General features: G+C 68.1%; 116 protein-coding genes (2 of these 116 running past the window's edge). 53 read left to right on the forward strand and 63 right to left on the reverse strand.

Annotated elements, in window-relative coordinates; all coding sequences use genetic code 11:
* The 3 genes from V9K99_RS21030 to V9K99_RS21040 all read right to left on the reverse strand — a co-directional run.
* A protein-coding gene (locus V9K99_RS21030) for an alpha/beta hydrolase-fold protein (protein ID WP_337007259.1) crosses the window boundary here: on the reverse strand, positions 1–729 show its 5' end (the start). 1386 nt of this gene lie to the left of the window's left edge; only the first 729 of its 2115 coding nucleotides appear in the window; the start codon lies at positions 727–729; the stop codon falls past the left edge of the window.
* 151 nt (positions 730–880) lie between these two features.
* Positions 881–1672 (reverse strand): enoyl-CoA hydratase/isomerase family protein, encoded by a 792-nt coding sequence (locus V9K99_RS21035; protein ID WP_337007257.1) that lies wholly within the window; start codon positions 1670–1672, stop codon positions 881–883.
* 33 nt (positions 1673–1705) lie between these two features.
* Positions 1706–2524 (reverse strand): PaaX family transcriptional regulator, encoded by an 819-nt coding sequence (locus tag V9K99_RS21040; RefSeq protein WP_337007255.1) that lies wholly within the window; start codon positions 2522–2524, stop codon positions 1706–1708.
* 164 nt (positions 2525–2688) lie between these two features.
* Between V9K99_RS21040 and V9K99_RS21045 the strand changes: the two genes are divergently transcribed.
* The 6 genes from V9K99_RS21045 (at position 2689) to V9K99_RS21070 (ending at position 7559) form a co-directional block, all read left to right on the forward strand.
* Entirely contained in the window at positions 2689–2856 is a 168-nt protein-coding gene (locus V9K99_RS21045) for a DUF3117 domain-containing protein (RefSeq protein WP_012923066.1), read from the forward strand.
* Between the two features lie 129 nt (positions 2857–2985).
* The gene (locus V9K99_RS21050) at positions 2986–4503 is read left to right on the forward strand and encodes a leucyl aminopeptidase family protein (RefSeq protein WP_337007236.1); all 1518 of its coding nucleotides are present in this window, start codon (positions 2986–2988) and stop codon (positions 4501–4503) included.
* A gap of 175 nt (positions 4504–4678) precedes the next feature.
* Positions 4679–5632 carry a type IV toxin-antitoxin system AbiEi family antitoxin domain-containing protein gene (locus tag V9K99_RS21055; RefSeq protein ID WP_337007234.1) on the forward strand — a complete coding sequence of 318 codons (954 nt, stop codon included), beginning with the start codon at positions 4679–4681 and terminating at the stop codon, positions 5630–5632.
* Between the two features lie 154 nt (positions 5633–5786).
* The gene (locus V9K99_RS21060) at positions 5787–6095 is read left to right on the forward strand and encodes a hypothetical protein (RefSeq protein ID WP_337007232.1); all 309 of its coding nucleotides are present in this window, start codon (positions 5787–5789) and stop codon (positions 6093–6095) included.
* 27 nt (positions 6096–6122) lie between these two features.
* Positions 6123–7073, forward strand: a complete 951-nt coding sequence (locus V9K99_RS21065) for an aminoglycoside phosphotransferase family protein (RefSeq protein WP_337007230.1) — start codon at positions 6123–6125, stop codon at positions 7071–7073.
* A 33-nt stretch (positions 7074–7106) separates the two neighbouring features.
* On the forward strand, positions 7107–7559 hold the full coding sequence (locus V9K99_RS21070; RefSeq protein ID WP_337007228.1) for a group II truncated hemoglobin: 453 nt from the start codon (positions 7107–7109) through the stop codon (positions 7557–7559).
* A 91-nt stretch (positions 7560–7650) separates the two neighbouring features.
* On the opposite strand, the gene V9K99_RS21075 is transcribed toward V9K99_RS21070, so the two are convergent.
* Positions 7651–8505 carry an oxidoreductase gene (locus tag V9K99_RS21075; protein WP_337007226.1) on the reverse strand — a complete coding sequence of 285 codons (855 nt, stop codon included), beginning with the start codon at positions 8503–8505 and terminating at the stop codon, positions 7651–7653.
* A 101-nt stretch (positions 8506–8606) separates the two neighbouring features.
* Here V9K99_RS21075 and V9K99_RS21080 point away from each other — a divergent pair, with 101 nt between their 5' ends.
* Positions 8607–9503, forward strand: a complete 897-nt coding sequence (locus V9K99_RS21080) for a helix-turn-helix domain-containing protein (protein ID WP_337007224.1) — start codon at positions 8607–8609, stop codon at positions 9501–9503.
* A gap of 220 nt (positions 9504–9723) precedes the next feature.
* On the opposite strand, the gene glgA is transcribed toward V9K99_RS21080, so the two are convergent.
* Both glgA and V9K99_RS21090 read right to left on the reverse strand, forming a co-directional pair.
* Positions 9724–10881, reverse strand: a complete 1158-nt coding sequence (gene glgA / locus V9K99_RS21085; protein WP_337007223.1) for a glycogen synthase — start codon at positions 10879–10881, stop codon at positions 9724–9726.
* An 18-nt stretch (positions 10882–10899) separates the two neighbouring features.
* Complete coding sequence (locus V9K99_RS21090) at positions 10900–11445, reverse strand: GNAT family N-acetyltransferase (RefSeq protein ID WP_337007222.1); 546 nt, start codon at positions 11443–11445, stop codon at positions 10900–10902.
* A 229-nt stretch (positions 11446–11674) separates the two neighbouring features.
* Between V9K99_RS21090 and glgC the strand changes: the two genes are divergently transcribed.
* Genes glgC through V9K99_RS21130 form a run of 8 tightly spaced genes read left to right on the forward strand, consistent with a single transcriptional unit; the run spans position 11675 to position 19637 of the window.
* The gene (glgC, locus tag V9K99_RS21095; protein ID WP_337007221.1) at positions 11675–12931 is read left to right on the forward strand and encodes a glucose-1-phosphate adenylyltransferase; all 1257 of its coding nucleotides are present in this window, start codon (positions 11675–11677) and stop codon (positions 12929–12931) included.
* Positions 12928–14190: a kynureninase gene (gene kynU / locus V9K99_RS21100; protein ID WP_337007219.1), complete on the forward strand. Its 1263-nt coding sequence runs from the start codon at positions 12928–12930 to the stop codon at positions 14188–14190. The genes glgC and kynU overlap by 4 nt, the downstream gene beginning before the upstream one ends.
* Positions 14187–15482 (forward strand): FAD-dependent oxidoreductase, encoded by a 1296-nt coding sequence (locus V9K99_RS21105; protein ID WP_337007217.1) that lies wholly within the window; start codon positions 14187–14189, stop codon positions 15480–15482. The genes kynU and V9K99_RS21105 overlap by 4 nt, the downstream gene beginning before the upstream one ends.
* Positions 15479–16981 carry a 2-hydroxymuconic semialdehyde dehydrogenase gene (locus V9K99_RS21110; RefSeq protein ID WP_337007215.1) on the forward strand — a complete coding sequence of 501 codons (1503 nt, stop codon included), beginning with the start codon at positions 15479–15481 and terminating at the stop codon, positions 16979–16981. The genes V9K99_RS21105 and V9K99_RS21110 overlap by 4 nt, the downstream gene beginning before the upstream one ends.
* Positions 16978–17406 carry a RidA family protein gene (locus V9K99_RS21115; RefSeq protein WP_337007214.1) on the forward strand — a complete coding sequence of 143 codons (429 nt, stop codon included), beginning with the start codon at positions 16978–16980 and terminating at the stop codon, positions 17404–17406. Before V9K99_RS21110 ends, V9K99_RS21115 begins: the two co-directional genes overlap by 4 nt.
* Positions 17406–17924, forward strand: a complete 519-nt coding sequence (locus tag V9K99_RS21120; RefSeq protein WP_337007212.1) for a 3-hydroxyanthranilate 3,4-dioxygenase — start codon at positions 17406–17408, stop codon at positions 17922–17924. The genes V9K99_RS21115 and V9K99_RS21120 overlap by 1 nt, the downstream gene beginning before the upstream one ends.
* The gene (locus V9K99_RS21125; RefSeq protein WP_337007210.1) at positions 17924–18922 is read left to right on the forward strand and encodes an amidohydrolase family protein; all 999 of its coding nucleotides are present in this window, start codon (positions 17924–17926) and stop codon (positions 18920–18922) included. The genes V9K99_RS21120 and V9K99_RS21125 overlap by 1 nt, the downstream gene beginning before the upstream one ends.
* The gene (locus V9K99_RS21130; protein WP_337007209.1) at positions 18915–19637 is read left to right on the forward strand and encodes an alpha/beta hydrolase family protein; all 723 of its coding nucleotides are present in this window, start codon (positions 18915–18917) and stop codon (positions 19635–19637) included. Before V9K99_RS21125 ends, V9K99_RS21130 begins: the two co-directional genes overlap by 8 nt.
* On the opposite strand, the gene V9K99_RS21135 is transcribed toward V9K99_RS21130, so the two are convergent.
* The 4 genes from V9K99_RS21135 to V9K99_RS21150 form a co-directional block, all read right to left on the reverse strand.
* A complete protein-coding gene (locus V9K99_RS21135; RefSeq protein WP_337007207.1) occupies positions 19627–20295 on the reverse strand; it encodes a class I SAM-dependent methyltransferase in 669 nt (222 codons plus the stop codon). The two genes, V9K99_RS21130 and V9K99_RS21135, sit on opposite strands and share 11 nt — an antisense overlap.
* A 54-nt stretch (positions 20296–20349) precedes the next feature.
* Entirely contained in the window at positions 20350–21372 is a 1023-nt protein-coding gene (locus tag V9K99_RS21140; RefSeq protein ID WP_337007205.1) for an alpha/beta fold hydrolase, read from the reverse strand.
* 21 nt (positions 21373–21393) lie between these two features.
* The gene (locus V9K99_RS21145) at positions 21394–22086 is read right to left on the reverse strand and encodes an O-methyltransferase (protein WP_337007204.1); all 693 of its coding nucleotides are present in this window, start codon (positions 22084–22086) and stop codon (positions 21394–21396) included.
* 170 nt (positions 22087–22256) lie between these two features.
* Positions 22257–23039, reverse strand: a complete 783-nt coding sequence (locus tag V9K99_RS21150) for a DeoR/GlpR family DNA-binding transcription regulator (RefSeq protein ID WP_112244167.1) — start codon at positions 23037–23039, stop codon at positions 22257–22259.
* A 119-nt stretch (positions 23040–23158) separates the two neighbouring features.
* On the opposite strand from V9K99_RS21150, the gene V9K99_RS21155 reads away from it, so the two are divergent.
* A complete protein-coding gene (locus V9K99_RS21155; protein WP_337007192.1) occupies positions 23159–24022 on the forward strand; it encodes an SIS domain-containing protein in 864 nt (287 codons plus the stop codon).
* On the opposite strand, the gene V9K99_RS21160 is transcribed toward V9K99_RS21155, so the two are convergent.
* Together V9K99_RS21160 and V9K99_RS21165 are read right to left on the reverse strand one after the other, a co-directional pair.
* Positions 24009–24596: a GNAT family N-acetyltransferase gene (locus tag V9K99_RS21160; RefSeq protein WP_337007191.1), complete on the reverse strand. Its 588-nt coding sequence runs from the start codon at positions 24594–24596 to the stop codon at positions 24009–24011. The genes V9K99_RS21155 and V9K99_RS21160 overlap by 14 nt on opposite strands.
* Entirely contained in the window at positions 24589–25749 is a 1161-nt protein-coding gene (locus V9K99_RS21165) for an MFS transporter (protein ID WP_337007189.1), read from the reverse strand. Before V9K99_RS21165 ends, V9K99_RS21160 begins: the two co-directional genes overlap by 8 nt.
* Before the next feature lie 69 nt (positions 25750–25818).
* Between V9K99_RS21165 and V9K99_RS21170 the strand changes: the two genes are divergently transcribed.
* The gene (locus V9K99_RS21170) at positions 25819–26352 is read left to right on the forward strand and encodes a CGNR zinc finger domain-containing protein (RefSeq protein ID WP_337007187.1); all 534 of its coding nucleotides are present in this window, start codon (positions 25819–25821) and stop codon (positions 26350–26352) included.
* 145 nt (positions 26353–26497) lie between these two features.
* Here the strand turns inward: V9K99_RS21170 and V9K99_RS21175 are convergent, their stop codons facing one another.
* On the reverse strand, positions 26498–27499 hold the full coding sequence (locus tag V9K99_RS21175; RefSeq protein ID WP_337007185.1) for a LacI family DNA-binding transcriptional regulator: 1002 nt from the start codon (positions 27497–27499) through the stop codon (positions 26498–26500).
* 164 nt (positions 27500–27663) lie between these two features.
* On the opposite strand from V9K99_RS21175, the gene V9K99_RS21180 reads away from it, so the two are divergent.
* The 6 genes from V9K99_RS21180 (at position 27664) to V9K99_RS21205 (ending at position 32402) form a co-directional block, all read left to right on the forward strand.
* On the forward strand, positions 27664–27885 hold the full coding sequence (locus V9K99_RS21180; RefSeq protein ID WP_337007183.1) for a biotin/lipoyl-binding carrier protein: 222 nt from the start codon (positions 27664–27666) through the stop codon (positions 27883–27885).
* Between the two features lie 152 nt (positions 27886–28037).
* Positions 28038–28700: an RNA polymerase sigma factor SigE gene (gene sigE / locus V9K99_RS21185; RefSeq protein WP_337007181.1), complete on the forward strand. Its 663-nt coding sequence runs from the start codon at positions 28038–28040 to the stop codon at positions 28698–28700.
* Positions 28697–29308 (forward strand): anti-sigma factor family protein, encoded by a 612-nt coding sequence (locus V9K99_RS21190; RefSeq protein ID WP_337007179.1) that lies wholly within the window; start codon positions 28697–28699, stop codon positions 29306–29308. The genes sigE and V9K99_RS21190 overlap by 4 nt, the downstream gene beginning before the upstream one ends.
* Before the next feature lie 3 nt (positions 29309–29311).
* Entirely contained in the window at positions 29312–30370 is a 1059-nt protein-coding gene (locus tag V9K99_RS21195) for a sigma-E factor regulatory protein RseB domain-containing protein (RefSeq protein WP_337007177.1), read from the forward strand.
* A 237-nt stretch (positions 30371–30607) separates the two neighbouring features.
* Positions 30608–31939, forward strand: a complete 1332-nt coding sequence (locus V9K99_RS21200; RefSeq protein ID WP_337007483.1) for a S1C family serine protease — start codon at positions 30608–30610, stop codon at positions 31937–31939.
* A 118-nt stretch (positions 31940–32057) separates the two neighbouring features.
* Positions 32058–32402 carry a sec-independent translocase gene (locus V9K99_RS21205; RefSeq protein ID WP_337007175.1) on the forward strand — a complete coding sequence of 115 codons (345 nt, stop codon included), beginning with the start codon at positions 32058–32060 and terminating at the stop codon, positions 32400–32402.
* 115 nt (positions 32403–32517) lie between these two features.
* Here V9K99_RS21205 and V9K99_RS21210 read toward each other — a convergent pair whose 3' ends face one another.
* The 10 genes from V9K99_RS21210 to V9K99_RS21255 form a co-directional block, all read right to left on the reverse strand.
* A complete protein-coding gene (locus V9K99_RS21210; protein ID WP_337007173.1) occupies positions 32518–33348 on the reverse strand; it encodes a DUF427 domain-containing protein in 831 nt (276 codons plus the stop codon).
* 45 nt (positions 33349–33393) lie between these two features.
* A complete protein-coding gene (locus tag V9K99_RS21215; RefSeq protein WP_337007171.1) occupies positions 33394–34494 on the reverse strand; it encodes a GNAT family N-acetyltransferase in 1101 nt (366 codons plus the stop codon).
* A gap of 41 nt (positions 34495–34535) precedes the next feature.
* Complete coding sequence (locus V9K99_RS21220; protein WP_337007169.1) at positions 34536–35681, reverse strand: Mrp/NBP35 family ATP-binding protein; 1146 nt, start codon at positions 35679–35681, stop codon at positions 34536–34538.
* 78 nt (positions 35682–35759) lie between these two features.
* A complete protein-coding gene (pspAB, locus tag V9K99_RS21225; protein WP_337007167.1) occupies positions 35760–36323 on the reverse strand; it encodes a PspA-associated protein PspAB in 564 nt (187 codons plus the stop codon).
* Positions 36324–36326: 3 nt separating this feature from the next.
* Positions 36327–37223, reverse strand: a complete 897-nt coding sequence (gene htpX / locus V9K99_RS21230) for a zinc metalloprotease HtpX (RefSeq protein WP_337007165.1) — start codon at positions 37221–37223, stop codon at positions 36327–36329.
* A 51-nt stretch (positions 37224–37274) separates the two neighbouring features.
* A complete protein-coding gene (locus V9K99_RS21235) occupies positions 37275–37808 on the reverse strand; it encodes a DUF1003 domain-containing protein (protein WP_337007163.1) in 534 nt (177 codons plus the stop codon).
* Positions 37798–39060: a magnesium transporter MgtE N-terminal domain-containing protein gene (locus V9K99_RS21240; RefSeq protein WP_337007161.1), complete on the reverse strand. Its 1263-nt coding sequence runs from the start codon at positions 39058–39060 to the stop codon at positions 37798–37800. The genes V9K99_RS21235 and V9K99_RS21240 overlap by 11 nt, the downstream gene beginning before the upstream one ends.
* Positions 39061–39090: 30 nt before the next feature.
* Entirely contained in the window at positions 39091–39618 is a 528-nt protein-coding gene (locus V9K99_RS21245) for a hypothetical protein (protein WP_337007159.1), read from the reverse strand.
* A complete protein-coding gene (locus V9K99_RS21250) occupies positions 39615–40442 on the reverse strand; it encodes a LuxR C-terminal-related transcriptional regulator (protein ID WP_337007156.1) in 828 nt (275 codons plus the stop codon). The genes V9K99_RS21245 and V9K99_RS21250 overlap by 4 nt, the downstream gene beginning before the upstream one ends.
* Positions 40435–41415 carry a LuxR C-terminal-related transcriptional regulator gene (locus V9K99_RS21255; protein WP_337336402.1) on the reverse strand — a complete coding sequence of 327 codons (981 nt, stop codon included), beginning with the start codon at positions 41413–41415 and terminating at the stop codon, positions 40435–40437. Before V9K99_RS21255 ends, V9K99_RS21250 begins: the two co-directional genes overlap by 8 nt.
* A 92-nt stretch (positions 41416–41507) precedes the next feature.
* Here V9K99_RS21255 and V9K99_RS21260 point away from each other — a divergent pair, with 92 nt between their 5' ends.
* Both V9K99_RS21260 and V9K99_RS21265 read left to right on the forward strand, forming a co-directional pair.
* A complete protein-coding gene (locus tag V9K99_RS21260) occupies positions 41508–45410 on the forward strand; it encodes a S8 family peptidase (protein ID WP_337007152.1) in 3903 nt (1300 codons plus the stop codon).
* A gap of 176 nt (positions 45411–45586) precedes the next feature.
* Entirely contained in the window at positions 45587–46546 is a 960-nt protein-coding gene (locus V9K99_RS21265) for an HpcH/HpaI aldolase/citrate lyase family protein (RefSeq protein ID WP_337007150.1), read from the forward strand.
* Between the two features lie 11 nt (positions 46547–46557).
* Here the strand turns inward: V9K99_RS21265 and V9K99_RS21270 are convergent, their stop codons facing one another.
* Complete coding sequence (locus tag V9K99_RS21270) at positions 46558–47145, reverse strand: VOC family protein (protein WP_337007148.1); 588 nt, start codon at positions 47143–47145, stop codon at positions 46558–46560.
* A gap of 39 nt (positions 47146–47184) precedes the next feature.
* A complete protein-coding gene (locus tag V9K99_RS21275) occupies positions 47185–47859 on the reverse strand; it encodes a TetR/AcrR family transcriptional regulator (RefSeq protein WP_337007147.1) in 675 nt (224 codons plus the stop codon).
* A 151-nt stretch (positions 47860–48010) separates the two neighbouring features.
* On the opposite strand from V9K99_RS21275, the gene V9K99_RS21280 reads away from it, so the two are divergent.
* Positions 48011–48406: a hypothetical protein gene (locus V9K99_RS21280; RefSeq protein WP_337007145.1), complete on the forward strand. Its 396-nt coding sequence runs from the start codon at positions 48011–48013 to the stop codon at positions 48404–48406.
* A gap of 4 nt (positions 48407–48410) precedes the next feature.
* Here the strand turns inward: V9K99_RS21280 and V9K99_RS21285 are convergent, their stop codons facing one another.
* Positions 48411–49073, reverse strand: a complete 663-nt coding sequence (locus tag V9K99_RS21285) for a peptidylprolyl isomerase (protein WP_337007141.1) — start codon at positions 49071–49073, stop codon at positions 48411–48413.
* Positions 49074–49193: 120 nt separating this feature from the next.
* Here V9K99_RS21285 and V9K99_RS21290 point away from each other — a divergent pair, with 120 nt between their 5' ends.
* Both V9K99_RS21290 and V9K99_RS21295 read left to right on the forward strand, forming a co-directional pair.
* The gene (locus tag V9K99_RS21290; RefSeq protein ID WP_337007139.1) at positions 49194–50648 is read left to right on the forward strand and encodes a serine/threonine-protein kinase; all 1455 of its coding nucleotides are present in this window, start codon (positions 49194–49196) and stop codon (positions 50646–50648) included.
* 137 nt (positions 50649–50785) lie between these two features.
* Positions 50786–51976: an acyl-CoA dehydrogenase family protein gene (locus tag V9K99_RS21295; RefSeq protein ID WP_337007137.1), complete on the forward strand. Its 1191-nt coding sequence runs from the start codon at positions 50786–50788 to the stop codon at positions 51974–51976.
* Positions 51977–52045: 69 nt separating this feature from the next.
* Here the strand turns inward: V9K99_RS21295 and V9K99_RS21300 are convergent, their stop codons facing one another.
* Both V9K99_RS21300 and V9K99_RS21305 read right to left on the reverse strand, forming a co-directional pair.
* Positions 52046–53074, reverse strand: coding sequence for an ArsR/SmtB family transcription factor (locus V9K99_RS21300; protein ID WP_337007135.1), 1029 nt, complete (start codon positions 53072–53074; stop codon positions 52046–52048).
* Positions 53075–53261: 187 nt separating this feature from the next.
* Positions 53262–54368, reverse strand: coding sequence for a magnesium and cobalt transport protein CorA (locus V9K99_RS21305; protein ID WP_337007133.1), 1107 nt, complete (start codon positions 54366–54368; stop codon positions 53262–53264).
* Positions 54369–54443: 75 nt separating this feature from the next.
* Here V9K99_RS21305 and V9K99_RS21310 point away from each other — a divergent pair, with 75 nt between their 5' ends.
* Positions 54444–55001, forward strand: coding sequence for a general stress protein (locus V9K99_RS21310; protein ID WP_337007131.1), 558 nt, complete (start codon positions 54444–54446; stop codon positions 54999–55001).
* A 142-nt stretch (positions 55002–55143) separates the two neighbouring features.
* Entirely contained in the window at positions 55144–55653 is a 510-nt protein-coding gene (locus V9K99_RS21315) for a MaoC family dehydratase (protein ID WP_337007129.1), read from the forward strand.
* A gap of 119 nt (positions 55654–55772) precedes the next feature.
* Here the strand turns inward: V9K99_RS21315 and V9K99_RS21320 are convergent, their stop codons facing one another.
* From V9K99_RS21320 to V9K99_RS21335, 4 genes are read right to left on the reverse strand one after another with little or no spacing between them, the layout of a single operon-like run.
* Positions 55773–57071 carry an alpha-L-fucosidase gene (locus V9K99_RS21320; RefSeq protein ID WP_337007127.1) on the reverse strand — a complete coding sequence of 433 codons (1299 nt, stop codon included), beginning with the start codon at positions 57069–57071 and terminating at the stop codon, positions 55773–55775.
* A 25-nt stretch (positions 57072–57096) separates the two neighbouring features.
* Entirely contained in the window at positions 57097–57945 is an 849-nt protein-coding gene (locus V9K99_RS21325; RefSeq protein ID WP_337007125.1) for a carbohydrate ABC transporter permease, read from the reverse strand.
* The gene (locus V9K99_RS21330; RefSeq protein ID WP_337007123.1) at positions 57935–58882 is read right to left on the reverse strand and encodes a carbohydrate ABC transporter permease; all 948 of its coding nucleotides are present in this window, start codon (positions 58880–58882) and stop codon (positions 57935–57937) included. Before V9K99_RS21330 ends, V9K99_RS21325 begins: the two co-directional genes overlap by 11 nt.
* A complete protein-coding gene (locus tag V9K99_RS21335; protein WP_337007121.1) occupies positions 58882–60159 on the reverse strand; it encodes an ABC transporter substrate-binding protein in 1278 nt (425 codons plus the stop codon). The genes V9K99_RS21330 and V9K99_RS21335 overlap by 1 nt, the downstream gene beginning before the upstream one ends.
* A gap of 199 nt (positions 60160–60358) precedes the next feature.
* Between V9K99_RS21335 and V9K99_RS21340 the strand changes: the two genes are divergently transcribed.
* Positions 60359–61120: a FadR/GntR family transcriptional regulator gene (locus tag V9K99_RS21340; protein ID WP_337007119.1), complete on the forward strand. Its 762-nt coding sequence runs from the start codon at positions 60359–60361 to the stop codon at positions 61118–61120.
* Here the strand turns inward: V9K99_RS21340 and V9K99_RS21345 are convergent.
* From V9K99_RS21345 to V9K99_RS21370, 6 genes are all read right to left on the reverse strand, one after another.
* Positions 61026–62846 carry a GH39 family glycosyl hydrolase gene (locus V9K99_RS21345; RefSeq protein ID WP_337007117.1) on the reverse strand — a complete coding sequence of 607 codons (1821 nt, stop codon included), beginning with the start codon at positions 62844–62846 and terminating at the stop codon, positions 61026–61028. The two genes, V9K99_RS21340 and V9K99_RS21345, sit on opposite strands and share 95 nt — an antisense overlap.
* Positions 62847–62859: 13 nt before the next feature.
* The gene (locus V9K99_RS21350; RefSeq protein WP_337007115.1) at positions 62860–64437 is read right to left on the reverse strand and encodes a glucoamylase family protein; all 1578 of its coding nucleotides are present in this window, start codon (positions 64435–64437) and stop codon (positions 62860–62862) included.
* Between the two features lie 17 nt (positions 64438–64454).
* Positions 64455–65270, reverse strand: coding sequence for a carbohydrate ABC transporter permease (locus V9K99_RS21355; RefSeq protein WP_337007114.1), 816 nt, complete (start codon positions 65268–65270; stop codon positions 64455–64457).
* Positions 65267–66103 carry a carbohydrate ABC transporter permease gene (locus V9K99_RS21360; protein ID WP_337007111.1) on the reverse strand — a complete coding sequence of 279 codons (837 nt, stop codon included), beginning with the start codon at positions 66101–66103 and terminating at the stop codon, positions 65267–65269. Before V9K99_RS21360 ends, V9K99_RS21355 begins: the two co-directional genes overlap by 4 nt.
* Positions 66104–66247: 144 nt before the next feature.
* Positions 66248–67540, reverse strand: coding sequence for a sugar ABC transporter substrate-binding protein (locus V9K99_RS21365; RefSeq protein WP_337007109.1), 1293 nt, complete (start codon positions 67538–67540; stop codon positions 66248–66250).
* Between the two features lie 10 nt (positions 67541–67550).
* On the reverse strand, positions 67551–68582 hold the full coding sequence (locus V9K99_RS21370) for a LacI family DNA-binding transcriptional regulator (RefSeq protein ID WP_337007107.1): 1032 nt from the start codon (positions 68580–68582) through the stop codon (positions 67551–67553).
* 105 nt (positions 68583–68687) lie between these two features.
* Here V9K99_RS21370 and V9K99_RS21375 point away from each other — a divergent pair, with 105 nt between their 5' ends.
* Positions 68688–69263 carry a histidine phosphatase family protein gene (locus tag V9K99_RS21375; RefSeq protein WP_337007105.1) on the forward strand — a complete coding sequence of 192 codons (576 nt, stop codon included), beginning with the start codon at positions 68688–68690 and terminating at the stop codon, positions 69261–69263.
* On the opposite strand, the gene V9K99_RS21380 is transcribed toward V9K99_RS21375, so the two are convergent.
* Positions 69245–70009, reverse strand: coding sequence for a GNAT family N-acetyltransferase (locus V9K99_RS21380; RefSeq protein WP_337007103.1), 765 nt, complete (start codon positions 70007–70009; stop codon positions 69245–69247). The two genes, V9K99_RS21375 and V9K99_RS21380, sit on opposite strands and share 19 nt — an antisense overlap.
* The gene (locus V9K99_RS21385; protein ID WP_337007101.1) at positions 69988–70392 is read right to left on the reverse strand and encodes an NUDIX hydrolase; all 405 of its coding nucleotides are present in this window, start codon (positions 70390–70392) and stop codon (positions 69988–69990) included. Before V9K99_RS21385 ends, V9K99_RS21380 begins: the two co-directional genes overlap by 22 nt.
* A gap of 105 nt (positions 70393–70497) precedes the next feature.
* On the opposite strand from V9K99_RS21385, the gene V9K99_RS21390 reads away from it, so the two are divergent.
* From V9K99_RS21390 to V9K99_RS21420, 7 genes are all read left to right on the forward strand, one after another.
* A complete protein-coding gene (locus tag V9K99_RS21390) occupies positions 70498–71379 on the forward strand; it encodes a PHP domain-containing protein (protein ID WP_337007099.1) in 882 nt (293 codons plus the stop codon).
* Entirely contained in the window at positions 71376–71993 is a 618-nt protein-coding gene (locus V9K99_RS21395; RefSeq protein WP_337007097.1) for a MarC family protein, read from the forward strand. The genes V9K99_RS21390 and V9K99_RS21395 overlap by 4 nt, the downstream gene beginning before the upstream one ends.
* Positions 71993–72883 carry a RecB family exonuclease gene (locus V9K99_RS21400; protein ID WP_337007095.1) on the forward strand — a complete coding sequence of 297 codons (891 nt, stop codon included), beginning with the start codon at positions 71993–71995 and terminating at the stop codon, positions 72881–72883. Before V9K99_RS21395 ends, V9K99_RS21400 begins: the two co-directional genes overlap by 1 nt.
* Before the next feature lie 76 nt (positions 72884–72959).
* On the forward strand, positions 72960–73799 hold the full coding sequence (locus V9K99_RS21405; protein ID WP_337007094.1) for an alpha/beta hydrolase: 840 nt from the start codon (positions 72960–72962) through the stop codon (positions 73797–73799).
* A gap of 230 nt (positions 73800–74029) precedes the next feature.
* Positions 74030–74827 carry an ABC transporter permease gene (locus V9K99_RS21410; RefSeq protein WP_337007092.1) on the forward strand — a complete coding sequence of 266 codons (798 nt, stop codon included), beginning with the start codon at positions 74030–74032 and terminating at the stop codon, positions 74825–74827.
* Positions 74820–75635: an ABC transporter permease gene (locus V9K99_RS21415; protein ID WP_337007090.1), complete on the forward strand. Its 816-nt coding sequence runs from the start codon at positions 74820–74822 to the stop codon at positions 75633–75635. The genes V9K99_RS21410 and V9K99_RS21415 overlap by 8 nt, the downstream gene beginning before the upstream one ends.
* Positions 75636–75639: 4 nt before the next feature.
* On the forward strand, positions 75640–76593 hold the full coding sequence (locus tag V9K99_RS21420; RefSeq protein WP_337007088.1) for an ABC transporter ATP-binding protein: 954 nt from the start codon (positions 75640–75642) through the stop codon (positions 76591–76593).
* Here the strand turns inward: V9K99_RS21420 and V9K99_RS21425 are convergent.
* The 6 genes from V9K99_RS21425 to V9K99_RS21450 form a co-directional block, all read right to left on the reverse strand.
* Positions 76590–76904, reverse strand: coding sequence for a hypothetical protein (locus V9K99_RS21425; protein ID WP_337007086.1), 315 nt, complete (start codon positions 76902–76904; stop codon positions 76590–76592). The two genes, V9K99_RS21420 and V9K99_RS21425, sit on opposite strands and share 4 nt — an antisense overlap.
* Entirely contained in the window at positions 76904–77056 is a 153-nt protein-coding gene (locus V9K99_RS21430) for a hypothetical protein (protein WP_337007084.1), read from the reverse strand. The genes V9K99_RS21425 and V9K99_RS21430 overlap by 1 nt, the downstream gene beginning before the upstream one ends.
* A 54-nt stretch (positions 77057–77110) precedes the next feature.
* Positions 77111–77917 carry a hypothetical protein gene (locus V9K99_RS21435; protein WP_337007082.1) on the reverse strand — a complete coding sequence of 269 codons (807 nt, stop codon included), beginning with the start codon at positions 77915–77917 and terminating at the stop codon, positions 77111–77113.
* Between the two features lie 343 nt (positions 77918–78260).
* Complete coding sequence (locus tag V9K99_RS21440) at positions 78261–78440, reverse strand: hypothetical protein (protein WP_337007080.1); 180 nt, start codon at positions 78438–78440, stop codon at positions 78261–78263.
* 141 nt (positions 78441–78581) lie between these two features.
* Positions 78582–78887 carry a hypothetical protein gene (locus V9K99_RS21445; protein ID WP_337007078.1) on the reverse strand — a complete coding sequence of 102 codons (306 nt, stop codon included), beginning with the start codon at positions 78885–78887 and terminating at the stop codon, positions 78582–78584.
* On the reverse strand, positions 78884–79519 hold the full coding sequence (locus tag V9K99_RS21450) for a hypothetical protein (protein ID WP_337007076.1): 636 nt from the start codon (positions 79517–79519) through the stop codon (positions 78884–78886). The genes V9K99_RS21445 and V9K99_RS21450 overlap by 4 nt, the downstream gene beginning before the upstream one ends.
* Positions 79520–79896: 377 nt before the next feature.
* Between V9K99_RS21450 and V9K99_RS21455 the strand changes: the two genes are divergently transcribed.
* Together V9K99_RS21455 and V9K99_RS21460 are read left to right on the forward strand one after the other, a co-directional pair.
* A complete protein-coding gene (locus tag V9K99_RS21455) occupies positions 79897–80406 on the forward strand; it encodes an RNA polymerase sigma factor (RefSeq protein WP_337007074.1) in 510 nt (169 codons plus the stop codon).
* Entirely contained in the window at positions 80403–81473 is a 1071-nt protein-coding gene (locus V9K99_RS21460) for a hypothetical protein (protein WP_337007072.1), read from the forward strand. Before V9K99_RS21455 ends, V9K99_RS21460 begins: the two co-directional genes overlap by 4 nt.
* 1 nt (position 81474) lies before the next feature.
* Here V9K99_RS21460 and V9K99_RS21465 read toward each other — a convergent pair whose 3' ends face one another.
* The gene (locus V9K99_RS21465) at positions 81475–82332 is read right to left on the reverse strand and encodes an alpha/beta fold hydrolase (RefSeq protein WP_337007070.1); all 858 of its coding nucleotides are present in this window, start codon (positions 82330–82332) and stop codon (positions 81475–81477) included.
* Positions 82333–82351: 19 nt separating this feature from the next.
* Positions 82352–83899 (reverse strand): MFS transporter, encoded by a 1548-nt coding sequence (locus V9K99_RS21470; RefSeq protein WP_337007068.1) that lies wholly within the window; start codon positions 83897–83899, stop codon positions 82352–82354.
* Positions 83900–83984: 85 nt separating this feature from the next.
* Between V9K99_RS21470 and V9K99_RS21475 the strand changes: the two genes are divergently transcribed.
* Positions 83985–84734, forward strand: a complete 750-nt coding sequence (locus tag V9K99_RS21475) for a ParA family protein (protein WP_337007066.1) — start codon at positions 83985–83987, stop codon at positions 84732–84734.
* 1 nt (position 84735) lies between these two features.
* Here V9K99_RS21475 and V9K99_RS21480 read toward each other — a convergent pair whose 3' ends face one another.
* Both V9K99_RS21480 and V9K99_RS21485 read right to left on the reverse strand, forming a co-directional pair.
* Entirely contained in the window at positions 84736–85665 is a 930-nt protein-coding gene (locus V9K99_RS21480; RefSeq protein WP_337007064.1) for a DUF4349 domain-containing protein, read from the reverse strand.
* 101 nt (positions 85666–85766) lie between these two features.
* Complete coding sequence (locus tag V9K99_RS21485; RefSeq protein ID WP_337007063.1) at positions 85767–87584, reverse strand: DEAD/DEAH box helicase; 1818 nt, start codon at positions 87582–87584, stop codon at positions 85767–85769.
* Positions 87585–87965: 381 nt separating this feature from the next.
* On the opposite strand from V9K99_RS21485, the gene V9K99_RS21490 reads away from it, so the two are divergent.
* Positions 87966–88646, forward strand: a complete 681-nt coding sequence (locus V9K99_RS21490) for a ferritin-like fold-containing protein (RefSeq protein WP_337007061.1) — start codon at positions 87966–87968, stop codon at positions 88644–88646.
* 71 nt (positions 88647–88717) lie between these two features.
* On the opposite strand, the gene V9K99_RS21495 is transcribed toward V9K99_RS21490, so the two are convergent.
* The 5 genes from V9K99_RS21495 to ligD all read right to left on the reverse strand — a co-directional run bounded on the left by V9K99_RS21495 (position 88718) and on the right by ligD (position 91448).
* Positions 88718–88996: a GlsB/YeaQ/YmgE family stress response membrane protein gene (locus V9K99_RS21495; RefSeq protein ID WP_337007059.1), complete on the reverse strand. Its 279-nt coding sequence runs from the start codon at positions 88994–88996 to the stop codon at positions 88718–88720.
* A gap of 146 nt (positions 88997–89142) precedes the next feature.
* Positions 89143–89370, reverse strand: coding sequence for a DUF3107 domain-containing protein (locus V9K99_RS21500; RefSeq protein ID WP_337007058.1), 228 nt, complete (start codon positions 89368–89370; stop codon positions 89143–89145).
* A 136-nt stretch (positions 89371–89506) separates the two neighbouring features.
* Positions 89507–90136, reverse strand: coding sequence for a TetR/AcrR family transcriptional regulator (locus V9K99_RS21505; RefSeq protein ID WP_337007056.1), 630 nt, complete (start codon positions 90134–90136; stop codon positions 89507–89509).
* Positions 90137–90284: 148 nt separating this feature from the next.
* The gene (locus V9K99_RS21510; RefSeq protein WP_337007054.1) at positions 90285–90491 is read right to left on the reverse strand and encodes a hypothetical protein; all 207 of its coding nucleotides are present in this window, start codon (positions 90489–90491) and stop codon (positions 90285–90287) included.
* Between the two features lie 30 nt (positions 90492–90521).
* A complete protein-coding gene (gene ligD, locus V9K99_RS21515; RefSeq protein WP_337007052.1) occupies positions 90522–91448 on the reverse strand; it encodes a non-homologous end-joining DNA ligase in 927 nt (308 codons plus the stop codon).
* A gap of 80 nt (positions 91449–91528) precedes the next feature.
* On the opposite strand from ligD, the gene V9K99_RS21520 reads away from it, so the two are divergent.
* The 3 genes from V9K99_RS21520 to moeZ all read left to right on the forward strand — a co-directional run bounded on the left by V9K99_RS21520 (position 91529) and on the right by moeZ (position 96751).
* Positions 91529–92452, forward strand: coding sequence for an alpha/beta fold hydrolase (locus V9K99_RS21520; protein WP_337336403.1), 924 nt, complete (start codon positions 91529–91531; stop codon positions 92450–92452).
* A 244-nt stretch (positions 92453–92696) separates the two neighbouring features.
* Positions 92697–95327 (forward strand): Calx-beta domain-containing protein, encoded by a 2631-nt coding sequence (locus V9K99_RS21525; RefSeq protein ID WP_337007048.1) that lies wholly within the window; start codon positions 92697–92699, stop codon positions 95325–95327.
* Positions 95328–95560: 233 nt separating this feature from the next.
* The gene (gene moeZ, locus V9K99_RS21530) at positions 95561–96751 is read left to right on the forward strand and encodes an adenylyltransferase/sulfurtransferase MoeZ (protein WP_337007046.1); all 1191 of its coding nucleotides are present in this window, start codon (positions 95561–95563) and stop codon (positions 96749–96751) included.
* Positions 96752–96788: 37 nt separating this feature from the next.
* Here moeZ and V9K99_RS21535 read toward each other — a convergent pair whose 3' ends face one another.
* Together V9K99_RS21535 and V9K99_RS21540 are read right to left on the reverse strand one after the other, a co-directional pair.
* Entirely contained in the window at positions 96789–97568 is a 780-nt protein-coding gene (locus V9K99_RS21535) for a maleylpyruvate isomerase family mycothiol-dependent enzyme (RefSeq protein ID WP_337007043.1), read from the reverse strand.
* A gap of 2 nt (positions 97569–97570) precedes the next feature.
* Entirely contained in the window at positions 97571–98200 is a 630-nt protein-coding gene (locus tag V9K99_RS21540; RefSeq protein WP_337007041.1) for a TetR/AcrR family transcriptional regulator, read from the reverse strand.
* An 87-nt stretch (positions 98201–98287) separates the two neighbouring features.
* Between V9K99_RS21540 and V9K99_RS21545 the strand changes: the two genes are divergently transcribed.
* Positions 98288–98554, forward strand: a complete 267-nt coding sequence (locus tag V9K99_RS21545; RefSeq protein WP_132208069.1) for a DUF2277 domain-containing protein — start codon at positions 98288–98290, stop codon at positions 98552–98554.
* A 9-nt stretch (positions 98555–98563) separates the two neighbouring features.
* Entirely contained in the window at positions 98564–98908 is a 345-nt protein-coding gene (locus V9K99_RS21550; protein ID WP_337007037.1) for a hypothetical protein, read from the forward strand.
* Here the strand turns inward: V9K99_RS21550 and V9K99_RS21555 are convergent.
* On the reverse strand, positions 98905–99924 hold the full coding sequence (locus V9K99_RS21555) for a hypothetical protein (protein ID WP_337007035.1): 1020 nt from the start codon (positions 99922–99924) through the stop codon (positions 98905–98907). The two genes, V9K99_RS21550 and V9K99_RS21555, sit on opposite strands and share 4 nt — an antisense overlap.
* 163 nt (positions 99925–100087) lie before the next feature.
* Here V9K99_RS21555 and V9K99_RS21560 point away from each other — a divergent pair, with 163 nt between their 5' ends.
* From V9K99_RS21560 to V9K99_RS21575, 4 genes are all read left to right on the forward strand, one after another.
* Positions 100088–100927 (forward strand): TIGR03560 family F420-dependent LLM class oxidoreductase, encoded by an 840-nt coding sequence (locus tag V9K99_RS21560; protein WP_337007033.1) that lies wholly within the window; start codon positions 100088–100090, stop codon positions 100925–100927.
* Positions 100928–100958: 31 nt separating this feature from the next.
* Positions 100959–101255 carry an MGMT family protein gene (locus V9K99_RS21565; RefSeq protein WP_337007031.1) on the forward strand — a complete coding sequence of 99 codons (297 nt, stop codon included), beginning with the start codon at positions 100959–100961 and terminating at the stop codon, positions 101253–101255.
* Positions 101256–101440: 185 nt separating this feature from the next.
* Entirely contained in the window at positions 101441–104656 is a 3216-nt protein-coding gene (locus V9K99_RS21570) for an ATP-dependent helicase (protein ID WP_337336404.1), read from the forward strand.
* Complete coding sequence (locus V9K99_RS21575; protein ID WP_337007027.1) at positions 104656–107886, forward strand: ATP-dependent DNA helicase; 3231 nt, start codon at positions 104656–104658, stop codon at positions 107884–107886. The genes V9K99_RS21570 and V9K99_RS21575 overlap by 1 nt, the downstream gene beginning before the upstream one ends.
* Here the strand turns inward: V9K99_RS21575 and V9K99_RS21580 are convergent.
* From V9K99_RS21580 to V9K99_RS21595, 4 genes are all read right to left on the reverse strand, one after another.
* On the reverse strand, positions 107876–108409 hold the full coding sequence (locus V9K99_RS21580; RefSeq protein ID WP_337007025.1) for a Uma2 family endonuclease: 534 nt from the start codon (positions 108407–108409) through the stop codon (positions 107876–107878). The two genes, V9K99_RS21575 and V9K99_RS21580, sit on opposite strands and share 11 nt — an antisense overlap.
* Positions 108410–108478: 69 nt before the next feature.
* Positions 108479–109042: a Uma2 family endonuclease gene (locus V9K99_RS21585; RefSeq protein WP_337007023.1), complete on the reverse strand. Its 564-nt coding sequence runs from the start codon at positions 109040–109042 to the stop codon at positions 108479–108481.
* A 109-nt stretch (positions 109043–109151) separates the two neighbouring features.
* Positions 109152–109685, reverse strand: a complete 534-nt coding sequence (locus V9K99_RS21590; protein WP_337007021.1) for a Uma2 family endonuclease — start codon at positions 109683–109685, stop codon at positions 109152–109154.
* Positions 109682–110359 (reverse strand): DsbA family protein, encoded by a 678-nt coding sequence (locus tag V9K99_RS21595; RefSeq protein WP_337007019.1) that lies wholly within the window; start codon positions 110357–110359, stop codon positions 109682–109684. Before V9K99_RS21595 ends, V9K99_RS21590 begins: the two co-directional genes overlap by 4 nt.
* A gap of 60 nt (positions 110360–110419) precedes the next feature.
* Between V9K99_RS21595 and V9K99_RS21600 the strand changes: the two genes are divergently transcribed.
* Positions 110420–111001: a TetR/AcrR family transcriptional regulator gene (locus V9K99_RS21600; RefSeq protein WP_337007017.1), complete on the forward strand. Its 582-nt coding sequence runs from the start codon at positions 110420–110422 to the stop codon at positions 110999–111001.
* Here the strand turns inward: V9K99_RS21600 and V9K99_RS21605 are convergent.
* Positions 110982–112523: the 3' portion of an IucA/IucC family protein gene (locus V9K99_RS21605; RefSeq protein WP_337007015.1), read on the reverse strand. The gene runs 198 nt beyond the window's last position; 1542 of the gene's 1740 nt are visible here — the last part of the coding sequence; its start codon lies off the right edge, out of view; the stop codon is at positions 110982–110984. The genes V9K99_RS21600 and V9K99_RS21605 overlap by 20 nt on opposite strands.

Genomic DNA, 112523 nt, shown 5'->3' on the forward strand with positions numbered 1-112523 from the left:
GTCGCCGACCGCGATGTAGAGATGCGACGGCAGGCCCCTCGCCGCGAACGACTTGAACGCGGCCGGATAGTTCAGCCGGAGGTAGACGGCCTCCGAGAACGGGTCCTTGCCTTTGCCGAAGGCACCGAACTCACGCGTGCTCGAGTCGGCCGGCGGCAGCGGGAAGTACACCGCCGGGCTGAGCGCGATCGACGCCCCGAACACCTCCGGATGCGCCATCGCGTATCGCAGCGCACCCGCACCGCCCATCGAGTACCCGGCCACAGCGCGCCCGTTCCGGTCCGCGATCGTCCGGTACGACGCGTCGACATGCGGCACCAGGTCACGGAAGAACGCCGTCTCGACCGGGCGGCCCGGATCCGTGCCGGTGTACGCCGAGTCGACGTAGTAGCTCGCCCGGTTGCTCCACGGCGCGTCTGGCATCACCGCGATCGTCGGCGGGATCTCGCCCGCGCCGATCAGCTCGTCGAGCCGGCTCTTCACCTGCGTCCAGGCCGCCATCGAGTCGCCCCGGCCGTGCAGGAGATAGAGGACCGGGTAGCGCCGGGTGGAGTCGGCGTACCCGGCCGGCAGATAGACGTTGTATTTGATGTCCTCGCCCAGCGTCGTCGACCGGACGCTCGCGGAGGAGATCACCCCAGGTTCGACCTGCGATTGAGCAGCCGAACCAGGTACGACGAGGCTCCCGACCAGGGCGGCGGTCAGGGCAGGCAGCAGCAGTTTCCTCACAAGGCTGTTTGTAATCGCTTACGTAAACGATTACAAGAGTGGCCGTGTGCCGAAGAACGGGTAGTAGTGACGGTCAGGGTGGTCGGTGGAGCGTGGCGGGCGCGGTGAAGGCCGGGTGGAAGCGACCACTACCCGTTCGTCGGTACGCGGATCACCGCCCGTTGAACGTCGGCTTCTGCTTGGCGACGAAGGAGGCGACGGCGTTGCGGTGGTCCTCGGTGTCGCCGGTGAACTGCATCTTCCCGGCCTCGAACACCAGCGCCTCGGCCAGCGTGTGGGTCGCCGAATACCCGAGCGACTGCCGCACCGCGCCGTACGCGACCGTCGGTCCGGCCGCCAGCTTCGCCGCCAGCTCGTCGACCGCCGCCGTGAATTCCGCCGCCGGTACGACGCTCGTCGCCAGGCCGAGCGTCAACGCCTCGTCGGCGGGAACCGTCCGCGGGAAGTACAGCAGTTCGAGCGCCTTCGCCTGCCCGATCAACCGGGGGAGGGTCCAGGAGATCCCGGTGTCGCAGGACAGTGCGATCCCGGTGAAGGCCAGGTTGAACCCGGCCGTGTCGGCCACCACCCGGAAGTCGCACGCGAACGCGATCGACGCGCCGGCTCCGGCCGCGACTCCGTTCACCGCGGCGATCACCGGCTTCGGCATCTCGGCCAGCGCCAGCGCGATCGGCGCGAAGTGGTCCGGCACCGTGCTCCACAGCGCGGCCGTGTCGTTCGCCTCGAGCAGGCCGATGTGCTCCTTCAGGTCCTGCCCGACGCAGAACGCCCGCCCGGTCCCGGTCAGCACGACGACCCGGACCGAGTTGTCCTCGGCGGCGGCCAGGATGGTGTCGCGGAGCAGAACCTTGGTCGGTGTGTCGAGCGCGTTCATCGCGTCCGGCCGGTTCAGCGTGATGGTGGCTACGCCATCGGTCAGGGCGTAGGTGACGGAGTCACTCATCGTGGTCAGCTCCTCGACAATCGGTGAAGAATTTCAGTGATAGGTCAGGCAGTTGTCGACGAAACGCCCGGCCGCGGGGCTCAGACGTTCGGCGTGGAAATCGAAGAACGCGGCGGCCCTGGTGCCGGCCCAGTTCTCCGGCAGCAGCTCGGCCGGCAGCCCCGGATCCAGGAACAGGAACTTGCGCCACTCGTGCACCAGTTCCGACCGGACGGCGAACGCCTGCTCGTCGGACGTGTCGTCGCCGGCCGTCTCGACCAGCGCCTTGGCCTCGATCAGCCAACTGTCGTACGACGCGCCGAGCTCGTCCAGTTTCCACACCCGGCGGGCGAACTCGACCGCGCCGTCGTCGACCGGCGCCCGGAACCGATCGGCCGCGATGCCTTCCATGCCGAGGATCTGGTCGACCTCGGCGTCGTTGCGCAGGCCGACCCAGGCGCCGTCGGACAGCGGAGCCCAACCCAGAAAGGCGAGTTGGCTCGCCAGTTGCTCACGGCGACGAGCGTTCGGGACCTCGCGAAGGATGCCCAGGTGCCAGTGCCGGTCCCAGTCGCCGGAGGTATTGCCGCCGGTGCTGGGGCCGTCGCCCTCCGGCGCGGTGCGGTAGATCCGCGCGGCGGCGTCGTCCAGCCGGCGACGCGCCCGGGACGTCAGCGCGTAACCGGGCTGCCCTTCGATCCGGACCGGTTCCAGCCAGCCCTGGCGGACCATCCGCGAGACCGCGGTGCGGACCGCCGGAGGGTGGACGCCGAGCGGCGCGAGCAGCCGGACCAGGGCCGCGACCGGGGCTCGCGCACCACGCGCGCGCAGGTGGTCGCCGTACAGGTCGAAGAGGGCTGAACGGGCGTGCACGTGCCTGAGTCTGCCGTATGGTGCGCGGCTCTGGCCTGTGATCGGGAATAATGGGTCCTGATACACACTGCGATACGCGCCGACGGCGCATCACCGCACGGCGCCGGAGACGGTACCCAGTGCGGTGTCGTCGCTCAACACCGACACTGGGAAGGGGTGCGCGCATGGCGGCGATGAAGCCGCGGACGGGCGATGGTCCGCTCGAGGTCACCAAGGAGGGGCGGGGGATCGTGATGCGGGTTCCGCTCGAGGGCGGCGGTCGACTCGTCGTCGAGTTGAACGCCGACGAAGCGACCGAGCTCGGCAACGCGCTCAAGGCCGTCGTCGGCTGAGCGAATACTCCCCGGGGTGCACCTCGCACTCCTACATATCTACGCGACCCCGGTGGGTGCCTTTTGCGGCACCGGCCGGGGTCGTTACGGTTGCCCAGGCATCTTTGATCAAACAGTGAGGTCCTTCTCGTGGCTCGCCGCAGTAGCAAGTTCGCGTTCCCGACTCTTCCGGCCGTGGCCTGGCAGCCCGGTCTGCCGGTGCACGGTGCCCCGACCTGGGTGATCGTGGTCGGCGAGAGCGGCCTGCCCGCTGCCGCGAAGGACGCCGGGGAGCGGCTCGGGGTCGACCTCGGCCGGCTGCTGGAGGCACAGCGGGCGACCGGCTTCACCCCGACCGCCGGTGCGACCGTGGCGTACCCGCTGCTGACCGGTGAGGTGACCGAGATCCTGCTGGTCGGGGCCGGCGACGGGACCGCCAAGGACCTGCGACACGCCGGAGCCGCGATCGCGAGATTCGGCCGCGGCAAGGACGAGCTCACCACAGTAGTTGCCGACGGCATCGATGACGCGACACTGCAGGCCTTCGCGGAGGGCGTCGTACTGGGCTCCTTCACCTACACGCTGAAGACGGTCGACCCGGGCAAGCCAGTGGTCGCGCGCGTGACGGTGACCGACGGGTCCGACGACGACCGGCAGGTCGAGCTCGATCGCGGCGTGGTGATCGGGCGGACCGGCTGGCTGGCGCGGCAGTTCGCCACCACACCGTCGAATGAGAAGGATCCGGCCTGGCTGGCCGCCCGCGCAACGGAGCTGGCTGCCGAGTCCGGTCTCGAGGTCACGGTCTGGGACGAGAAGAAGCTGGCCGCGGACGGGTTCGGCGGCATCCTCGCGGTCGGCAAGGGTTCGACCAGGCCGCCGCGGTTCATCCGGCTCGACTACGTCCCGGCCGGTGCGGACGACGACACGCCGTACGTCGTACTGGTCGGCAAGGGCATCACCTACGACACCGGCGGTCTGTCGCTGAAGCCGCGCGAGGGCATGGTGTCGATGAAGCGCGACATGACCGGTGGCGGATCGGTGATGGCGACCCTGGCCGCGCTACGCGAGCTCGGTGCGCAGGTTCGCGTGACCGGCCTGATCTGCGCGGCGGAGAACATGCCGTCCGGTACGGCGTACCGCCCGGACGACGTGATCCGGCACTACGGCGGCCGCACCACCGAGGTGAAGAACACCGACGCCGAGGGCCGCCTCGTCCTCGCCGACGGAATCGCCTACGCAGTCAAGGACCTCGAACCCGACGTCATCGTCGACGTCGCCACCCTGACCGGCGCGATCAAGGTCTCCCTCGGCGCGATGCTGTACGGCGGCCTGTTCGCCACCGACGACGCGCTCGCGGACAACCTGGCCGACGCAGGCCGCGTGTCGGGTGAGGAACTGTGGCGGATGCCGCTGCCCGCCGAGTACCAGGAACTGATCGCGACCCCGATCGCCGACTCGGTCAACAGCTCGAAGGGCCCCGGCTCGATCACCGCCGCCTTGTTCCTGAAGGCCTTCGCCGGCGACATCCCCTGGGCCCACCTCGACCTCTCCTCGATCGCCGAGTCCCCGGCCGACCGCTTCGAATACTCCATCGGCGCCACCGGCGCCGGCGCCCGCCTCCTCACCACCTGGCTGACCTCCAAAACCCCCACAGCCGGCATCGGCTAACCACCTCCGCCGGCTCACCTGACCCCCCTTTGGTGGGCTGACCCACCAGAGTGTGGGTTCGCACCCCGGAATTTGGTTGGCCAACCCACGCTCGGGTGGGTAGGCCCACCAGCGGTTATCCACAGGGCTGGTGATGGGGGCGGCGCACGAGGGCGGGAAGACCGATGCTGGCTGGGTGAACCCAGAGCTGAAGCGGATTGCGAGCGGACAGGGCGGCGTGGTCAGCACCGGCCAGGCGACGACGGCCGGATACACCAAGGAGCAGATTCGCGAGCGTCTGGCCGATGGCCGGTGGGAGCGAGTGCGGTACGGCCAGTACGCCGAAAGGATCGATCTCAGCGGTTTGGCGCCGTGGGATCGACGGGTGGTGCGTCATCGACGGCTCGTTCACGCCGCGGTGAACTCGATGCTGCCGAACTCGGCGGTGGTGAGCCATCATTCGGCCCTGGTCATGCATGGCATACCGGTGTGGCTCGCTGATCTCGCCGAAGTTCAGCTGACCCGGATGAGCGGGCGCAGCGGGTTGAAGGCCGGAGTCAGACACCATCGCGGAGAGCTCGATCACCCGGACATCACGTGGGTGGATGGGCTGAGCGTGACCTCGATTGCGCGTGCCCTGGTCGAAACAGCCGATCGGACGTCGTTCGAGGCAGCCGTGGTCAGCGCGGACGCTGCCTTGCGTCGTCCAGAGGTGAGCGACGATGATCTCCGCCGCCTGCTCGAGGCGACCGAGTACTGGCCGGGAGGTCCGACGATCCGATCCGCGTTGGCCTTCGCCGATCCCCTCGCTGAATCCGTGGGTGAGTCCCGGCTGCGAGTCCTGATGCGCAACGAAGGGCTGCCTGCACCGGTTCTCCAAGCAGTGTTCGAAGACGGCGATGGCTTCATCGGTCGAGTCGACTTCTACTTTCCTGATCAGAACACAGTCGTCGAGTTCGACGGATTGGTGAAGTATCCCGACGGTTCGCGGGAGGCACTGATCCGGGAGAAGGTCCGGGAGGATCGCCTTCGCGCCTTGGGATTGGAGATCGTACGGATCACCTGGGACGATCTCGCCCACCCGGCCCGTACGGCGATGCGCATCCGCCAGGCGTTCGACCGTTGCCGCCGTCTCCATCTCGCTGGCTGAGCTACCGGACTGTGGGTTGGCCAACCAGAATCCGGGGTGCGAACCCGCGCACTGGTGGGTCAGCCCACCAGAGGGAGCGGCCGGGTTCGGGCGTTTCGGGTGTTGCGCGAGTACTGCGCTGACGGTACTGCCGGGGCCGTGGCAGGGAGGTGGGGTGGAGGTTGGGGAGGTTCGTGGGATCGCGCTTGCGCTTGAGGGGGTGAAGGAGTCGCGGGCGGGGGGATTGCTGCGGTGGACGCTGGATGGGCGGCTTGTGGCGCGTCAGTACGACGAGGCGTCGGTCGTGATCCGGATCGGGTTTGACGAGCGGGAACGGCTGCTGCGTTTGTATCCGGAGCTGTTCTTCGTGCCTCCGCGGTTCGACGCGCACATGAAGGTTGTGCTTCGGCTCGCGGACGCTGAGCGGGGCGTTGTGGAGTCCGCGTTGCGCACGGCTTGGAACTTTCAGCGTGACGCCGATTGAGCGTGCAGCGGAGTAGCCTCATTGGCGATGAGGTGGTTGGAGGACGGGTCGGCCGCAGCGGTTGGTGAGGCGTTGCGGGTTGTGGCGCCTGAGTTGGGTGACTGCTCGATCGTCGTACGGGAGTCACTGGGTGAGGACGATCCTCAGTGGTGGTCCGGGAGCGCAGTTGTCGGTGGGCGGTTTGTCGTCAAGTTCGCGTGGTCGCGGCCCGCTGGGCTCCGGCTGGCGCATGAGATCGCTGTGCTGGCGGCATTGGGGCAGGAGCCGGCGGTTCCGTTTCTGCCCGAGGTTGCTGCGAGCAGCACCGATCCGTTGCTCCTGGTGACCAGGCTCGTGCAGGGGACAGCGCTGTTCGATGTCGTGGATTCGATCGACCGCGAGCAGGCGGGTCGGCAGCTCGCGATGTTTCTCGGGGAGTTGCAGCAGGAGGCGACGCGGGAGCGGGTTGAGGCCGCCGTTGGTGAACTTGCTCCGGCGCCACTGCAACCGCCCACCACAGACGTCCTGCGCGATCGGTTCCCGAGGTGGGCTCGGCCGGATCAGCGCCGTACCGTCGAGCTTTGGTGTGACTGGGCTGGTGAGGTCCTGGCAACGTCGCGGCCGAGTGTGGTGGTGCATGGCGATCTGCACGGCGGCAATCAGGTATGGGATCGCGGGAACCTCCACGTGGTGGTCGACTTCGAGACTGTCGGGCTTGCCGAGCCCGAGTACGACCTGCGTGCGTTTCCCGGAACGGGTCCGGGTGTCGAGTTGCTGACTGCGACCCTGCGTCACTTCCGGCGCCTCACCGGGCGCGAGTTGGCAGTTGATCGGGTGATGGCCTGGCACCTGCGTACTGCCCTCGGCGATGCGCTGTGGCGGAGCGAAGCGGGGGTGCCGTTGCCGGATCACCGAACACCGGAAGCATGGGTCGACGACCTGGCCGCGCGATTCACCGCACTCGGTGTGGGCCCCTCGGGTGCGAAGCCAAGCTGTTGACGGAGCGTGGGGGTGCAGTGCCAGGGTGGGCGGATGGTGACGGTGTTCGAGGCGGCGGGTGGGGCTGACGGAATGCTGCGGCTGGCGCATGCGTGGCACGAGCGGGTCTTGGCGGACGAGGTAGTGAGTCACGCGTTCAGCCATGGGTTTCGACCGGACCACACGGAGCGGCTGGCGGCGTACTGGGGCGAGGCGCTCGGCGGCCCGTCGGCGTACACGGATTCCTATGGGACCGAGTCGTACGTCGTCCGGATCCACAGCGGGAACGGTCCGCACGAGGAGATGGATCGCCGCGCCATCGCCTGCTTCGACCAGGCTCTGACCGACACAGGCCTGGCCGCTGACGATCGCCTGTGCACAGTCCTGCACGACTACTTCAGCTGGTCGACGACCGTCGCCATGACGAAGTACACCGGCTCCGCCGCCGACGTACCTCCCGACCTTTCAATCCCCCGCTGGTCCTGGGACGGCCTGGTCACCGACTGACGCGTCATCCACGGTCGCCAGCGCCGAGGCAGTCTGCGGTAAGGGCGCAGAGGTGCAGGAACTCTCGTGCGTGCTCTGAGCGTCCTGGCGGTCAGCCTCCGATGGTGTTTAGTTCGGTGATTGCGTCTTGGGGGAGGACCAGGTCGGCGGCGGCTGTGTTTTCTCGGAGGTGGGCTACTGAGGAGGTGCCTGGGATGACGATGCTGGTGGCGGAGCGTTGGAGGAGCCAGGCAAGGGCGACTTGTTGAGGGGTGGCGTTGAGGCGGGTGGCTACCTTTGCCAGGGTCTCGGACTGGAGAGGGGTGAAGCCGCCGAGGGGGAAGAACGAGGCGAAAGCGATGTTCTCGTCGGCGCAGAAGTCGACTACGTCGTCGTCTTGGCGGTTCACCAGGTTGTAGAGGTTCTGGACGGTGACGACCGGGGCGATGGCCTGGGCCTCGCGGATCTGTGCGATGGTGACGCCGCTGAGGCCGAGGTGGCGGATCAGGCCTTCCTGTTGCAGCTCGGCCAGGGCGGTGAACGCCTCGGCGATCGAGCCCTCGCTGCCGCCGTCGTGCGCCATGCTCCGCAGGTTGACGACGTCGAGCACGTCGAGACCGAGGTGCTCGAGGTTCTCGTGGACTGCGGCCTTGAGGTCGTCCGGGTCGAGCGCTGGGTTCCAGCTGGTGTCGTCGCCGCGGCGGGCGCCGACCTTGGTGACCAGGTGCAGGTCCGCCGGGTAGGGGTGCAGGGCTTCCTTGATGAGTTCGTTGACGACCGTGGGGCCGTAGAAGTCGCTGGTGTCGATATGGGTGATGCCCAGGTCCACCGCTTCCCGCAGTACGGCGATCGCCTGGTCGCGGTCCTTGGGTGGTCCGAAGACGCCAGGGCCGGCGAGCTGCATGGTGCCGTACCCCATCCGGGTGATGGTGAGGTCGGGGGCGAGAGTGATGGTTGTGCCTGTCATGCCTCCACTGTTCAGCAAGCTCGGGCAAGGTGGGAGGTTCCCTTGATCCTGGGACTGACAGACCCAGGAACAAGCCGGTGCGCGCGGCTACGGTGGACGGCATGGACAGCACGAACGCACTCGGCGAATTCCTCCGGGCCCGACGCGAGCAGGTTCAGCCTGAGCAGGTCGGGATCCGGCGCGTCGGGCTGCGGCGGGTGCCGGGCCTGCGCCGCGAGGAGGTCGCGATGCTTGCCGGGATCAGCTCGGATTACTACCTGCGACTGGAGCAGGGGCGCGACCGGAACCCGTCCGTGCAGGTGCTCGGCGCGTTGGCCGACGTACTGCGGCTCGACGCAGACGCGACGGCGTACCTGATCGGCCTCGCCCAGGAGCGTCCTCGTGCCGTCCCGAAGTCGCGGCAGCGGCCGAGACCCGAGCCGGTGCCACCAAGCATCCTCGAACTGATCGAAGGCTGGCCGAACAACCCGGCCTACGTGCAGAACAAGTACACCGACATCCTGGCTGTCAACGCTTTGGCGGCCGCGTTGTCGCCCAGCTACACCGTCGGCGTCAATCTGCTGACCAAGGTCTTCCTCGACCCCGCAGAGCAGGCCCTCCGCGCGGATTGGGAGAACCTGACCGAGGAGGGCGTCGCCATACTGCGGTCCGAGCTCGGCGCGAATGTCGACGATCCGCGACTCGTCGAACTGGTCGGGGACCTGTCCGTCCGCAGCGAACGCTTCCGGCAGCTGTGGGCCCGGCATGACGTGAAGCCGAGGCGCGGGCGGACGAGCGTGCTGACCCATCCGGAGGTCGGGGAGATCGAGTTGAAGAAGGACAAACTCACGATCGGCGGCACCGACACGATGACGCTGGTCGTCTACCACGCCACCCCCGGCAGTCGCGACGCCGAGCTGCTCGCCCTGCTGGGCAGCCTCACCGCCTCCAGCGAGGAGGTGCCCAAGCGAAGCAACCAGCCAACGGATCAAGAACGAAGCAACCAGCCGACGGACTAGAGCGGAGCACACAGCCAACGGACTAACAGGTGCACGCCACCGACGGGCTACGGGGTGAAGGCGCGGACGGCTCGCGCGAGGCTGGGGGTGGACGACAGCGGCTTCCGCGGGGCTGGTTGACGAGGGCTTGCGCGGGGCTGGGCTGGGGTCATGCCTCAGCTCAGCGGTCGGATGCCGGGCCAACGAGGGTGTTTGATCCCGCCTCGGGGTGGGGGTTCTGCTACGCGAGCAGGTTGTTGTAGAGCTGGACGGTGCGGTCGGCGACGGCGTCCCAGCCGAATTGGGTGACGGCGCGGTCGCGGCCGGCCTTGCCCATCGCTTCGGCCTTGGCTGGGTTGGCGATCAGGTCGTTGACGGCCGCGGCCAGGTCGCGTTCGAACGTGTCGGTGTCGTCCTCGTCGTACCGGACCAAGGTGCCGGTGACGCCGTCGTCAACAACCTCGGGGATGCCGCCGACCGCGCTCGCGACGACGGCCGTCTCGCACGCCATCGCCTCCAGGTTGACGATGCCGAGCGGCTCGTAGATCGACGGGCAGCAGAACGCCAGCGCGTGGGTCAGCACCTGCCGGACGTCCTCGCGCGGCAGCATCTCGGAGACCACGAACACGCCGTCCCGGGCCGCCTTCAGGCCGTCGATCAGCGCGTCCGTCTCCGCCTTCAGCTCGACCGTGTCGGCCGCGCCGGCGAGCAGCACCAGCTGGACCGACGGGTCCAGTTGCAGGCCGGCCCGGAGGAGGTGCGGGACGCCCTTCTGCCGGGTGATCCGGCCGACGAACGTCACGTATGGCCGGTTCAGGTCGACGCCGAGCCGCTCGAGCACGTGGGTCGCCGGGTCCGGGCGGTAGAAGTCGGCGTCGATCCCGTTCGAGATCACGTGCACCTTGGCCGGGTCGATGTCCGGGTAGCAGTCCAGTACGTCGTCCCGCATGCCGCGACTCACCGCGACCACGGCGTCGGCAGCCTCGTACGCCGTACGCTCGGCCCAACTGGACAGGCGGTAGCCGCCGCCCAGCTGCTCGGCCTTCCACGGGCGGCGCGGCTCCAGCGAGTGCGCGGTCACCACGTGCGGTACGCCGTACAGGAGCTTGGCCAGGTGACCGGCCATGTTGGCGTACCAGGTGTGGGAGTGCACGAGCTGTGCGTCGCTGACCGCGGCGGTCATGGTCAGGTCGGTGGAGAGGATGCGCAGCGCCGCGTTCGCCTTCGGGATGCGCGGGTCGTCCTCGGAGTGCGCGACCGCACCGTGGCGTGGTTCGCCCATGCAATGCACGTCCACCTCGAGCAGGCGACGGAGCTCGCGGACCAGGAAGTCCACGTGCACCCCCGCCCCGCCGTACACGTCCGGAGGAAACTCACGCGTCAGGATGGCGACCTTCATGCAGCCGACCCTAGGACATCAGGCCGTTCGTGTCGGTACCCAGAAGCGCAGCTTTCCGTGTCGCTCGTCTTCCAGTTCGCCGCCGGCCGCCTCGATCACGCGGCGGGACGGCGTGTTGTCGGTGTCGCAGGTGAGCAGGGCCGGGTCGATGCCGAGGCCGGCCGCGACCGGGAGTGACTGGACCAGCATCTGGGTCGCGTACCCCTTGCGCCGGGCCGACGGGCGGACGTAGTACCCGATGTGGCCGCCGAGCTCGATCAGGGCCGGGGTCAGGTCGTGCCGGATCGAGAGCCGGCCGAGCCACTCGGCGCCGTCGACGAACCAGAGCACGGTCTGGTGCACGAAGTCCGGCGGCAGCTCGGTCTCCGGGTCCGCCTCGGTCTTGATGCCCTCGACCAGGCGGGCGAACTCGGCCGGATCCGCCGCCTGCTCCCGGCTCCACTCCTCCTCGTCGCCGACGATCACCCGGGCACCCATCCACCGCTCCTGGTCCGGCCCCGCCTCGTCCCACGCGGCGAGGAACGAACGGTGAACGGCAACAGTGGGTTCGGTGAGGATCGGCATGTACTCAGTGTGGCGACACTCGCAAGCGTCTTATGTCACCGGTCATCCCGGACTTAGCCTCAGTCCGTGGATCCTGCCGCGCTGCGCGGCACTCGGCGGGCACATCGCGGCGTTGGAGGACGAGGCACGGAGAACCCCACTCCGAGCCTCGTCCTCCGCCTTGCGCTGCACTCCGCCGAGCACCTGCTCGCGGCTGCCAGGATCCACGGATTGAGGCTAAGGTGCGGACATGGCAAAGGCGCCCAAAGTTCTCGGAATCGTCCTGGCGGGTGGCGAAGGGAAGCGGCTGATGCCGCTGACGGCAGACCGGGCCAAACCGGCCGTGCCGTTCGGCGGCAGTTATCGCCTGATCGACTTCGTCCTGTCCAACCTGGTCAACGCCGGGTATCGCAACCTGTGCGTGCTGACGCAGTACAAGTCGCACTCGCTGGACCGGCACGTCACGCTGACCTGGCGAATGTCGACCCTGCTCGGCAACTTCGTCACCTGCGTCCCGGCCCAGCAGCGGCTCGGCCCGCAGTGGTACCAGGGCAGCGCGGACGCGATCTACCAGTCGATGAACCTGATCAACGACCACAAACCCGACATCATCGTGGTGTTCGGCGCCGACCACGTGTACCGGATGGACGCCTCCCAGATGGTGGCGGCGCATATCGAGCGCGGGAACGGCGTCACCGTGGCCGGCATCCGGGTGCCGCGGGTGGAGGCGACCGAGTTCGGCGTGATCAAGACCGCCGCGGACGGTCATGTGATCGAGGAGTTCCTGGAGAAACCGGCCGACCCGCCCGGGCTGCCGGACTCGCCGGACGAGACGTTCGCGTCGATGGGCAACTACGTGTTCAGCGCCGACGTCCTGGTCGACGCGCTGCGCAAGGACGCGGCCAACCCGGCGTCCCGGCACGACATGGGCGGCGACATCGTCCCCCTGCTGGTTGCCGAGGGCAAGGCCGGTGTCTACGACTTCAAGGAGAACGACGTCCCCGGCGCGCTGGAGCGGGACCGTTCGTACTGGCGTGACGTGGGATCGCTGGACTCCTACCACGAGGCGCACATGGACCTGGTCTCGATCCAGCCGGTGTTCAACCTGTACAACTCCGACTGGCCGATCTTCACCTCGCACCCGCAGTTGCCGGGCGCGAAGTTCACCGACGACGCGACCGTCGGCGAGTCGATCGTCTGCCAGGGCTCGATCGTGTCCGGCGCGACCGTGGAGCACTCGGTGATCGGCGCGAACGTGATCGTCAGTTCGGGTGCGACGATCGACCGCTCGGTGATCATGGACAACTGCAAGATCGGCGCGAACGTCGTTCTCAAGAACGTCATCCTGGACAAGAACGTGGTCATCCCGGACGGAGTCGAGATCGGTGTCGATCCGGACTACGACCGGGAGCGCGGCTTCACCGTGTCCAAGGGCGGCGTCACCGTCCTCGGCAAGGGGCAGGTGATCCCGGCCACCGAGACGAAGGACGAGGTCGCCGAGGCGTGAACCCGGAGGAGGCTGAGGCACTCGAGCTCGATGCCCAGGACCCCGGGCACCGGCAGCTGTTCGACGTACCCCCGGCCCAAGGTGGCGACTACCCGGACGTCGCCTACTTCGCCGGCAACTCGCTCGGCCTGCGCCCGAAGGCGACCAGGACCGAGCTGCTCGAGGACCTGGACGCGTGGGCCGCGCTCGGTGTCGAGGGACACCTTGACGCGGACCGGCCCTGGCTGCCGTACCACGAGCTGTTGACCGGTCCGGCCGCCCGCCTGATCGGTGCGTTGCCGAGCGAGACCGTGGTGATGAACTCGCTGACGGTCAACCTGCACCTGCTGATGGTCTCGTTCTACCGTCCGACCCGCTCGCGGCACCGGATCGTGGTCGAGGACTCGGCCTTCCCGTCCGACAGCTACGCGGTCCGTTCCCAGGCCCGCTTCCACGGGTACGACGCCGACGACGCGATCATCCGCCTCCGGCCCCGCCCCGGCGAGGATTGCCTGCGTACGACGGACGTCGTCGAGCAACTGGGCAGCGACGTGGCGCTGGTGCTGCTCGGCGGGGTGAACTACCTGACCGGTGAGCTGATGGACATCCCGACGATCACCAAGGCCGGTCACGCGGCCGGTGCGGTCGTCGGCTGGGATCTCGCCCACGCGGCCGGGAACGTCCCGTTGTCGTTGCACGATTGGGGTGTGGACTTCGCCGCCTGGTGCTCGTACAAGTACCTGAACTCCGGGCCCGGTGCGCTCGCCGGTGCCTTCGTGCACGAGCGTCATCTCGGTGGCGAGCTGCCCCGCTTCGAGGGGTGGTGGAGCACCGAGGCGTCGACGCGGTTCGAGATGGCGCCGGAATCGCGCCCGCCCGCGTCCGCGGATGCCTGGCAGGTGTCGAATCCGCCGATCTTCTCGATGAGCCCGGTCCGGACCTCGCTGACGATCTTCGACCAGATCGGCATGGAGGTGTTGCGCGAGCGCAGTCTGCGGCTCACGTCGTACCTGGAGAAGTTGCTGGCCGGGGTCACGCCGGGGCGGCCGTTGCGGGTGATCACGCCCTCGAACCCGCATCAGCGCGGCGCGCAGTTGTCGCTGCGGATCAGCGGTTCGCTCCGGGCGGGGGAGCTGGCGAAGCGGCTTCGATTCGAGCACGGCGTGATTGCGGACTCTCGGGAGCCCGACGTACTGCGTCTTGCTCCGGTGCCGCTGTATTCGACGTACCACGACTGCTGGCGTGCGGCGTCAGCACTGACCGAGGCGGTGCCGGCGTGACGGTCGCGATCGTTGGGGCAGGGCTGACCGGGAGCCTGCTCGCCTGTTTCCTGGCCCGGCGAGGGCTGGCGGTGACGCTGTACGAGCGGCGGCCGGATCCGCGGGTCGGGCCGACCGAGCGGGGCCGGTCGATCAACCTGGCAATCTCCGAGCGCGGCCTGGACGCGCTGCGGCGGATCGATCTGGTCGACCAGGTGATGGCCGACGCGCTGCCGATGAAGGGCCGGATGATCCATCCGGTCGAGGGGCCGCTGGACTTCCAGCAGTACTCGGCCGCCGGGGACCGGGCGATCAACTCGATCAGCCGGGGTGCGCTCAACAACGCGCTGCTGTCCGCCGCTGCGGATGCTCCCGGGGTGACGGTCGTGTTCGAGCATCGGCTGGTCGAGCTGGACTCGCAGGCCGGGCGGATGGTGTTCGCGACTCCGTCCGGGAAGGTCTCGGCCGAGGCGGACGTCGTCCTCGGAGCCGACGGCGCCGGGTCCGCGGTCCGTGAGCAGTTGCTGGCGGAGGGCATCGTCGCCGAGGATGTCGACTTCCTCGACTACGGCTACAAGGAGCTGTCGATCCCGGCCGCGGACGGCGAATTCGCGCTGGATCCGGGCGCGTTGCACATCTGGCCGCGCGGTACGTCGATGATGATCGCCCTCCCGAACCCGGACCGCTCCTTCACCTGCACACTGTTCTGGCCGTCCGGATCCTTCGACGCGCTCACGTCAGCCGCCGAGATCTGGCAGCACTTTGCCGAGCACTACCCGGACTTGTTGCCACTGGCACCGGATCTGGTGGACGACTACCTGAACAACCGGGTCGGCGTACTCGGCACCGTGCACACCCTGCCCTGGCAGGCCCACGGCCGGACGGCGCTGCTCGGCGACGCGGCCCACGCGATCGTGCCGTTCTACGGTCAGGGCGCGAACTGTGCCTTCGAGGACGTGGTCGAGCTGGATCGCTGCCTCGACGACACCGGCGGTTCGTGGGCCCGGGCGCTGCCGTTGTTCGAGGCGCGCCGGCGGGAGAACACCGAGGCGATCGCGGAGATGGCGCTGGCGAACTTCGTCGAGATGCGCGACAAGGTGGCGTCACCGGTGTTCCGGCTGACCAAGCGGATCGAGCACGCGTTGGAGCGGGCCTTGCCGGGCCGATACGTCTCCCGCTACGAGCTGGTGTCCTTCTCGACGACGCCGTACGCGGAAGTCCGGCAGCGGGTACGGCGTCAGCACCAGATCCTCGGCGTGGTGATCGCCGGGATCGGTGCCGTCGCGATCGGGTTGCTGCGGAGGCGGCGATGAGTTTGTGGAGTCCTGATCTGCTGGCCGGGCGGGTGTCGCGCCCCGGGCTGTTGCGCAACTTCGTCGACGGTGAGTTCGTCGAGGGCGGGTCGACGTTCGCGAAGCTGAGTCCGGTGACGGGTGAGCAGATCTTCGATGTCTGCGAGGCCTCGGCGGACACTGTGGATGCGGCTGTGCAGTCCGCTCGGGCCGCGCTGCGGGGTCCGTGGGGGCGGATGAGTGAGCAGGAGCGGGCCGTCGTACTGCGGCGGGTCGCGGACGTCCTCGAGCGTCGCTTCGACGATCTGGTCGCGGCCGAGGTCGGCGACACCGGCAAGTCGATCAGCCAGGCGCGCACGCTGGACATCCCTCGGGGTGCGGCGAATTTCCGTGCCTTCGCGGACTTCGCGACGACCGCCTCGACCGAGTCGTACACGACCGTGCTGCCGGATGGCCGGCGGGCGCTGAACTACGCCGTACGCAAGCCTGTCGGCGTGGTCGCGATCATCGTGCCCTGGAACCTGCCGTTGCTGCTGCTCACCTGGAAGGTCGCGCCGGCGCTTGCCTGCGGCAACGCGGTCGTGGTCAAGCCGTCCGAGGAGACGCCCGCGTCGGCGACCGTGCTGGCCGAGGTGATGGCGGAGGCCGGCGTACCGGCTGGCGTCTTCAACCTGGTGCACGGGTTCGGGCCGTCGTCGGCGGGGGAGTACCTGACCCGGCATCCCGGGGTGGACGCGATCACGTTCACCGGCGAGTCGGCGACCGGTACGGCGATCGCGAAGGTCGCCGCGGACCGGGTGAAGTCGGTGTCGTTCGAGCTCGGCGGGAAGAACGCGGGGCTGATCTTCGCCGACTGCGATCTCGATGCCGCGGTCGAAGGATCGGTGCGATCGGTGTTCACCAACGGTGGCCAGGTCTGCCTGTGCACGGAGCGGTTGTACGTCGAGCGGCCGATCTTTGATCAATTCGCCGAGCGGCTGGCCGCGCGGGCCTCGGAGTTGACCTTCGGCTGGCCCGCCGACGAGGCGACGATGAACATGCCGCTGATCTCGAAACAGCACCGCGACAAGGTTCTCGCGTACTACGACCTGGCCCGAACCGACGGTGGTCAGGTCCTGGCCGGTGGCGGCGTACCGTCGTTCGGCGACGCCCGGGATGGTGGTTGCTACGTGCAACCGACCGTGGTCACCGGGCTACCGCCGGAGGCCCGGACGAACACCGAGGAGATTTTCGGCCCGATCTGCCACATCGCCCCCTTCGACACCGAGGAGGAGGCGTACGCGCTGGCCAACGACTCCGACTACGGGCTCGCGGCCACCGTCTGGACCCGCGACGTCGGCCGCGCGCACCGCTCCGGCACCGCCCTGGACGTCGGCATCGTCTGGGTCAACACCTGGTTCCTCCGCGACCTCCGCACCCCGTTCGGCGGCATGAAACTCTCCGGCGTAGGCCGCGAAGGCGGAAGGCATTCCCTGGACTTCTACTCAGAACCCACCAACGTCTGCGTGGAGCTCACATGACCGTCGTACCCGGGAAGGCGGTGCCGCGGGGGCGGTTTCCGCATGTGAAGGTGGCGAACGGGTTCGCGTTCGTGTCGGGGACGTCGAGTCGGCGGCCGGACAACTCGATTGCCGGGGCGTCGGTGGACGAGTTCGGGACGGTGTCGTTGGACATCCGGGAGCAGACGCGGGCGGTGTTGGAGAACATCCGGGACATCCTGGCGGCGGTCGGGTCCGGGCTCGAGGATCTCGTCAGTGTGACGACGTACCTGGTGTCGATGAACGACTTCGGGGGCTATAACGAGGTGTATGGCGAATTCTTCGACGAGTCCGGGCCGGCCCGGACGACTGTCGCAGTCCATCAGCTGCCGCATCCCCAGCTGCTGATCGAGATATCTGCCGTAGCGGCCGGCCCACAAAGACACAGCCCGCAAAGGAGCGAGTGATGGTCAACTTGGAGTCGACGAACTTTCCGCAGTGGATCGAGGAGAACAAGCACCTGCTGAAGCCGCCGGTCGGCAACAAGCAGATGTTCCCGACCGGTGACGATTTCATCACCATGGTGGTCGGCGGACCGAACCAGCGCACCGACTTCCACGTCGATCCGTACGAAGAGTTCTTCTACCAGATCCGTGGACATCTGCACGTCGACGTGATGACCGAGGACGGGCCGGCCAGGGTCGACATCAACGAGGGCGAGATGTGGGTCCTGCCGCGGAACATGCCGCACTCGCCGCAGCGCGGTCCGGACTCGATCGGTCTGGTGATCGAGCGAGTCCGTGAACCCGGGGTGCTGGAGAAGTTCCGCTGGTACTGCGAGAACTGCAACGCCATCGTGCACGAGGTCGAACTCCAGGTGACCGACATCGTCGCCGACCTGCCGCCGGTCTTCAAAGCCTTCTACGAGAGTGAGGACGCCCGCACCTGCCCGGAGTGCGGCACACTCCACCGCGGTAAAGGCTGATGAATGTTGACGTCCACACACATCTGGTGCCGAAGGGCTGGCCGGATCTCTCGGTAGCGTGTGGGGGTGCCGGCTGGCCGTGGCTGCGGATCGACTCCGAACGCGCCGCGATGATCATGGTCGGCGAGTCGGAGTTCCGCCCGATCGGCCCGCAGACCTGGGATCCGGCCGTCCGCCGTGCCGACATGGATGCCGATGGCATCGATCTCCAGGTGGTCTCGCCGACCCCGGTGTTCTTCGCCTACGACCGGCCGGCCGACCAGGCGGTGAAGGTGGCCCGGATCTTCAACGACCTGACCTTGGAGACGCTTGCCGGGGACAACCGGTTCGTCCCGTTCTGCCAGGTGCCGTTGCAGGACCCGGACGCGGCCTGTGCCGAGCTGGACCGGTGCCGGGCGGCCGGTCATGTGGGTGTCGAGATCGGCAACCACGTCGGCGACAAGGACCTCGACGACGCCGGAATCGTTGCCTTTCTCAACCACTGTGCCGAGACCGGTACGCCGGTATTGGTGCACCCGTGGGACATGCCGGGCGGGCCGCGACTGGATCGCTGGATGGCTCGCTGGCTGACCGGGATGCCGGCCGAGACCCACCTGTCGCTGCTGGCGATGATCCTCGGCGGTGCGTTCGACGCGCTTCCGCCGTACCTGCGGATCTGTTTCGCCCACGGGGGCGGGAGTTTCGCGTTCTGGCTGGGCCGGGTGGAGAACGCCTGGAACCGGCGCGGTGACATCGTGCGTGGTTGCTCAGAGCATCCACCGTCGCACTACCTGGATCGATTCTTCGTCGACACAGTCGTGTTCGAATCAGCGCCATTACGGCTACTTGTGGATACCGTGGGGGAAGACCGCGTTCTGGTCGGCAGTGACTATCCCTATCCACTGGGTGAGCGGCCGGTCGGGGAGGTGGTACGGAAGTCCGGTTTCCTGACCGCGGATCAGCAGCACAAGCTGTTGTCCGGGAACGCCCTGCGTTATCTCGGGAGGTCTGATGAGTGAAGACCGATCGGTTCTGACCCGCGCGGCCCGTGAGCCCGATGAGGAGCTTCGGTACGGCGACCACGCGGACCAGGTGATCGACTACTGGCACGCCAAGGAGTATCGCCCGCTGGTCGTCTTCGTCCACGGTGGCTTCTGGCGGCCGGAGTACGACCGGGTGCACGCCCGGCCCCTCGGTGAAGCGCTCTCCGACCTCGGCTGGCCGGTGCTGTCCCTGGAGTACCGCCGGGAGCCGGGTAATCCCGATGCCACCACCTCAGACGTCCGTACGGCGCTGGACAGCCTGCCGGACCTGGTCGACGTCCACGCGGGGTACGTGCTGATGGGTCACTCCGCGGGCGGCCAACTCGCGCTGTGGGCGGCCGCGACGCTCAACCCGGTCCGGCTCCGCGGTGTGATCGCGCTGGCTCCGGTCGCCGATCTGTTGATGGCCGACCGCCTGGGGCTGGACGGGGGCGCCGTACAGGACTTCATCGGCAGCGGCGTCCGCAACGACCTGGACCCGGTCCACCTGCCCGCCTCGATCGCCCCGGTCAGCCTCATCCACGGCTCCGTCGACACCCGGGTCCCCATCACCGTCACCGAGTCCTACTTCACCGCTCACCCGACCGCCCACTTCCACCGCGTCGAAGGCGCCGGCCACTTCGACGTCATCGACCCCCTGTCCGACGCCTGGCACGACGTCACCGCCGAACTGACCCGCCTCACCGGCTGATGGCGGTGCCGGCGATGTGGGTGTTGAAGGGCAGGAAGGGCGAATGGATCCGGTATCGCTGAAGGTCCACGCTGGCGAAGCCCGCTGACTCGATCGCCCTCGCCAGGTCACGCTCACACGAGCAGCCCTCGAACACCCATGCCCAGGGCCGGCGCAGTGCACGCTGCACCCATCGGGTCGGCGTGTGCTCCCTCGCCACGACGTGTTCGGCGAAGCTGAACCGTCCACCCGGCCGCAGCACGCGCCGCACCTCGGTGAGGACAGCGTCCGGGTCCGCCACGCTGCACAGGACAAGGCTGGAGATGACGGCGTCAGCACTCGCGTCCGGCAGGTCGATGCGCTCAGCGACGACATCGCGGATCTCGAGGTCGACTCCTCGCCTGGCCGCCGCACGCCGGAGCCGGGCGTGCATGAACGGGTTCGGCTCGATCGCGATGAGCCGCGCCCCCGGCGGCAGGTAGCGCAGGTTTGCGCCCACGCCCGATCCGAGCTCGACCACGGTCTGCGGCAGCCCGGTGAATACCGCCCGTTTGCGCTTGCGCAGGTGCAGGTCGATATAGCCGCCCATCCATGCGAAGAACGCTGAATTGAACCGGCCGCGCAGTGGATGCGGGTCGAAGCCGTCGATCGGGGTGTGGTGGACCGTGGAACTCGTCATGGCTCGATCCTGGCGTCACGACTGCCGCCGGGTCAGCCGTGGAAATACCGCACTTCACCCCGTCGGGTGCGCGGCGGCGTACCAGGCCGCGATCTGCGCCCGGGAGCGGAAACCCATCCGCAACCGGATCCGCTCGACGTGTGATTCGGCCGAGCGTTCGGTGATGACCAGCTGTTCCGCGATCTGACGATTCGACAGACCTTGGGCTACCAGCGCCGCGACCTGTCCCTGCCGCGGTGTCAACGTGGGCCGCGCCGTCCGCTGCAACCGCGGCAGCCCGAGACCGGAGCGGATTTCGTTGACGAGAGCTTCCACATCGCCGACGAACGGCAGGTGGGTACGGCCCGGCAAGACTTTCAAGGTCGCGCCGGCGATCCCATCCGCCAGCCGCTTGCCCTCGGCAAGCGGCGCCGCGCGATCGTCAGCACGGTGGATCACCGTGGTCTGCGCACGGATGTCGCCGAGATCCTCGCTCACGTCGATCTCGTAACAGGTGGCGAGGAGTCGCCGTGCGGTCGCGGCGGAGGCTGACTCACGTTGATAGGTGGAGAAGACGGCGCGGAAACCGGCGTCGGCGTCCGGCGCGAAGATTTCGGTGAGGACATCCGAGCCGAATCCCCAGTGCTGCTCGACGAGCCCGAGCACGTGCTCGCGAACAGCCGGCGCCGCCACCGCGTTCCCCTGCACCCAGCCGCCGTACAGCACCAGCCGGTTGACCGACTCAGGGTGGCGAGCCGCGAACTTCACCGCCAGCGGCGCTCCGAACGAAACACCGATCAGATCGAGCGCGTCGATGCCGACCGCCCTGGCGACCGCGCGGATCACCTGCACTTCGAGCTCGATGACGTCCGCACGGCCCGTGGTCTCCGAGAGCCCGACTCCAGGACGGTCGTACCGGACGAGGGTGCGCCCACTGGCCAGGCCCTCGTAGAACTGGCGTTCTGCGGGGATCGCCCAACCGAGCTCGAGATGTGAAACCCACCCAGGCACGCAGAGCGCGAACGGACCCGAACCGACCACCGCGAATCGGATCGCAGTCCCGTCGTCCAGCGTCGCCGTGCCGAGCCGTTGCTCCACGGTGAGATTGTGGCAGTGCCGTCAGGTGGTGAGGCGCTTCGCGGCGGTCAGGAGGCCCTCGGAGGTGGGGAGGAGGGCGGAGACCAGGTCGTCGTCGTCGCGGACGGCGCGAATGAGGTCGCGCAGGGCGTTGGTGTCCGGGTCCCGGTGGGCCGGGTCCGCCACGCGGCCGCCGGTGAGGATGCCGGCGAAGGCGACGACGCCGCCGGGGCGGAGCAGACGGAGGGCTTCGTGCAGGTACGCCGTGTTCTGGCGCCGGTCGGCGTCGCAGAAGACCAGGTCGTAGTGGCCGTCGGTGAGCCGGGTGACCACGTCCAGTCCGGCACCGGCGATCAGGCGGAACCGGTTCGACGGGACGCCGGCGTCGAGGAACGTCTTGCGGGCCAGCCGCTGGTTCTCCGCGTCGATGTCGACCGTGGTGAGGGTGCCGTCGGTGCGCATACCGCGCAACAGCGCCAGCCCGGAGACGCCGGTGCCGGTGCCGATCTCGACGACCGCCTTGGCGCCCACGCTGGCGGCCAGCATGCTCAGCGCGGCGGCCGTGCCCGGGCCGATCGCGGCGATACCGCTGTCCTCGGCGCTCGCCCGTGCACCGGTGACGACTTCGTCCTCACCGGTGTAGTCCTCGGCGTACGCCCAGGACGTCGGGTCGATGCCGGTGGCGATGATGCCCTCCCAGTGTTCTGCCCAAGGTTGCGGCGCTGCGCTACTCATCCTGATCCGAAGCCTAGCGTCACGAGGTCCGCTTTCCGTGCCTCCCACGCTGAGACTGCGCAGTCCTGCTCATAACTATGTAGCTTGAGTCAGATATGATCGACCTCAGCAGGCAAGACTCGTCCCAGGAAGGGAGGCTCGGGGTGAATCCAGGTGTACGGCGTACCGGCTCAGGACCGGATGACGTCGATCCCGGCTTCCTTGAAGACGGCCAGCTGGGACTCGTCGGCCTGGGCGTCGGTGACGAGCGTGTCGATCTCGCTCAGCTCGCAGATCCGGGCGAACGCGCGCTGACCCAGCTTGGAGGAGTCGGCGACCACGACGACCTTGGCGGCCCGGCTGACGATCAGCTGGTTGATGTTCGCCTCACCCTCGTGGTGGGCGGTGGCGCCGGTCTCGTCGATCCCGTCGACGCCGATGAACGCGATGTCCAGCGACAGGTCGGCCAGGATCCGGTGCGACAGCGGCCCGATCATCTCGTAGGACTGCGGCCGGGCGACGCCGCCGGTGAGCACCATCTTGACGTGCGGCCGGACGATCAGCTCGTTGGCGATGTTCAGCGCGTTGGTGACCAGGGTGAAGGCCGGCTCGCCGTGCTCGGCGGACAGTTCCGGCCGGGTCGCCAGCGTGCGCGCCACCTCGGAGATGGTGGTGCCGCCGTTCATGCCGATCACCATGCCGCGCCGGACCAGGGTGGCCGCGGCCTGTGCGATCCGCTGCTTCTCCGACGCGAAACGCGCAGTCTTGTAGCGCAGCGGCAGGTCGTACGACACCGCGTTGGCGACCGCGCCGCCCCGGGTCCGGGTGAGGAGCTGCTGTTTGCCCAGGTGGTCCAGGTCGCGCCTGATCGTCGCCGCGGACACGTGCAACTGCTCGGCGAGCTCGTCGACGTCGATGGCGCCCTTTTCGGCGAGCGACTCGAGCAAGGTGTTCAGGCGTTCATAACGCTTCACCCGGGGCTCCTCCTTCACACAATCGGTCAGCCGGATGGCGGCCGGTTGGCACCATTCGATCACGTTCGAGCAGTTTCGACCACGACAAGCGCGGAGACAAGATGACGCAGACGCCATTTGTGAGCACTGAGATCGCCACTCAGCCGGACCTCTGGCGGCAGGTCTCGGACGGTTTCGCGCAGTACGGTGGCGCATTGCCGAAGCCCGGTCAACGGGTCGCCGCGGTGGGTTGCGGCACGTCGTGGTTCATGGCGATGGCGTACGCCGCCCTGCGCGAGGACAACGGTCAGGGCGAGACGGACGCATTCGCGGGCTCGGAGTTCCCGGCCGGACGCGCGTACGACGTGGTGGTCGTGATCAGCCGCTCCGGTACGACGACCGAGGTGCTGGACCTGATCCGGGCGACCGACGTACCGACTGTGGCGATCACTGCGACCGTCGGCTCGCCAATCACTGAGCTGGCCGACCACACCATCCTCCTGGACTTCGCCGACGAGCAGTCCGTCGTCCAGACGCGCTTCGCGACGACCACACTGGCGCTGCTGCGGGCATCGCTGGGGGAGGACCTCCGGCAGGCCGCTGCGGACGCGGTGACCGCGCTGACCGTGGACGTGGACGAGCTGGCGAAGCTGGAGCAGGTCACGTACGTCGGCACCCGGTGGACCGTCGGTCTGGCCCACGAGGCGGCACTGAAGCAGCGTGAGGCCGCGTCGGCGTGGACCGAGGCCTACCCGGCGATGGACTACCGCCACGGCCCGATCGCGATCGCCCAGCCCGGCCGCGGCGTCTGGGTCTTCGGTGAGCCGCCGACCGGCCTGCTCGACGACGTCACCGCCACCGGCGCCACGATCGTCCACCACCCCGACCTCGACCCGATGGCGTCCCTGGTGGTCGCCCAGCGCGTCGCCGTCGCCAAGGCCCTCGCCCTCGGCCTCGACCCCGACCAGCCCCGCAGCCTGACCCGCTCCGTCATCCTCGACTGACCGCAGCGGTCATCGGAGAGTGGAGCGTCCAGCCCAGCGCGGTGTAGAGCGCCCGCCCGTCCTCAGTCGCAACCAGTACGCCGGTCGTCGCACCGGCGTCCTGGGCTGAGGTCGACAGAGCGCTCATCACTGTCCGCCCGAGCCCGCGTCGGCGGTGCTGCGGGTCCGTCTCGATCTGGTCGAAGACGGCTGCTTCACCCGTGAGTGCTGCCTTCCCCCGAGCAGCAACCGACCCGTCGGCTGCCGTCACGATGACCTCGACGATGCTGTTCCGTCGTGTGCTCTGCAGTTCGTAGGACGCAGCCACGGTCACTGGTGCGGCGGTCAACTGACTAGTCATCAGGTACTCCAGCGGCTGGACCTGCCAAGGCGAACCCAGCGCCACGTGCCCGCAGATCTTGAGCCAGGTGTCCGCCTCCCCGAGTCCGTCGACCAGACCGGCGTCGTACGTCGGAAGCACGTAGCGGACCCGATGACCGGGCAGACCGACGTCGATGCGGTAGCCACCGGGGATCTGCACCGGTGCGGCGGTACTGCGGGAGATGGCCCAACCGTGGACCCAGGCATCAAGCATGGACAGCAACCTTCGTGGGGAGGGCACCCAGGGCTGCTCCGGCGATCACTGTAAGAGCTACCGCGAGAAGCGCCTCGTGGGTGCCGATGGTGGGAATGAGCAGGCCGGCGGTGGCTTGGCCCAGGGCTGACGCGCCGACCCGGAGGCTGGCAGCCGTGGTGCTGACTCGGCCCTGCAGGGACTCGGGGCTGTACTGCTGCCGGGCCGCGAACATCGCCGGCAGCATCGGCCCCTCGAACAGTCCGGTAGCGGCCGCAAGCAGCAGGAGTACGACGAAACTCGTGGCCAGCGGCCAGGTCGTCATGACGAGGCCAGCGGCGGCTGCGGCGACGATGACGACGTACTCAGGTCGCCAGCGGGTCTGAAGCCGTCCGAGCAGCAGAGCCGTGGCAACACTGCCGATCTCCAGTGCGGTCCAGAGGTAACCGGCCGCGGATCTCGGCATGTCCAAAGACACCATGTGCAGGGGCAGGGTGATCAGCAGTACGCCGGACGCGCCCATAACCAGCGTGGTCGTCACAGTGGTGGCCCTGAGCCGCGGCGTGCGGATCAGATGAGTCAGACCGCCAACGACAGAGACCATGAAGGGCTCGTGCTGGGTCAGTGCGGGCGGGAGAGCCGGCAGGCGGGTGATGGCGATGATGCTGAGGCCCGCCGCGACCACGATGACCAGAGCAGTAGCTTCGACGGACACTGTGGCCGCGATCGTGGCTGCTGTCGCCGGGCCGGTGATGGTCGCGGCACCGAAGCTGGCCGCTTCCAGCGAGTTCGCCCGAGCCAGCCGCTGTGAAGGGACCAGACTGGGCAGCATGCTGGTGAAGCCGCCGCTCACCATCGGCAGCGTCGCTCCGGCGACGGCTGCGAGCGCGGGGGTGATCCAGTGCGCGGAGTGGCCGACCACCGCTAGCAGGCTGAGCATGACCACGCCCAGCACCGCCTGGTTCAGTGCAAGCGCGGCACGGCGATACGGCGTTCTGTCGAGCCAGGTACCGAGTAGTGGCCCGGTGACGACGGCCGGCAGTGCGTAGGCGGCCCCCGTGACCCCGGCCAGTGTGGGACTGTCAGTGCGCTCCAGCACGAGCAGGATGAGCGTGAACGCCACCATCTCGTCAGCAAGCCTGGCGAGCGTCGCAGCGAGGTAGTAGCTGGGCACGCCGACCTCCTGTAACGCGAAGTTGGATGTTACGCGTTACGCTATCAAATACGTTACGGAAGGGGAGTTGTGGAGCTTCAGACGCCGGACCGGCAGGTGCGGCTCGCGGTGGATCTGGTCAACACCCGGACCCTCGAACCCGAGCAACTCAACGAGCCCGCCGATGTCCGGACCTTCCTGCTCGAGCACGGCGAGTCCGAGCCGATCACGCTGGACGAGGACGACCTGGCCGAGGTGCGGGTCGTTCGGGAGCGGATCCGACCGGTCTTCCACGCCAACCCCGCCGAGGCGGCCCGGATTCTCAACGAGTTGCTCGAGGAGTACGCCGTACGCCCGTATCTGTCCGATCACGACGGATCGCCGTGGCATCTGCATGTGGCCAAGCCGGGGGCGACCTGGGGGCAGTGGCTGGCGGCGACCACGGCGCTCGGGCTGGCCGGGTTCGCGGCCGGCCATGGATTCGAGGCGATCGGGACGTGTGCGGCCGTCGACTGTGAGCGGGTTTTCGTCAATGCGGCGGAGCGCAGGCCGCGCAGATTCTGCTCGCCTACCTGCTCCAGCCGCACCCGGGTGGCGTCGTACCGGGCTCGCCGGCGCAATTGACGGCTGCTGAGCTCTGGTCTTTGCGCAAGCGCTTGCGCCACTCTGCGGAACGGAACGCGTTCGTGTCAGGGCGCGGTTCGCTGGTCGACACCACGCGGGCGCGCGAGCTCGGATTCACCCCGCGGCACTCGATCCACGGCGACGATCAGGCGGTGTCGGCGATGACCAGCTGAGGAGCGACGTACTGAAGGCCGGGCTGGAGCTCGGGGTCGGGATCGAGGAGCTGGGTCGCGACCCGGCGGCCGATCTCCTCGAGGCCGACATCGATCGTGGTGAGGTGCAGGGAGCCGCGCTGGTCGTGCATGAGTTGCTCCCAGTTGTCGACGCCGATCAGGGCCACGTCACCGGGGACGTCGCGGCCGGCCTGCCGCAGGCTGCGCTCGGCGCCCCGGGCGATCGCGTCGCTGCCGCAGAAGATCGCGTCGATGTCCGGTGCATCCGTCAGCACCTCGCGTACGGCTTCCTCGCCCCAGTTCTCCCGCCAGCGGCCGTAGCGAACCGGCGTGGCCCACTCGAGTCCGGCCTCGGCCAGCACCTCGCCGGCACCGGCTGCTCGCCGTACCGCGGCCGCATCGTTCGGCTCGGCGGTGATGTGGGCGATCCGCCGCCGGCCGCTCGACAGCAGGTGGGTCATCGCCAGCCGTCCGATCGCGGTGTCGTCCGCGGTGATGGTGATGTCGTCCGGCACCTCGGTGAACGTGAACGCGTACGTCACCGGTACGTCGAACCGATCGGTGAGCGACGGAGCCGGGAACCCGGTCCCGTTGCCGATCACGATCACGCCGTCGATCCGGCGCGCCCTGAGCTGCAGGATGCTCTCGTTGATGTCGTGCTCGCCGAGGCGGGCGTCGTACAGCAGGATGGCCTGTTCCTTGGCGCCGAGCTCGGTGGCCGCACTGGCCAGGACGACCCGGGTGAACGGGTTTGCCGCGCGGTAGGTGAGGACGCCGATCGTCTGGCTGCGGCCGCGGGCGAACGACCGGGCCAGCGCGTTGTGCCGGAAGCCGAGCCGGTCGGCGGTGACGCGGACGTGTTCGCGGGTGGCCGCGGAGATCCGGTCGGTGCCGTTCAGTGCCTTCGAGGCGGTCGACAGCGACACCCCCGCGGCAGCGGCCACGTCGGACAAGGTGATCAGCTGGTCGGCCATGCCTCATCGTAGTCAGCCACGAGCCGTTGACACCGGCTCGGAGGGGCTCCATCGTGTGCTCGCGAAAGCGCTTTCGCAACCGTGTCACTCCGCGCTGGGAGGAGAACCCATCCGGACCGGGGCCTAGGATCGAGGCGAGACGTCCGGGACCTGAGGAGTGCGAGTTGAGTCACACCGTCGTGGCAGAGCTGGTGGCCAATGTGCTGAAGGTCACCGCCAGGGCCGGGGACACGGTGGGTCCGGATGACACCCTGGTCATCCTGGAGTCGATGAAGATGGAGATCCCGGTGCTGGCCGAGGTGGCCGGCACCATCGTCGAGCTGAAGGTCGTCGAGGGTGAGGTCGTCCGGGACGGCGACCCCATCGCGGTGATCGAGGAGAAGTAGAGCGCAACAAAAGTGGATGTCAACGCGTCTGGTCCTTGGGAGGCCTTGGCCGGGAACTTCCGGTCCGGGCGCCGCGTTGAGCCGTCGTACGAGCAACTCAGGGTAGAACCCGGGTGTTCCCGACGTGCGCAGAGGACGGTGACCGCGGCACCATGGCCTTCACGCTCATTGCCGAGAGGACCCAGGGAGGCGTTGCGGTGAAGCCGGCCGACACCTCCGTGGCGCCTGCGCCCCAGCCGGTTCCGGACGCGTTGCCGTCCTGGGACGAGATCGTCCGGACCCACTCCGCACGCGTCTACCGGCTCGCGTACCGGCTGACCGGGAACAAGCACGACGCCGAGGACCTGACCCAGGAGGTCTTCGTCCGGGTCTTCCGCTCGCTGTCGTCGTACACCCCGGGCACCTTCGAGGGCTGGCTCTACCGGATCACCACGAACCTGTTCCTGGACGGCGCCCGGCGCAAGCAGCGGATCCGGTTCGACGGCCTGCCCGAGGACGCCCACGACCGGCTGCCCGCCAAGGGCGTCGGCCCGGCCGAGAAGCTGGACTCGGACCAGTTCGACCACGACGTGCAGTACGCGCTGGACACGCTGCCGGAGGACTTCCGCGCCGCCGTGGTGCTCTGCGACATCGAGGGAATGACGTACGACGAGATCGCCGACGTCCTGGACGTGAAACTCGGCACCGTGCGCAGCCGGATCCACCGGGGTCGCTCGATGCTGCGCAAGCACCTCGAGCACCGGGCTCCGCGGACCGGCCAGACCCGGGTCGGCGGCCCACCCGCCGACGGACTCGGTGGAGGTGAGCACCGGTGACGCTGCAACACCCCCTGGACAAGCTCAGCGCCGTCGTCGACGGTGCGCTGGACCACGACTCGCGGGACAAGGTCCTGAGCCACCTGGTCGGCTGTGACAGCTGCCGGTCCGAGGTGGACGCTCAGCGCCGGCTCAAGGCCCGGATGGCTGCTCTCGAGTCGCCGGACCCGTCAACCGACCTGATGCAGCGCCTGATGGGTGTCTCGTCGTTCTCGCCGGAGCCGCGTGAGGAGATCCGTCCGGTGCTCACACCGGCCGTCTCGCTCTTCCCGCAGCGGTCCGCGTTCCCGGCCGCTCGCACGGGTGCCACCCGGCCCGGTGCTCCACGGTCCACGCGGAGCCGGCGTCGTACCGGCGTACTCGGCGCTGCTGGTTCTGCTGCCGCCGTCGCGTCGCTGCTGGGGACTGCCTTCGTCGTCGGGGACCCGTCGCGGCAGGAGCAGCCGCCGACGCTGCAGCCGCCGGTGGCGAGCTTCTCGTCCGATCACGCGAACGCGACGAACGGAGCGCCGTTCGCCGACCCGGTGGCGCTGCTGAACTCGTACAACGGGGCTGGGTACGCAGGGCTGAGCCCGACGCTGCAGCCGGTGGCCCTGACAGGACGCTGACCTGTGAGCCTCTCCCGGCTCGCCGTACTGGTCAGCACCGCACTGATCGGCTTCGGCCTGCCTGCGCCCGCTGTCGCAGCGCCACCGACTTCCGCACGCGAGGACTCGCCGCTGGCGATCAGCTGGCTGGCGCGTGCCGCTGCGGCTCCGAACACCGTGTCGTACCACGGCACGCAGATCATCACCGCGTGGGGACCACAGGGCGCGAGCTCGGCGATGCTGGACATCGTCCACGCGGCCTCACAGGGGTCTGAGATCAGTGTGGTCGGCTCCCCGTCGTCCCCGGGGGCCAAGGCGTTCGTGCAGCGGGCTACGAACGCGGGCGCCGCAGTCGACGGTGGTCCGCTGACTCTGCTGCGGGCGACGTACCAGCTGGTCTACAAGTGCTGCACGGACACCATCGGGCGGGCCGCCGTACTGGTGGAGGCGCTGCGGGACAACCAGACGCTGGCGGCACGGTTCTGGATCGACAAGGCGACTGGACTGCTGCTGCAGCGGCAGCTGTTCAGCGCGGACGGTAAGACGATGGTCCGGGCCACGGTGTTCACCGAGCTGGAGATCGAGGAGTCGGAGTTCCTCAGGCACCTGCCGCCGATGGCGCCGAGCGGAGTCGAGTCGTTGGGGCTCGGCAAGGTCGACGGATTGCGGTCCGAGGGCTGGGTCTGCGCCCCGGAGCTGCCCGCGTCGCTGAAGCTGTACGACGTCCATCAGGACACGACGAACGGGTCACTGCAGTTCTCGTACTCCGACGGGCTGTTCAACGTCTCGCTCTTCGAGCAGCGTGGAGCCCTCGACCCGGCCGCGGTCGCCGGGTTCAGCACCACTGAGACGCCGGGTGTATACCTGCGCTACGGGATGCCGTCGTACGTCGTCTGGTCGGCGAACGGGATCGTCTACACGCTGATCGGTGATCTGCCGCCGGACATGCTCGGGCAGGTGGTCGACTCGTTCCCGCACGACATCCCGGTCAAGCTCACCGCGGTCCAGCGGGTGGGCGCCGGGCTGGCCAAAATCGCGACGTGGCTCACTCCGATGGGTGCGCTTTCCGGGAAGCTGGGATAATCAAATCTGGTAGTCCCTTCCGCAACCCGGGCAGCGGACCGCCCGACCGACGACCACGACGATGACGTGAGGCGGGGCACCGTGACCAGCGACGACGCCGAGCCGACCATACCCACGCCGAGCGCGGAGCCTACCCGCGTCCTCCCGCCCGACCCCGGCGTGTCCACCCCAGACCCTCTCGGCAATGGCTCAACGTCGCCAGACCCCTCCGGCAACGGCTCTCCTCTATCCGCGTTGGTGCCGCCTGCGGTCGGCGCGGGGGCGGCTCCGCTGCCGACGCCGGGGAGTGACCAGGCGTACCGGCAGCAGAACGGCGGGCGGTCCGTCACGCAGCGCAGCTTCGGCCGGCCACAGGCCCAGGAGCCGAACTTCCGGCCGGTGTACCCGGGTCAGGCGTGGCCGACCCAGCGGCCGTCGTACCAGCCGACGTACACCCCGCCCCCGCCGCTCGACTGGCACCAGCAGCAGGCCCGCGCGTATACGCCGGCCCCGCCGCCGAAGGGCAACCGGATCCTCGTCATCGCGGCCGTCGTAGCCCTCGTCATCGGCCTGCTGGCCGGCGCCGGCGCGGCCGTGACCGTCGTCGCGCTGGACAACAACCGCCCGGTCGCCGAGCAGCCCGGCCCGCCGGTCGGCACCGGCGCGGATCCGAAGATCCGCAGCGGTTCGGTCTCCGCGGTCGCCGCGACCCTGCTGCCGAGTGTCGTGCAACTGAAGGTCGAGGGCGGCGACAACACGAACGCGACCGGCTCCGGTTTCGTCATCGACAACGCCGGTCACATCCTGACCAACAACCACGTCGTCCAGGCCGCGGCCCAGGGCGGCTCGATCCAGATCATCAACGACAAGGGCAAGACCTGGACCGCACGGCTGGTCGGCCGCTCACCGGCGTACGACCTGGCCGTCGTCCAGGTGGTCGGCCTGGACGCGCCGTCGGTGCAGTTCGGCCGGTCCGACCTGGCGATCGTCGGGCAGGACGTGGTCGCGATCGGTTCGCCGCTCGGCCTCGCGGGCACGGTCACCTCGGGCATCATCTCGGCCAAGAACCGGCCGGTCACCACCGGCGAAGAGCCGGGTGAGGCGTCGTTCATCAGCGCGTTGCAGACCGACGCCGCGATCAACCCGGGCAACTCCGGCGGGCCGCTGGTCGACATGAACGCGCGGGTGATCGGGGTGAACTCCGCGATCGCCACCGTCCGCGGCGCCTCCGAGGGCCAGAGCGGAAACATCGGGCTCGGGTTCGCGATCCCGATCGACCAGGCCCGGCGGACCGCGCAGCAGTTGATCGCGACCGGTCAAGCGTCGTACCCGGTGATCGGTGCCGAGGTCGACATGGAGTTCGAGGGCGGCGCCCGGGTCAGCAAGGTCGAACCCGCTTCCCCGGCCCTGCGCGCGGGACTGCGCGTCGGCGACGTGATCACCGCGATCGACAGCCAGCCGGTCGACACCGCCGAGGCACTGATCGTGGCGATCCGCACCCACCAGCCGGGGGAGAGCATCCGGCTCGTGTACGAGCGCTCCGGCAAGGCCCGTCAGGCCACCGTCACCCTCGCCCAGAAGACGGGCTGACATCGCGAGTACGACGGGCCGGCCGGGGTTGTCCGGAATCGGCTGACCCGGCAGGCGATGTCACCAGGTTGCGGCTACGCTGGTCGCCGTCGCAGACGACGTGCAGAAGAGGTGGGACATGTTCGGCATCGGGCCACTCGAGCTGGTGGTGATCGCGATCGTCGCCGTGCTCGTCTTCGGCCCGGATCGGCTGCCGGAGTTCGCCCGTACGGCGGGCCGGCTGCTGCGCCAGGTCCGCCAGATGGTCACCAACGCGCAGAACGACCTGCGCAACGAGCTCGGCCCGGAGTTCGCCGACCTGGACATCCAGGACCTGAACCCGCGCAACTTCGTCCGCAAGCACCTGCTCGAGGGCACCGACGACTACGACGACGACAAGCCCCTCTCCAGCCCCGAGTTCTCCGACACCCCCCAACGCCTCCCGGCAGGCCAACGAGCCCCCTTCGACCCCGAATCCACCTGACCCGTGGATAACCCCGGCTCGGGCATCCGCAGAACGGATACGCTCAAGCAGGAAGGACAGGGGGCGGGCAGCGTCAGGCGGCGAACGCTCGCAGGCTGAACAGCAGCCGGTGCGGTCAGTCGGGCTGTTTCAGGCCGAAGCGGTCGTGGAAGAGGGCGGCGGCTGGTGAGGCTGATTGCTCGCGCAGGTGGCCGTCGATGAAGACGTCGAGTTTGTCGTCGAGGAACGCGATCAGCCCGGCGAGTGGAGTGGCTCCGTCGAGGGGCTCGGGGTAGGTCCAGGCGAAGTCGGTGTAGCCGGCCACCGAGAAGTAGGAGGCCTCGCCTTTGTAGGCACAAGCCGTCCTGCGCTCGCTTGGCGTCAACTCCACGAGAATGTCCTCCGGCGGCAGGTAGAACCGCATCGGCAGGCTGGTCTCGAACACCAGCGTCGGGCGCTTGCTCTCCGCAATCACCTGCCCCTCCAGCTCGAGCCGGACCGTCCGCGAGCTCCGCCGGACATCGACCCGGTGAAACGGGTCGCGCGGGTGCGCCATCAGCCGCTCGTCCTCGCCGAACCACCCGTCGAACGCCCAGAAATCGAGTACGACGTACTCGGCCAGGTCCGGGTCCTCGGGCCGGAACCCCACCCCGGCGAACCGGGTGTCACCCAGCAGCAGGTCGACGGCCTCACCGGCGCAGGTGTGGGCCGCGAACGGCGTCCCAGGATCGAGAATCCGGTCCGGCGCGGGGATCGAAGGCAGGCTCGATGGAGCCAGTTCGCCGCGGAGATCAGCCACCGGTACGCCGTACGACGGCACGATCCGGCGTGGTTCCCAGACGATCATCGCGCGGGTGGTGTCCGCGATCTGGAGCGCTCCGTCGCTGACCCGGACGCGCATCTCGGTCGGCTCGTGCCGCAGCATCGGCAGACTCCCAAACACCCAGCCCTGCATCTGTGTGCTCACCCTGCCCAATGTAGGAGGGCCTCACCACGAGGGATAGAGCGCAGTTCAGGTGGGGAGGTCGGTGGCGAGGAGGTCGTAGGTGACTTTGTCGTCGAGGTGGGTGGCTAGGCGGAAGGCTTCGCGTTCGGTGCCGGCCAGGTGGAAGCCGGCCTTTTCGGCGACGCGGCGGGCGGCGGTGTTGGTGGCGGCGGTGCGGATCACGAGTTTGCGGCCGCCCAGGCCGCCTTCGTGTTCGGGTGCGAAGTACCACTGAGCCACCCGCTGGATCGCCTCCGTCATGACGCCGCGGCCTTGGGCGTCGGGGTGCGCCCAGTAGCCGAGTTCGCCGTCGCGGACCGCGTCCCGGTAGATGTTGAACAGGGTGAGATTGCCGAGGCCCAGGTCGGTGTCGCGGTCGGCCAAGCACCAGTTCATGCGACGACCGGCTGCGGCCTGCTCGGCCAGGTCGTGGAGCCAGAAGCGGGCGTCCTCGGCGGTGAACGGCTGCGGGATGAACGGCAGGAAATGAGCAGTCGTCTGGTTCGTCCGGGCGGTGGTGATGCGCGGGATCTCGTCCTCGCGCCAGGTGCGCAGCCGCAGTCGCGGAGTCTCCAGCACCGGGGTCTCGAACCACGGCCGGCGGGGCTCGCGCGGATCCGACGGCCCGATCCACCCCGTCCACGCGTCGACCCGGCGGCCGCCTTCCTCAGCGAGCGAAGGGATCGTCTCGCCCAGCCGGAACCCGGTCGCCCACGCCACCCGGCGAGACGGCCAGTTCCCGACCTGCGCCCACCAGTGCACGACGTGAAACCCGCACGTGGTGAACCCGAACTCCAGCAGTAACCGCACCGCCCGGCTCATCACACCGGCGCCACGAGCCCACCGCGACAGGCCGTACGCGAGCCGCGCGTTGCCATCGGAATCCGGCTTCAGTGAAGCAGTTCCGGCGTACCGGCCCCGGTACTCGATCACGAACGCGAGCCGCTCGCCCGTCTTCCACGCCTCCGTGATCCCGTAGCTGATCCACCGGCGTGCGTCGTCCTCGTCGTACCCGCGGTCCGGGTCCTCGAGACGACGTTCGAGTTGTCCTTGTACGTCGTCAGGTCGCGGTGCGCGCAGCGTCACCACACCGTCGGTCAGGACCGGATGCTCAGTAGGAATCGGCACCCGGCCAAGTCAACACCAGCCGGAGGCAACCTTCAGCCGGATTAGCGTCCGGCGGGGGACAGACCGAGCTGGCGGCCGAGCAGGCCGCGGGGGCGTCCGCCGAGCGTGGCCGCGATCTGGTCGAGGACCTGCGCCGCCGGAGTCTCCGGGTCGGCCGCCACCAGCGGGTTGCCCAGGTCGCCGCCGCTGCGCAGCCGCTCGTCCAGCGGAATCTCGCCCAGCAGGGGGATCTTGTACCCGAGCCGCGCGGACAGCGTCTCCGCCACTCGGATCCCGCCGCCGGAGCCGAAGATCTCGATCCGGTGCTCCGGACCACAGTGCGGGCAGGGCAGGAACGACATGTTCTCGACCACGCCAGCGACCCGCTGGTGCACCATCTGCGCCATCGTGCCAGCCCGCTCGGCCACCTCGGCGGCGGCCTCCTGCGGGGTCGTCACCACGATCACCTCGGCGCTGGTCAGTCGCTGGCCGACCGAGATCGCGATGTCGCCGGTGCCCGGCGGCAGGTCGAGAAGCAGTACGTCGAGGTCGCCCCAGTACACGTCCGCGAGCATCTGCACCAGCGCGCGGTCCAGGATCGGGCCGCGCCAGGCGACCACCTGGTCGCGCTTCGGCTTCAGCATGCCGATCGAGATCACCTTCACGCCGTGCGCGGGCACCGGCATGATCATGTCGTCCACCGCGGTCGGCCGCTCGTCCGCGACCCCGAACATGGCCGGCACCGAGTGCCCGTAGATGTCCGCGTCCAGGACGCCGACCGACAGCCCCTGCCGGGCCATCGCGACCGCGAGGTTGACCGTCACCGAGGACTTGCCGACCCCGCCCTTGCCGGATGCGATCGCGAACACCTTGGTCAGCGAGTCCGGCCGGGAGAACGGGATCTCCTTCTCCGCCACGCCACCGCGCAACTGCGTCTGCAGGGCAGCCCGCTGCTCGGCCGACATCACACCCAGGTCGATCTCGACCCCGGTGACGCCCTCGAGTTTGCTCACCGCGGCCGTGGTGTCACGCCGCAGCGTGTCCTTCATCGGACAGCCCGCGACGGTCAGCAGGATCCGTACGGCGACCACGCCGTCCTCGCGTACGACGACGGACTCGACCATGCCCAGGTCCGTGATCGGTTTCTTGATCTCCGGATCCAGCACACCACCGAGCGCTGCGGTCACCTGATCAGCAGTGGGAGCCATACCCCAAGGCTACGTGCTCCCACGAACCCCACCGACCACGGTCCGTGTGAGCTACATCCAGGAAGGTAACCCTAACCTTCAGAGGCCGGGGGCGCCGTAGACCGGGAACCAGCGGGAGAGGTCGGGTTCGAAGCGGAGGTCGGTGCCGATGATGGACTTGATCTGGAGTTCGGTGGCGTTGTCGCGGCGGTCCGGGCCGACCGGGACGAACGGGTACCAGGAGCCGCGTTTGTACAGGTACACGAGGCCGAGTGACTTGGTGCCGTTGGTGAAGGCGACCAGGGTGCATAGCAGCGCGGAGCCGAAGCCGGCGTCGACGAGTGAGGTGTTGACCGCGTGCAGGTCGGTGACGAGTCCTTCGACGTCGTCGGGGGAGGTCTGCCGGACCAGCCAGGTGAAGCCGTAGGAGTCGGTGTGGCTGGTGAACTTGTCGCCGTCGAGGGCGAGCAGCTTGTCGACCTCCTCCCGCAGCGTCGAGAACCCGCCGCCCTCCGCGGCCTTGAAACAGACCGAACCGCTGCCGGTCGGCCGGTAGCCGGCGGCGGTGTCCAGGGTGATCGCGGCCGAGGGAAGGGAGAAGAGCTGGTCGAGGTTCGGTGGGACGGCTTTGCTCCGGCCGAGCAGGATGTCGAGAAGGCCCATGGACTAAGCCTGCTCCCCCAACTCGCGAGCGAGCATCCCGAGCCGGTCGAGTCGCTGCTCGAGCGGCGGGTGGGTGGAGAACAGCGATGAGAGGCTGAACCCGCTCGAGTGCGCAGGGGCGAAGAAGAACGCGTTGAACGCCTCCGCCTGGCGCAGGTCGCGGGACGGGATGCGGGCGATGTCCCCGCTGATCTTGGTCAGCGCGGACGCCAGCGCCGACGGTCGTCCGGTCAGCATCGCCGCGGCCCGGTCGGCGGCCAGTTCGCGGTAGCGCGACAGCGCCCGGGTCAGCAGGAACGAGATCGCGTAGACGGCCACGGACACCAGGACGACGGTCAGGACCACCATCGCGGCATTCTGATCGCGGTTCCGGCCGATGCCGCCGTACAGGCCGAATCTGGTGATCAGCCCGGCGAGTACGCCGAGGAACGACGCGATGGTCATCACGGCCACGTCCCGGTGAGCGACGTGCGACAGCTCGTGGGCGAGCACGCCTTCGAGCTCGTCGGCGTCCAGCCGGCGCAGGATCCCGGTCGTCACGCAGACGACCGCCTTGTCCGGGTTGCGGCCGGTCGCGAACGCGTTCGGCAGGTCGACGTCCGCGATGGCGACCTTCGGCTTGGGCATGTCGGCCAGCGCGCACAGCCGGTCGATCGCGCCGTGCAGCTGCGGCGCCTCCTCGGGGCTGACAATCCGGCCACGCATCGCGTACAGCGCGATCCGGTCCGAGAACCAGTACTGGACGAACAGTGCGCCGCCCGCGATCACGACGGCCAGTACGGCGCTCTTCGTCAACGCGATCAGCAGCCCGACGAAACCGACGTACAGCAGGCCGAGCAGGAAACTGGTGACGACCATCCGGTTGGTCAGCCCGCGATCAGGTTTGAAGCGAGTCTTCATCGCATCGTCCTTCCTCACCTGCTAGCGAGAGTAGCGCGGCGCGAAAGGGCGTCAGACCCGATCGTCCTCGCGGCTCTTCAGGTCCAGATCGGCCAGTAGCGATCGCAGCTCGGAGCGGAGGAAGTCGCGAGTGGCGACCTCACCGACCGCCATCCGCAGCGACGCCATCTCGCGGGCCAGGAACTCCATGTCCGCCCGGGTGCGCGCGTCGACGTCGCGGTCGCGCTCGTACTGCACCCGGTCGCGCCCCTCCTGCCGGTTCTGCGCCAGCAGGATGAGGGGAGCGGCGTACGACGCCTGCAGGCTGAGTGCCAGGGTCAGGAAGATGAACGGGTACTCGTCGAAGCGCAGCTGCTCCGGCGCGAAGATGTTCCAGCCGACCCAGAACAGGATCGTCGCGGTCATGTAGACCAGGAACTGCCCGGTGCCGAGGAAGCGGGCGATCCGCTCCGACAGCCGCCCGAAGGCATCGGCGTCGTACGACGGTCGCACGAAGGTACGGCGCAGGTCGCGCGGCACGTCCAGCCGGGCGGTACTGCGGAGCATTCGGCGGTCGTCGGCGCTGCTGCGGTCGTCACGGGGCATGGCGGTCCACCTCCTGCTGTTCGGATTCGCGCCAGTCTTCGGGGAGCAGATGGTCGAGTACGTCGTCCACGGTCACCGCTCCGAGCAGCCGGCCCTCCTCGTCGAGCACCGGTGCGGCCACCAGGTTGTAGGTGGCCAGGTACTTGCTCACGGCATGCAGACTGTCGTCCGGCCGCAGCCCGTCCAGGTCTGTGTCCAGTACGGCGGACACCAGCTCGGACGGTGGTTCGCGCAGGAGCCGCTGGATGTGGCCGACGCCGATGAACCGCCCGGTGGGGGTCTCCAAAGGCGGCCGGCAGACGTAGATCATCGCGGCCAGTGCCGGACTCAGCTCGGCGTTCCGGACATGCGCCAGAGCGTCCGCCACGGTCGCGTCGGCCGGCAGGATCACCGGCTCCGACGTCATCAGTCCGCCGGCCGTGCGCTCCTCGTACGTCAGCAAACGCCGTACGTCCTCTGCTTCGTCCGGCTCCATCAGCGTCAGCAGGCGCTCAGCGGTGTCGGTCGGCAGCTCGGCGATCAGGTCGGCCGCGTCGTCCGGGGACATCTCCTCGAGCACATCCGCGGCGCGCTCGGTGTCCAGACCGGCCAGGATCTCCACCTGGTCGTCCTCGGGCAGCTCCTCCAGTACGTCGGCCAGTCGCTCGTCGTTCAGCGCGGCGGCGATCTCCTTGCGCCGCTTGGGAGACAGGTCGTGCAGTACGCCGGCCAGGTCGGCGGCCTTCATCGTGTCGAACGCGGCCAGGATGTGGGTCGCGCCCTGACCCTCCTCGACCTGGGTGAACCCGCTCACGTCGGTCCAGTCGAGCACATGGGACTGCCCGCGTCGCCGGAACCGCTTGCTGCCCTCACGGACCGCCACCTTCGACATGACCCAGTCACGCGTCCGCCACTGCTCCATGGCCATGTCGAACACCACTGCGGTCGTGCCGGTCTCGTTGATGGTCACAGTGCGGTCCAGTAGCTCGCCAAGCACCAGCACCTCGGTCGGCCGCTGTTCGAACCGCCGCATGTTGACCAGACCGGTGGTGATCACGTGCCCGGCGTCGACGGACGTCACCCGGGTCATCGGCAGGAAGATGCGCCGCCGGGTGAACACCTCCACCACCAGCCCGAGCACCCGCGGCGGCTGGGTTCCTTGCCGCAGCATCACCACGACGTCGCGGACCTTGCCGACCTGGTCCCCGTTCGGGTCGTACACGGGGAGACCGGCCAGCCGAGCCACGTACACGCGCGACGGTGATCCGCTCATGTTCGAAGGCTAACCCGCCGACGTGGACTCTCAGCTCAGGCGTGGCCTGCGGCGGATGCGACGGTGCAGAGTGACCGGAGGCTTGCCCCGGGTGGTCGCGGTCGTCCCGATCGGCGACTCAGCCCGCGGGCGGTCGTCGTACTGACCAGCTCGCTCGGTGACCTCGCCGGTGGGCTCCAGTACGAGCAGGTCGGCCTCGGTCTTCCACCGCTCCAGTTGGGTGTCCAGTCCGGCCGCGTTGAGCCGCTCAGTGCGCAGTACCTGGGCCGCAGCGGTCCACTCCTCGCTGCCGGGCTCCAGCCGCCGTACGGTCGCCATCCAGCTCGCCAGTCGGTTGGTAGCAGGCTTGGCCGGTACGACGACCTCAGCAGCACCTGCCGTGACCAGTCCGGGCAGTGGCTGCTCCGCACTGTCGGCTGCATCCGCCAGTACGACGTACTGCCCGTCGACCGTGGCGAACCAGGCCGGGGCGGGCCGGCCACCGTTCCACGACAGCCAGACCAGGCCGGCCTTCTTCATGACACCGGCGATCTCGGCAGCAGCGTCCTCGATGGTCACGGCTCCAAGGGTGTCACACCAAGCTCCCGGATCGCGGCCTGTGCACCTGCTTGGAAGCGGGTCCGCGCCCCCAGCTCCTGCATCAGTGCGGCGATCTTGCGCTGGGCCGTACGGGCGCTCACCCCGAGCTGACGAGCGATGGCCTGGTCAGTCAGCCCTGCCAGCAGTAGCGCGACCAGGGTCTCGTGATCGGTCGACTCGACTGGCAGAGCACGTTCCCAGAGCCGCTCGAACAGCTCGGCATAGGCATCGAACAGGCCACACGGCTGCAGGATCACAGCCGAGTCGGGAGCCAGCAGGATGAGCGCCAGCCGGTCGTCCGCCAGATAGAGCTGAAGCGGCACCGAAGGGAGTACCCGGGCCGCCTCGTTGCCAGAAGCATCGAGTACGCCGCTCTCGTACACGGTCCGGCAGTCAGCACGGTGCAGCGGGGGAGCGCCGTACGGTGCCTTGACCAGTCGCCGCAGCTCGGTCCGTGCGGCCTGCTGCACTTGCAGGATCCGCTGTTTGACGGCAACAGTCCCGCTGACGAGTTCCAGCAACGTGGCCGTGGGTGCGCCAGTGTGGTTGCGGTAGTCGTCGGCCAATGCGTCGATGCGGGTCCGGGCATCGCGCAGGAGCCGTTCCTGGTCGAGCAATAGGACTTCCAGGGCGATGTCCGGGGCGACGGCGACGTACAAGCCGTCGACCTCGCTGATGAGGCCCTTCGCGAGCAGGCTCTCCAGCGCGTCGTCCTGTCCTGCTGGAGCCGCGGGGCTGCCGACCAGGGCGCAGTACGCTTCCTCTTCTGCTGGGCTGAGGCCGAGCGCGGTCAGGTCACCCACGGTGCTCCAGCCAGCCACGCAGTACGGCCTGATAGCCGGCCTGGAAGCGCGTGTCGGCGTTCAGGCGGTGCCGCATGCCGTCGATGTGCTTGCGGACGGTGCGCTCGCTCCAGCCCAGGTGAGCCGCCATCTCGAGATCGGTGAAGCCTGACATGAGTAGCGCCAGCAGGTCCCGCTCCTCGGGCGTCGGACGGTCGACTGCGGGCTGGCCGACGTACGTGGTTAGTGGGACGGACCTGTCCCAGTACAGCTCGAACAGTGCGGCCAGTCCGGCCACCATGACCGGGTCGTGGATCAGCAGCGCGGTCTGGTGCTTGGTCGCCCGTACGTCGAAGGGGACGAAGGCCATCGGTGCGTCGGTGACGATCAGCTTCAGCGGTACGTCGCCCACCCGGGCCTGCTCGCCGTCGGCGATGCCCTGGGCGAGTGCGGCCAGCCGTCCGGGTCTGTCCACCGAGCCACGACGGTCGTAGATGACTCGGAAGGTGACACCCCGCTTGAGTTGGTCCAGCTCCAGCTGATTCACCTGATTGGGGTCGTCCCGGTACGGCGGAGCGTCCCAGCCACAGACCTCCTTACGGGCACCGAGCAACAACCTGGTCATGCACTGCGCGATCTCCTGATCGCCGTGCAGCACCTCCATCAGGTCCGCGGGCTCGCGGCGCGACGTACTGCCATGGAACCGCACTGTCAGCTCCACCATCTTGCGTCGGGCGTTGGCCAGCTCTCGCTCCCGACGACGGGCCAGCACGTCGAGCGCGGTGTCCGGAGGCAGTATGACGTACCTGGGCGGGTCGGTGTCCACCAGCGTCACGAGATCGAGCTCGACGAGTCTGGCCAGCTCGCTGGCGCTGTCACTCAGCTCTGACGCGGCGACCGGGCGCCGGGACACGAGCGACTCGTAGAGGTCCTGTACCTCGCGAGTCAGACCGAGCGGCTCGAGCACTGCTTGATCATCGCCGGTTTTCGCCATTGGCGTGAACTGCCCAACCAGACCGCTTCCGGACAAGTCGCAGCCCTGCCAGGGTCGGCTCAGGTCCCGCTCGACCCTCTAGGAGATGCCCCATGGCCAGATGGCGGATGCCGGTTGTTGCGCTCACAGTCGTCTCGCTCGTGCTCGGCACCCTCACAGCTGGCGCGACACCACCCGCTCCTGTGCAGGCGGCGGCCCCTCAGCAGGCCGCCCCGGTCACCGGCCCGACGGGCAGCGAGAAGGTCACGCTGATCACCGGCGACCAGGTCACCTACCGCTTCACCGCGGACGGAACGCCGGTCGACGCTGACGTCACCGCTGCGCGCCGAGAGGACGGCCGTCCGGTCGTCTTCACCCAGCTCCGCGAGGGCGACCAGTACTACGTCTTCCCGTCCGACGCGACCGACCTCGTCACCGCCGGGCGCCTGGACCGCCGCCTCTTCGACGTCTCCTACCTCACCAAGAACGGCTACACCGACAGCAAGGCGTCGTCCCTCCCACTCATCCTCCAGTACGGCGCTGCCACCGCCAGAGCAGCCACAGCCGCAGATGCGCTACCGGCCACCAGCAACGCACGGGCGCTGACCAGCATCCGTGGAGCCGCTGTCAGCGTGGCCAAGACCCAGACGGGCAGCTTCTGGGCAGCCGTGGACACTCCGAGCGCGCGGAGCCTCGACGCCGGTGTCGTGAAGGTCTGGCTCGACGGCAAGGTCCAGGCCAGCCTGGACGTGAGCGTGCCGCAGATCGGCGCACCGGAAGCCTGGCAGGCCGGCTACACCGGTAAGGGCGTCAAGGTCGCCGTACTCGACACCGGCATCGACGCGACGCACCCGGATCTGGCCGGCCGGATCGAGGCCTCGCAGAGCTTCATCACAGGAGAGACCGTCACCGACGGCCACGGGCATGGGACGCACGTCGCCGACACCATCCTCGGGTCCGGCGCTGCTTCGGACGGCAAGTACAAGGGCGTCGCGCCGGACGCCACCCTGCTGGTCGGCAAGGTGCTGGACAACCTGGGCAGCGGTCCGGCGTCGAGCATCATCGCCGGAATGGAGTGGGCGGCCGCACAGGGCGCCGATGTGATCAGCATGAGCCTGGGCGCCTGCTGCTACGACGGCACCGACCCGATGAGCCAAGCCGTCAACGACCTGTCGGCGCAGTACGACACCCTCTTCGTAGTGGCCGCAGGCAACGACACGCTGCCGATGACCATCAGCTCGCCCGCTGCCGCTGACTCGGCCCTCACCGTCGCGGCCGTCGACAGCCAGGACCGGCGCGCGTCGTTCTCCAGCCAGGGACCGCGCGTCACCAACTACGGCCTGAAGCCCGACATCTCCGCTCCCGGTGTGTCGATCGTCGCGGCCCGTGCAGCGGGGACATCCCTTGGCACTCCGGTAGGCGACAAGTACACGACCCTGAGCGGTACGTCGATGGCCACACCGCACGTGGCCGGCGCTGCTGCCCTCCTGGCCCAGCAACACCCGGACTGGTCCGGCCAGCAACTCAAGAGCGCTCTGATCAGCAGCTCGAAGGAGATCGACGGCAACGCTTACCAGATAGGTGCTGGCAGGGTCGATGTCGCTCGTGCGGTCAAGCAGGGCGTCTACAGCACTGGCAACCTGGACTTCGGCATCCTGCCCACGCCGTACGACGTACCGGCCACCAAGACGATCACCTACGTCAACACGACCCAGGAACCCGTAACACTCGCCCTGACCGCATCACCCCGGTTGAGCGTTCCTGAAAGCGTCACGGTGCCTGCCAACGGCTCTGCACCGGTCACCGTCTCGTTCGACACCACCGGGCCGCGTACTTGGTACCAGGGCTCGATCACCGCGACCGCTGGCGATCTACGGCTGCACAATGCGGTGGCGGCGTACCTGAAACCGAACAGGTACAAGCTGACCGCGCGCGTCGTGCTGCCGGCCGGGGCCACAGATGTGCGCTACAACACCTGGAACTTCCTGCGGCTGGACGACCTCGATGACCTGGACCTCAGCAACAACGCACAGTTCGCCCCGGGTGCCCAGAGCGTCGGCGGATCCCTCGACGAGGGCACGTACGCCGTGCAGACCTCGATCAACTGGCGAGATGCTCAGGGCAACCCACAGGTCACGTTGCTGACCGATCCGCAGGTAGAGGTGCGGTCGGACGTGAACGTCGTACTCGATGCTCGCAAGGCCACGAAGGCGAGCACGCGGACACCAAGGGCTTCGGCGGCTGCGGAAACGCAGACCGGGTACGTGCAGGCGTCCGCGGGTGGGTTGCGCAGTCTGCGGGTCAGTGCGGCGTCGGTTTACAAGCAGGAGTGGGGTCTTTGGGCCACTCCGACCAAGCAGGTCACCGTTGGCCAGTTCTTGTGGCGTGACGACCGGCTGCTCACCACACCACTGGTCACGATGACGGCTGGTGGTGTGGTGCTCGATCCGAAGTACCTGAGCCTGCATGTGCAGGATGCTCGCTTCAACGGGGTGAAGCGGCTGCCACTGGTGTTCGGTACGCCGGTGGAGGGAGCCGTCGTACTGCTCGACGTCTCGGACCTCTGCCCGGAGACGGCCTGGACCTGTCGTGCCGGCGTGCTGAACCGCGTGCTCGACGCACAGAAGGCCGGTGCGGCCGCCGTACTCGTGTACGGCGCAGTCGGACGAGCCATCCCGGTCGACGACGCGCAGGACGAGATCGAGACACCTATGCCTGCGCTGACGCTGCCTGCTGAGCAAGGGCAGGCGCTGAAGGACCGGCTGGAGCGCGGGCGGGTCAATCTGACCGTCACGGGTACGGCGACGATCCCGTATGTCTACTCGCTCTCGTACCCGGTGGAAGGCCGCATCCCGACGAGACTGGACAAGTCGGTGACCTCACGGGACCTCTACCAGTTCGACAGCCGCTACCACGCTGACGCACCGGGTGAGCTCGACCTGCGCTGGGGCGCCGCGATGAAGCCCGCACGGAACCTCGGTTCGGTGAAGCTGACCATGCGGGCCCCTGGCACCCTCACCGAGTACGTCGGCCCGATGCAGGGCGGCGTACTGCGCACTCGTGGTGTGAGCATCTCGTACGACGCTCCCGCCGACATGAACGCGTTCCACCGCAACGGGTGGCTGCAGAGCCGTGAGGACGTGCTGACCCGGCCTGGTCGTCGTACTGACACCTTCGGCGCACAACCACTGGTCCACGCCGCGACGCGGTCGATCACGCCGGAGATGAACGACTACTACTGGCAGCTGTGCCAGGCATGCCGTAGCGGCAACGTCTTCATGCCGTGGCACATCAAGGACAGCGACGGTCTGGGCGGTGGCTCGCAGACCTACTACTCCACCGACATCCTCCGCGGCGAACCACAGGCCAAGCTGCGGATGTGGGGGCCGGACGGCAAGGAGCTACCGGTCGAGGAGGGCTACTGGCTGTTCTTCATCGCCTTCATCAACGTCCCGTACGTCGTTCTGCCGGACCAGCCGGGCCGATACCGGCTGACCGAGAGCTACCCGGCGCCGTTCAAGCCGCAGCGCTGGGCGCGCACGGTGGAGTCGGAGTGGACCTTCACCACGGGCAAGCCGACCAACGGGTTCCCGTATCGGCCACCACTCGGTGTCGGGGTGCACTGCGGGACGTGGGACACGTACACGAGGCTGGGAACGCCGGACAAGGGGAGCTGTGAGCCGAACAAGCAGCTGTACCTGGGCTACGACCTTGGACTGCGGCTGGACAACACCCTGCCGGCTGGACGCGCCCATGAGATCAAGATCAGCGGCTACCACCACTCCTACCTGAGCAGCGACCCGGAGCTGACCAGTCTGAAGCTCTCGGTCAGCTACGACGACGGCGTCACCTGGCAGCCGGTCCGGACGAAGAAGTCCGCCCGCAGCGAGTACACCGCAGTACTCACGCACCCCAAGACCGCTGGCGCCGTCAGCCTCCGCACCGAGGGCGTGGACGCTGACGGCAACACCATCAAACAAACCATCACCCGCGCCTACGGCCTCACCGCCCACTGAAAGCCGACCTTGAGAAGCCACCGACCACTTTCGGGGCGCAGAAATGATCGGTGGGTTCTCAAGGTGGTGAATCGGGACACACTGGGCTCGGGAAGTGAGCCGGGTCACCGGGGTGGCGGTGGGTTTCGCCGTACGCTGCCGGTGACCGGCGGGTAACCCGAGGAGAGGGAACGGTGATGGCGGAACAGATCTTGCGCAGCAGGCGGTCGTGTTTGGCTACCCCGGGGTCGAACCCGCGGTTCCTGGCCAAGGCCAAGGGGCTGGACGCCGACCAGGTGTTCCTCGACCTGGAGGACTCGGTCGCGCCGATCGCCAAGGTGGACGCGCGCAAGAACATCGTCGCCGCGCTGAACGAGGGCGGCTGGGGGACCAAGCTCCGCGTGGTCCGGGTGAACGACTGGACCACCGAGTGGACCTACGCCGACGTGATCGAGGTCGTCGGCGGCGCCGGTGCCAATCTCGACTGCATCATGCTGCCGAAGGTGCAGACCGCCGAGCAGGTGGTCGCGCTCGACCTGCTGCTCACCCAGCTGGAGAAGGTGCACGGCCTGGAAGCGGGCCGGATCGGCATCGAGGCGCAGATCGAGAACGCGCTCGGCCTGACCAACGTGAACGCGATCGCGCAGGCCTCGCCGCGGGTCGAGACGATCATCTTCGGCCCGGCCGACTTCATGGCGTCGATCAACATGAAGTCGCTGGTGGTCGGCGAGCAGCCGCCCGGGTACGACGTGGGCGACGCCTACCACTACATCCTGATGCAGATCCTGATGGCCGCGCGCGCACACGGCAAGCAGGCGATCGACGGGCCGTACCTGCAGATCAAGGACGTCGACGGGTTCCGCCGGGTGGCCGGCCGATCGGCCGCGCTCGGCTTCGACGGCAAGTGGGTGCTCCACCCGGACCAGATCGCCGCCGCGAACGAGGTCTACTCGCCGCGCCAGGACGACTACGACCACGCCGAGAACATCCTCGACGCCTACGACCACTACACCTCCGCGGCCGGCGGCGCCCGCGGCGCGGTGATGCTCGGCGACGAGATGATCGACGAGGCCTCCCGCAAGATGGCCCTCGTCATCTCCGCCAAGGGCCGCGCCGCCGGCATGACCCGCACCGACATCTGGCAGCCCGAGGACTAGGCGGCGACGGACTAGCCGGGCGCGACCTGCGCCATGATCGCGAGCAGGTGACCGTCGGGGTCGGGGAAGAAGGCCATCCATTCCTCGACCCCGTTGTCATGTTTGTGGATCAGGTGGGGCGCGTTATCGAACTCGACGCCGCGGCCGCGCAGCTCGTCGTACGCGACCTGGATGTCGTCGACCTGGAAGTACAGGACCGAGGGCTCGCCGACCGGTCCGTCGTTCGCGCTGAGGAACAAGCGGGTGCCGCCGCAGTCGAAGAACGCCAGGTTCCCGAACGTGTACAGATGCGGCAGCCCGAGCACCTTGCCGTAGAAGTCGACCGCGGTCTGGATGTCACCGACCGGACGGGCGATCTGCCCGATCACACCTAGCTGCACTGCCATGGCCGGGGCTCCCTGTCGTCGTTTGAGGGCACTGTCGGCGGGTACGCCGCGCCAGGTCCGAAGCTCGGCCCGGCGGTCCAGGCCGAGCTTCAGCAGCGCGTTCGCGACGTGGAACTTCACCGCGTCGACGCTGATCCCACGCCGCCGCGCGATGTCCCGGTTCGACATCCCGTGCCGCACCATGTCGACCACCCGCCACTCAGCGGGCGTCAATACGTCGGGATGCCTTGGCCGTCCGCGTGTACCCACACCTCAAGCTAGCCCGGGGGCCGCCGAATTACCCTCCCCCTGGCGTAGCCGGTCGAGGCCGTCCAGGAGGAGGTCCAGGGCGAACTCGAACTCGAACTGGTCGTCGCACCCCGGGCCGACGACGGAGCCCTGCTCATGGGTGATCGCCATGACCAGTTCGGTGATGTGGGGATACTGCTCGGCCAGCTCTGGCGGCGGCGGTGCCGGATCCGGGCCTGCGCCGGCGGTGTCTTCGAACAGTTCCTGGGAGAAGCCCAGCAGACGGCTGCCCATTGCGTGCAGCGCATGGTGGGTCAGGTCGATCGAGAAGCCTCCGGCCCGGAAGATCCCGATCATCGATTCCATGTAGTCCATCACCGCCGGGGTCGGGTCGGTGCGCGCCCTGGTCCGCTCCTCGATGACCCGGGACGCCCAGGGGTGAGCCAGCAGCACGCGGCGGGCCGACAGGATCCGCTGCCGGATGGTCGTCTTCCACTCGGTGTCCGCAGCCGGCGGATCGATCTGACCGACGATCGCGTCGATCATGCCGTCCAGCAGTTCGTCCTTGTTGCGCACGTGTTTGTACAGCGCCATCGGCACGACGCCGAGCGCCTGCGCGATCTTGCGCATGCTGACGGCGTCGACACCACCGGCATCAGCCAGGTCGACGGCGGTGCCCAGAATCCGTTCCTTGCTCAACGGCACCCGAAGATGCGCGCCGGCTTCGAGCTGCGTGGCGATGTCCCTGGCTCCTCTCGTGCGCTGCGTCCCTTGACAGGTGTACGGCGTACACCCTACCGTCAATGTATCCGGGTGTACGCCGTACACCTCTCAGCCTGGAGAGTGCGCGATGGTTGCTTTCGACTTCCGCAACGACGCGTCCGCGGCGTACGAGGTCCGCAAGGAGCTGGGGCCTGAGTACGAGCGCGCCGTACTGGAATCCTTCGTCGCCAATGCCGCGGAGTCCATCAATCAGCAGGTGGATGCCAGGCTGGCGCAGCACGGCGTCGGCGCGGTCGCGCGGCAACCGGCGACGGGCCAGCTGCAGCCGCACGGCCGGGAGGGCCAGCCCGACAACTCACATCTGGCCGTTCCGGTCTTCTCCCTCCTGCTCGGCGTCAGCGGCTCGGTCTGGTTGACGGCCGGCGCTCACGCCGAATCGGATGCCGTGTTCGCCATGTGGCTCGGGATCACTCTGGTCAACATCGTCTTCCTGCGGATGTTCAAGAGCCTGCGCTCGAAGTGATCGGCTAGCCGACCCAGACCTTGTGGATGTGGATGGGCTTGGCGGGCGGGCCGTCCTGGTCGGGGTCGGCGATCCCGGCGGCGACCATCCGGTCGAAGGTGGACATGCCGGCGATCACGTGACCCAGCACGGTGTAGTTGGGGGCGATGTTGGCGAACGAGTGGACGACGAAGAACTCGCTGCCGTTGGTCCCCGGTCCCTGGTTGCCGTAGGCAACAGTGCCGCGCGGGTAGGTCTCCTTGCCGGTGACCTCGTCCGGGAACTTGTACCCCGGGCCGCCTTCCTCCTGCCGGTAGATGTCGCCGCACTGCAGCACCCCGAGCCGGGCCGAGTTGGTCAGCCGGAAGCACTGGGTGAGGTCGTAGAACCGGCTCTTCACCAGGTGCACGAAGTTGTGCACCCCGCACGGCGCATTGGCCCGGTCCATCCGGACCACGAACGGTCCGTAGTTGGTCACGAAGTACACGTCGACCGTGCCCTTCGCACGGGCGACCGGCGACGGGATCCGGACCGGCTTGGCGGCCGGGTTCTCCGGCGTCGGCGTGAACTCGCACTTCGCCACCGGCTTCGGGTGACCGGCCGGTACCGGTGCGGCGGTGGCTGTGGTGGTGGTCAACGTCGCGGCGACCAGGGCGGCCGCGATCAGGGCGGTGATCGTTCGCTTCATGAGCTCACCGTAGTACTCCGGTCGCTCTGTGCGGAGTTCTTCAAGGAATCGGGCCAGAACTCGCTCTCAAACGCCTGCGTTGCCTAAGGTGTTGCGGTCCGCTGCGGAAGGTGTGTGTTTGTGAACGGCGAGGTACTGGCTGGGCGTTACCGGCTGCTGACCCTGCTGGGCAGAGGCGGCGCGGGCGAGGTGTGGCAGGCCGAGGACACCGTGTTGGCCCGGCAGGTCGCGGTGAAGCTGCTCCGGCGGCTCGAAGGCGACCCGATGGACGCGGTCGAGCGGTTCCGCGCCGAGGCGCAGGCAGCCGCGCGGCTAATGCACCCGAACGTCGTGGCGACGTACGACGTGGGCGCGGCGGATGAGCACGTGTTCCTGGTGATGGAACTCGTGTCCGGCCCGGACCTGGCCCAATTGATGCGTACGTCGGGCCTCCCGACCGGCAAACTGGTCGCAGACATCGCCACCCAGGGCGCGCGGGCACTCGACGCGGCCCACGCGGCCGGCATCGTGCACCGGGACGTGAAGCCAGGCAACCTCCTGCTGGCGCCGGACGGCACTCTGAAGATCACCGACTTCGGCATCGCCAAGGGCGCCGGAACGGAGACCACAGGTGTCGGAGTGCTCCTGGGTACGGCGTCCTACGTCTCACCCGAGCAGGTCCGCGGCCAGTCCGCCACACCGGCCAGCGACTGGTACTCCTTCGGCTGCGTCCTCTACGAACTCCTCAGCGGTACGCCGCCCTTCACCGGGCCGACCGTGGAGTCGGTGATGCGCCAGCACCTGGACACTGCCCCGGCGCCCATCAACCGGGCCGACGTGGAGCCCGCACTCGCCAATCTGGTCCTCCAGTTCTTGGCCAAGAACCCCGAGGACCGCCCGTCCTCAGCCGCTGAAGTCACCGCCCTGCTGACCGAACCACCGAACACGCAGGTGCTGCCGTTCCTGCCGGCTGCTGAGCAGGTCGAAACCCCAGCAGACGCGCTCGGCGTGGGGACCTGGGAGGACGAGCCGGCCACCACTGGAACCCACCGCGCCCCGCGGAAGGGCATCCCGTTCGCAAAGGTGCTCGTGGCGATGGGTGTCGTCCTGGCTGCTGTCATCGGCGGTCTGATGTTGCGCGAGAGCGTGACCACCGACCCGCCCGCCGCGGCCGGTGGAACGCCGTCAGCGCCGGCGGCGAAGGCCAGCACCGCGCCGAAGACCACACCGAAGCCGACACCCTCGAAGACGCCGACGAAGAAGCCGACGCCGACGCAGACCCAGAACCCGCGGGGGGCGACGGTGCAGATGTTGCGCACGCTGGCCGCGCTGGTCCGGCAGACTGAGCAAGGGAGCCGGAGCAAGGCTCCGCGCGAGGCCGCGCGGGACCTTGACCAGGCCGCGGAAGCGCTGGACAACGACAAGACCGCGGTCGCGGCCAGCAACTTCTACGATGCCCGGCAGCGGCTGATCGAGGCGCAGCGGAACAACCGGTGGCAGACCACCCCGCAGATCTCGGCACTGTTCGCCGCCCTGACACAGGTTCTGCCTCAGCAGGACGGCGAGGGTGACGGTGAGCGCAACCAGGGTGACTAGCAGGCGGCCCGTCGTACCGGAGTGAGGCACGCGACCTCCGGGGGGTGGTCGGTGTCACAGCGGGTGTCGGCCTGGTGCCGGGATGCTGAGTATCGCGATACTCGCGGGTAAGGCGCACCGACACCAAGGAGCCGACGATGAGCAGGTTGCAGCAGACCGACGGGCTGACCGACATCCAGGAGGAGATCCTGAAGACGGTCCGCGCGTTCGTCGAGTCGGAGATCCTCCCGGTCGCCACCGAGCTGGAGCACCGCGACGAGTACCCGACCGAGATCGTCGAGGGCCTCAAGGAGCTGGGCCTGTTCGGCCTGATGATCCCGGAGGAGTACGGCGGCCTGGGCGAGTCGCTGCTCACCTACGCGCTGTGTGTCGAGGAGATCGCCCGCGGCTGGATGAGTGTGTCCGGCATCATCAACACGCACTTCATCGTGGCGTACATGCTGCTGCAGCACGGCACCGACGAGCAGAAGCAGAAGTACCTGCCGCGGATGGCGACCGGTGAGGTGCGCGGCGCGTTCTCGATGTCGGAGCCCGGCTGTGGGTCGGACGTGGCCGCGATCAAGACCAAGGCGGTCAAGGACGGTGACAGCTACGTCGTCAACGGCCAGAAGATGTGGCTGACCAACGGCGGTTCGAGCAACCTGGTCGCCGTACTGGTGAAGACCGACGAGGGGCAGGACTCGGTCTACAAGAACATGACCACCTTCCTGGTCGAGAAGGAGCCGGGGTTCGGCGAGGTCGACAAGGGCCTGGTCGTGCCGGGCAAGATCGAGAAGATGGGCTACAAGGGCGTCGACACCACCGAGCTGGTCTTCGACGGCTACCGGATCGACGCCGGCCAGATCCTGGGCGGCGTACCGGGTAAGGGCTTCTACCAGATGATGGACGGGGTCGAGGTCGGCCGGGTGAACGTGGCCGCCCGCGGCTGCGGGGTGGCGCGGCGCGCGTTCGAGCTGGGGATCTCGTACGCGCAGCAGCGGGAGACGTTCGGGAAGAAGATCGCCGAGCACCAGGCGGTGCTGTTCCGGCTGGCCGACATGGCGGTGAAGGTGGAGGCCGCGCACGAGCTGATGGTGAAGGCGGCCCGGAAGAAGGACGCCGGCTCCCGCAACGACTTCGAGGCAGGCGTGGCCAAGTATCTGGCCAGCGAGTACTGCCACCAGGTGGTGGAGGACTCGTTCCGGATCCACGGCGGGTACGGGTTCTCCAAGGAGTACGAGATCGAGCGGCTCTACCGGGAGGCGCCGATGCTGCTGATCGGCGAGGGTACGGCGGACATCCAGCGGATGATCATCGGCCGCCGCCTCCTCGAGGACTACAAGCTCTGAACCAGCCGGCGTGCCTGGGTCGACGGGCGGGGCGGTGCCGGTCGGCCCAAGCACGCGGCGGGGCAGGGTCTAGGCGGTCAATTGCGACTCGTACTGCGGTTGGCGGAGAGTGCCGGAGCCGTGGCCGGACAGCAGCCAGATGCCCAGCTGCGTGACCTCGTGACGGACTGATGCACCGTCCCGGCGGGTGGTGATCAGCCCGGCCTCCCGCAGCACCGTCGCCTGATGGCTGGCAGCGGCCGGGGAGATGTTGCAGCGCTTCGCCAGCTCAGTCGTCGTACATCCCGACACAGCCGCTTCCAGCGCGGCCGCACGGGTGGAGCCGAGCAGCGAGCTCAGCGGGTCGCTCAAGGGGTGCGCGTCGTCCGTGGAGTGCTGCCGCAGGATGCCTGGCGCGTGGTGGATCGGGTAGACCAGGATCGGCTTCAGCTCTGGGTCGCGCAGCTTGGTCGGCACCTGCCAGCAGAAGGCGGACGGCTGCAGCTGGATGCCACGCCCGTCCAGGTAGAGGTCGCGGTCGTGCATGTCCAGCACCTGCAGCACCGGAGCCACCCACCGCACCCGCGGATGCAGTGTCGACAGCAGCCGGTCCACCCCGTGCCGCGACAGCGCCTCCCCGCGATGCGCGTGGTCGGCCGACACATGTGTCCCGATCGACTTCCAGTACGGCGCGATTGCGGCGTCGTGGTAGGTCCGGATGGCCCGGCCGAGCTTGTGCAGTGAGGCCGGCTCACCCTGCGCCAGCTCCCGCGTCCACGGTGACACCGGGCGGTACTTGCTCAACAGCTCCAACTGGTTGCGGATCTCCTCGCGTGGAGTCGCCAGCGTCAGCTCCAGCGTGCTCTCGAAGTCCGGCGCGGCCTCGGCCGGGGTGAGAAAGTCGGGGGAGTAGCCCTTCGGCGGGGTCAGCTCCAGCAGCAGGCGCATCTGGTCCGGCGCGACCTTGGCCCGGACGTGCCGGCGCCAGTCGTCGAAGATCAGCCGGCCGTCGGACTGCTGGAGAATGTGCAGGCTGAGCAGCACCTCCCACAGCGGTGCCGGGGTGGCGGCGACCGTGACGCGCGCGAGGTCCCGCGGCGTGAAGTGGATACGTAACACGGCGGAACCTCCCTGGTGCTGCTGACTGCTCACGACATCCCCCGATGCCGTCGGTAGCAGATTGTGCTGAATCGCTGACCGAATGCGATGGCCGCATTCAATCAAGGGGCTCAATCGGCGCACAACCGTTTGAACATTCCAAAAGGTCGGTAGTGGCGGCCATGGCAAAAGGTTGCCAGCGCAGCGATCAGAGCCAGTGGTTGCGTTTGAACAGCCGGTAAAGCACGGTGCACGCGGTGGCCATCACGCCGAGAACGACGAAGTACGCGTACTTCATCCGCAGTTCCGGCATGTTGTCGAAGTTCATCCCGTAGATCCCGGCGATCATCGTCGGCACCGCCAGGATCGCGACATAGGCCGCGATCCGCCGCATGTCCTCGTTCTCGGCCACCTGCACCTGGGCCAGCCCGGCCTGCAAGATCGAGCTGAGCAGCTCGTCGAACGAGATCACCTGCTCCTTCACCCGCAGCAGGTGGTCGTCGACGTCGCGGAAGTAGTTCCTGGTCTCGTCGCTGATCAGCGGGTGCCGCAGCGTCGACAGCGACCGCATCGGCCCGGTCAGCGGCGCCACCGCCCGCTTCAGCTCCAGCACCTCGCGTTTGAGTTGGTAGACCCGGTCGATGTTCCGCCAGCCGCGCGGGGTGAACATCTCGCTCTCGATCAGGTCGATATCGGCCTGTACGGCGTCCGCGACCTCCAGGTACCGGTCGACCACATGGTCCGCGATGGCGTGCAGTACGACGCCCGGACCGGCGGTCAGGTGTTCCGGCTCCTGCTCGAGCCGCTGCCGGAGCCCAGCCAACTCACTGTGCTCACCATGGCGCACCGTGACCACGAACCCAGGCCCGCAGAACACCATCACCTCACCCGACTCCACCACCTCACTGGTGGCGGTCAGGTCTCCGTGCGGGACGTACCTGACTGTCTTGAGTACGGCGAACAGTGTGTCGTCGTACCGCTCGAGTTTGGGGCGCTGGTGTGCCTCGGCGGCGTCCTCCAGGGCCAGCGGGTGCAGGCCGAACTCCTCGCCGATGATGCTCAGTTGCCGCCGGTTCGGCTGGAACAGGCCGATCCAGACGAACCCCTGACCGCGCCGGGCCCGGCTGAGCGCCTCGGTGTAGGAGTTGACCTTGGTGTCGCGGCGGCCGGCGCGGTAGAACGCCCAGTCGACCAGAGCACCGTCCAGCTTGCCGCTGGCGACCAGGTCGACCGCCTCCGGGACCCCCGGCGGACGCCGCGCGAAGACACGTCCGATCCGGCGTGTCGCGCCCATGTCCCACCGTCGCCCGGTCATCACGGCGAGGCTATCAAGGCGCGGTAACCAGCCGTCGGCAATGATGGGGGTGGAAGCACGTGGAGAGGAACGACGATGACCACGCAGGGCATGCCCTCGATGGACCCCCGGCCGAGCGGCCTGACAATCGGGACCTATGACACCTACCGGGAGGCACAGCGCGCTGTCGACTACCTCTCGGACGAGAAGTTCCCGGTCGAGCACACCACCATCGTCGGCAACAACCTCCGCCAGGTGGAGAAGATCACCGGCCGGCTCACCTGGGGCAAGGCGCTGGGCGCCGGAGTGGCCAGCGGTGCCTGGTTCGGTCTGTTCGTGGGTCTGCTGCTGGGCCTGTTCACCACCGGCAACTGGATCGCCGCGGTGCTGACCGGTGTGATCCTCGGTGCCTTCTTCGGCCTGGTGTTCGGCGGCCTCGGTTACGCACAGTCCGCCGGCCGGCGCGACTTCACCTCCCGGACCGCGGTGGTCGCGACGACGTACGACGTACTGTGCGACTTCAAGTACGCCGAGGAGGCCCGCAACCACCTGGCCAAGCTCGCCCTCAAGGGTGAGGTGAACCCGCGGCTGCCCGAGCACCCGGCGCAGCAGCCGATTCAGCAGCAGACCCCGATCCAGCAGCCGCACGACTGACGCCGGACCGGATGCCCTGACCTGATGCACCGGGTGACGAAGGTCTCGCCCGGTTGAGAGGTAGGCCACGCGCGGGCTACTGCCCAGTCACGTCCGGATTCGGCAGCATGGGCTCCGGGGCCAGCGGATAAGGAGCCGAAGGATGCAGTTCGGGCGCAGTTACGAGGAGTTCGAGGTCGGGGCGGTCTACAAGCACTGGCCGGGCAAGACGGTGACCGAGTACGACGACCACCTGTTCTGCCTGCTCACGATGAACCACCACCCGCTGCACCTGGACGCGAACTATGCGGTGGAAACCACCCAGTTCGGCAAGAACGTTGTGGTCGGCAATTACATCTACTCGATCCTGCTCGGGATGTCGGTCCCGGACGTGAGCGGCAAGGCGATCGCCAACCTGGAGATCGAGTCGCTCCGGCACGTCGCCCCGACCTTCCACGGCGACACCATCTACGGCGAGACCGTGGTGCTGGACAAGTGGGAGTCGAAGTCCAAGGACGACCGCGGCGTGGTGTACGTCGAGACCAAGGGCTACAAGCAGGACGGTACCGTCGTCTGCCTGTTCCGCCGCAAGGTGATGGTCCCGAAGAACAGCTACCTCGAGGCCCGCGGCGGCGAACAACCCGGCCGCCCCACCCCCATCGACCGCGACTGACCCCGTCGCCTTTGGTTGGCTGGCCCACCCCGCGGTGGGTTGGCCAACCGGAATCCGGCTAGCCAACCCACCCTCTGATGGGCCAGCCAACCAGCGGGTCGCCACCGCGGACCGATCGTCTAGAGGAACAGCTCGATCACAGGCACCAGGACATCCGGCTTCTGGATCGGGAGTTTGAGTGTCAGGGTGTCGGCCGACTGACCGCCCATGCGGGTGTTCTGCGCCGTCTGGTGCGGGTCGTTGACGATCCGCTTGATCTCCGACGCGTCGTTCAGCAACTGCGCGTACTTCACCTTCCCGCCCAGGCCGGGCAGGTGGACGTGACCCATCGGCCACGAGAACAGGTGCAGGTACAGCCGGTTGCCCTTCTGCGTGTACCGGCTGTCGGGCGGCGCGGTGAACTCGCTGGGCCGTGCGCCACGCACCGACCGCTCGTGCAGCCGCATCCACTCACCGATCGTCGCCAGCGTCGCCAGCGCTCGTGGGTCGAACTCACCCCGCCCGGTCGGGCCGACGTTGAGCAGCAGGTTGCCGTCCTTGGAGACCGAGTCGACCAGCATCTTCACCAGCAGCTCGGGCGACTTCCAGTCCAGGTTGTCCCGGTCGTAGCCCCAGCTGCCGTTGAGCGTCTGGCAGGCCTCCCACAGCACCGGCTGCCCGTCGCGCATCATCGGGCCGTCCGGCTGGTACTGCTCCGGGGTGACGAAGTCGCCCGGGATGTCCAGCCGGTCGTTGATCAGGATGTCCGGCTGCAGCTCCCGGACCATCGCCATCAGTTCCTCGGACCGCCACTCGTCCTTGCCCTTGCCGTTGCCCGGCCCCGGCAGGCCGTCCTCGCGGTTGCGGTTCGGGTAGGAGAAGTCGAACCACATGATGTCGATCGGGCCGTAGTTGGTCAGAAGTTCGCGCGTCTGCGCGTGCAGGTAGTCGGCGTACACCTGGACGTCCCGCCCGGCCGCCTTGGCCTGCGCCTCCTCGTCGTACCGCTGCGGGTGGACGACGTCGATCGGGAACTCCTTGTGGTGCCAGTCGATCAGCGAGTGGTAGAAGCCGACCCCGAGCCCCTCGGCCCGGCACGCCTCGACGAACGGCCCGACCAGGTCCTTGCCCCAGGCTGTCTTCGCGACCGTGTAGTCGGACACCGCGGAGTCCCACAGGCAGAAGCCTTCATGGTGCTTCGTCGTCAGTACGGCGTACTTCATGCCGGCCGCCCGCGCGGCGGCGGCCCACTTCCGCGGATCGTAGAGGTCTGGCTCGAAGTGGTCGAAGTACGGCTGGTAGTCCTCGTCGGTCATCCGCTCGCGGTTCTTCACCCACTCGTGCCGGGCGGGCAGCGCGTACAGGCCCCAGTGGATGAACAGGCCGAACCGCCAGTCGCGGAACTTCTCGACAGAGGACGCGGGAGGCGCGTCGGTCATTTCGATACTCCTTGGAATAGATGGTTCATCGGCCACCCAGCCCGGTGACGAGGAGGCCGCGGACAAGGTGTTTCTGCAGGAGGACGACGAGCAGGACGGTGGGCAGCATCGCCAGCACGGACGCCGCCATCATCAGGTTCCACTGGGTGCCCTGCTGGCCGACGAACTGGGCCAGGCCGAGTGGCACCGTGCCCTTCTCGGCGACGCTGTTCACGATGATCAGCGGCCACAGGAAGCTGCCCCAGAAGCTGATGAAGGTGAACACGGTCAGCACCGCGATGGCCGGCCGGGCCAGCGGCAGCATGATCCGCAGGAACGAGCCGATCGGCCCGCAGCCGTCCACCCGGGCCGCCTCCTCGAGCTCGATCGGGACGGTCAGGAAGAACTGCCGGAGCAGGAAGGTGCCGAACGCGGTGAACGCCCAGGGCAGGATCAGCGCCCAGTAGCTGTCCACCCAGCCGAGTGACTGCATCAGCCAGTACATCGGCACGATCAGCACTTCCTGCGGCACCATCAATGTGCCCAGGAACAGCACGAACAGTTGCTCACGGCCCCTGAACTTCAGCCGGGCGAACGCGTACGCCGACATACTCGACGCGACCACCACGACGAGGGTGCCGACGATCGCGACGAACAGGCTGTTCATGAAGTAGCGGCCGAACGGCGCGAAGGTGAACGCGTCGGCGTAGTTCTGCCAGCGGATCTCCGAGCCGAACAGCTCCGGCGTCGGGGTGAACACCTCGTCGGCCGGTTTCAGCGAGACCGAGACGGCGTACACCAGTGGGCCGAGGAAGACGATCGCGACCCCGATCAGCAGGATGTGCGAGACGCCGCTGCGGACCTTGCGGGCGACGGCGTTGCTGTCAGACGTCATAGTGCACCCACCGCTTCTGGCCGATGAACTGGATCGCGGTGATGCCCATGATGATCACGAACAGCACCCAGCCCGCGGCCGACGCGAGTCCCATCGTGAGGAACTGCCAGCCCTGGTTGTAGACGTACATGACGATGGTCTGGGTGGCCACACCCGGACCGCCCTGGGTCAGGATGAACGGCTGGGCGAACACCTGGAACGAGGTGATCAGCGTCATCGTGGTGGCGAAGAAGATCGACGGCGTGATCATCGGCCAGGTGACGTACCGGAACCGTTGCAGCGGCCCGGCACCGTCGATCTGGGCCGACTCCAGCTGCGACTGCGGCACCTGGTCGATGGCGGCGGAGAAGACCAGGAAGTTGTAGCCGAAACCTTGCCAGACCGACATCGCCACGATCGCCGGCATCGCCCAGTTCGACGACCCGAGGAAGTTCGGGGCGTTCACGCCGAACCAGCTCTGCATCCCGCTGTCGATCAGGCCGCCGGGCTGGAACAGCAGCCGCCAGACCATCACGTTGGCCACCATCGGCGTCATCACCGGGATGAAGAACAGCACCCGGAACGCCTGCCGGCCGCGGATCTTCGGCCCCAGCCAGACCGCGAGCCCGAGTGAGACGACCACGTTCAGCGGTACGTACAGCACCACGAACAGCGTGGTGTTCAGCACGACCCGGCGGAACACCGGATCGTCCAGCAGGTGCGTGTAGTTCCCGAGGCCGAGGAACTTGCGCTCGCCGAACACCGGCCAGTCGAACAGGCTGATCCCCAGCGCCATCGCGGTCGGGAACAGCGTGAACAGGGCCAGCCCGGCCAGGCTCGGCGCCAGGAAGAGCCCGGCGTACCGCCCGTCCCGTCGCAGCGCGGGCCGCCGCTCCGCCCGGTCCGTCCGCGAGGGAGGACTGGGCGGTGCGGCGGTCGTGGTGGTGTTCACAACCATCAGGACCCAGCGCCTGCCTGGTCCTGGATGGTCTTCAGCGCCTGGTCCGGCGGGAGCTCACCGTTCAGCGCCTGGACCCCGAAGCGGGTGAGCAGGTCGGACACCTGGACCCAGTTCTTCGAGGTGACCAGCGGCACCGAGTTCTCCGAGGCGTAGTCGATCGTCTCCTTCGCGCCGTCGATCCCCGCCGCGGTGAACCAGGCCGGGTGCGCGGCGATCCGGGCCGGGTACGCCCGGCCGGCCGCGGCCAGCGTGGTCAGCGGCTTCTCGCCCGTCATCGACATGATCGCCTGGAAGGCGGCGTCGGGGGTCTTGCACGACCGGGAGATGCCGAAGCCCGAGCCGGCGGTGTAGGTCTTGGAGCCGTCCGGTCCGGCCGGGATCGGCGCGATGCCGAGCTGGAACTTGACCTTGCCCTTGGTGTCGATCAGCGACCACGGCCCGTTCAGCTGCATCGCCGCCTTGCCGGCGACGAACTGCTGGGTCTCGAAGTCGGGGTTGCCGCCCGGCACCTGCGGCGCGATCTTGTCGGTCTTGACGAAGTCGGCGTACTGGGTGAACCCCTCGACGAACTTGCTGTCGGTCAGGTTCAGCTTGCCGTCGGCCAGCGGCTCCGCGCCGGTCATCGTCCGCACCCAAGACGTGGTCCCCAGGTCGCTGGGGCGGGTCACCAGCCCGGTCTTGCCGGCGGAGGTCAGCTTCTTCGCGGCCGCCTTGAACTCGTCCATCGTCCAGCCCGGCTTCGGCTCGGCCACGCCGGCGGCCTTGAACAGGTCGCGGTTGTAGAAGATCACCATCGGGCCGGAGTCGTACGGGATCGCGATCTGCTTCCCGTCCACCTTGAGGCCGTCCATGATCGGCTTGTCGAAGTCCTCGGTCTTCAGGCCGTACTTGCTCATCAGATCGTCCAGCGGCAGCATCGCGCCCGCGTACGACGCGGTCCGCAGGCTCTGCATGCCGATGATGCAGGGGGCCTTTCCGCCGGCCAGCAAGGTACCGATCTTGGACCAGTAGCTGTCCCAGTCGGTGCCTTGGAGCTTGACGGTGATACCGGGGTGATCGGTCGTCGCCTGGTCGGCGACCTTCTGCCAGGCGGCCTGGTCCTCGGTGCCGCCGATCCAGAACGACCAGGTCAGGTCGGCCTTGTCGGCGGATCCGCCGCTGTCGCCACCGCCGCCGCTGCCGTCGTTGCCCCCGCACGCGGCCACAGCCGTCAGCGCGAGGGCCGACAAGGTGGCGATCGCCCAGCGGCGGGCTCGCGCTGGTGTTCGGTACATCCTGACCTCCAGGGGAACTGGTCCTCGAAGAAACGAATTAATTCATCCGATCTATATGCCGTAGTCTTGACATGAGTCAACAGTTCGTGGCCTTATTTCAGGGTCAATACGATTTTCTGAACATGCTGAACTCGCCCAGACATCCGATGTGTGCGCTGCGGACATCGGATGTCTCCACCGGTCAGGTCAGGAGGTGTGTGTGCGGGTCACCGACGAGGCGATCGACCGGATCAAGCAGATGATCGTGACCGGCGAGCTGCGGCCCGGCGACCGGCTGCCCCGCGAGCCGGACCTGGCCGCGCGCCTCGGCCTGTCCAGGAGTTCACTGCGCGAAGCGGTCAAGGCGCTCGCGCTGATCCGGGTGCTCGAGGTCCGTCAAGGTGACGGCACGTTCGTGACCAGTCTCGATCCGGCGCTGCTGATGGAGACGATGGGGTTCGTCCTCGACCTGCATCAGGACGCGTCGGTGCTGGAGTTCTTCGAGGTACGGCGGATCCTCGAGCCGGCCGCGGCCGCGCGAGCCGCCCTGCGGATGCCGGACGCGGACATCGCCATGTTGCGCAAGCTCCTGGACGAGCTCGGCCCGGAGCCGTCGGTGGAGGACCTGCTGGCCAGTGACGTGGAGTTCCACCGGCTGCTCGCGGTCGGCAGCGGCAACCGCGCGCTTGCCTCGATCATCGACAGCCTGCGCCAGCCCACCTACCGGGCCCGGATCTGGCGTGGCCTGACCCAGAACGACGCCGTCGCCCAGACACTGGCCGAACACCGGGCGATCCTCGACGCGATCGAGGGGCGCGAGCCGGAGGTGGCCAGGTCCTGGGCGACGGTGCACATCGCCGGCGTCGAACGCTGGATCCAGGACGCGGTCAACCTCGACGGGGTTGAACCTCCACCAACACGGCGGAAGGCATCGGCAAAGTCACCTCGAGTGCTGAGCCGTTCCACTCCAGTGGAGTACTGACCAGCCGGCTGCGTTCGGCCAGCTCGGCGAGCTCCTCATCCGTCGGCCAGTCGCCGATCCCGAGCTCCCGCGCGGCGGCCGCCACATCACCGACACCGATACCCAGTGTGGTCGCCGTTGCCTGCCAGGACGGATCCACGCCGGGCAGCTCGACGTGGACCGTCCTGGACAGTTCTGGCGCACCGTCGGCCTTGGTCTGGTCGAGGGTGAGATTCCACAGCAGTACGGCGATCCGGTCACGATCACGCGACGCCCATGCCTCCACCAGGCTCCCGCCGCCGTCACCGGTCAGCGTCACCGGCAGCTCGACCGGACCGAGCCGGCTCAGCAGGTTCATCGCGTGATACCGCGGTTTCGCCAGTCCACCAACGGTTTGCAGACCGAAACCGCCATGCAGGAAACGTGGTGGGCGGCCGAGCTCCTCGAAGTGGTCCGACGCGACCCAGTAGGCCAGCGCGTCCACTCGCCCGGCCGCCGACCGCATGCCGCGCAGCAGGAACACGCCGGAGAACACCGAGTCGTTGATCGGGTTGAAGTGCGTCGGCGTCACCCCCCACTCGGTCCACAGGATTCGCGCGTCGCTGAACCCGTGCCGATCCAGCGAGGCCTGCACGTCGAGCGGCGGACTGCCGTAGGTGTGCGTCGACACGAAGTCCACCGGTGATCCGTTCGCGGCCGCATGCGCCAGGAGATCGTCGACCCAGCCGGCCGCGGCCGACGACGGTCCACCGATCGCGAGTCGCGCGTCGACGGACTTCACTGCTGCCGCGGTCGCGTCGTACAACTGGAGCCATTCGGCCTTGGTGCCGGACCAGAACACCTCCAGGTTGGCCTCGTTCCAGACCTCGAAGTCCCAGCTGAGCACCTCGTCGAGGCCGTACCGCTCGACGAGGTGCAGGACCAGCGCGCGGACCAGGTCGTGCCAGCGCTGGTAGGACTTGGGTGGCGAGATGATCGCGCCGTACGCGAACACCATCTTCGACGGGTCGCTCGCCAGATCGCGTGGCATGAATCCGAGCTCGACCACCGGCCGCAGCCCGATCGCGAGCACCTTGTCGTAGATCGCGTCGACGACCGAGAAGTCGTACGACGGTTCGCCGTCGACCTCGGTGTAGACGCGGGTGTCGTCGTGGAAGATCGCGTGCGCCCGGACTGTCCGGACCCCGATCTCGTCATGCATCCGGCGCAGCGCCTGCTCCAGCTCGACGCCGATCTCCCGGCCGCCGCTGAGGTCGGTGCAGAGCAGTTGACTGAGCCGCTCGCTGCCGACCATCGGCACCCACGGCGCCGCCAGCTCGGAGCCCTCGGCAGCCGCATCGACAGTCACCGACACGACCGGAACCGTGCCGTCGGCAACCAACGGCACCGCACCGACGACGGCACTCGCGCGACCGGCGACGGTCACCTCGGGAACGCTCGCGACGGCATACCGGTACGGCGTCCCCGGGGTGCACGTGGTGTCGACGTATGGCGGTGCCGGGACCGACAGGACGTCACCGCTGTGGTGGTCGACGGGCTCGAGCGGGCCGTGTTCGCCGGTCCCGCGCAGGATCAGGTACCCCACCGCGCCGTCCACCGGCGACCAGTCGATGGTGACCTGACCGGCGCCGCCGATCGCGCTGACCTCCTTGGGCGGATCGAGGTCCGGGAAGGCGAATCCCCGCTCCTCGTCACTGCGGACCGCGATCCGTGCGTCCCAGTCGGCCTTGGCTTCGTCGTGCTGCATCAAGTGTCTCCCGTTACTCGAGGCCGGATTCGAACTGCTCCATCGCGATCAGCGGCCGGATCCTCTGCTCGACCGTCCGGCTGCTGAAGTTCCGCCGGATCACGTCGTCCGCGAACACGTTGCCGATGGCACCCATCACCATCGCCTGGTCGAGCGACAGGTACCGCTTGGCGATCGTCCCGGACTTCACCGCGACCGAGTCGTAGAAGCCACCGCCGGCGTACGCCTTGAGGTTGTTCTCGATCCGGGCCAGGTTGTCGATCGCCTGCCGCGGCGCGTACTGCATGGCGAGGAACGCCGCGTGTGGAGTGACCACGCCGTCGCCGAAGGTCGGGTTCGGGTTCGTGCCCTCACGGCAGCCCTCGAAGCCGGCGTCGTAGTTCGTCGCCTCCAGGTCGGACGGGTAGCCGCCGGGATCCATCCCGATCGCGTCGACGCCGTACACGGAGTAACCGCCCTTGGGGTTCGAGGCGGGGGAGAAGCCCCAGTAGCCGTACTTGGCGTCGTCCAGGCCGTGCTCGATGTGCGCCCGGACGGTCAGCGGGTGGTTGATCCCCCAGCTCCGCGGCGCCCACTTCGACTCCGGGATGAACAGGTCGGGCATCAGCGACTCGAACATGTCACCGCCCCAGGACGGCACCAGCCGCATCCCGCGGTACGAGTACGTGCCCTCGAAGACGTCCAGGCCGAGATAGGTGCGGTGCACGCCCTTGGGCCGCTGCTCCACCCAGGACCAGTCGCAGGAGTCCGGGAAGGTCCGGTAGGTGGCGAAGTACTGCGTGTGTGGGACCTGACCGAGGGCGAACCCGATGTACGGCGCGATGCGTGCCTCGGTGTTGCACGTGTCGTAGTGGAACTTGCGGTAGTACACGTCCGGGCCGACACCCGCGTGGTTGCCCTTGTCCGTCTCCTCGTCCGGCGGCGGGGTCTCGAAGAAGCCGCCGCGCATCAATCCGCCCGGCCTGGCCGCGGGGTTGTAGTAGAAGGCGAAATTCATCTTCCGCAGCAGCGGGTCCGCGAGGTGGCGGGCACCCGGCTCGGCGTTGCGCACGACCATCAACGCGGCGGCGAACCAGCCGTTGTCGACACTCGAGACGAACGGCGTGATCGGCTTGGTCCCGTCCGGGTCCGTGGTCAGCACCTCGCCGGTCGACTCGTCGTACCAGTTGAAGTACATGCCGCTCGGGTCGTGATGGTCGACCTTCGACATCGTCGTGAGGGTCTGCGTGATCCGGCGGAGCGACTCGTGCGGCGAGATGATGCCGAGGTGGCGGGCGACAACCGTGCTCCACAGGTAGCCGCCGATGTTGGTGGGCGAGGTGTAGCGGCTGCGGACCGGGTTCGTCACGGAGTCGCCGATGTTGTCGGCGGGCAGGCCGGTCGTCTCGTCGGTCATCGCGACCAGGCTGCGCCAGGTGTCCCGGGCCCAGCGGCCGACGAGTGCACGATCGGCTGTGGTCGGGCGCCAGTTGCCCTTGAGCAGCGCGCCGGGGTCTTGTGTTCCGGCGTACGTCGTACCACTCGTGGCGCCGATGAGAGCGACGGAGCCGGTGGCAGTGAGCAGGGTGCGGCGACTGATGTTGGCGGTCATCTTGTCTCCAGAAAGGTCTATTTGAGGCCGGTGACGGCGATGCCCTTGGTGACGTGGCGCTGGAAGATCAGGAACATCACCAGCACTGGTAGGACGACCACGACCGCGCCGGCCATCAACAGGCCGTAGTTCTGCGCGTTCTGGCCTTTCGAGTACAGCGCCAGGGCGACGGGAAGGGTGTACTTGTCCTGGGTCTGGGCGATCACCAGCGGCCAGAGGAAGTTGTTCCAGGATCCGAGGAAGGTGAGGATGCCGAGCGTGGCCAGGGCCGGCTTGGTCAGCGGCAGCATGATCCGGGCGAAGATGCCCAGCTCACTGCTGCCGTCCACCCGGCCGGCGTCCATCAGGTCGTCCGGCAGCCCGAGGAAGAACTGCCGCATCAGGAACACGCCGAACGGCGAGACCAGGAACGGCAGGATCAGGCCGGGGTAGCTGTTCGCCATCCCGGCGTTGGTGACCAGGACGAACAACGGCACGAAGGTGACCATGCCGGGGATCATCAAGGTGGCCATCACCAGCACGAACAAGGCGTTGCGGCCGGTGAACCGCAGCTTGGCCAGCGCATAGCCGATCATCGAGCAGAAGGCCAGGTTCCCGGCCGTCACCACCAGTGCGACCAGCGTCGAGTTGAAGAAGTAGCGCGGGAAGCTTTCCTTGTTGAACAGGTCCTTGTAGTTCTGCATGGTCGGCTGGTCCGGCCACCAGGTCGGGGGGACCCGGAGCAGTTCGCCCTGGGTCTTGAAGCTGCCGAGCAGCATCCAGACGAACGGCGCCGCCACGGCGATCAGGCCGAGCACGCCGATCAGGTAGATCCACCAGGTACGGCGCATCATTTCTCCCTCAGCAGCCGGAACTGGATGAACGTGACGACGGCGATGACGACGAACAGCAGGTAGGCCATCGACGTGGCCAGGCCGTAGTTGCCGAAGCCGAACTGCTCGTAGGTGTACATCGACACCGACAGCGTGCTGTTCAGCGGACCGCCGTCGGTCATCACGAACGGCTCCTCGAAGAACTGCAGGTAGCCGATCCCGGTCGTCACGCAGTTGAACAGGATGGTCAGCCGGAGCAACGGCAGGATCAGGTACCGGAACCGTTGCCAAGGGCTCGCACCGTCGATCTGGCCGGCCTCCTCGACGGACTGCGGGATCCCCTGCAGCCCGGCCAGGAAGATGATCATCGCGGACCCGAAGTTCCGCCAGACGGCCATCGCGATCAGCGACGGCATCGCCCACGTCTTCGACGCCAGCCAGTTCGGCCCCTCGATGCCGAACCAGCCGAGCATCGTGTTCACCAAGCCTGCGTCCGGGGCCAGCACGAACCGCCAGATCACCGCGATCGCGACGATCGACGTCACCACCGGCAGGTAGTAGCCGACCTTGAACAGGCCCTGGAACTTCTTCAGCCCGCGGTCCAGCAATACCGCGGCGGCCAAGGCGACCAGCAGTGTCAGCGGTACGCCGATGACGACGAAGTACGCGGTGTTGAACGCGGCCTTGCGGAACGTCTCATCCTGAAAAGCCTTGATGTAATTGTCGAACCCGACCCCGTTCACCGCGAACGGCGTCCGCAGGTCCCGCTGCCGCATATCGGTGAAACTGGTCAGCAACGACCCGATCACCGGCCCGGCCGTGAACGCCAGGAACAGCACGGCAAACGGCAACACCAAGATCCACGCAGTCCCAGTCTGCCGATCGAGGTGGCCGCGCCGCCGCGCGCCCTGCCTGTCGGTCAGCGGCGGCGATCGTCTCTTTCCTCCCGACGGGGCACGCAGCGCCCCGTCGGGAACCGTCTTCTGGCTCATCGTCGATCAGCTACCTGTGCCGATCGACGAGGCTTGGGTTTGGATGGCCTTGGCGGTGTCGGCGGGGGACTGGCCGGCCTTGGCCATCTTCTCCACCTCGGTGTCGAACACGGTCGCGACCTGCTCCCAGTTCACGATCGCCGGCGGCGCCTTGGCGGACTCGAGCTGCTTGCCGAACACCGGCAGCAGCGGGTCACTCGCGATGCTCGGGTCCTCCCACGCGCTCTTCACCGCGGGCAGGTCGGACGACATCTTGAACCAGCTGGCCTGCGTCTTGGCGTCGGACAGGAACTTGACCAGCTTCCAGGCACTGTCCTTGTTCTTCGACGTCTTGAACACGACGAAGTTGGAGCCGCCGACGAACGACGTGGAGGTCTTGTTCTTCGGGATCTCGAACACCCCGATGTTCGGCTTGATCGCGTCACCGCCGAGCTTGGCCACCGACCCGGCCATCCACGGCCCGGAGATGAACATCGGCACCTGGCCGCTGACGAACTGCGCCTCGGTCTGGTTCGGCGGCAGGTCGGTACCGGCCAGCTTCTCGGTGAAGAAGCTCTGGTAGTACTTCAGCCCTTCCTGCATCTCCGGCGTGTCGAAGGTGAACGCCTTCTGGTCGTCACCGGTGATGTTCGCGCCGGCGGACCAGGCGAACGGCATCACCGTCTGCCAGGACCCGTTGCCGCCCGGCTGCAGGTTGATCCCGTACTTGGCGCCGGCCTTCTCCTGCATCGCCTTCGCCATCGCCTTCAGGCCGTCCCAGTCGGTCGGCGGCGTGCTGAATCCGGCCTTCGCGGCCAGGTCCTTGCGGTAGTAGACCAACCGCGTCTCGACGTACCAGGGAACGCCGTACTGCGTCCCGCCGACCTTCGTGGTGTCCAGCGCGCCCGGGTAGAAGCCGGCGTTGTCGAAGCCCGCCGGGGTCGGGTCGAGAGCGCCGAGGTCGGCGAACTCGCCCATCCAGGTGGTGCCGACCATCGCGGCGTCCGGCAGCGTCTGCGCGGTGATCGCGGTGGTGAACTTGTTGTGCGCGGCGTCCCACGGGATCGGCGTGACGGTGACCTTCACGCCCGGGTTGGCCTGCTGGAACTCCTGCATCAGCTTGGGCAGGTTCTCGCCTTCGGTGCCCATCGCCCAGACGGTCAGGTTGCCGGTGGCCGGCCCTTCGCTGACCGTCGTGGTCGCCTGTGGACTCCCGCTGGGGGTGTCCTCCGACCTGCCACACCCTGCCAGGGCAAGGGCAGTGGCGGTGATCGCAGCGCTGCCGATCACCAGCCGGCGGCGGATGCTGTGGGTGATCATCTGTGTCTCCTCACTCGGTTACTGCTGCATCCCCCGGTCCCGTGCCGCAGCTGTCCCGCAGCACGAGTTGTGTTGCCAGTACGTCGTTTCGCGCGCGGGTCCGTTCTCCGGTGACCCGCTCGTGCAGTCGTTGTGCGGCCAGCCAGCCCAGCTCGGTCATCGGCTGCCGCACCGTCGTCAACCCCGGCGACACGTACCTTGCCGCCATCACGTCATCCCACCCGGTCACCACGATGTCCTCCGGTACGGCGACATCCGCGGCGAGCAGGGTCTGCAACGCGGCCAGTGCGATTTCGTCGTTCGCACAGACCAGTCCGTCCGGCCGTTTCTTTGCCGTCAGCAACTTCGTGGCCACCGCGGTGCCGGCCGCCTCGGTCAGCGGGACCTGCTCGGGTTTCGGTACCCGTAGTCCGCGTGCCTCGAGCGCCTTGGCGAATCCGGCGTACCGCTCGGAGACGTCGTACCCGCTGGCTGGATCACCCACGAAGAGCAAGTTGGTCCGGCCGTGGTCGAGCAGCCGGGTGGTGAGCTGCTCGGCGCTGGCCGCGCTCTCGCTGCGGACCGAGTCGCAGCCGGTGACCGGAGGCCGCGCGATCAGCACGATCGGTACGTCGGCCTTGCGCAGGCCCTGGATCGTGGGCAGGTCCAAGGCGTTGCCGTGGACAACTATCCCGTCGACTCGGCCGGCCAGGTCGCGGACCGTGCGGCGCGGGTCGGGGTTGCCGTGGGTGACGGTGATGATGACGCTCTGGCCGTGTTCGCCGGCCCAGCGCTCGTACCCCATCAGCAGGTCGCCGTAGAACGGGCCGGCCAGGTCGGGCAGGACGAGCCCGTGCGCCTCATGCCGTTGTACCGCCAGGCTTCGGGCGGCGCGCAGCGGTACGTAGTTGAGCTCGCGTGCCGCCTGGTCGACCCGGGTCCTGGCCTTCTCCGACACCGGCCCGGTCCCTTGCAGGACACGCGAAACCGTCGCGATCGACAGCTTCGCCCGGGCCGCGACATCGTAGATCGTCGCCGGCCGGCCGGTAGGTCCGGATGCCACGTTCTCGCTCCTGGGAGGTTGGAGTGGAAGCGCTTACAGTTTTCGACCCTGCCCTGTCCGGGGTGGGTTGGTCAAGACCTCGAGACGCATCTGGGACGATGAATCGTGACTACAGACGAGCGACAGGACCAGCTGTTCCTGATCCGGCACGGGGAAACCGAGTGGAGCAAGTCGGGCCGGCACACGTCGACCACCGACCTCCCGCTGACCGCGGAAGGTGAACGCGTGGCCAAGTCGCTGAAGTCGCGACTGGCCGGTGAGACCTTCGATCTGGTGCTCACCTCACCGCGGCAACGAGCCCGTCGTACGGCGGAACTCGCGGGCTTCGGTGATGCCGAGGTGGACGAGGACCTGGTCGAGTGGGATTACGGGGACTACGAAGGCATCACCACCGCGGAGATCCGCAAGACCGTGCCGGGCTGGACGGTCTGGGGCCATCCGGTACCCAACGGCGAAACCGCCGCCCAGGTCGCGGCCCGGCTCGACCGCGTCAACGCTCGCATCGCCGCCGTACCCGGTGACGTCCTCGTCTTCGGGCACTCACACGCGCTGCGCGGGCTGACCGCTCGCTGGCTGGAGCTCGACGTCACCGAAGGCCGTCATTTCGTCCTCAACACCGCCACCGTCTCGATCCTCGGCTGGGAACGCGGCTCACCCGCAGTTCACCGGTGGAACTCATAGAGGTCGATGGTGCAGAGCTGCTCGAACCCGAGACCGGCGTACACGGACCGTCCGGCTTCTGACGATCCGAGTACGGCGTACTCGACGTCGCGGGCCTGTCGTAGCGCGGTGTAGGTGATCGCTGCACCGATGCCCCGGCGACGGACCTCGGGGACGGTCATCACGAAATACACCCCGGCCACGCCGGCTGCGAGGAAGACGGTGGTGGTCGCGACTGGTTCGCCGTCGAGGAAGCCGAGGTAGTGGCGCCAGGGGTCGTCGAGGCCGAGGCGGCGATAGACCTCCGCGACCCATCGCGCTTCCTTCTCGCCCTCGCCGAAGCCGCGCCCCAGCGTCGCCTCCCAGGTATCGAGGTCGTTCCTGTTTTCTATCCGGGTGATCTCGAGTCCGGGCACGTCTGCGGGCCTGCGGAGTTCGGACAGCTTGACCGCCATCCCCGGCTCGCTGCCACCGTCCGTGAAACCGGCAGCGAGCAATCGCTTGCCGATGTCCGCCGGGCGCATCGACGGTCCTACGTGCCAAGTTCCTGGTACGTCGTACTGCTTCATCAACTCGATCGACTCGGCGATGACGCTCTCGTCACCCGCGACGACCGCGTTGTGGTAGTCGATGGGCGAGCCGCCGATCGTCCAGCGCGCGATCTCGTCATCGCGCTGCACCCCACCGCCGGCGGCACCCATCGCCATCAGCAGTTCAGCGGCGTTCTCCTCGATCGCGCGCATTTCTAGCCCGGGAGCGCGTTCCACTGCGCGAGGGTGGAGGCGAGCAGCGTGGCGGTGGGGAGGTTCTCGAACTCGTCCCGGCTGACGAACTTCGCGTCGCTCGCATCGTCACCAGGGGTCAGCGTGCCGCCGGTTTTCGACGCCTCGTAGTCACGGATGACATAGAGCTGACCATTCGGGCCATCGCGTTCGACCTCGCCGACCAGCCGGCCGACCGCGACGGTGAGCCCGGTCTCCTCGGCGACCTCACGGGCCACCGCGGTCGAATCGTCTTCACCCGGCTCGACCCGGCCGCCCGGCAGCGACCACAGGCCGCGACTGGGCTCGTTGGCCCGGCGGACCAGAAGCAGCCGGTGCCGGTCGTCGTACACGAGAGCCCCGACGCAGTCGACGCGGTGCGCATCCATGCCACCACACGATAAGGCCTGTCTGGGGACAACTGGGCGGTTGTGGGGGTGGGCGCGGATAGCATCAGCGGTGACAGTGTCCATGGAAGGGATCCGGCCCCGCTCGTGCGTATCGACCTGCACACCCATTCGAACCGCTCGGACGGCACCGACCCGGTGGACGTCCTGATGGCGCTGGCCAAGCGGGACGGCCTGGACGTGATCGCGCTCACCGATCACGACACGGCCGACGGGTGGGCAGACGGCCGGCGCGCCGCGGAGGACCTCGGCATCGGATTCGTCCCCGGGATCGAGATCTCCTGCAAGCTCAACGGCATCAGCGTGCACCTGCTCGGGTACCTGCTCGATCCGTCGTACCCGGCGCTGGCCGAGGAGCTTCGGATCGTCCGCGACGGCCGGACCGACCGGATCCCGTCGATCGTCGCCCGGCTGAACGGCCTCGGCGTGGCGCTGACCGTCGACGAGGTGCTCGCCCAGGCGACCGGTACGCCGTCGGTCGGGCGGCCACACGTGGCCGACGCGCTGGTCGCTAACGGGACGGTCGCCAACCGGAGCGAGGCCTTCGACCGGTTCCTCGCCGACGGCAAGCCGGGGCACGTGTCGCACTACGCGATCGACCCGGGCCGCGCGATCGACCTGGTCCGCGAGGCCGGCGGCGTACCGATCATCGCCCACCCGTGGGGCCGGTCCAGTCACCGGGTGATGACCCCCGACACCATCGCCCGGCTGGTCGACGACCACGGCCTGGCCGGTATCGAGGTCGACCACCAGGACCACTCGCCGGAGTCGCGGACGGCGCTGCGCGGGATCGCCCAGGATCTCGGCATCATCTTCACCGGCTCCAGCGACCACCACGGCGACGGCAAGATCGACCACGACCTGGGCGTGAACTCGACCGAGCCGGAGCAGTTCGAGCGGTTGCTCGAGGTCGCCAAGTCCAACGCGGCGGCCGCCGACGCGACGGTGCCCGAGGCCTACCTGCCGTGAACAGTGTCATCAACCTGGGGTTGCTCAGCGAGGTCGTCGTCACACTGTTCGTGATCATGGACCCGCCCGGCACGGTGCCGGTCTTCATCTCGCTCACCGCGGGCCAGTCCCGCGCGGTCCGGAAGAAGGCCGCCTGGCAGGCGGTGCTGGTCGCGTTCGGCGTCATCGTCGTGTTCGCGGCGTTCGGCCAGCAGATCCTGCACAACCTCGGCATCACGCTGCCGGCCCTGCAGGCCGCGGGGGGTCTGCTGCTCCTGCTGATCGCGCTGCAGTTGCTGACCGACACCGCCGAGGATCCCGTGCAGACCAAGAACGTGAACATCGCCTTCGTCCCCCTCGGTACGCCGTTGCTCGCCGGACCGGGTGCGATCGTCGCCACGATGGTGTTCGTGCAGCGCGCCGAGGGTTCGCTGCCGGACGTGGTGGCGATCTCGGCCGGCATCATCCTGATCCACCTGGTGATGTGGCTGACGCTGCGGTTCTCCGGCGTGATCATGCGGATCCTGGGGGAGAACGGCGTACTCCTGGTCACCCGGATCGCCGGTCTGCTGCTGAGCGCGATCGCCGTACAACTCGTCGCGGATGCGGTGACCGACTTCATCAAGGCGGGCTGATGAACGACATGCTGCCCGGGATGCCGACGCGGTTGTTCGTCGCGACACCGACCAAGCTGCTCACCTTCACCGACTGCAAGCGGAGGTACCGCTACACCTACCTCGAGACACCGCGGCCGCCGAAGGGTCCGCCCTGGGCGCACAACACGGTCGGCGCCGTCGTCCACGAGGTGCTCGCCGACTTCTTCGGTCGCTGGCCGGCTTCCCGCCGTACTCCGGACGAGGTGGTCGCCAAGATGCGGTCGAGCTGGCGGAGCGAGGGCTTCCGGGACGAGGTCCAGTCGCTGGACTGGCGGGAGCGGTCGACCTCCATGGTCCTGGGCTATCTGCGGGACTCCGATCCGTACTACGAGCCGCGCGGCGTGGAGCGCACCGTCGCCTTCACCACCGAACGGGCCTCTCTGCGCGGCCGGGTCGACCGGATCGACGAGCGGCCGGCCCGCGACGAGAGCGGCGGGACCGAGCTGGTGATCGTCGACTACAAGACCGGGCGACGCCCGCTGACCTCGACGGATGCACGGTCGTCGCTGGCGATGGCGCTGTACGTGCTGGGTGCCCGGCGGGTCCTGCACAAGCCGTCCACCCGCGTCGAGCTGCACCACCTACCGACCAACACGGTCGCGGCCGCGGACCACGACGACGCCTCACTGGCCCGTCACCAGCGCCGGGCCGAGTCGATCGCGGACGACGCGGCCGCCGCCGAGGCCCGCTGGCACGAAGGCCTGACCCCAGCCGAAGCCGACGAGGCGTTCCCTCCGGAGCCGTCCGCCCTCTGCGGCTGGTGCGACTTCGCCCGAATCTGCCCCCAAGGCCGCCGAGTAGCCCCACCCCGAGACCCCTGGTCCGGCCTGGACGACGGCTCACCCATCCCCGCCGCTGAAGCTGTTTGACCCCGTACCAGCGCCGTGTGCGTGGGATGCCAGCGGAGGGTTGGAGGCTGGGGGCAACGGAGAGAGGGGTTGCCTGATGGGCGCGAAGACTGTGAACAAGCTGACCGTGCCGGGTGCGACGCTGCACTACGAGGTGTCGGGGTCCGGGCCGGTGCTGCTGCTGATCGCGGGCGGCGGGACGGACGCGGGGATCTTCGGCGGGATCGTCGGCCAGCTCTCGGCGGACTACACGGTGGTGGCGTACGACCCGCGCGGCAATTCGAGAAGCCGGTACGACGGCAAGCCCGCGGACGAGAGCGTGACACAGTCGGCCGAGGACGCGCTGGCGGTGATCGACGCGGTCGCCGGTGTCGAACCGGCGTACGTGATGGGCAGCAGTTCGGGCGCGATCACCGGGCTCGAACTGATCACCCGGCACCCGGACCGGGTCCGCATGCTGGTCGCGCACGAGCCGCCCTGCGTGGAGATACTGCCGGACGCGGTCGACGCCCGGGCGTTCTTCCAGGACGTGTACGACACGTATCACCGCGACGGCATCGAGGCCGCGGACCTGCTGTTCGGCATCGGCACCGGGATGGACGAGGACGAGCTGCCGCCGCCGGAGGATCTGCTGCCGGAGTTCGTGGAACTCTTCGAGCGGATGCGTGCCAACGCGGGGAACTTCTACGCGCACAAACTGCTGCCGTACACCCGCTACCAGCCGGATCTGGACGCACTGAAGGCGGTCGCCGACAAGATCGTCCCAGCCGCCGGACTGGTCTCCGCGGAATACCTCCCCGGCCGCCCGAACCAGATCATCGCCGAGCACCTCGGCTGGCCCGTGGTCACCTTCCCCGGCGGCCACACCGGCTACGCCAGCCACCCAGCCCCGTTCGCCACCCTGCTGGCCCGCCTCCTGGAGGCCGACCTCCCCTGATCCACCGGCCCGGGCGTGGGTCTGAGGGGTCCCACGCCCGGCCCGGTCGGGTAATCCAGTTGACGGCCGGCCGCTGAGCGTCGTACTGTCCGATCCTTTCCTTGACAACGGCATGGGTGATCCATGCCTGTCACAGTGGTGTCCGAACCCCCGGGTCTTTCCAGATCCGGGGCAGTTCTGCGTGCCGCTGGACCGATCGGACACCACCTCGAGCGATGAGAGGAGGTGCCGTGGGCGTCTACTGGGCGATCGGCGTACGGTCGTTCCGCCGGTTCTCGACGTACCGGATCGCCACCGCGTCCGGCGCGTTCACCAACACCGTGTTCGGGTTCATCCTGTGCGGCGTCTACCTGACGCTGTGGCACGAGCGGCCGGGTCTCGGCGGGTACGACGTACCTGACGCGCTGACGTTCGTGTGGTTGCAACAGGGTTTGCTGATGCCGATCGGGATCTTCGGCGCCACCACCACAGTGGAGCTCGGCGAGCGGGTCCGCAGCGGCGAGATCGCAGTCGACCTGTACCGGCCGACGCACCTGCTGCTGTGGTGGCTGTCGGTCGACTTCGGGCGGGCGATGTTTCAGCTGATCGTCCGGGGCGGGGCGCCGTTGCTGGTCGGATCGCTGGTGTTCGACCTCAAGTTCCCTTCCGGTGTGCTCACCTGGTGCGGGGTGGCGGCCGGGCTGATGCTCGGCATCCTGGTGAGCTTCGGCATCCGGTATCTGGTCGCCCTGTCCGGCTTCTGGATCATGGACTCGCGCGGCATGGAGGCGCTCGCGCTGATGCTGTCGCTGTTCTTCTCCGGCACGATCCTGCCGCTGGTGGTGTTCCCCGGCTGGATCGGCGAGTTCGCCCGGGCGACGCCGTGGGCCGCGACCCTGCAGGTGCCGATCGACATCTGGCTCGGCCGCAATCCCGGCGGGATGGGGGCCGCGCTGGTGTTCCAGCTCGGCTGGATCCTGGTGCTGCTGCTCATCTGCCAGCTGGTCACGTCCTTCGCGACCCGGAAGGTGGTGATCCAAGGTGGTTGAGCGGCTCCGCCGGGCTCCGGCGCAGTACTGGATGCTGGTCCTGATGTGGATCCGGTCGTCCCTGGCCTACCCGCTGTCGTTCGCGCTGATGCTGTTCACCGGGATGATGATCACCGCGACGGACTTCGCCGCGATCGTGCTGATGTTCAGCCACATCAACGCGTTCGGCGGGTTCACGCTCGGGGAGATGGCGTTGCTCTACGCAACGGCCTCGATGACGCTGGGGCTGGCCGACCTGATCACCGGCTCGATCGAGCGGGTCGGGCAGCGGATCCGCGACGGGTCGCTCGATGTGTATCTGATCAGACCGATACCCGCCTTCATCCAGACCGCCGGGGACGGGTTCGCGCTGCGCCGGATCGGGCGGCCGCTGCAGGCCGGTGTCGTACTGGGGTTCGCCCTCAGCAACCTCCAGGTCGACTGGACCGTTGCCAAGGGCATCATGCTGGGCCTGTCGATGATCACCGGGTCGATCATCTTCGCCGCGATCTTCGTGCTCGGCGCGGCGTTCCAGTTCGTCTCGATCGACTCCGCCGAGCTGGCCAGCGCGTTCACCTACGGCGGTCAGACGCTGACGCAGTACCCGCTGAGCGTCTTCGGCAAGGACATCGTCCGGGCCGTCACCTTCGTCGTACCGCTTGCCTTCGTCAACTACTACCCGGTGCTGTTCGTGCTGGGCAAACCGGCCCCGTTGGGGTTGCCGTCCTGGATCGGCCTGCTGTCCCCGGTGGTCGCCGCCGGGATGATCGCGCTGGCATCACTGGCCTGGCGGGGCGGTCTCCGTCATTACCGCAGTACAGGGAGCTGAACCCGTGCCAGTCATCGAGTTGTCCAACGTGTCCCGTGCGTTCACCGTGACGTCGCGGACCGGGTTCCGCCGTACCCGCCGACTCGTGCGCGCGGTGGACGACATGTCGTTCACCGTGGAGCCAGGTGAGGTGATGGGCTACATCGGCCCGAACGGCGCCGGCAAGTCGACCACGATCAAGATGCTCACCGGCATCCTGGTCCCGAGCGGTGGCTCGATCCGGGTGGCGGGCGTGGACCCGTCGCGGCACCGGCTCAAGCTGGCCAAGCGGATCGGCGTGGTCTTCGGCCAACGGACGACGCTGTGGTGGGACCTCCCGTTGAAGGACTCGTTCGCCGTACTGCAGAAGATGTACGACGTCCCGATCGCGAGGCACCGGGAGAACCTGGCAACCTTCGTGGAGCTGCTGGATCTCGGCGACCTGCTCGACGTACCGGTCCGCCAGCTGTCCTTGGGCCAACGCATGCGCGGCGACATCGCGGCCGCGTTGCTGCACGATCCCGAGATCGTCTACCTGGACGAGCCGACGATCGGCCTGGACGTGATCAGCAAGGCGCGGCTGCGCGAGTTCCTGGCCCAAGTCAACTCCGAACGCCGTACCACCGTCATCCTCACCACCCACGACCTCGACGACATCGAAGCCCTCTGCACCCGCGTCATGGTCATCGACCACGGCCACCAGATCTTCGACGGCACCCTCGCCGGCCTCCGCGCCAGCCAATCCGCCCCCCGCACCCTGGTCGTGGACCTGGCCACCTCCCTCCCACCCATAGAGGTAACCGGAGCTACCGTCGTGAAGGTCGACGGCCCCCGCCAACACCTAACCTTCCCCACCACCACCAAAGCCGCCCCCCTCCTGTCCCACATAGCCGCCAACTACCCCCTGGTCGACCTAACCATCGCCGAACCCACCATCGAATCCGTAATAACCCAGCTCTACACCCCCACCCCCTCCTAGCCGAGATCGGCCACCATCGAGGCAAACACGACCTCGGCATCCATCGCCTTGGTGTCCGCACGCCATCTGCGGACAGAGTCAGGGATCCTCCGCTCGTTCACCGTGCCAACGCCCGAACGAATCAACCGCTGCGCCTCAGCGATCCCGATGTCGACGTACTCCAACTCGTTCAAGAAGAAGAAGTCGTGCCGAGCACCTTCGTTGCGGTGAAACTTCCCCGTGTTCCCGACGTACGTCCAAACATCCTCATCCACCAACGCCGCCACCCACAGCTCCCGCTCCCCATCCTTCACCAAGTACAACCGCGTCATCAGCGGTTGTACCCGGCAGCAATGGACAGGACGTCCGCTGGGTCGAGCGGTTTGGGGTCGGCTTGCCACATCGCGAGGATCTCGGCTTCCTCCACCTCATCCAGCTGGCCGATGCCTCCATTGATCAGCCGCCGTGCCGTACATCCGCTCATGCGCCAACGCCGCAACCCACACCAACCGCTCGTCCTCCTTCACCAGGTAGAGCCTCATCGCGCGATCCCGTCCTTCCTGTCGAACACCGTTGAGAATGCCTGCCTTGCGCTACACAGGAGGCCGTGCTGCTGCCTCACCGGCGACTCTGTGTGGTTGACGACCACGACCCGTCGCCCGCCGAGCCTGGTCAGTTTGTTGATGTCGTTGGGCGTCTGAAGCGTCGCCGACAGGTCGACGCGCCGCTGCCGTGCGGCTGCACGTTCCTCCGAGGTGGCCGTGGCGCTGCGCTCGATCTGGGACCACGGTGTGGTCAATTCCTTGACCTTCGCGGACTCAGCCGAGTGGAACTGCACCTCGACGCGAGCAAACCCGTGCGGCGTCAGGCAAGCGTGGAGGCCCTTGTACGGCGAACCTTCCGTATACGAATGCATCGCGGAGGTCACGCGCCAGTCGCAATCGTTGAGCGCATCCACTGTGCGCCGGGCCGCCGCAACCAAACCGTCCGGCGTCTCCGTCAGCACGGTGTACCGCAACAGATCATCGACCGGAAAGCGCCGCTCGGCCTCCTTCCACTCCCGGATCTTCCGCGCCAGCGACTCCGGCGACTTCACCCGCTTCTCGAGCTTGTACGGCGCCGCACCCGGCGGCAGCGACGCCAGAAAGTCCGCCGTCAACACCTGCTCGGCGACCACCGCTCGCTCAAGCAGCCACAGCGCCCGCCACGTCGCATCGACCCCGTGAACCCGCGCGATCTCAGCCGCGGAGACGGCCTCGCCGCCACCCCAGTCGAGCGGCCTCTCGACCTCAAAGGCCCGATGCAACACAGCCGGCTCGAGCGGCCGCTCCGGAGCGGGTGCCATCTGAACTCCCCAGGTCGTTTGGTCCTTCGACCGTAGTCACCGGCAACCCAGCCGTGGGCCCCTTCCCCGAATCTGTGGATAACTCGCGCGTCGTACCTCTGCGCACGCTGTTTGCGGCCACGGGCCCAGAGCAACATTTGTCGACGACGAAGCACTCACACGCGGCCCTCGGTACCCAGACAGCGGATTGGGTGGCGGGCCCCGACTTTGTGCACCAGATGATCACCTATCAGGCGATTTGATGGTCGAACCGTGCACAAAGTGGCTGTGCGCACCGGACGCCAGATGCCTGGCGGAGCCAGAGCGATGCAAGGGGAGTCCAGGGCCCAGATGGCTCTTGCGATTACGCGAGATCCGCGACCATCGAGGCGAAGACGACTTCCGGATCCATGGCGTCCTCGTCGCGCCGCCAGCACTCGAGCGAGTCCGCGAGCCTCGTCTCATCGACCACTCCGACACCATCCGCGATCAGCCGCTTGGCCTCAGCGATCCCGATGTCGCCGTACTCAGCCTCGTTCTCCATGAAGTAGTCATCCCGAACACCATCATTCCGATGGAACTTCCCCGTGTTCCCGACATACGTCCAAACTCCTCATCCACCACCGCCGCCACCCACACCCGCCGTCCGCCCTGGCCGACGAGAAACAGCCTGGTCATACCCGTCTCAGCGGTTGTAGCCAGCTGCGATGGACAGGACGTCGGCAGGATCGAGGGGACTGGGGTCAGCCCGCCACCGTTCGAGCGCTCCGGAGCTCTCGTCGATCCGACCAACCCCCTCGTCGATCAACCGACGAGCTTCGGCTGGTCCGATCGCGTCGTAGGTGAAGTGCCGCTCCATGTAGTAGTCGTTGCGCAGGGCATTGTTGTCGTGGAACTTGCCGGTGTTGGCGACATACGCGTACATGGTTTCGTGCGCCAGTGCGGCAACCCAGACACGTCGCTCTTCTTCCTTCACCAGATAGAGTTTCATCGCGCGATCCCGTCGTTCTTGTCAAGCACCGTCAGGTGTGCTGCTCGCTGTGTACTGCTGGGAGGAAGACCTTCACGCTGGCGCGCCGGATCTCTGGAGTCACTGTAGTTCTTGACCGCTACTCGCATGCCGCCAAGGCTCTGTAGCTCGCCAATCCCCTTGGGCGGCCGCAGTGTTGCAGACAGATCGATGCAGCGCAGCCTTGCGGCCTCGCGCTCGTCCGGGGCTGCGGTGGCGCTGCGTTCGATCTCGTACCAGGGGGTTGTCAACTCCTTCACCTTTGCCGAGGCCACGGAGTGGAACTGCAGTTCGGCCCGAGCGAGGCCGGGCGGGACCACGTACGCGTGCAGGCCCTTGTACCGCGAGCCCTCGGTATACGACTGCATTGCATACGCCACTCGCCACCCGTGACTGCCGAGTTCGTCCACCGTATGACGGGCCGCAGCCACCAGATCGTCCGGCGTCTCGGTCAACACGGTGTAGCGCAGCAGGTCGTCTACGTGGAAGTGCTTCTCGGCGTCCTCCCAGTCCTGGAGCTTGCGGGCGAGTGATTCCGGTGACTTCACCCGCTTTGTCAATTGGTAGGCGGATGCGGTCGGTGGCAGGCACTCCAGAAACTGTGCGGTCACCATTGGCTCGACGGTCAGGACTTGTTCGAGAAGCCGGAGGCTCCTCCGGGTCACGTCATCTCCATAACGCCGGGTGATGTCGGCTGTGGAGGGTGGGTTGTTGCTCCAGTCGAGAGGGCCGGTTTGTTCGAAGGCCCGGTGGAGGGTGGTGGGCTCGGGTGGGCGGTCCGGAGCGGGTGGCATGTGGTCTCCCCAGGTCGTTGGTTCTTTGACCGTAGTGAGCGGGGAGGGGGCTGTGGGGTGGGATTTGGGGATCTGTGGATAACTCGGGGAGGTTACGAACGGGGGGTGGGGTGTGACTTGGGGTGGGTGGGGTCGTTGGAAATCGGGTAGGGACCCAACCGGAAGTGGGATTCGGGGGTAGACAGGGTATGCCGACGATGACGGAAGAGCCGGCGGTGGTGGTGGGGCCGCCTTCGGACGGGTCCGGGTTCGCGGAGTGGGTGCGGCCGCATCTGCCGGCGATGGCCCGGCTGGCGGCGCGGCTTGCCGTGGGTGCGGACCGGGACGACATCGTCCAGGAGGCGCTCGCGCGGGCGTGGTCCAAGCGGAGTCAGTACGACGCGACCCGGGGGACGGCCTCGGCGTGGTTGCTGGCGATCACCGCGGACCAGGCGCGGAAGGCGGCTCGGCGGCTGCGGCCGGTCGGGGAGCTGGACGACCACGACGGCCCGGTGTCACGGCGGCCGGATCTGGACGCCCGGATGGACGTGGACCACGCGCTCGCCAGTCTGTCGGCACGGCAACGCCTCGCAGTGGACTGTTACTACTTCGCCGACCTGTCGATCGCTGACACGGCCGCGGTGATGGGCTGCTCCGAAGGCACCGTCAAGTCCACCCTGTCCGATGCGCGGGCCCGCCTGCGCACCCTGCTGGAGGTCAGTGAATGAACCCGACCGACGAGGTCGACGACCTGCTGACGCGGGCCGGCGCGAGGTGGCGCGCCGACCAGCCGTCTGCCCCTGAGCCCGACCTGGAACGCATGCTCGCCGGTCGCCGCCGTCCGCGCGGCTGGGTCCCCGCGCTGGCCGCCGCCAGCGTCGCCGCGATCGCCGCCGCCGCGCTCACCGTGCTGCCGGACAACAACAACCCGGCCCCCAGCGCGGTCCCGCCGCAGTCGGTTGCCCAAAGCAAAGAGCCGGAAGCCAGGACCGGGCAGACCCAGCCGTCGAACGACGATCTGCTGATCCGCCCGGGTGACAAGGTCCGGGTGAACGGCGACGTCATCGTCGTACCGGGAAAGGCGCCGGTGTTCTGCCCGCCGCTGTTCAAGACGGCCATCGGCTACCCGCCCGGCCAGGAGCCGGCACCCAGCTGCCCGGACAGCTTCGCGGTCACGCTCAAGGGCGTCGACCTCGGCCGGATCAGCGGCCTGAAGACGACCAAAGGTGTTCAATCCGGTCAGGCCGAGCTGATCGGGATCTGGGGCGATCGATCCATCGACGTCCAGGAGCAGAAGCCGTACGCCGTACCGACGAACAGCAAACCGCTTCCGCCGCTGCCGTGTGCGGCCCCGGCCGGGGGCTGGGTGTCGAAGCCGAGCAACGTGAACTCGACCGCGGTGATCAACTTCCTGGCCGCGCACGCCGACCAGATCTTCGGCCCGGTGATGCACTACCCGAACGGCTCGTCCCGGGGCGCTCCGGTGGTCGTCATGATCGGCGTCGCCCACGGTGATCTGGACGCTTTCCGGGCTGCCTTCGAAAAGGTTTACCAGGGCAACCTTTGCGTGACTCCGGTCTTGCTGAGCCGCTCCGACAACGAGCGCATCAGCAATCAGGTGGGGGACCTGATGAGCCGCAAGGAGCTCGCCATCACGAGCTCGAGCGGTTCGGGGCTGGACGGTGGTCGCGCCATCGTCCAGATGGTGGCCTACACCGAGCAGGTGAAGGCAGCCCTCACCCCTGTCGGCCTGGACGTGCTGGAGGTCGCCCCGGCGGTCAAGCCGGCGGAGTGATTCAGCGGTCGTGGAAGAACTTGACCAGGAGGCGGGCGGTCGCGGCCGGCTGCTCGATGGCGGGGGAGTGGAACGCCTCGGGGATCACCTGAGGCTCCACGCCGAGCACTGAAGCCATCTCACGTTGGATCGGGATCGGCCAGCCGTCGTCGCCCTCGCCGTACAGGACCTGCGCCCGTACGCCGGACTTCGCCAGCTGATCGGTCTTGTCTTCGGCGTCCATCAGCCGCCGGGTGATCTCGGCCAGGCTGACCGGGACGTTGCCGGTGAAGCGCTTGCGGAGGAAGGCCGCGATCTCCTCGGGCGGTGCGACGTACGCCGGGCCCTGGCTCTCGTGCTGCAGCTTCAGGTCGTAGACCTGCTCGATCGGCAGGTTGTCCAGCCCGTAAGCCAGCATCTGCAGGCCCTGCAGGGTCACCTCGTCGGAGAACGCCGCCGGACCGGAGCACATCAGGCTGATCGTCGAGAACACCGACGGATCGGTCAGCACTGCCTCGCGGGCGACCAGACCGCCGAACGAGTGCCCGACCAGCTGGCTGTAGCCGCCGAGTGCCTTGCTCATCGCGACCACGTCGGCTCCGAGCTCGGCCAGCGAGTACGCCGACGGGTCGGCAGGGCCAGGGGTCTCGTACTGACCCCGCTGGTCCACCGCGACCGTCCGCCAGCCGTAGCGGCACAGGTGGTCCACCAGCGGAGTGAAGTCCTCCTTGCTGCCGGTCCACCCCGGCACGAGCAGCACCGTGCCGAGCGGCGTACCGATGTCCGGCACGGCCATCAGGGTGGCGAACGACCCACGGTCGGTCTCGAGCGTGGCAGGGCGAACCCCATCGGGCAACGTCAGCGAACGCGGCGTACTCACAAGTAAAGAGGGTATCTGCTCAGACCTTCCGAACCAGTGTGGCCGTGGCCACGCCGAGCAGAATCACTACGGCCAGACTCATGACAACCGCCAGCTGTACGCCGTTGGAGTAGGCGTCACGGGCCAGCTCCAGCAGCTCCCGCGCTGCCGGCCCGGGCAGGTGCTCAGCAGCCGCAACCGCACCACTCAGCGTGTCGCGGGCGGACTCCGGTGCACCGACCGGGATAGCGGCGCGGTACACGGCAGTGACCAGGCTGCCCGCGATGGCGATCCCCAGAGCGATTCCGAGCTCAGAGCCGGTCTCACCCATGCCAGACGCCACCCCTGCCCGCTCTGGCGGTGCACTGCTGACCACTACGTCGTACGTGAGTGCCAGCACCAGCTGGATGCCCAGGCTGGCGACCGCCAACCCGATCACTACCGGCCAGCGGCCTGCAAGGGTCATCAGGGCCAATCCTGGTACGGCGGTCGCGAAGCCGAGTGTCATCGCCGTACCGGGTCGCAGGTGCCGGACGACCCACGGTGCGCCGAGGGTTCCGACGATCCCGGTGACCATCATCGGCAGCATCCACAGCCCCGCCTCGAGCGGCGACATGCCGAGCACCAACTGGAAGTACTGCACCGTCAGGAACTGCATCGCGGCGAGCACGTACAACCCGAACATCTGCGCCCCGAACGACGCGCTGAACGCGGCCCCTCGGAACAGTCGCAGATCGATCAGCGGCTCCGCGAGCCCCAACTGCCGCCGCGCGAACACCCAGCCAAGGAACACCCCAACCAGGGCGATGCCCAGGCTGCTCAGGCGGAACCCATCCTTCGCGGTCTCCTTGATCGCATACACGACCGCGAGGATCGCCCCGGTGGAGAGCACCACGCTGACCAGCTCGATCCGTCCGGCGCGCACATTCCGGAACTCCGGCAGCAGGAACGGCGCGGCCACCAGCAGCACGATCAGCGGCGGTACGCCGATCAGGAACACCGAACCCCACCAGAAACGGTCGAGCAGTACGCCGCCGACGAGCGGCCCGGCCATACCGCCGATCATGAAGTTCGTCATCCAGATCGCGATCGCCAACTGCCGCTGACGGGGATCGCGGAACATGTTGCTGAGCAGGGACAAGGTCGACGGCATCAGGGTCGCGCCGGCCAGGCCGAGCAGCGCGCGGGCGGCGATCAGCAGCTCGGGACTGCTGGCGAAGGCGGCCAGGATCGAGGCGGCCAGGAACCCGGCGGCACCGATCATCAGCAGCCGGCGGCGGCCGATCCGGTCGCCGATCGTGCCCATGGTGATGAGCAGACCGGCCACCACGAAGCCGTACACGTCGATGATCCAGAGCAGCTGCGACGAGCTGGGTGCGAGGTCGGCGCTGAGCACCGGCGCCGCGAGGTGCAGCACGGTCCCGTCCAGGCCGATCAGGATGGTCGGCAGGGCGAGAACCGCAAGCCCGAGCCATTCCCGCCGCCCGGCGCGGAGCGGGACAGAATCGGCGATAGCGGGCAGGCCGGCAGGCGTGTCGTCGTCGCAGTCGGGGGTCGGCGGATCGGGGCACACTGTCGTTCCGGTCATGCCGACCATGGTGAAAGTTAAAGGACTATTGAGGTCAACCCCCCGGGGTGCGGCCCGGCGTTCCGGGGTGCGGCACAATGGCCGGGTGCCTCGCACCATGGCGGTTGCCAACCAGAAAGGCGGCGTGGCCAAGACGACCACTGTCGCGACGCTCGGCGCTGCCCTGGCCGAGCGCGGTCAACGGGTGTTGCTGGTGGATCTGGACCCGCAGTCCTGCCTGACGTTCTCGGTCGGGATCGATCCCGAGGACCTCGTCAAGTCGATCCACCACGTCCTGCTCGGCGGCGTGAAGGCCCGCGACGTGCTGGTCGAATTCGAGGACGGGCCGGATCTGCTGCCGGCCACGATCGAGCTGGCGACCGCCGAGGTGAAGCTGGCCCGCGAGACCGGTCCGGAGCAGGTACTGCGAACCGCGTTGCGTCCGCTGCGGTCGTCGTACGACTGGATCATCGTCGACTGCCCGCCGACGCTCGGACTGCTGACGGTGAACGGGCTGTCCGCGGCGACCGACGTACTGATTCCGCTGCAGTGCGAGACGTTGGCACATCGTGGCGTAGGGCAACTACTTGACACGATCCACGACGTCCAGCGGCTGACGAACCCGGGTCTGAACGTGCTCGGCGTGCTGCCGACCCTGTACGACGGGCGGACGACGCATGCCCGGGCGGTGCTGGAGACGATCGCCGACACGTACTCGCTGGACGTGCTGTCGCCGTCGATCCCGAAATCGATCCGGTTCGCGGAGGCGCCGGCGATCGGCGAGACCGTGCTGAGCACGTCGCCGGCCTCGCCCGGTGCAAAGGCCTACCGGGCGTTGGCCGGCGCGTTGCTCTGACCTACTGCCCGCTGTCCGGAGCCTGGGTCGCCGGTGCCGGAGCGAGGGCCGGCTGACGGCGCAGACGGTTCCGGAACCTCCACAGCGGTACGCCGATCAGCGCGAGCAGCACCACGAACGGCAGGATCGCGCCGAGCGCGGTCGCCAGCGCGGAGAACGTGGCGGTGAACGCGTCCCAGCCGCCCTTCAGACCGGCCAGGAACCCGCGGTCCGGGTCCTCGGTCACCACCGGCTCGCCCTTCGCGGTTAGCGTCAGCGCGAGGGTGGCGAGTTCGGTCTGCAGGGCGAGGTTCTTCTGCTTGGCCAGCAGCGATTCCAGGTCGGCCTCACGCCGGGTCAGCTCGGTCTCCACCGAGACGATCTCGCCGATCGTGTTCGCCTTGGCGAGCAGGGTGCGCATGCGCTCGAGGCTGGCGCGCTGCGAGGCGATCCGGCTCTCCACGTCGACCACCTGCTCGGTGACGTCGCTGGACTCCTGGTGGATCTGCATCCGCTTGCCGAGCTCGGACAGCCGCTGGATCGCGGTCTCGTACGACGCCGTCGGCACCTTCAGGACCAGGTTCGCCCGGCTGATCTTGCCGTCCTCGTCGCTGCCGGTGTCCTCGGACGCGACCTGTCCCTTGAGGCCGGTGATCACCGTGATCGCCTTCTGCCGTTGGGCGTCCACATCGTCGGCCTCGATCGTCAGCGAGCCGGTCTTGATGATCGCCCGGGTCAGCGACGGCTCAGCTGCCGGCTTGTCCTGCCCCTGCGGCGCACTCCCGCCGGCCTTGCCGTCGGATGCCTGACCGGCGTCTCCGTCCTGCCTGTTGGCTGGTGCGGCCGCTCCGGACTCGCTGGTGCTGCTTTCGTCGCCACTGGCACCGCAGCCTGTCAGCAGCACCGTCCCCAGAATCGCTACCCCGACCACGGCAGCCTTGATCCGCCTCATCACCCATGCCCCTCTCTCGTGGTTACCGCTAGGACGGCAGCCGAGGGGCAGGGTGTTGCAGGCTCAGATCACCTTTCAGCCACGGTCGGGCGACGAGCAGGTCACTCCGGGGCAGTGAACAACGGAACCGTCGGGCTGGTCCCGGGCTGTGGCGCCTCAGCAGGCTTCGCCTCGGCAGCCTTCGGTTCCGCGGTCTTGCGGGTCCGGGTGCGCGGGCGCTTCACAGGCTCGGCCGTTTCAGCCTCAGCCCCCTCGGCGGCCGGTGCTTCGGCCGACTTCCGGGTCCGCGTGCGCTTCACCGGCTCCGAGGTATCAGCATCCGCAGCTTCGGCTGTCTTGCGGGTCCGCGTGCGCTTGGCGGGCTCCGCCGTACCGGCATCATCGGTTTCGGCAGCCGGCGCTGACGCCGTCTTCCGGGTCCGCGTCCGCTTGACCGGCTTCTCGGCCGGCTCGGCAACCGTGGGCTCGGCCTCAACCGCAGCGGGCTCGGCCTCAACCGCGGCGGATTCGACGGTCTTCCGGGTCCGGGTGCGCTTGCGCGGCGTGCGCTCGGCCGCCTCGGTCGACGACTCGGCCGTCGGCGGGACCTGCGTCTTCGCGGTCACGTCCGACTCGGACTTCTGCTCGGTCGCCACCCCGTCGACGGTCTGGCCGCTGCGGGTGCGCTTGCGAACCCGGTTCCGCTTCCGCGCCGGCCGCTCGCCACCCTCGGAACGCTCGGGACGGTCGGAGCGCTCGGAACGGTCCTCGGTACGGCGCTTGTCCCGGGCGGGCTTCTCGTCCCGCGACTCCCGGGCCGGTTTGATCCGGCCCTTCGCCTCGGTCGGGATGCCCAGGTCGTGGTACAGCTCCGGCGACGTCGAGTAGATCTCCTGCGGCTCGTCGTACGGCAGGTCGAGCGCCTTGTTGATCGTCTTCCACCGGGTCACGTCGGCCCAGTCGACGAAGGTCACCGCGATCCCGCTCGCACCCGCCCGCCCGGTCCGGCCGATCCGGTGGATGTAGGCCTTCTCGTCCTCGGGGCAGGTGTTGTTGATGACGTGCGTGACGCCCTCGACGTCGATCCCGCGGGCGGCGACATCGGTGCAGATCAGTACGTCGATCTTGTCACCGCGGAACCGCATCAGGGCCCGCTCCCGGGCCTGCTGGTTCAGGTCGCCGTGGATCGCGGCGGCCTTGAAGCCGCGGTCCTGCAGATCGTCGGTCAGCCGGGAGGCCTCCCGCTTGGTCTTGCAGAAGATCATCACCCGGCCGCGGTCGTCGGCCTGCAGGATCCGGGCCACCACCTCGGGCTTGTCCAGATCGTGGGCCCGGTAGACGAACTGTGCCGTCGTCGGCACCATCTGGGTGTCCTCGTGCGACTCCGCCCGGATGTTCAGCGGGTGCCGCATATGGGTGCGGGCCAGCGCGATCACGGCCGACGGCATCGTTGCCGAGAACAACATCGTCTGACGCAGTTCGGGCGTCTTGCGCAGAATGCGTTCCACGTCGGGCAGGAAGCCGAGGTCGAGCATCTCGTCGGCCTCGTCCAGCACCAGCACCTTGATGTGGCTCAGGTCGAGCACACCCCGGTTCGCCAGGTCCAGCAGGCGTCCCGGCGTACCGACGACGACGTCGACGCCCGTCTTCAGCGCGTCCAGCTGCGGCTCGTACGCCACCCCGCCGTACACGGTCAGAACGCGGACGGTGCGGACGGTGGACGCGGTGGTCAGGTCCTTGGCGACCTGGATGGTCAGCTCGCGGGTCGGAGTGACGACCAGCGCCTGCGGCTTGCCGGGCGCGGCGAGCTCTTCGTAGTCGGCCTCGCCGGGGGAGATGGTGCGCTGCAGCAGCGGGATACCGAAGCCGAGCGTCTTACCGGTCCCGGTCCGGGCCTGGCCGATCAGGTCGGTGCCCATCAGGGCGACCGGGAGCGTCATTTCCTGGATCGGAAACGGCTCTACGATGTTGACGCGATCGAGCGCGTCACAGATCTCGGGCAATACCCCGAGCTCTCGGAAGGTGGTCAGGCTGATCGCCTCTCACATGCTTGTGCGGACAGTTGCGTAGTGGCCGGGCGCCAAGAGCATTCCAGCTCCATCGTGAGGCGCGGGGACACTGTGCAAGCACCTCGCACCAGCTTGCCCATCTGGGCGCGTCACCGGCGAATCGCCCACCAGTGTAACCGCTCCACCTGTCAACGCCGCTTCGTGTGCTTTGCGCCACTCCCTCGCCCGGTCGCCGGCAGGCTCGGAGAGACGGCGCGGAGAGGGGAGTGTGGTTTGCGCCACTCGCGCTCGGGTCCCGATAGGGTGCCGGGCATGGAGCAGACGGCCTTTGATGATCCCGCCTACCGGGCCGCGGCGGTGGATCTGCTGGGAGTTCTCGCGTACGGCGAGCTGACCGCGTTCGAGCGGATGGCCGAGGACGCCAAACTGGCGCCGACCCTGAACGACAAGGCGGAGCTGGCCGCGCTGGCGACGACCGAGTTCCAGCACTTCCAGCAACTGCGGGACCGGCTGGTCGCGCTCGGCGTGGACCCGATGGAGGCGATGACGCCGTTCGTCACCCCGCTGACCGCGTTCCACGACCACACCGCGCCGTCGGACTGGCTGGAAGGACTGGTCAAGGCGTACGTCGGGGACGGTCTGGCGAACGACTTCTACCGCGAGATCGCGTCGTTCGTGGACGCGGAGACCCGGGCCCTGGTGCTCGAGGTGTTCGCCGACTCCGGTCAGGCCGAGTTCGTGGTCGACCGGGTCCGGGCCGCGATCGAGGAGGACCCGAAGCTGGGCGGCCGGCTGGCGTTGTGGGGACGCCGCCTGGTCGGCGAGGCGCTGAGCCAGGCGCAGCGGATCGCCGCCGACCGCGACTCCCTCGCTGCCCTGCTGGCCGGCAGCGTCGACCGACCGGGCCTCGACCTGGCCGCGATCGGCCGCATGTTCACCCGCCTCACCGAAGCCCACACCGCCCGCATGACCGCCCTGGGCCTCCAGGCCTAGCCCTCCGCCGTACCCACACGACGACAACGGCCGCCTGCCCCGGGTGGGGTGGCGGCCGTTGGCGGTGTTTGTCAGGCAGCGGCTCTCGGGCTGCTGTTGCGGGCGGAGATGATCGCGATGACGACCGCGGCGCAGATGATCTGGATCAGGTACTGGATCCAGTCCGGTCCGCTGGTGTCCTTGACGCCGAGGAAGTAGGCGATCAGACCACCCAGGAAGGCGCCGATGCCGCCGCCCAGGATGGTCCAGCCGAGGCTGATGTTCTGCTTGCCGGGGAGCACCAACCGGGCCAGCGGCCCGAAGATGATGCCTGCGATGAGGCTGACGATGATCATCCAGACCCAGAACACGGTTCCTCCTTGAGGGATGACTGACCTGCGCCCCTGTCCGGTGCCCGTGATCAAACCAGACCACCGTCAACGCAGGTCCTACTGTCATCGTGCCCGCTGGGTGGCACTCCGCAACCGGGACACGCGCGACTGTGTCCGGACCGCGATCAGATCGCGCCGAACCCGACCTTGCGGATCGACACCTCACCGATCTCGACGTACGCGAGCCGGTCGGCGGGCACGATCACCCGGCGGCCCTTGTCGTCGGTCAGCTGCAACAGGCCGGAGCTGCCACTCAGTGCGTCGGCCACCGCCTGTTGCACCTCGTCCGGGCTCTGCTCGCTCTCCAGCACCAATTCACGATTGGCGTGCTGCACGCCGATCTTGACCTCCACGAAACCCTCCGGGCACGTTCCGACCGGCGGCTCTCGCCGGTGACGGTTCGAGCCTATCCGTTGCCGACTCCCAGCTCTCACCCGTCCGCCCAGAGCAGAACCTTTGGTACGACATACGCCATACCGTCGGACCGGGTCAGGTGTCGGTGCGGGGGAAGCCGCCGATGCCACGCCAGGCCAGCGAGGCGACCAGGTCGGCCGCGTTCTGCTGCGGCAGCGACGGGTTGTCGGCGGCCAGCCAGTAGCGGGCGCTGACCTGAGCCATTCCGACCAGACTGACGGCCAGCACCATCGACTGCTCACGGCTCAGCCCGGCGTCGGCGCTGATCACCTCGGACACTGCCTCGGCACACGCGTGGGTGACCCGGTCGACCCGCTCCCGCACGGCCGGCTCGTTGGTCAGGTCCGACTCGAACACCAGCCGGAACGCGCCCTGGGCGTTGGCCACGTAGTCGTAGAACGCGTGCATCGTGGCCGCGACCCGCTGCTTGTTGTCGTCGGTCGACTTCAGCGCGTCCCGGACCGAGGCGATGATCGCGTCGCAGGAGGTGTCCAGCAGCGCCAGGTACAGCTCCAGCTTGCCGGGGAAGTGCTGGTAGAGGACCGGCTTCGAAACGCCGGCGCGGTCGGCGATGTCGTCCATCGCGGCGGCGTGGTAGCCGTTCGCGACGAAGACCTCCTGGGCCGCCTCGAGGAGTTGCGCGCGGCGGGCCAGCCGCGGCAGGCGGCTGCCGCGCTTGGGCGCGGTCTCAGGTGTCGTCGACACGGTCGGCTCCTTCGGTGGTGCGGCACTGGCGGCTCGGGCTCGACCGCCGGGTCGTTCCCCGAATCCTACCCAGCAGTCCTCCCGGCCAGTAGCTTCCCCGCCGATCGGCGTTCCATCGTGGTACTGCCCGCCGTCCCGGCGTACTGCTTCAGCGGTAGTCGTCCTCGTCCGCGTCGCCGACCTCGCGGCGCTGCTCGTCCACGTCGGCCGGATCGGCCTCGATCGGTACGCCGGAGTCCTCGGTGCGGTCGTCCACCACGGTCGAGCTCTGGCGTTGGTCCAGTACGTCGGCCTCGGGGGCGTCGTCCGGGACGCTGTCGACGCCGGGACCCTCGTAATCGGGCTCATTGGTCATGCGACTGACTCTCCTCTCGATCACCGACGGTTACGACGGTAGTGGTTTCGGGTCGTCGTACATGCCTTCCAGGACGTCGCCGTACTCCTCGATCCGGGCCAGCACTTCGTACGGGAGGAACCGGAGCTCCTCCGGTGTGGTCGCCGATGCCACCTCGTCCCAGTCGATCGGGGTGGACACCCGCGGCTCCTCGGCGCCGCGCAGCGAGTACGGCGCCAGGGTGGTCTTGGCACTCGCGTTCTGGCTCCAGTCGATGAACACCTTGCCAGGGCGGAGCGCCTTGGTCATGTTGGCGGTCACGTTCTCCGGCAGAGCCTCGGCCAACTGCTCAGCGAGCTGCTTGGCGAACGCACTGGTCTTCCGCGATGACGCTGGCTCGATCGGCACGTACAGGTGCATGCCTTTGTTGCCTGACGTCTTCGGCCAGCCCTCCAGCCCGAAGTGGCTCAGCAGCTCCCGCAGTGCGAGTGCCACGTCGCAGCACTCCACGATGGTGGCTCCCGGCCCTGGATCGAGGTCGAACACGATCAGGTCGGCCTGCGGGTCCTTGCCGTGGTCCGACAGACCGATCCGCCACTGCGGGACGTGCAGCTCGAGTGCGGCCAGGTTGGCCAGCCACACCACTGTCTGGATGTCGTCGGCCACCACGAAGTCGGCCTCGTCCCGCCCGGTCGAGCTCCCGGGAGTAGGCAGCGTCACGGTCCGCACCCAGGCTGGCGTACCGCGCGGAGCGTTCTTCTCGAAGAAGTACGGCGCCTCTGTGCCGTCAGGCCACCGCTTACGTGTCAGTGGCCGGTCGGACAGGTGTGGCAGCAGCAGGGTGGCGACCTGGTGGTAGTAGTCGATCACCTCCGCCTTGGTGAAACCTGTCTGCGGGTACAACACCTTCCCGAGGTTGGTGAGCTTCATCGTCTGCCCGTCAACCTCGGTGGTCAGTTGCTGCGGCGCGGCTGCCATGCCTCCCAGTCTCCACCCGTGAGCCGTCCTAACGTGCCGGCAGTTCAGGGGTTGTCTGCGCGGGTTGTGGTCGTCCTACCATGGGTTTCGTGGATAGTTACGCGGCGGTAACCAGTGGCGACGCGCCGATGGGGGCGCAGGAATGGCCGGCGCGGCGGGTGCCGGTCGCGGGGGTGGATCTGCTGGTCAGGGACGCCCCGGGTACGGCAGCGGACCTTCCGCCTGCCCTGTTCGTGCACGGCCTCGGCGGGTCGTCGCTGAACTGGACCGCCCTGGGGCTGTTGCTCAACGACACGGTCCGCGGTGTCGCGCCGGATCTGCCCGGGTTCGGACGTACGCCGCTGTCTGGTGCCGCGGGGATCACCGAGCAGGCCGACGTACTGATCGAACTGGTGGAGCGTGAGTTCGATCGGCCGGTGCATCTGTTCGGCAACTCGATGGGTGGCGCCTCGTCGGTGGCACTGGCCGCGCGTCGGCCCGACCTGGTCGCGTCACTCACTCTGATCTCTCCGGCGCTGCCGCATCCGCGGGCCTCCGCGAGTGCGCTGTGGTTCGCCGCGGTGGCCACGCCGCGGCTGGGTCAGGTGGTGCTGGAGCGCACCCGGCGGCTGCCGTTCGAACGGCGGTTCCAGGCGTCACTGGCACTGATATTCGGTGACCCGCGATCGCTGCCGCCCGAGGTGCGGGCGGCGTACGAGGCGGAGCTGCGCCGGCGCGACACGGACCCCTGGGGGATGCAGGCGACGGTGGAGGGTGCCCGCAGCCTGCTGTGGTCTTCGCTGGCGCCGCCGCGCCGGTCACTGTGGGCGGACGCGGCCAGGGTGGAGTGCCCGGTGCTGCTCGTGTACGGCGGGAAGGATCGCCTCGTCGACGCCCGGATCCGGACCAAGGCCCACCGCAGTTTCCGGGACGCGCGGTTGCTCTACCTGCCGCAGTCGGGTCACGTCGCCCAGATGGAACACCCCGAACTCGTGGAGCGTGCGTTCCGTCAGTTGATCGGTTGATCGAGTCACAGCTGTGGTCGGACTGAGACGCGGTTGAGCGGCTGATCGGATCAACTTTCCTCTCGCTCATGGAGTCGGACGAACACCGTGTTCGTCGAACGAGAGGACCACTGTGCGGGTAACGGGCAGACTCATCAGAAGCCTGTCGCTGGGGATGGTCGCACTATTGGCTGTGGGGACGTTGACTGCGAACGCCGCACCAGTACTTCCGCCATCATCAGTTGCTACAGGCAACAACTGGGACGTGAAACCGGTGGCCTCGGGCTACCAGCTGACCTTGCGCCTCGAAGCGCCGGCGCCGATGCGCGCGTCGCTGCCGCTGCTGGCCGTGGACGGCGTACCGATCGGGGTCGCCAGGCAGTCGCCGGACCAGCGGACGCTGACCCTGATCACCACCGATCCGGCCGTGCTCAAGGCGCGCGACGTACGGCTGATCTGGTCGGGTGACGTCGGCAAGAGCACCGGCCGGAGCCGCAGTCAGGCGGCCGGGCCGACGGATGCCGACTGGCTGAAGGCGCGACAGGGGCCGTTGTTGAAGGACGATCCTGGTGCGCAGGGCAAGTATCAGGTCGACACAGCCGAGTACAACCTCGGTGACGAGGCCGTCTACCTTCCGGGCCTCGGGCAACGGTCCGAGGTGCGCGGGAAGGTCTACACGCCACGCGGTGCGGTCGGGCCGCGGCCGCTGGTGCTCTTCCTGCACGGCCGGCACCAGTACTGCTACGGCAACGACGACACCCCGTCGGACAAGCCGTGGCCGTGCTCTGCGGGCGCGAAGCCGGTGCCGAGCTTCCGCGGGTACGACGGCCCGGCGAAGGCGCTGGCCAGCAACGGCTACCAGGTCGTGTCGATCAGCGCGAACGCGGTCAACGCGTACGACGGCGACGTCTATGACTCGGGTGCGCAGGCGCGGGCCGAGTTGATACTTGATCACCTGGCGCTCTGGAAGAAGTGGTCGACAATCGGCGGCGGACCGTTCGGCCGCACGTTCGTCGGCAAGGTGAACCTGCAGAACGTCGGTCTGATGGGCCATTCCCGTGGTGGTGAGGGCGTCGCCCGGGCTGCGGTGCTGAACGCCGACCGGGGTGGGCAGTACGGCATCCGCGCCGTCCTGCCGCTCGCGCCGACCGACTTCGCCCGGGCCACCGTGCCGGGGGTCGCGATGAGCGTCCTGCTGCCGTACTGCGACGGCGACGTCTCCGACCTGCAGGGTCAGAAGTTCTACGACGACACTCGCTACTCCGTCACCGGCGACACCGCACCACGGTCGACCGTGACTGTGCTCGGCACCAACCACAACTTCTTCAACACCGAGTGGACCCCGGGACAGTCCGAGGCTCCGTCGGGCGACGACTGGTTCGGTGAAGAGAAGGAGTCGCCCTGCGGTGCGAAGTACGCCGGCCGCCTGAGTGCCAAGGAGCAGCAGGCCGTTGGTACGGCGTACGTCGCGGGCTTCTTCCGGTTGCAGCTCGGCCACGAGACGAAGTTCCTGCCGCAGTTCGACGGGTCCGATGCACGGGCATCCTCTGCGGGGCGTGCCGTCGTACGCGTGGTGTCGCAGGCGCCGCTGGCGTCGCGGCGAGATGTGAATGCCCTCGACAAGGCGCTGCCGGCCGGAGCGGTCACCGGAAAGGCGTCAGCGGCGGTGTGCGCGGGTGTGAGCCAGGCGTCCGGGCGGACGGCTGCGACACCGACGTGTATGACGACTGACGACTGGGCTAACGCACCACACTGGGGCGCTGCCTGGTACGCCGCTCGCACACCGACCACTGCGGTGACCAAGTTGAGCTGGACCGGCACTGACGGCGTACTGCGACTCAGCCTGCCGGCTTGGCAGCGCGACGTTCGACGCTACGCCGCACTGTCGTTCCGGGCGGCGCCTGATCCGGCTGGCACGCCGAAGACTGACCTGAGTGTGCGTGTGGTCGATGGGCGCGGCCGTGCGGCCGTCGTACCGGTGTCTGCTGTCAGTGACGCGCTGGTGCGGTTGCCGGGGCGTGGGGACAGTGGCCTGCCGAAGAACCTGCTGCGGACCGTGCGGATCCCGGTGGGGTCGTTGAAGGGCGTGGACCTGCGTGATGTGCGTGCTGTGGAGTTGCGGACCGATCGGGTCGCGCGTGGGTCGGCGTACGTGAGTGATGTCGCGTTCTCGTCGCCTGGGGTCGGGCTCTCGGCTCCAGCCCGGTTGCTGCCGCAGCTGTCCGCGTCGAGCGTGACGGTGAAGGAGGGCGACAAGGGGACGAAGTCGATGGACTTCTGGGTGACGCTGTCGCGGCCGAGCATCCGTCCGGTCAGTGTGTACGTCGAGACGAACGGGGACCTGGGGGCGTCCGTGGCGGATGTCACTCGGCAGCTCGTGTTCAAGCCGGGCCAGACGCGGCAGAAGGTCAGCGTGGCTGTGGCCGGGAACACTCGGGACAGCTATGACGTGCCGTTCAGTCTCGTGCTGTCGGCGCCTCGGAACGGGTTGCTGAACCAGTCGTTCGGGCACGGCCTGGTGATCGACGACGACGCCACGCCCACGCTGACGGTTGGGAACGTTCAGGCCGGTGAGAAGGCGGGCACGCTGCGGTTCCCGGTGAAGCTGTCGGCGGCGAGCGACAAGATCGTCAACATCTCCGGGGTCCTGAAGGACGGTACGGCGGTGATCCGGAAGGACTACCTGAGCGAGTACGACGACGGGACGAACCCGCCGGATCGGACCGTCGACGGGTACGTCGAGCCGGGGAAGGCCGTGGGTGATCTCGCCGTCAAGATCGTCGACGACAAGGTGAAGGAGCCCACCGAGACCTTCACCGTCACGGTCCAGGCGGTGGACGGGGCCGAGATCAAGCTCCCGGTCACCGTCAAGGGCACCATCACCGACAACGACTGAAGGAGGGCGCGGACCTCCAGGCCACATCATTCGAGCTCGGGAGCGGCGGCTGAGCGTGGCTCCGCTCACAACGAGCCGATTGTGATGGCCTCGAGGTCCGCTTCCGGGGTGAGACGAGGATCCCGGGATGCGGACTCTGGTGGGGGTGGTTGGGGATGTGCGGGAACATGGGGGAGGGACGGATGGTTGAAAACCGGAGAGCCTGACCGACATCGTTCACGAGGAGCCGACACGTGTCACTGCCACCGCTGGTCGAACCGGCCGACGAGCTCACCATCGACGAGGTTCGCCGGTACTCGCGGCACCTGATCATCCCCGAGGTCGGGATGGCCGGGCAGAAGCGGCTGAAGAACTCCAAGGTGCTGGTGATCGGCGCCGGCGGCCTGGGCAGCCCGGCGCTGCTCTACCTGGCCGCGGCCGGTGTCGGCACCCTCGGCATCGTCGAGTTCGACACCGTCGACGAGTCGAACCTGCAGCGCCAGATCATCCACGGCCAGTCCGACGTCGGGAAGTCCAAGGCCCAGTCGGCCAAGGAATCGATTCTCGAGGCGAACCCGTACACGAACGTCGTCCTGCACGAGACCCGGCTGGACAACGACAACGTCTTCGAGATCTTCGAGCAGTACGACCTGATCGTCGACGGCACCGACAACTTCGCCACCCGGTACCTGGTGAACGACGCCGCGGTACTGCTCGGCAAGCCGTACGTCTGGGGCTCGATCTTCCGCTTCGACGGCCAGGTCAGCGTCTTCTGGGCCGAGCACGGACCGTGCTACCGCTGCCTCTACCCCGAGCCGCCGCCACCCGGCATGGTTCCGTCCTGCGCCGAGGGCGGCGTGCTCGGCGTGCTCTGCGCGTCCGTCGGTGCGGCCCAGGTGACCGAGGCGATCAAGCTGCTGACGGGGATCGGCGATCCGTCGCTGGGCCGGCTGAACATCTACGAGGCGCTCGACCTGAACTGGCGCACCCTGAAGGTCCGCAAGGACCCGAACTGCGCCATCTGCGGTGAGAACCCGACCGTCACCGAGCTGATCGACTACGAGAGCTTCTGCGGCGCCCTGACCGAGGAGGCGGCCGACGCGGCCGTCGGCTCGACCATCTCGGTGAAGCAGCTGAGCGAGTGGATCAAGCTGAAGGACAACGGCGAGAAGGACTTCGTGCTGATCGACGTCCGCGAGCCGAACGAGTACGAGATCAACCGGATCCCGGGCTCGGTGCTGATCCCGAAGGCCGAGTTCCAGACCGGTGTCGCGTTGGAGAAGCTGCCGCAGGACAAGCAGCTGGTGTTCCACTGCAAGTCCGGTGTCCGCTCCGCCGAGGTGCTCGCGATCGCGAAGGGCGCGGGCTTCGGCGACGCGGTCCACGTCGGCGGCGGTGTCGTCGCCTGGGTCGACCAGATCGACCCGAGCCAGCCGGCGTACTAGACCTGAGCAGAGGGCTGGAGCGATCCAGCCCCCTTGTTCAGAAGGGCATCCGGCAGCTGGCGACGGCCTCGACCGCGACCGGGTCGCCGGAGACGTCCGGCTCGTCGTCGCGGCCTGACAGGGTCCGCATGTAGCCGACGGCGTCCACGGCGGCGCGGCCGACCGGCTCGTCCCTCCCCAGCCGGTAGGTCCCGCCGCCCTGCCCCGTCAACTCCAGTACGACGGCCGGACGCTCACCCCAGAAAGGCAGCGTGTCCACGTCGTACACCACCTGGGCGATGATCTCCTCGGCGTACGGCCCCGCGTCGAACGACCGCCCGAGCGCCTGGCACACGTCGTCGCGATGCATCCACAGATCCCGGGCCAGCAGGATGTCCCGGATGTACCCGAGGGTCATCGGAAGACCCTCGACGTTCATGGTCGCCCGCCGGATCAGCTCCGGATTCCGCGAGATCGCCCGCGTCGCCTTCGCCCAGGTCCGGTCGAAGGTCGCCCGCAGTTCGGCCGGCGGCGTACCGCGGTGCTCGTCGGCCTGCACCATCATGTGCGCGTCGAACCGCGGCACCCCCGGGTAGACCCGCTTGCCCTTCCGGAACCGGCGCGGGAACGACCACGGCTTGATCACGTCCTCCGCCTGGCCGGTCAGATGCCCGGCGATGTCCGCGACGTCCCACGCGTCGCAGACCGTACGGCGCTGCCACTCGGTCCCCTCGATCGACGCCAGCATGTCGTGCCACGCCTGGAGCTCCGCGTCCCGGTGGACCCGGCACCGTTCCCGGCTCGCCCGGCCGATCTCCCCCGCGAGTACTGCGGTCATGATTACCCCCTGGTTGGTGCGTATCGCTGATAAAACATCTCGAGTACGACGGGCAGCAGCCGGCTGAACCGTCCTTCCTCGAACGAGGCGTTCGGTTGGTTGGCGATCTGCTGCGACAGCACCCCGGCTGTCAGTGACGTGAACAGCGCGATCGCTTCGTCGCCAGCCGCGTCCGGGTGCAACCGGCCCGCGTCCACCGCCTCTTGCAGTAGCTGCCGGAGCTCCTCGATCGCTTCCTTGGCCGGTTCGAACGCCTCCGGGCTCGGCTCGAAGCCGGGGATCGTCCGCCAGAACAGCAGTTGTGAGTAGACCGGGTGCTGTAGGCACCACCGGCAGAACGCGTTGATGCCGAGTTCGAGCGGATCCTCGTCCTCGGCTGCCGTGGCGACGGCTTCCCGCTGGACGGCGAGGACGAGCTCGGCGCCGCGCTGGAAGAGCGCGTCGAAGATCGCCATCTTGGACGGGAAGTACTGGTAGAGCGATGGCGGCTGCATGCCGAGCCGGCGGGCCACCGCGGACAGGCTGAGGGCCGCGACGCCTTCGGTCTCCATCAATCCGATGGCGACCTCCAGGATCTCCTCGATGGTCTCCTGGCGGCGACGGGTCCTACGGTCCAGCCCTGCAGTACTCATACGCTGAGGAAAACCTAAAGGTATTAGGGAAGTCAATACCTCGTAGGTTTCGGTTGGATTGTCCGCCTCGGGACGTAGTGTCGGGACATGTGCAGAAACATCACTGTTCTCCGGGGACTCGAGCCGGCCGCGACCTCTGAGGAGATCTACGCGGCCGCGTTGCAGTACGTGCGCAAGGTGACCGGCGTCGGCTCGTTGAGCTCGACCACCCGCGAGCCGATCGAGCGGGCCGCGGCCGAGGTCGCGCGGATCACCGAGCAACTGCTGGCGGAGATGCCGGAGCGCCGGAACCCGCCGCAGACCGTGCCGCCGCTGCGCCGCCCCGAGGTGCGCGCGCGGCTCGGGCTCGACTGAGGCCGACCCGTGGGGGAGGTGCTGGCCGGCCGGCGCCGACAAGGGTTGGTGCTCGCGCTCGTGGTCGTCGGCCTGCTGTTGTCCACGATCACCACCAACGCCCAGGCCGAGCTGATCCGCCGCCGGCAGGACAGCTGTGACGGTTCACTTCCGCTGCCCACAACGGCGTACGTGCTCGGCTTCGCCGGCCTGGCCGTCGGTGCGGTCGCCCTCTTCCTACTGACCCGCTGGTTTCGCCACAGCCGTCAGCCCATCACCCTCATCCTGTTCGCCACCGCCATCGCCGCCGTCATCTTCGAGCTCTTCGCCCTCGTCACCGCCTTCCAGGAGGGCGGCCCGGTCTGCGGCGGCTAGCCGGCCACCTGCGGCAGGAACGCGGCCAGCGCACTGATCAGCAACGGCGCGAGCACACTGATCACGGTCAGCGGATTCCGCACGATCGAGCTGTCCAGGTGCAGCAGCCGCTCGATCCGGTGCCGCTCCTCCACCCACTCCGCAGTCGGCTTTCCGTCCGGCGGCAACGGGCAGGCGTGTTTGACCAACTGATGCGCCCGATTCCGCCAGGCCACCGCCATCGGTACGGCGATGATCGACAGGCCGAGCGCGAACAGCAGGCCGTACATCAACACGTTCGCCGGCGGGAACTCATGGTCCCGCTGGGGATAGGCCGCGACGAACGCACCGCGCAACGCACCCGCGCTCGCGACGGCCGCCACCACACCGAAGGCGAAGGCACCCACACAGAACAGCAGCAGTTGCCACAGTTGCTCGAGCCGTTCGATCGCGGACCGGAGGTGCTCCGATTCGCCTGGCTTGTCCTGCATGGCGGCGATGTAGTCGTTCTCCACATGACCGGTCGTCCCCCGGGGAATCTCCTTCTCCAGGTCGTGGCACTCGGCATGGGCCAGCCAGACGATGGTCAGCCACGGGATGCTGGCGAGCATCCCGGCGACCAGGACACAGCCGGTCCGCCACTTGAGGCCCTGCACTGGCAGGTCGGGGCTACCGGCGGGGTGGAGCAGCCCGAGCATCGCGCCGCTGACCGCGCCGACGGTCGCCAGCAGCAGGTAGCGGTTGCGACGGCCGGCCGTGGGGAACATGCCCCACTCCTTCGGACGCTGCAGGATCCGGACCGCCTGGACCGTGAGGACGACGAACACCGCGAGCGCCGCTCCTGCGATGAACCGCCAGATCGTCCACGGCACACTCTGCACGAACGCGTCACTCTCCGCACCGCCTTTCGACCCCGCGATGCCGAGCAACCAGGCGAACGCGAACAGCAGCGTGAACACGATCATGCTCCGGACCGGTGGCGGCACCCGGACCCAGAACGGATCCTCCACCAGGTCCTTCGGCAGTTCGACCGGCATCGTGCCCCCTCACCCCAGACTTGCCTCAAGTTTCCCGGGCCGTCGGCGTGGCCGTCCTTCGAATCCGGCGCGTCCTGCCCTTTCGGGCACGGCTCCGAGGCGAGGTAAGGTCGCTGTCGGGAAACGGTTACTGAGTGCCTCGTGGCACTATGAGGAGGCCGGGATGCGGTTCGCGATCAAGACGAGGCCGGAGCACACCACCTGGCAGCAGATGCGGGACGTGTGGATCGCCGCGGACGACTTCGAGATCTTCGAGTCCGCGTGGCACTGGGACCACTTCTACCCGTTGAGCGGTGACATGGCCGGCCCGAACCTCGAGGCCTGGACCACGTTGGCCGCGCTGGCGCAGGCGACGCAGCGGATCCGGGTCGGGTGCCAGGTGACCGGGATGATCTACCGGCATCCCGCCGTACTCGCGAACATGGCCGCGACCACCGACATCATCTCCAACGGCCGGCTCGAGCTCGGGGTCGGCGCGGGCTGGAACGAGATGGAGACCGCCGCGTACGGCATCGAGCTGTATCCGTTGAAGGAACGCTTCGACCGCTTCGACGAGGGTGTGCAGGCGATGATCGCGCTGCTCACCGAGAAGGTGGCGAACTTCGACGGCGAGTACGTCAAGCTCACCGACGCGTACTGCGAGCCGAAGGCCGTGCAGACCCCGCATCCGCCGATCACGATCGGTGGCAAGGGCCCGAAGCGGACGCTGCGCGCGGTCGCTCGCTGGGCCCAGCACTGGAACGTCATCGTGCCGGGTCCGGAGGACTGGAAGCCGCTCAAGGACATCCTGGTCAAACACTGCGAGGACGTCGGCCGCGACGTCAACGAGATCACCTGCTCGGTCAATGTCCGGATCGATCCCGACCAGCCCCTCGACACCGCGGTCGCCCAAGCGGCGGCGTACGGCGAAGCGGGGGTCGACCTGGTCGTGATGAACCTCCCGCTCGACGCCCCGCCGTCGGTCGTCGAACCGCTCGCGAAGGCACTCGCCCCACTCGCCTGAACTGTCCCAGGTCCCCGCTAGGTTTGGGTTCGTGGACAGGGAGGAGTACGTCGAGGCGGTGTTGCGTGCGGTGGAGTCGATCCCGCCGGGCAGCGTCGCGACGTACGGCGACATCGCCGAGTACGTCGGCCAGGGCGGCCCGCGTCAGGTCGGCGCGATCATGCGCGAGTACGGCGCCAGTGTGCCCTGGTGGCGGGTGATCCGGGCCAGTGGCGTGCCGGCCGACGAGGTGGGCGACGAACAGCTCCACAACCTCCGCTCGGACGGCGTACGCGTCACGGACGGCCGGGTCAACCTTCGCCAGGTCCGCTGGAATCCCGAGGACTAGACATCAGCGATGCGGCGGCCCCGCCCCGGACCCCCGCACCGCCGATGCACGCCGGCCGTTGAGGTGGCCGGCCGTCGAATGTCTTGATGCACGAAACGGCCGGGAAGTTGTCCGCAGTTCGGTGAGGTTCGGGCCGGCCGGTGTGTGCGATCGGGATTGTCGGTGGGGCCTGATGAGATGTGGCGGTGGTCAGCAGACAGGGGTCCCGGTATCGATTGGTCCGGGCGGAGGGGCGCAGTGCGGATGTTCCTGTTCTGGACCCGGATCAGCAGGCGGTGGTGGATCATCCGGGCGGACCTCTGTTGGTGCTGGCCGGGCCTGGGACCGGGAAGACGACGACTCTCGTCGAGGCGGTTGTCGACCGGGTGCGCAATCGCGGGTTGAGTCCCGACGAGGTGCTGGTGCTGACGTTCGGGCGCAAGGCGGCGACCGAGTTGCGCGACCGCATCACCGGCCGGCTCGGGCGGACCACGCGGGTGATGCCGTCGATGACGTTCCACTCCTTCTGCTACGCGCTGCTGCGACGCTTCACGCCGGCCGACGCGTTCGACGTACCACTGCGTCTTCCTTCTGGACCTGAGCAGTCGTTGCGATTGAGCGAAGCGCTGTCCGGCAGTCGCGAGGTCGGCGCGGTGCATTGGCCGAGCAGTCTGCATCCGGCTTTGAAGACGCGCGGTTTCACCGACGAAGTGCAGGCGGTGATCGGCAAGGCCCGGCAGTTGGGGCTCGACCCTGAGGACCTGTCCGCGATCGGCCGGTCCGCGGATCGGGCCGAGTGGGTCGCGGTCGGGGACTTCTTCGAGGAGTACCTGCAGATCCTCGACCACGAGCAGGTGCTGGACTACTCCGAGCTCATCCACCGTGCGGTGATCCTGGCCCAGCAGCCGCAGGTCCAGGCCAAGCTGCGAAGCGAGTTCAAGGCCGTCTTCGTCGACGAGTACCAGGACACCGATCCCGGTCAGACCCAGTTGCTCGAGGCGATCGCCGGTGACGGCGGCGACCTGGTCGTGGTCGGGGATCCGGACCAGTCCATCTACACCTTCCGCGGCGCCGACGTCCGCGGTCTGCTGCGCTTCACCGACGAGTTCCGTACGGCGGACGGCGCCGAAGCGGCTCAGATCGCCCTCGGCACGACCCGGCGCTTCGGTACGACGCTGCAACGCGTGTCCCGCAACGTGGTCAGCCGGCTCGGTGTGCCGGGGACGCTGGACCGGGACACCTTCGAACGGTTCCGCAACCCGGATGCGAGTGGCTGTGTCTACGGCTCCGGCAAGGTCGAGGCCAATCTCTATTCGACCAGTGGGGCCGAGCTCGAGCACATCGCGGATCTGCTCCGGCGCGCCCATGTGCAGGACGGTGTCGGCTGGCACGAGATGGCGGTGCTGGTGCGATCGGGCAGTCGTTCGATCCCGCCGTTGCGCCGCGCACTGGCCGCCGCCGGGATCCCGGTCGATGTGGCCGGCGACGAACTCCCGTTGTCCCGCGAGCCCGCCGTACGTCCGATGTTGCTTGCTTTGCGGGCCGTCGCGGATCCGTCGACGCTGACGGTGGACGTCGTACGGGCGCTGGCGTTGTCGCCGCTGGGGGCGATGGACGCGGGGCAGCTGCGACGACTCGCGCGGGTGTTGCGGCGACGGGACCGGGAGGCTGCCGGCGGTCAGCGGTTGCCTCGGTCGTCGGACGAGCTGCTGCGGGACGCGTTGCTGAACCCGTTGCTGCTCGACGAGCAGGCGTCGCCGGCCGAGGCGCGGTTCGCGGCCCTCGGCGAACGGTTGCTGAAGGCAAGGAACATCGTGACCGCGGGGGCCGCGCCGGACGAGGTGATGTGGTCGCTGTGGTCGGACTCGCCGTGGTTGCGGCGGCTCCGCGGCCAGGCGAACTCCGGCGGCGAGCCGGCCCGGGCGGCGAACCGGGATCTCGACTCGTTGTGCGCGCTGTTCGACGCGGCCAGCCGGGCCGAGGAGCAGGTCGGGTTCAAGGGGGTGTCGGCGTTCCTGTCGGAGCTCGAATCGCTCGACATCGCCTCGGACCACCGCTTCGACGGGTCGTATCGCGAGGCCGGCGTACAGCTGATGACGGCGCACCGGTCGAAGGGCCTGCAGTGGCGGCTCGTAGTCGTGGCGAGCGTCCAGGAAGGACAGTGGCCGGATCTGCGGCGACGCGGATCGCTGCTGGAGCCGGACCGGCTCGGGCCTGACGGTCTGGTGGAGCCGTTGTCGGCGGGGGCGCTGCTGGCGGAGGAGAGACGGCTGTTCTACGTCGCGATCACGCGGGCGCGGGAGCGATTGATCGTGACGGCGGTGCAAGCGCCGGAGGCGGACGGGGATCAACCGTCGCGATTACTGGCCGAGCTGGACATTCCTTTGAAGTTGGTGGCGGGGCGGCCGCGGCGGCCGTTGTCGTTGCACGGTCTGGTCGCGGATCTGCGCTGTGTGCTGGCGGACCCGGCGTCGTCGCCCGCGTTGAAGCGGGCCGCGGCTGATCGGTTGGCGCAGTTGGCGGACGCGGTCGACGATCGTGACCAGGCGTTGGTGCCGACGGCGAATCCCGAGCGCTGGTGGGGTGTGCGTGAGCGCACCAGGTCGGAGCGCCCGATCGCCGATCCCGATCTGCCGGTGCCGTTGTCGGGGAGTGCGCTGACGACGATCGTGGACTGTCCGCTGCGCTGGTTCCTCCAGCGGCGCGCGGGTGGAGAGACGCCCAGTACGTCGGCGATCGGATTCGGCATGGTGTTGCACACGCTCGCGGATGCGGTCGCGACGGGCACGCTGCCGCCGGACGTGGACGAGCTGAACGGGTGGCTCGACAAGGTGTGGACGCAACTGGAGTTCGAGTCGACCTGGATCTCGGACCGGGAGCGGGTCGAGGCCGAGCAGGCGTTGCGGCGGTTCGTCGCGTGGCATCAGGGCCGGCCGGATCGGAAGCTGGTCGGATCCGAGGTCGACTTCGACGTACTGCTGCCGGACACCGACAAGCCCGCCGTCCGGGTGAAGGGCCGGATGGACCGGGTCGAAGAGGACTCCGAGGGCACGATCCGGGTGGTCGACCTGAAGACCGGGCGGACGATGCCGACCAAGCCAGCACTCGAGCGGCACGTGCAGCTGGCGATCTATCAACGCGCGATCGCGTCCCGGCAGCTGCAGAAGCTCGGTGACGAACCGGTGGCCGGCGGTGCCGAGCTCGTCCAGCTCCGGCACGACGACAGCGGCTTCCCGAAGGTCCAGCACCAGGGACCATTGGAGTCTGACGATGACGGCCGCACCTGGCTCGACGAAGCCGTCGAGGACGCTGAGGCGATGGTCCGCTCCGAAGAGTTCGTTGCCAAACGCAACGATGGCTGCGCCCGTTGCGACGCTCGCCCGCTCTGCCCCATCCAGCCCGAAGGCCGGGAGATCGTCTGATGCGCGCTCGCCTTAGCTCTACAGCTGAGTTGTGTGATCTGCTGGGGATTCCGTTCAGCGATCAGCAGTTGGCGGCGATCACGGCTCCGTTGGCGCCCGGGGTGATCGTGGCGGGCGCCGGGTCGGGGAAGACGACCGCGATGGCGGCCCGGGTGGTGTGGCTGATCTGCACCGGGCAGGTGAAGCCGGAGGAAGTGCTCGGGCTGACGTTCACCAAGAAGGCCGCCAACGAACTGGATGTGCGGATCCGCGACGACCTGACGAAGGCCGGCGTACTCGGGTCGACGCTGCCGAAGGACCAGCATCCGATCCTCGCCGCGCACCTGCGCAGCAACGTGCCGAACTGGGAGCCGGAGGAGCCGGGTGAGCCGGTCGTCTCGACGTACCACGCGTTCGCCGGCACGTTGATCGCCGAGCACGGACTACGCCTCGGCCTCGAACCGGATGTCCGCGTTCTTGCTGACGCGACCCGGTTCCAGCTCGCGGGTCGCGTCGTACGGCGATCCGCCGGGCCGATCCGGCACGCGTCACATCACGTGCCGACGCTGGTCAACAGCCTGCTCGCGCTGGACGGTGAGCTCGCGGACCACCTGCTGCGGGCGGACGACGTACGTGAGCATGACGAGGCGGTACGGCGGGAAGTCGCGGCGGCTCGGAAGCAGACGGTCGAGGTCCGCAAACTCGCGGAGACCGCGTTGAAGCGTGGTGAGATCCTGCAACTGGTCGAGGAGTATCAGGCATACAAGGCCGAGCGTGGAGTCGTCGACTTCGCGGACCAGATGGCGCTCGGCGCGCGGCTGGCGGAGGAGTGCCCGGAGGTCGCGGTCGTCGAGCGGTCGCGGTACAAGGTCGTCCTGCTCGACGAGTACCAGGACACGTCCGTGTCGCAGCGGCGGATGCTGACCGCCCTGTTCGCGGGCCCTGATGGTCGCGGGCATCCGGTGACCGCGGTCGGGGATCCGTGCCAGGCGATCTACGGCTGGCGTGGCGCGTCGGTCGCGAACCTGGACGAGTTCCCGTCGCATTTCCCCCAGTCTGATGGCTCACCGGCGCAGCGGTATGTGCTCAGCGTCAACCGCCGCTGCGGCAGCCGGATCCTGGCCGCGGCCAACCAGCACGCTGCCGAGCTGTACGAGCAGCACCCGGGCGTGATCCCGCTCGAAGCACCTGCTGATGCTCCCGAGGGCGCGATCACGGTCGGACTGTTCGAGACGCGCTCGCAGGAGATCGAGTGGGTCGCGGACGCGATCGTCGCCGCGCACCGGACCCCGAACCGCCGGTGGAAGGACATCGGCATCCTGATGCGGACGAACGTCGACCTCAGCGCGGTCCACGAAGCCCTGATCGCGCGCAAGGTCCCGGTCGAGGTGGTCGGCCTCGGCGGACTCCTCGCGCTGCCCGAGGTCGTCGACGTCGTCGCCACCCTGCAGGCCGTGAACGACCTGACCGCCAACGCCGCGATGCTGCGGATCCTCACCGGCCCCCGCTACCGGATCGGCCACCGCGACCTCGCCTTGCTGGCGAACCGTGCCCGAGCGCTGGCCGACGCCGGCGACCGTCCCGCTGTCGATGACCTGGTCGCCGCGCTGGACGCCGCGGTCGCCGGGATGGATTCGACCGAGGTGATCTCACTTGCGGAGGCGGTCGACGATCCAGGACCAGCTGCGTGGGGTTACTCGCCCGAGGCGATGGTCCGCTTCAAGGAACTGTCGGTAGAGCTCCGCGAACTGCGCACGCACGCGGGGGAGCCGCTGCTCGATCTGGTCCGGCGGGTGATCAGCACGATCGGCCTGGACGTCGAGCTGACCGCGACCCCGGACCACGTCGACTCCGGTCGCCGCGATCACCTGGCCGCCTTCTTGGATGCCGTCGGCAACTTTGTCTCCACCGAGTCGGACGGGTCGCTCGACGGCCTGCTCGCGTACCTGGCCGCTGAAGAGGAGTACGCCGCCGGTCTCGATCTCGCCGTACCGAGTGAAGCCGACTCGGTGAAGCTGCTGACCACGCACCGGTCGAAAGGCCTGGAGTGGCCGATCGTGTTCGTGCCGACCCTGGTGAACAAGGTGTTCCCATCGGATCGCGGCCGGGACAAGTGGACGACGAACGCGAAGGTGCTGCCGTGGCCGCTGCGCGGTGACGCCGACACCCTGCCCGACTTCCACGACCTGTCCAACGCCGGGCTGAAGGCGTTCGCGGACGAGTGCAAGGACGTGAACGCGCTGGAGGAACGCCGGCTCGGGTACGTCGCCTTCACTCGTGCGAAGGAGATCCTGGTCGCGACCGGGCACTGGTGGGGTCCGACGCAGAAGCGTCCGCGCGGACCTTCGTCGTACCTCGAACTGCTGAAGAAGCACGCCGGCGAACGCGTGATCGCGTGGGCCGAGCAGCCGGAGCTGTCCGCGGAGAACCCGGAGCTCGCCGAGCAGACCCAGGCCCCGTGGCCGGCGCCGTACGACGTCTCGTCGTGGGAGCGACGGCTGGACGCGGTGGCCCTGGTCCAGCAGGCACGCTTGGAGGGACCGTCGCTCGAGGCGGAGGAGTCGCTGCTGCTGGACGAGCAGGCGACGGTTGCGCGATGGGACTCCGAGCTCGAGCGATTGTTGTCCGAGGCAAGGGAAAGCCGGAGCCGGAAGGCGTACGACGTGGAGTTGCCAGCCGCGTTGTCGGCGACTCAAGTGATGCGACTGGCGAAGGACCCGGACGGTCTCGCGTCCGAACTGGCCCGGCCGATGCCGCGCAAACCCAACCGGGCAGCGCGTTTCGGCACCCGCTTCCACGCCTGGGTCGAGAGCTACTTCGGCCAGCAACTACTGCTCGACCCCGACGACCTGCCTGGCGCCGCGGACGAGGACATCGTCGACGACACCGACCTCACTGAACTGATGGACGCCTTCCGCACCGGCCCCTACGGCGAAACCACCCCGTACGAGATCGAAGCCCCCTTCGCGTTGGCCATCGCCGGCCGCGTCGTCCGCGGCCGCATCGACGCCGTCTACCAGGTCGTCCGCCCCGACGGCTCCCGAGGCTACGAAGTCATCGACTGGAAAACCAACCGCTCCGAATCCGCCGACCCCCTCCAACTAGCCATCTACCGAGTCGCCTGGTCAGAACTCCAAGGCATCCCCCTCGACCAGGTAACCGCCGCCTTCTACTACGTCCGCACCGGCGACATAATCCGCCCGGACAACCTCCCGGGGAAGCATGATCTAGCCAAACTCCTCAACGGCTGACCTCCCCAGGAACAACCTCCACCGGAAACGGAACCTCCGCCTCAAACACCTCATCCCCGCTGACCACGGCCCGCTCGGTGTACCTGCCATCCTCCGGCTCGAGAACCGTCAGCTTCGCCTGCTGTGGATCGAACATCCAGGAGGAGGCGACGCCGGCCCTCTCGTAGAGCCTGCGTTTGAGTACCTCGTCGACCGTGCGGGTCGCCGGTGCGAGGATCTCAACGGCGAGGAGCAATTCCTCAGTCCATCGCGTTCCGCCGTCCATACACGGGACCACCAGCAGGTCGGGCAGCAGCGCCAGCCGGTTGCCGGGCCGGAACTCCAGCGGCCCGAAAAAGACCTCGAGATGCTCAGGACAGGACGGAGCCATGTGCAAGGCAAGTGCTTGGAGCGCTCGCTGGTGAATCGCCGACGACGTTGGTGTCACCAGCAGCACTCCGTCGACGAGCTCGTACCGCATGCCGTCGTCGGGTGTCAGCTCGAGGTCCGCCGTCGTGAACGTACCTGATTCGATCGGTCGCATACGCGTACGGTGGACTGGCTCGAGCCGATGCAGGAGGGCAGCTGGACATCAGCCCCGGTCTGCCCCTGATCAGGTTGCGGACCGGTTGACCCGGCGACCCAGCTCGGCCGGAACGATTCGCAGCGGGAACGGGCGCTCGGCCTCGAACACCTCGTCGTCCTTGAACGTCCGCTCGACGTAGCGCCCGTCCTCCAGCTCGAGCACCGTCAGCACACCTTCTTCCGGTTCGAAGATCCAGTAGGACTCAACGCCTGCCTTCTCGTACGCGTAGCGCTTGGTGACCAAGTCCGTCGACCGGTTGGAGGGCGACAGAACCTCGACGGCGAGGAGCAAGGGACGCCGGACGCCGTCTGGCTCGACGTCCTCACACCGGAAGACCATCAGGTCGGGCTGCAACACGGTCTGGTCGTTGGGCCTGTAGTCGAATGGCGCGAAGAAGACCTCCAGATCCTCCGGACAGGCCGGCGGGAGCCGCATGGCGAGCTGATAGGCGGCTCTCTGATGAATCTCCCGAGGGGATGGCGTCACCAGCAGCCATCCGTCAAGCAGCTCGTGCCGCTCTCCGTCGTCGGGAAGAGCGTCGAATTGGGCCAGTGTGAGCTTCCTCGGCCTGGTGGGTTCCACGTATCCCATGGTGCCTCCTTCGTGGTCACACGACCAGCATGGTGGTCTCCAGCGGGTGCTTGATGCCATTTCGGCGATCTGCCCCGGACTGCCCCAGGTTGCCCCGGGATCTCCCCCGTCATCCCGTGAGTTGTGCTGGGTTGAGGGTGACGGGGAAGGGCGTTGTGGTTTGGAAGGCTTCTTCTGCTTGGACTACTGCTTGGCAGGTGTAGCCGGTGGGGGTGAGGTCTAGGACTGTCAGTTCGTGGTGGGTGGGGTCTAGGAGCCAGTAGGAGGGGACGGCGTGGGTCTCGTAGAGGGTGCGTTTGAGGACTACGTCGGTGGTGTGGGTGGAGGGGGAGAGGACTTCCACGGCCAGTAGGGGTGGGCGAGTGAGGAGTTGGGGTCCTGCGTCTTCGCGGCGGCAGACGAGGAGGTCGGGGCATAGGGAGAGGGTGCGGGTGGGGCGGAAGTCCAGGGAGTTGACGGCGACCAGCAGGTCGGGTGGGCAGGCTTGTTTGAGCAGGATCATGAGGGCTACGACGGCCGCGTGGTGGGCAGGTGGTTGGGCGCCGGTGACCAGCAGTCGTCCGTCCACGACCTCGTAGCGCCGCCCGTCTCGCGGGACGGGCGGCGCGTGGTGCGGAGTATCGACAACCGGTTCGCTGGTCACCCCACCAGCTTGGCTGATTTCGCTGAATCGCCGCGGGAGTTATCCACAGCGAAGCTCGGCATCGGCAAGGGCGAGGGGGCGAGGCCGACGAACGCCGGCTCCGCGGTCAGGATCTCCAGCGCGTCCCAGATCTCCAGGCCGTCCTCCAGCGACAACGGCGCGGAGACGACGGCGCCGCGGAACAAGGTCTGTTGTCCTGAGGACAGCGTGGGGACGAGCGTCGTACCGCCGGACAAGGATGACAACGCGGCGTTGGAGGCCTCGATCACCGCATCCCACTGTGGATCGTCGGCGGCGGCCAGCCAGGCACTCTCCAACCCAGCGGCGGCCAGAGCTTCTTCCAGTACGGCGGTTGTCGGCGCCTGAGGTGGACCGGGAACGAAGACCCGTGAGCCCCACTCGAGATAGAGCCGCTCGATCGCATCCGCGCGACCGGCGTCACGGAGCGCCTCGAAGACACGCAGCACCCGCAGGGATTCCTTGCTGGCGGCAACGGCCACGGCACGGAGGAAGTCGGGCAGGCCGGGAGCCTGAGCCGGACCGTCGTGCAGCCAGAGGCTGTACGAGCGGAAGGTCAGCCGCACGTCTCGGTGCGGCGCCACCGACGTGAGCCAGCGGACGGCCAGCCAGCTCCACGGGCAGGCCGGGTCTGCGTACAGGTCGAGCGATTTCATCAGATCCCCCATCTGTTCATCAGAGTAAGACTATGATGAACAGAGTGCTAGATTCATCGCGTGCCTGTCAAGGAGTCCCACCGCGAGCGCCAGGCCCGCGCGACCAAGGAGCAGGTCGCCCGCGCGGCCCGCCGCCTGTTCGCGGAGCAGGGGTACGTCGCCACCACGATCACCGCGATCTCCGCGGCGGCCGAGATTCCGGCGCAGACGATCTACTCGGCGTTCGGGAACAAGCCGGCCATCCTGCGCGAGATCTCCCGGATCTGGATCGCCGAGGCGGACACCCGCCGGCTGGCCCAGGAATCCCTGAAGATCGAGGACCCGGCTGAGCGGCTCCGGAGTGCCGCGCACTGGCAGACGCGCCAGTTCGAGACTGGCATCGACGTGATCGAGATCTACCAGGAGGCGGCCCGCGCGGACGCGCGGATGGAGGAGCAGAAGCAGCGGGTCTGGAAAGCTCGCGAGCAGGAACTCGCGGTCTTCCTGGAGTCGTTCGAACAGCTCAAACCCCGGGCGCTCGACATCTTCCTCGCGTGTACGGCGGCCGAGATCTACCGGCTCCTGGTCCTCGACCGGCGTTGGCCGATCGAGGACTACGAGACCTGGCTGGGCGACACCCTGGTCAGCCAGCTGCTGCCTTAACGAGCGGGTTGTCCAGCGATCCCACGAACTGCAGCGACCCGGCGACATCCGTCAGATCCACCATCTGCTGGTTGTTCTTCAGCTGCAACCGGTTCAAGCACGACAGCGCGAACGAAGGCGCGAACATGTCGTACTTCGCGAACGCATCGGCCAGGTCCGGCGTCGCCGCCTGATAGTCCCGCACCGCGTCGGCAACCACCGACCAGAACTCCGAAGGGGTCAGTAGCCCTTCCCGGTCCAGCATCGGCGAGAGGAACCGGAAGATGCAGTCGAAGACGTCGGTGAAGATGCTCAGCAGCTTCTCGTCGTCCGGCACCTCGGCCCGGACCCGCTCGGCCTCGGCCGGCAGCGGCGTCGCCGGGCTCACGACCGCGATCTCCTCGGCGATGTCCTTCATGATCACCCGGATCGGGATGGCGTCCCGCAGTACCAGGATCACGTTCTCGCCGTGCGGCATGTACACCAGTTCGTAGGCGTAGAAGCTGTGCAGCAACGGGATCAGGTAGGCGTCGATGTACGCCCGCAGCCAGTCCGCCGGCGCCAGCCCCGACGCGCGGATCAGCGCCGCGGCCAAGGATGAACCATGCCGGTCGACGTGCAGCAGACTCGCCATCGTGGCCAGCCGCTCACCCGGCTCCAGCGTCGGCACCGGGCTCTCCCGCCACAGCGCCGACAGCATCTTCCGGTACGGCGACGTCTTGTCCGTCGCGGCCTCGTAGTACCGGTTGTGATAGCCGGCCGCCGCGATCTCACGCAGGACGGAGAACCCGTATCTCTTCAAAACAAGGTCGTTCTCGACCAACCCGTAGACCCAGTCGTTGATCGCCGGCGTCGCGGCCATGTACGTCGGGGAAAGCCCACGCATGAAGCCCATGTTCAGCACGGACAACGCCGTCTTCACGTAGTGGCGCGACGGCTGCGACCGGTTGAAGAACGTCCGGATCGACTGCTGCGGCTGGTAGTCGTCGTCACTCGTCCCGACGTGGATGATGTACCGCTGCGCGATGTCGGCCGCGAACGTGATCGACGTCTTGTTCTCCCACTGCCACGGATGCACGGGCAGGTAGACGTAGTCGGCCGGGTCGGCGCCCACGGCAACGATTCGCTGTGCGAACCTGCGCAGTACGTCGTACCCGAGTTCGGCCTGCAGGAGTTCGTCGTACGTGATCGTCATACTGTGCGAGACCGTCGCCCGGTCCTTGTGCACGGCGATCCAGGTCAGCCGGACCGGTTGACCGGTCTCCGGTGCGAACGCGCGGTAGTCGCTCACGCCGAACCCGAGCCGCCCGTTGTTCGCGACGAAGCACGGGTGCCCCTCGGTCATCGCCGCCTCGATCGTCTGGAAGTCGGCGGTGACGAGGTCGGCCGCGGTCAGATCGGGCTTCGAGAGTTTGTACGCCGAACTCGCGAGCGTGCTGCTGATCTCCTCGAGGTACACCGGCAGCATCGCGGCACCGATGCCGAGCTGCTGATGGAACTCGGTGATGAAATCGAGGGCGTCGACAGGCCGATCATCGTCGCG

Origin of the sequence: Kribbella sp. CCNWLW201, assembly GCF_037203805.1 — a bacterium.
Classification (GTDB): Bacteria; Actinomycetota; Actinomycetes; order Propionibacteriales; family Kribbellaceae; genus Kribbella.

Bases quoted from the DNA above. Each gene is read 5' to 3' on its own strand.
- V9K99_RS21255 (WP_337336402.1), bottom strand. From the start codon at position 41,415: ATGGCGAAAACCGGCGATGATCAAGCAGTGCTCGAGCCGCTCGGTCTG.
- V9K99_RS21325 (WP_337007125.1), bottom strand. From the start codon at position 57,945: ATGACGTCTGACAGCAACGCCGTCGCCCGCAAGGTCCGCAGCGGCGTC.
- V9K99_RS21125 (WP_337007210.1), top strand. From the start codon at position 17,924: ATGAATGTTGACGTCCACACACATCTGGTGCCGAAGGGCTGGCCGGAT.
- V9K99_RS21070 (WP_337007228.1), top strand. From the start codon at position 7,107: ATGGTGACGGTGTTCGAGGCGGCGGGTGGGGCTGACGGAATGCTGCGG.
- ligD (WP_337007052.1), bottom strand. From the start codon at position 91,448: ATGGCAGCCGCGCCGCAGCAACTGACCACCGAGGTTGACGGGCAGACG.
- V9K99_RS21045 (WP_012923066.1), top strand. From the start codon at position 2,689: ATGGCGGCGATGAAGCCGCGGACGGGCGATGGTCCGCTCGAGGTCACC.
- V9K99_RS21450 (WP_337007076.1), bottom strand. From the start codon at position 79,519: ATGGTGACCGCACAGTTTCTGGAGTGCCTGCCACCGACCGCATCCGCC.
- V9K99_RS21580 (WP_337007025.1), bottom strand. From the start codon at position 108,409: ATGCGACCGATCGAATCAGGTACGTTCACGACGGCGGACCTCGAGCTG.
- V9K99_RS21425 (WP_337007086.1), bottom strand. From the start codon at position 76,904: ATGACGCGGTTGTACTTGGTGAAGGATGGGGAGCGGGAGCTGTGGGTG.
- htpX (WP_337007165.1), bottom strand. From the start codon at position 37,223: ATGAAGACTCGCTTCAAACCTGATCGCGGGCTGACCAACCGGATGGTC.
- V9K99_RS21335 (WP_337007121.1), bottom strand. From the start codon at position 60,159: ATGTACCGAACACCAGCGCGAGCCCGCCGCTGGGCGATCGCCACCTTG.
- V9K99_RS21535 (WP_337007043.1), bottom strand. From the start codon at position 97,568: ATGACCGCAGTACTCGCGGGGGAGATCGGCCGGGCGAGCCGGGAACGG.
- V9K99_RS21470 (WP_337007068.1), bottom strand. From the start codon at position 83,899: ATGACCGGAACGACAGTGTGCCCCGATCCGCCGACCCCCGACTGCGAC.
- V9K99_RS21265 (WP_337007150.1), top strand. From the start codon at position 45,587: ATGGCGGAACAGATCTTGCGCAGCAGGCGGTCGTGTTTGGCTACCCCG.
- V9K99_RS21555 (WP_337007035.1), bottom strand. From the start codon at position 99,924: ATGCCGGTCGAACTGCCGAAGGACCTGGTGGAGGATCCGTTCTGGGTC.
- V9K99_RS21430 (WP_337007084.1), bottom strand. From the start codon at position 77,056: ATGAGCGGATGTACGGCACGGCGGCTGATCAATGGAGGCATCGGCCAG.
- V9K99_RS21075 (WP_337007226.1), bottom strand. From the start codon at position 8,505: ATGACAGGCACAACCATCACTCTCGCCCCCGACCTCACCATCACCCGG.
- V9K99_RS21485 (WP_337007063.1), bottom strand. From the start codon at position 87,584: ATGACGCTCCCGGTCGCCCTGATGGGCACCGACCTGATCGGCCAGGCC.
- V9K99_RS21160 (WP_337007191.1), bottom strand. From the start codon at position 24,596: ATGCTTGATGCCTGGGTCCACGGTTGGGCCATCTCCCGCAGTACCGCC.
- sigE (WP_337007181.1), top strand. From the start codon at position 28,038: ATGGCCTTCACGCTCATTGCCGAGAGGACCCAGGGAGGCGTTGCGGTG.
- V9K99_RS21220 (WP_337007169.1), bottom strand. From the start codon at position 35,681: ATGGCTCCCACTGCTGATCAGGTGACCGCAGCGCTCGGTGGTGTGCTG.
- V9K99_RS21110 (WP_337007215.1), top strand. From the start codon at position 15,479: ATGAGTTTGTGGAGTCCTGATCTGCTGGCCGGGCGGGTGTCGCGCCCC.
- V9K99_RS21355 (WP_337007114.1), bottom strand. From the start codon at position 65,270: ATGATGCGCCGTACCTGGTGGATCTACCTGATCGGCGTGCTCGGCCTG.
- V9K99_RS21120 (WP_337007212.1), top strand. From the start codon at position 17,406: ATGGTCAACTTGGAGTCGACGAACTTTCCGCAGTGGATCGAGGAGAAC.
- V9K99_RS21315 (WP_337007129.1), top strand. From the start codon at position 55,144: ATGCAGTTCGGGCGCAGTTACGAGGAGTTCGAGGTCGGGGCGGTCTAC.
- V9K99_RS21345 (WP_337007117.1), bottom strand. From the start codon at position 62,846: ATGCAGCACGACGAAGCCAAGGCCGACTGGGACGCACGGATCGCGGTC.
- V9K99_RS21080 (WP_337007224.1), top strand. From the start codon at position 8,607: ATGGACAGCACGAACGCACTCGGCGAATTCCTCCGGGCCCGACGCGAG.
- V9K99_RS21135 (WP_337007207.1), bottom strand. From the start codon at position 20,295: ATGACGAGTTCCACGGTCCACCACACCCCGATCGACGGCTTCGACCCG.
- V9K99_RS21130 (WP_337007209.1), top strand. From the start codon at position 18,915: ATGAGTGAAGACCGATCGGTTCTGACCCGCGCGGCCCGTGAGCCCGAT.
- V9K99_RS21175 (WP_337007185.1), bottom strand. From the start codon at position 27,499: ATGGCCGACCAGCTGATCACCTTGTCCGACGTGGCCGCTGCCGCGGGG.
- V9K99_RS21260 (WP_337007152.1), top strand. From the start codon at position 41,508: ATGGCCAGATGGCGGATGCCGGTTGTTGCGCTCACAGTCGTCTCGCTC.
- V9K99_RS21295 (WP_337007137.1), top strand. From the start codon at position 50,786: ATGAGCAGGTTGCAGCAGACCGACGGGCTGACCGACATCCAGGAGGAG.
- V9K99_RS21440 (WP_337007080.1), bottom strand. From the start codon at position 78,440: ATGGAGAACGAGGCTGAGTACGGCGACATCGGGATCGCTGAGGCCAAG.
- V9K99_RS21595 (WP_337007019.1), bottom strand. From the start codon at position 110,359: ATGAAATCGCTCGACCTGTACGCAGACCCGGCCTGCCCGTGGAGCTGG.
- V9K99_RS21205 (WP_337007175.1), top strand. From the start codon at position 32,058: ATGTTCGGCATCGGGCCACTCGAGCTGGTGGTGATCGCGATCGTCGCC.
- V9K99_RS21385 (WP_337007101.1), bottom strand. From the start codon at position 70,392: ATGGATGCGCACCGCGTCGACTGCGTCGGGGCTCTCGTGTACGACGAC.
- V9K99_RS21035 (WP_337007257.1), bottom strand. From the start codon at position 1,672: ATGAGTGACTCCGTCACCTACGCCCTGACCGATGGCGTAGCCACCATC.
- V9K99_RS21285 (WP_337007141.1), bottom strand. From the start codon at position 49,073: ATGAAGCGAACGATCACCGCCCTGATCGCGGCCGCCCTGGTCGCCGCG.
- V9K99_RS21145 (WP_337007204.1), bottom strand. From the start codon at position 22,086: ATGAGTAGCGCAGCGCCGCAACCTTGGGCAGAACACTGGGAGGGCATC.
- V9K99_RS21455 (WP_337007074.1), top strand. From the start codon at position 79,897: ATGACGGAAGAGCCGGCGGTGGTGGTGGGGCCGCCTTCGGACGGGTCC.
- V9K99_RS21435 (WP_337007082.1), bottom strand. From the start codon at position 77,917: ATGGCACCCGCTCCGGAGCGGCCGCTCGAGCCGGCTGTGTTGCATCGG.
- V9K99_RS21280 (WP_337007145.1), top strand. From the start codon at position 48,011: ATGGTTGCTTTCGACTTCCGCAACGACGCGTCCGCGGCGTACGAGGTC.
- V9K99_RS21575 (WP_337007027.1), top strand. From the start codon at position 104,656: ATGCGCGCTCGCCTTAGCTCTACAGCTGAGTTGTGTGATCTGCTGGGG.
- V9K99_RS21460 (WP_337007072.1), top strand. From the start codon at position 80,403: ATGAACCCGACCGACGAGGTCGACGACCTGCTGACGCGGGCCGGCGCG.
- V9K99_RS21560 (WP_337007033.1), top strand. From the start codon at position 100,088: ATGCGGTTCGCGATCAAGACGAGGCCGGAGCACACCACCTGGCAGCAG.
- V9K99_RS21310 (WP_337007131.1), top strand. From the start codon at position 54,444: ATGACCACGCAGGGCATGCCCTCGATGGACCCCCGGCCGAGCGGCCTG.
- V9K99_RS21520 (WP_337336403.1), top strand. From the start codon at position 91,529: ATGGGTTTCGTGGATAGTTACGCGGCGGTAACCAGTGGCGACGCGCCG.
- glgC (WP_337007221.1), top strand. From the start codon at position 11,675: ATGGCAAAGGCGCCCAAAGTTCTCGGAATCGTCCTGGCGGGTGGCGAA.
- V9K99_RS21510 (WP_337007054.1), bottom strand. From the start codon at position 90,491: ATGACCAATGAGCCCGATTACGAGGGTCCCGGCGTCGACAGCGTCCCG.
- V9K99_RS21065 (WP_337007230.1), top strand. From the start codon at position 6,123: ATGAGGTGGTTGGAGGACGGGTCGGCCGCAGCGGTTGGTGAGGCGTTG.
- V9K99_RS21240 (WP_337007161.1), bottom strand. From the start codon at position 39,060: ATGAGCGGATCACCGTCGCGCGTGTACGTGGCTCGGCTGGCCGGTCTC.
- V9K99_RS21445 (WP_337007078.1), bottom strand. From the start codon at position 78,887: ATGAAACTCTATCTGGTGAAGGAAGAAGAGCGACGTGTCTGGGTTGCC.
- V9K99_RS21320 (WP_337007127.1), bottom strand. From the start codon at position 57,071: ATGACCGACGCGCCTCCCGCGTCCTCTGTCGAGAAGTTCCGCGACTGG.
- glgA (WP_337007223.1), bottom strand. From the start codon at position 10,881: ATGAAGGTCGCCATCCTGACGCGTGAGTTTCCTCCGGACGTGTACGGC.
- V9K99_RS21400 (WP_337007095.1), top strand. From the start codon at position 71,993: ATGAACGACATGCTGCCCGGGATGCCGACGCGGTTGTTCGTCGCGACA.
- V9K99_RS21090 (WP_337007222.1), bottom strand. From the start codon at position 11,445: ATGCCGATCCTCACCGAACCCACTGTTGCCGTTCACCGTTCGTTCCTC.
- V9K99_RS21115 (WP_337007214.1), top strand. From the start codon at position 16,978: ATGACCGTCGTACCCGGGAAGGCGGTGCCGCGGGGGCGGTTTCCGCAT.
- V9K99_RS21365 (WP_337007109.1), bottom strand. From the start codon at position 67,540: ATGATCACCCACAGCATCCGCCGCCGGCTGGTGATCGGCAGCGCTGCG.
- V9K99_RS21540 (WP_337007041.1), bottom strand. From the start codon at position 98,200: ATGAGTACTGCAGGGCTGGACCGTAGGACCCGTCGCCGCCAGGAGACC.
- V9K99_RS21545 (WP_132208069.1), top strand. From the start codon at position 98,288: ATGTGCAGAAACATCACTGTTCTCCGGGGACTCGAGCCGGCCGCGACC.
- V9K99_RS21585 (WP_337007023.1), bottom strand. From the start codon at position 109,042: ATGGGATACGTGGAACCCACCAGGCCGAGGAAGCTCACACTGGCCCAA.
- V9K99_RS21235 (WP_337007163.1), bottom strand. From the start codon at position 37,808: ATGCCCCGTGACGACCGCAGCAGCGCCGACGACCGCCGAATGCTCCGC.
- V9K99_RS21405 (WP_337007094.1), top strand. From the start codon at position 72,960: ATGGGCGCGAAGACTGTGAACAAGCTGACCGTGCCGGGTGCGACGCTG.
- pspAB (WP_337007167.1), bottom strand. From the start codon at position 36,323: ATGGGCCTTCTCGACATCCTGCTCGGCCGGAGCAAAGCCGTCCCACCG.
- V9K99_RS21305 (WP_337007133.1), bottom strand. From the start codon at position 54,368: ATGACCGGGCGACGGTGGGACATGGGCGCGACACGCCGGATCGGACGT.
- V9K99_RS21350 (WP_337007115.1), bottom strand. From the start codon at position 64,437: ATGACCGCCAACATCAGTCGCCGCACCCTGCTCACTGCCACCGGCTCC.
- V9K99_RS21480 (WP_337007064.1), bottom strand. From the start codon at position 85,665: ATGAGGCGGATCAAGGCTGCCGTGGTCGGGGTAGCGATTCTGGGGACG.
- V9K99_RS21330 (WP_337007123.1), bottom strand. From the start codon at position 58,882: ATGGTTGTGAACACCACCACGACCGCCGCACCGCCCAGTCCTCCCTCG.
- V9K99_RS21490 (WP_337007061.1), top strand. From the start codon at position 87,966: ATGGAGCAGACGGCCTTTGATGATCCCGCCTACCGGGCCGCGGCGGTG.